This is a genomic window from uncultured Tateyamaria sp. (assembly GCF_947494755.1).
Taxonomy (GTDB): Bacteria; Pseudomonadota; Alphaproteobacteria; order Rhodobacterales; family Rhodobacteraceae; genus Tateyamaria.
On the sequence record NZ_CANLVZ010000016.1, the window covers coordinates 1 to 89,800 of the forward strand.

Genomic DNA, 89,800 nt, shown 5'->3' on the forward strand with positions numbered 1-89,800 from the left:
CGGTAGATCGTCTCCTGGCAGACGCGCAGCGCAGCACCTTCATGGATCATTCGGTTGCCGATCTGCTCAGGCGTCCAACCTTGTTTGATCCGCTCAATGACACGCCTGCACAGATCGGGGTGCCGGGTCAGTTTGCGTTGCGTGGAACGGCGTTGCAGCGTGCGCTCGCTCACAACCACGCATCCCATGTCTGCTCACCCTCATCGATTTTTGAGGGCAGAGTGACATTCTTGAATTGCTCATGGGTGACATTTTAGCTTTGCGGCTACATACACTTTAGCCCTGTAACCATAGTTATGTAAAATAATTTAGTGGATGAACGCGGTTACTGCTCAAACGTCAGTGTCACCGTGATCAAATCACCCGGTTGAATTGCGATATCATCCTCAGCGGCGTTTTCAATGACTTGCCCGTCAGACCGGGTGATCGTGACGGCCAAAGCGGGGCCTGCGTCATCCACCACAAATCCCGCATTCAACGATTGCAGTTCTTCCAGCACGCCCACCATTTCGGCGCTGATCTGCGTGTGCCGGGCCAGTACGTCGCTCAGATCGTCAAGCCGTTCGAGGTCCACCTTGGTGAACATCTCCTCAAGCCGGAACTCGATTTGACCAACCTCCCGCTCAAGGCTTGCAAGTTCACCAGCGGTTTCCAAGCGGCGGGTCGAGGCGGCCAGCCACGCACGGCGCGCAGACGCAAGGCGGTCCACGGGCACCAACCCATTCTCGCGCAGTTGGGTCAGGCGATCATATTCACCTTTGTCGACCTCTTCACCTTCCATCTCGCGAGACAGCTGGTCCTGAAGGATTTCGATCTCCCGTTCGACTGCGACTTTTGAATTGCGCAGGAATGCTCTTTCGATGAGAGCAGAGCTTTGTTGAGCGGACAGGATCGACGTCTCCACATCCGACACGGTTGCATCGGAGGTATCGGAGGTATCGGCGTCAGCAACCGCGTCGCCCTCCGCGGTCACCGGCGCACTCAGCCGCGCAATCTTGGTCTCAAGCGTGTCGATTTCAGCTTGCAACGCCCGCGCGCGGGTGCGCAATTGCATGATCCGTGGGGTCATGTCCTGATCCAGCGACAGTGGCGTACCCACACCCCCAGACAGACCGATGGCCCGCAACACTGTTAAACCGGGCAGAAAATCGAAAGCGCCGGGCGCGCGCACGTCGCCAATCACATAGATCGGGACATAGCTGTCCACCTCGACCGATATGTCATCGGCGTTAATGGCAAACAGCGCCTCGGCACCGTTGATCCCGCGTTGTGTGAAAATCTTGCGGCTCATCTCTGCCGCGATCAGGTCTTCTCCGTTTGCGAGGGTCATGCCCGCAACCACGATGCGGCCTGCCAAAGGCAACGACACCTCACCGCTGCCTTCGATCCGCACAAGGCGGTCAAGGTTGGGCAATCCCGCGACCCGCACATCAAGCACATCACCGGGTTGCAGCAGATACTCGTCCGCCGCCAAAGCCACGGATGGACCCAATCCAGAGAGCAATAATACCAGGAACGACCAGAGAGAGAGAATACGCTGCATACGTGAAAGAGTGGAGCAGATAGGCCCGAAACACAAGTTGTGCACACGCAGAATAATCGGGTGATGCGCGGGGGGGCCCGCACGCATCGGCGATGTCTTGCCACTCTTTTCCATACGGTATCGCGGGGCAAACCACGGTTCGATCCGAGTGTGGTTTTTAGCCCTCACATCACATTTTTAAACCAATGCGGGTATCGGCGTTTTATTCATCAGTTTGGGTGACGGAACAGAGTGCAAAGGATCACAGCTGCACGACTCACTTGAGTGATCGGAAACCAGTACCGACCGCAAACGCAATCACGTGATTTGGGCCTCTTCCCTGCGCGCCTAAATACGATGGCGCAATCCAAGGTTGGGTTCGGGTCTATTAAATTAGTCGTGATACAGATGGGAATGTTGGCGGAGCGCCCGACAAGGATATTTCCTCAAGAGTGGCGCTCATCTAGGCGACCACAGTTCGGACCCGTCTTGCGATGATAGAAAATGCACCTCTATAAATCCCTGATCCGGCTTCCTTTTTTCTTTCCGGTATCCAATTTTGCGCCTCTTTTTTCAGATGAAGAAGCAAAATTCCGAAAAATCGCGCGAAAGGCGATCAGCCAGACCACAGCCAATATACCGCAGACGATGTAGCTTATGAAAACGGCCAAAACGGACCATCCATTGATGATGGCAACCACCAAACCAATTAGGCCGCCAATTATGCCGATAAAAACCATTGCCGCCGAACCACCACCAAAGAATGTTGCTGTCGCGCTCTATCAGAGCCACAAATCTGTTTAATTTAAGTTATTGAGAACAACTGAAGGCTATCCTGACGCTGATTTCCACCCTTTTTCGCGTGATCAGTGCGAAAAACGTAGCCCCTCCAGCGAATACTACTTTTGCGCGTATCCGCTGAATTGCTAAGCGACACGCCCGACCCCTCTGAGCGGAGGACCGCAGAGCGCCACGATCTCGTTGACCGTGCTTTGGCAGGTCTGCATGCTGCACCTGCATAATGGCCGTGGGAATTAAGGATGCAAGTTACTGATCGTCGCGTGCTGATCGTCGTGGAAAACCTGCCTGTCCCTCTGGATCGCAGGGTGTGGCTGGAAGCGACAAGCATGACGACCGCCGGATATCATGTTTCGGTGATCTGCCCGATGGGGCGGGGCTGGGACAAGGACTATGAGGTGATTGATGGCGTTCACATCTATCGTCATCCCGAACTGCCCGAGGCCCATTCCGGTGCCCGCGCCTATGCTCTGGAATACTGGACTGCGATCAAGGCGTGGTTCCGGCTCGCCAAGAAGGTGCGCGCCGAACAAGGGTTCGACATTATCCACGGATGCAATCCGCCTGATCTGATCTTTCTGCTGGCGTGGCGCTATCGTCTGGCCGGTGTGCGATTCCTGTTTGACCACCACGATGTCTGCCCCGAGCTGTTCGAAGCCAAGTTCGGCCGCAAGGGGCTGTTTCATCGCGCGCTGCTGCTTTGCGAGCGGCTGACCTTTGCCACTGCGGCTGTGTCCATGGCGACAAACGAAAGCTTTCGCAAAATCGCCATCAATCGCGGTCGGATGAAGCCTGAGGACGTGTTCATTGTCCGCTCGGCCCCCCGGATCGAAAAATTCCTGCCCGGCGAAGGCAATGCGGATTACCGCAAGGGCGCACAGACCGTATTGGGCTATGTCGGCGTCATCGGGCAACAGGAAGGCATGGATTTGCTTGTCGCCGCCTTGGACCATCTCGTCAATACGCTCAAGCGCGACAGCATTCATCTGGTCATCGTCGGCTTTGGTCCGCACGTGGACGTGGTCAAAAAGGATGTGGATGATCGCAACCTGTCCTCTTTCGTGACCTTCACCGGCGCGCTGTATGACGAGGAATTATTGGCCGCTCTGAACGTCATCGACATCGGCGTGGCGCCTGATCCAAAGAACGAAATGAACGACATCTCGACCATGAACAAGGTTATGGAATACATGTGCCTTGCAAAACCTGTCGTCCAATTTGACCTGACTGAAGGGCGCGCAAGTGCGGGTGATGCATCCCTTTATGCCAAGCACAATGACCCCGCCGAATTTGCGGAGTGTATCGCCAAGCTGATGGACGATCCTGCCCTTGTCAAAAAACTTGGTGATATCGGTCGGGCCCGCGTACTGGATACATTGTCCTGGGAACATTCAGTGCCACATCTGTTAAATGCAGTTGATCGGGCTTTCGAAAAGTCAGGTCACAAACGTGCACTGTCCAAGACAGCATCGGACGCCCCTGCATCGGCATCCCGCTGACCCGGGGGTAGAAACTCGACCATACGGAGATGGCACCGACATGCGACCCTCTGTAACGCGATACCCACTGGCAATGGCTTTGGTCTTGCTGTGTGGCAGTGCGCATGCGGATAGGTCCCCTCAGAGTATTGACCTTGGTGAAGAAGCGAACTCGATTAACCAAAATTTTGCGCCTTCCGCCCTACAAAATTCCCCTCTGGTCCCGATTCGGGGATCTCTCGACGGCCAGATCATGGGTCGCGACAACAAGATGGGGAAGGTACAGATGGCAGGCTCCGCCACACAGAAGAAGATCGTCGTTTCAACGGCGCAGGACTTGATTGAGGCGCTGGATGCGGCCACAGGCGGCGAACAGATTTTGCTGGCCCCGGGACAGTATGGCGAGATCGAGTTGAACCGGGCCACCCTTCCGACATCTGGCGGCCGGTTTGACGCGGCAGTGCACATCACCTCAGTTGATCCAGGCAACATGGCCGTCATCGAAGGGCTGGATATCCGGGGGCTTTCGAACATCCATTTCAACAGTCTGTCCTTTGCGCATATCCCCGAAACCGGCGATGACAAAAACGATGCGATTGTGCAGGTGCGCGCCTTTCAGGGCCTGGAATCCAGCGATATTTCCATCTCGGGTTCCGTCTTTGAAGGGCAGCCTGCCGCATCGGACATTGGCGGTGATCCGGCCAGCGTCACGGAGGTCGCCGGGCGTGGAGGGCTCATTCAGGGCAATTTTGGCGGTATCGCGGTGGCGGTTGGCGAAGCCTCCGACATTCTCCTTCATGGCAATGACATCACCGGCTTTTACCGTGGTATCAGCCTTGAGGATGTCACGGGTGTCACCCTGTCCAAAAACCATATTCACGATCTGCGCTCGGACGGCATCGTCGTGGGTGAAGTGCGCGACCTTGTGATCGAGCAAAACGTGATCCGCGATCTTGATCCTTGGCGACACAAGGATGCGCCGGGTCACGGCGATCACCCCGACCTGATCCAGTTTTGGACCACCAACTCCGATGCGGCCAGCACGGGTATTGTGATCCGCGACAACGTCCTGATCCAAAGCGATGCGGCGGGCGATACGTTTGCGCAAGGCATTTTCATGCGAAACCCCAAGGCAGAGCAGGACCCCGACAGCACCAGCTTTTTCTACAGCGACGTCACGATCGAGGGGAATGTCATCTACAATTCGCACATCAACAGCCTCGTTGTGGGCGAGACTGTTGGGTTGACCGTGGCCAATAACATCTTGATCCAGAATGTGGATGACGAGATCCGCTATGTCACGACACCGATCATTGCGATTGCCGAACGCTCGGAGGATGTGAGCGTCACAGGAAATGTCGTGCCCGGTCTCGCGCTGAACTACTCCACCATCTCCAATATGGCGACACTTGCCGAAGGGCGCGACAGCGGCTGGACCGTGACGGCAAATGCGTTCACCTCATTGGAAGGGGGCGGGACCGACCTGTCCGCAGTAGCCGAAGGCGGAACGCGGATCGACTACGCCGCGCTGGATGGTCAACTTGAAACGCTCAAGGCCGAGACGTTGGCGCGAGACACGCCGCCCTCGGATGATGAAGGGTATGACGACGCTCCGGTCGGCAACGGGATCGTCGTCATAGATATCCGAGACACCAAAGGCGCGCTGATCGGTCGGGAATGGCGTGACGTTGACGATGCGAAACTCTGGGACAGCAAAGTCGAAAATATCGATCCCACAACCGGCAAGACGACAGCCTCCCAAACGATCTGGGACAACGGCCAGCGTGACGACCGGATCTTCGATGACGAGGGCGCAATGGCATCCCGTCTCATCACCGATGACAACGACGGGGCGGCGTGGACATCCCACGCCCGCCTTTACGATCCCGACGGCACCATGCGCCAATCCGAAGTCATCATGGCGGACGGTGAGCGGCGGACAAACAGCTACACCGAGGCCGGTGAACTCTACGCCACCAAATGGGTCGATGAACACGACTCCGAACGCTACACCACCAAAACCACCATCTATGAAAGCGACGGCGCGTTCACCGTCACCAAACTGCTGGACAGCGGTCTTGAGACGATCCGCACCTACGATGCCGATGGGGCGAACCGATCCAAAGTGCTGATCGATCACAATGATGAATTTGACTGGACGGCCCGTGGGCTAGGCTACGATCCGAGTGGCAAGACGGTCTTTGAAACCACGCTGGATGATGGAGGATCGTTGAAACAGCACCTGTTCAATGGCCCGTCTGACACCCCATCTGTCGTATTGTATAACGACGATGCGCTTGAGGAATACGTACCCTGGGCCGTCGACCTGGAACCCATCTAGGGTGGCGATTTAAGACACGGCATCGCGTGATACGACTTGCGCGTCTGATCGAAAGCGATCTCCCCTAGGCCGTTCACTGCCTTCAGCGGGAAAGCCTCTGGGAAAACAACACGCTCCAGCACGCGCGCCTTACCAAAAATTGCCCGTTCTTTGTGCAATTCCAGCCGATGTCGCAGCGTCAATGAGCGGATTTTCGTTCGTCTGAGCCCCTCTCCCAGCTTTGTGCAGCACCCCGAAAGGGTTGTGTTACATCTCGCCGATAAGGGCGGTTGGGCAAGGGCGGTTCCATTCTGGCGATGTCACACAAACAATATGATTCGGATGTTTTGCGGCGGGTCGCATCGGCTGACATGTGCGCGGGATGTGGTGGTTGTGCATCGGTGGCACCGGCACAAATTGATATGGCGATGTCGGGCAACGGGTGGCTGCGCCCGGTGCAACATGCCCCGATTTCACCAGAGGCGGAGGCGCGCATTGCCGAATTCTGCCCCGGCCACCGAATGACGCTTGATGCACAAGCGCGACCAGACCACCGGCTTTGGGGGCCCATCATTAAGGCACGGACCGGCCACGCATCGGACACCGATCTGCGCCATCAAGGATCCTCCGGTGGCGTGATCTCGGCAATTGCCACCTATCTCCTGGCCTCCGGAGAGGCCGAGATCGTCCTTCAGAACCACGCATCAGCAGACAATCCGGTCGGAAATGAGCCGGTGCAAAGCCGCTCAGCGGCGGACGTTTTCGCCGCGGCAGGCTCACGGTATTACCCGTCGGCACCGCTGGCGGACCTCAATGACGCACTGAATAGCCGAAAGAAAATCGCATTCATCGGCAAACCCTGCGACGTCGCCGCGCTGCGCGGCATGGCCAGGAGTGACCCGCGCATCGACAAATATGTCGTAATCGCGATCTCGTTCTTTTGCGCCGGAGTGCCCAGTCATGCGGGGGCCATGGAATTGCTGGACACCATGGGCACATCACAAGATGAAATCGAAACCTTTCGCTATCGCGGCGATGGCTGGCCCGGCTATGCCACTGCCCAGCTCAAGGACGGCACGAAACGATCCAAAAGCTATGCCGAAAGCTGGGGCAGCGTATTGTCACGCCACATCCAGAAACGCTGCAAACTCTGCCCGGACGGCACGGGCGGCTTTGCCGATCTAGTCTGCGCGGATGCCTGGGAAACCGACCCGGACGGGTATCCGCTGTTTGAAGAACGCGAAGGCATCAGCCTGATCCTGTCGCGCACCCCGCTCGGTGAGGCACTGATCCAGCGAGCGGTCCAGGCGCAAGCCATCAAAGTTGCTGATTTCGACGCAGAACAGATCGCCCCGATGCAGCCGGGTCAGGTGCGCAAACGCCAATTCCTGTTGTCGCGGCTTTTGGCCATGCGTGTGCTTTTTCGCAAAACGCCTTATTTTTGGGGCTTTCACCTTGCCGCAAATGCAAAGCGGGCCGGATGGAAAGCGAATCTCCGCCAGTTTGCAGGGATGAGCTTTCGCGAACTCACAAGACGGTAGATATCTCAGGCGCGGCAGAGCCCTATGGACGAGGGGTCCGGGTCTCAAAGGAGAACGCAAGTGAAAGATGTAGGCATCATCGATACGGGGCTCACCATCAGCTTCTTTCAAGTGCTGCGCACGATCCGGCGCTGGTTCCTGCCCCTGTTTGGTGCGGCCGCCGTCATGGCCGCTATCGTGTATCAGATGCTTGCCCCCCTGCCCCCGCTGTTCACCGCAACGACCGTGCTGTGGTTTGATGAGCGGGAAAGCAGCCTGCTCGCGTCAGATTCAGCCTGGGCGTCGCTGTCGGATCCCAACACGGTATCTTACGTCAACGAAGTCGCGCCGATTGTGAAAGAGGCTGAAATCATGGGCTCTTTGCCGATCTACCAGCGGGTGATCGACGAGCTTGAATTGGAGCAACAACCCGCCGTGCTCAATTCCGGCAAACGCCTGTTGCGCAGTACGGTCAAAGACCGGCTGGTGTCGATCCTTCCATTTATGTCCTCGGACGATCCGGCGGAGGTGGCGACGCCAACGGACACCACAGAAGCAACGGACAATACCGGTTATCTGCTTGAGCTGGCCAAGATGCTGGGCGCGATCATCACGGTGCAGACCAACGAGTTGACCTCGGTGATTTCGGTCGAAGTGTCCTCGCCCAGCCCTGTGTTTGCCGCCGCCATCGCCAACGCCGTGCCGCAGGCTTACGTCGACGAACACAATGAGCGCATCACATTTGCCAGCCGCTCGGTGGTGAAACTCCTGTCTCAACGGGTCGCGCAAATCCGCGAACGGCTGGAGGCCGAGACCGCCGAGCAGATATCGGGCAGCCTTGCCTTACACCAGCTTACCCGCGAAGCCGAAGTGGAGCTGTTTCGATCCCTGCTCAATCGGCTGAATGAAGTGCAGCAGCTTCAGGACATTCAGTCCTCGCCCGTTCAGGTGCTCACCCCGGCGGTGGTCCCCACCGAGCCCGCAGGCGCGAGTGCCTTTGACTATGCCGTGCTTACGTTCATCGGCCTGATGTTGTCTGGCATGGCCGTGATCGCTGGCATTGAACTTGCCAGCAACCGCATCCGCTTTCCCAAGCAGATCGAAAACATGAATCTCCAGATCCTCGCCGCCGCGCCCAGCCTTGATACAACAGGGTGGATGCCGGAGTGGCTGAGCAAAAGGCTGGGCAAGATCGCCGAACCACCTGCCCCCGATATGGCCCTGTTCAATCAGGCAATCCGGCGGCTGATGACCGTGACCCGCCCCAAACGGCGGGATCAATCCGTCTCTCTTTTGCTGACCTCCGCGTCTGATGGCGAAGGCACATCCACGATTGCCTATGCCCTTGCGCTTTCTGCCAGCCGCAGTGGCCTTAAAACCGTTCTGATCGAAGCCGACATGCGTCCCGGCGTGGAACACGAGGGCGGGCCGCGCGGTCTGGTGTCGTTATTGCGGGGGCATTGCGAAATCGACGATGTTCTGGTCGAAAGCCAGGAAGATGCAGGTGTGTCCCTGTGGATTTTGCCAGCCAGCGAGACGGTCGACTATTCGGCCGAGCTGTTGGCCTCGCAATCCATGGAGAACCTCATGCGCGAATTGCCAACGGTTTTCGACGTGATCATCATCGACTCGGCCCCCGTTCTGCACAGCGCAGATGCCGAGGTGTTGGCGACCCTCACGGACGGGGTGGTGTTGGTTGCAGGCTTTGGCACCCGGCAAAAGCGGCTGGAGTCGGCCATCGAGCTTTTGGACAGGGATTGCGACAATTTGTTGGGCGCGTTCGTGAACAATGCACCACCGCAATTCTTCAGCGACCTTTACGGCAAGGCAGAAAGCGGAGCAGGCTGGCTGCGTCGCAAGCCCAGAACACGCGCGCGCGGCATACATGACGCCGTGTCCACCCAACTGGCGCAAACGGGCAATGTGACGTCAATCGAACGCCATGCCCAAGCCAAGGGACGGCCGGGTGTCAGTTGAAACGCTGAAGGCAAGACGGTTCGGCACAACCCCGCACCGCAGGACACCGACCAGGCTGACAAAACAAGCCCTGCCGGTGTTTCTGGCGATCTACCTGATCGCCATCTTCGTGCCGTTCCAGCTCAGCATCGGACCAATCGTGTTGTCCGCAAGCCGGGCCATCCTTTTGTTCCTCCTGCCATTTCTGGTGCGGCTTTTGCTGGTCGGCAATGCGGGCAAAATCATCCTGTCGGACATCCTTTTCGGGCTCTATTGCCTGTGGATTGTGATCAGCATGACCGAAAATCACGGGCTCATCCCGTCGATTGAATATGTCGGGATCGCAACCATCGAAACCATGGGTGCCTATCTGTTGGGCCGTTGCCTGATCCGGGACGCAGATACATTCGAACGCATGGTTCGCTTCATGTTCGGGATCATATTGGTGCTGGTCCCGTTCGCCCTGTTCGAGACGATCACCGGCTACAACCTGCTGCTTCAGATTTCGAACGCGATCATCCCCTCCCAACCCGAGGTCCCACCGCTGCGTCGCATGGGACTTGAACGGGTGCAGGCCACCTTGGATCATCCCATCCACTTTGGCATCATCATCGGCGCGATGGTCAGTCTGACCTATGCGGTAATCGGGTATGGCCGATCCCTCCTGTTCCGCGTCAGCGTGACCGCCATGGTCTTTCTGACAGGGTTCTTTTCGCTGTCGTCTGGCGCGCTGGCCATGATGTTCGTTCAGATCATGCTGCTGGCTTATGACGGCCTGTTCAAGCGGTTAGCCGAACGATGGCAGGTGTTTTTGTGGTTCGTCATCGCCATCGCCCTGTTCGAATACCTGACCGGGACAATCCTGCAATTCGTCATTCAGGACTTCGCCTACAACCCTCAAACCGCATTCAACCGAACGCGTATTCTGGGCTACGGCATCCAGAACATTCAAAGCAGTCCGTTATACGGGATCGGCCAGAATGAATGGGTCAACCTGCCGGGCATGTCCGACAGCGTCGATATGTTCTGGCTGTTGATGACAATGACGCATGGAATTCCAGCCGGCATTCTCGTGTTCGTGGCCTTTATCTGGTTGCCGCTGACACTGGTGCCGCAGCCTATGCCCACTGCGCGAATTCGAACTTACAAGACAGGCTGGCTGATCAGCATCTGCGGTATCTTCGTGGCGCTCTGGGGCGTACATGTCTGGCGCGAGGCCTACGTGTTTCTGATGTTCTTGTTGGGAAGCGGGTCGTGGATGCTGCACGCGTCCTCCCCCTCTTACAACCTCTATCCCACCAATCAGCCGCGCCGCGTCTACCGCCGGATGCCCGAGAAAATCTCGGCTGTTGAGCGGACCCAACACGCCCTGTCAGAACGAGACATCCCGCGATGAACAACCAGAACCTGCAAATGACCACCGAACGCTTGCCCGATTTCATCATCATCGGGGCCATGCGTGCAGGCACGACGTCATTGCACAACTACTTCGAGCTTCATCCTCAGGTCGCTGTGACAGCCGAGAAAGAGCCCGATTTCTTTATCGAGTCCAAATACGGAAACGGCCTTGATTGGTACAAATCCCAGTTTCAGGGTGAGGCTGAATTTCTGGGTGAGGCCAGCCCCAACTACAGCAAAGTCGATGTGTTCCCCGGTGTTCCCCAACGGATTCACGACCTGCTGCCGGACGTCAAAATCATCTATGTGGTACGCGACCCGGTCGAGCGGTTCGTGTCACAATACAATCACATGCTTGCCCGCGGTTTCGACTTGCCCGACCCTGCCGAGATGTGCGCCACGCCGGGTGATCTGCCACCGGTCGGTGTGCGCCTCGGCCTTGATCGGCCCTATCACCATATTCTGAGCGTCAGCAGCTATGCCCGCCAGCTGCGCGCCTATCTCGAACATTTCGACATGGGTCAAATCCTCGTCGTCGAGTTCGAGGCGCTATATTCAAAGCCCGCCAGCGAGTTGGACAGAATTCAGGATTTTCTGGGCCTCAAACGGCTTGGCCCCGCAGGCCTTCCCAGCCTCAATCGCAGCGCGGAATTGGGGCGCGTGCCCCTGCCCGTTTTGCGATCTGCGCGCGACACACGGATGGGAAAATGGATGCGTGATCGCATGACCCTGCGCACAAGGGATCGGATGAAAAAGCTGATTGCAATGCCCTTTCCAAGCCGCGAACACATTTTCGAAGACAGCCATCTGGCCCGTGTGCGCCGCGACCTCGAGGCCGACACCAACGCATTCAGAGACATGACAGATATGCCATTCGACAGCTGGTCGATTTAGCGCAGAACGAAGGAACGGACTTGATGGCAGATCGACAGCACAGCGCCGCGCCAACCTTGGCGGACCGCGACAGCGGTGACCACACGCTTCGCGTTTGGAACGGTGATGTGCCGGGGGCACCCACGCCTGACATCACCATCATCATCGTCAGCTACAACACCAAGGACCTCACTTTGAAATGTATCGAGACGTTGCTGGACTGCGGCGGCGACGTGCTGGCCGAGGTCATCGTTTATGACAATGCCTCCAAGGACGGCTCGCCCGACGCGATTGCGCGGGCTTTCCCCCAGGTGCAGCTGATCGCCTCGTCCGAAAACGCGGGCTTTGCAATGGCCAACAACATCGTCGCGGCCGAGGCCAACGCGCCCTATCTGTTGTTGCTCAACCCCGACACGGAAACCTACGAAGACGCGATCGTGAACCTGCTGACCTTCGCCAAGGCCAACCCCGAAGGCGGCATTTACGGCGGACGCACTTACTTTCCCAATGGGGATCTGAACCCGTTTTCCTGCTGCAACGAAATCACGATGCGCAGCATGACGTGCCGGGTACTGGGCTTGGACAAGATGTTTCCGGGCAGTGAATTCTGCAATTCCGAACAGATCGGCGGGTGGGAGCGCGACACGGTGCGCCATGTGGACATCGTCATTGGCTGCTTCTTTCTGATCTCCAAGTCGCTTTGGGACAAGCTGGACGGGTTCGACACCAAGTATTTTATGTACGGCGAAGAGGCCGACCTGTGCCATCGCGCCCGCAAAATGGGCTATCGTCCAATGATCACGCCCGATGCGCGGATCATGCATTTGGTCGGGGCATCCACCGGCGTGCGGGCCGACAAGATACAACTTGTTGCCTGCGCCCGCGTCACCCTGATCCGTGAATATTGGCCAGCGTGGAAAGTGCCCATCGGGGTCTTTCTGGTGCGGGCCTGGGTCGCAAGCCGATTTGCGATCAGTTGGGTCATGGTCAAGATTGGCCGCGCCGGGTCCACCCAATTGCTGGACACGTGGCGGATGGTTTGGCGAGAACGAAAAATGTGGCTTAGAGGTTACTAGAAAAAGGGAGTACGGCGCGTCCAACTTGGGGGGTTGATCGCCGTTTAGGTGCTGATTTGGCTAGAAAAAACACTTTGTCAATTCGACGACGGTTCTGGCGCCTGCTGCTGACCGTGTTCGATCCACGCGCGTATCTTCACATGTTGAAGATACTGAACTTCTACAACTATTCTCATGTCGCCCCGCTGAGAAAGATCAAGCAGGGCCGTGGCATCAGCATCAGCCCGAACGTCTGGTTTGCCGAACCCGAACGGATCGAGATTGGCGACAATGTGCATCTGGGGGGTCGCTGCATGATCTGGGCCGGTCCGACGGTGGCCAGGATCGTGATCGGGGCGGACGCCCTGTTCGGGCCAGAGGTGATGATCACCGCCGCCAGCTATCGTTACAATGATGGCCCCTGCGTGACCAAGCAGAATATGAACGAAGCAGACGTGATCATTGGCCGAGACGTATGGTTGGCAACCCGTGTCGTCGTTCTGCCCGGAACCACGATCGGGGATGGCTGTATCGTGGCCGCTGGCGCAGTCCTGTCGGGCACATATCCTGCCATGTCGATCATTGCCGGGGCCCCGGCCAAGGTCGTCTCGACCCGTCGTATCGACGATGCCGATCACCCCTTGGCGCACCAGCCCGAATGACCGATCCAGCGCCCATAACTCCGGCAGCGGCTGTTGTCATTCCGCACTACAATGACGTGGTGCGCCTCGATCGCTGCCTTGCGGCGCTGACCAAAGACCCCCTGCCCGCCCCCACCGAAATCGTGGTGGTGGACAACGGCTCGACCCAGGACCTGAGCCGGACATGCGCGGCGCATCCTGACATCACCTTCCTGACCGAAACGCAAAGAGGGGCCGCCGCCGCCCGCAACGCGGGGGTCGCTCAAACCACTGCGCCCCGCATCTTTTTCCTTGATTGCGACTGTGTCCCGTCCCCGGACTGGATCAAGACCGCCTACGACCTGATCGAAGGGCGGGATATAGTCGGCGGGGCCGTGGAGGTGTTTGATGAAACAGCCCCCCCCCGCAACGGGGCGCAGGTGTTTGAAACCGTCTTCGCCTTCAATCAAGAGCGATATATCGCCGAGATGAATTTTTCAGTGACGGCCAATCTGCTCACGTGGCGTAGAATATGGGATGACGTCGGGCCATTGATACCCGGCCTGTCCGAAGATCGCGACTGGTGCAACCGCGCCGTCGCCAAGGGCTATCGCCTGACCTATGAACCGCGCCTCTGCGTCGCCCACCCTACGCGAAATGACTGGGCCGCACTGCGCAAGAAATGGTTGCGGCTGACAGAGGAGAGTTACGCACTGACGGCACAACAGTCTTTCCGCCGCCCGGTCTGGGCCGTCCGTGCGGTGTTGGTGCTGATGTCGTCGCTGGCCCATGCACCAAAAATCCTGACCTCCCCCAAACTGGGATCCACCACCGAACGGCTGCGCGGATTGAGCACGCTGTTCCGGCTGCGCGCGGCGCGGATGGTCTGGATGATGCGTCAGGTCTTTTCAACGCCACTGCCGTCACCTTAGGCGGCTGGCCACTAACACTGATTTCAAGCGGAACGGAGGATTGAACATGCAAAGCCATAAATGCCAACCATCCTGCGCGCCCGCCTATATCTCTGAAGCCAGGACGCGCAGACCAATCCCTCCCACCGACATGGACGTCGCGAATGATCCGTAACAGTGCCTTCATCTTTGGTGGCAATATCGTGTCATCACTGTTTTTGCTGGCCCGTAACGTGTTTCTTGCTCGACTACTTACGGTTGAAAATTACGGTATCGCGATGACCTTCGCGATCATTGTGGCGGCGATGGAACTGGCCACCAACATGGCGTCAGACCGGATGCTGATCCAGGCCAAGGATGGGGATGACGCAAAACTTCAAAGCACGATGCACGGGTTTGAAATCATGCGCGGTGCGGTGCTTGCGTTCTTTCTGTTCATCTGCGCCACCCCCTTGGCCAACTTCTTTCAGGCCCCCCAAGCGGTGGATGCCTTTCAGGTTCTCGCGCTGGTCCCATTGCTGCGCGGCTTCCGGCATCTCGACATGTTTCGGGTGCAGCGCAAAAAGGACTTCAAATCCTTCGTTCTGGTGCCGCTGATCTCGCAGGGCGGGGCGATGCTTGCGATCTTTCCGCTGGTGATGATCTTTCCCGACTACCGGGCCATGGTCGCCTCGATCATGCTGCAACACGGTGCGTTTGTGCTGTTGTCGCACTACTGGGCGCAGCGCCGCTACGGGCTGGGTCTCGATATAGCGACCGCGCGGCGGGTCATGGCCTTTGGTCTGCCCTTGATGACCAACGGGCTGTTGATGTTCATGATCCTGAACGGGGACCGGTTGATCATCGCGAACCAGTTCGGGCCCGTCGAATTGGGCTGGTTCAGTGCCGCCTTCACCATTGCGCTGACGCCGACGCTGATCGTGGGCAAAACAATCCAAACTGTGTTCCTGCCCACCCTGTCGCGCCGGTTTCAGCAACAGCGCGGGCTTGAGCTGGGCGCGATTGCCGCTGTGCAGGCGGGCATTGCTGCGGGCGTCGGCTTTGCCGTGATCCTTGCGACCATCGGGCCATGGTTGTTTCGCGCATTGTTTGGCGAAGAATTTGATCAGGCTCTGCCCCTTTTGGTGCTGTTGGGATTGATGCAAGGCCTTCGGATCGCCAAGGCAGGCCCGGTGACCATCTCCATCGCGACGGCCCATACCTCGGATCCGCTCTATGCCAATCTTGTTCGTATCAGCGCGATCCCGGTCGGGCTGATCATCGTCCTGATGGGTGGCAGCGCAACGCATCTGGTCATTGTAGCCATCTTGGGCGAAATCGCATCGCTGATCATGTCGCTATCCTTGGTCAACAAGCGGATCGGCCTGGCATGGCGGACATGGATTCCGCTGCTGGTCTTTACCTCGGTAATCGGCGGCATGATTGTCCTGACCGCGCGCAATGTGGACCCGTCTTTTGCGTCGATCTTCGACACGGACCGCCTGGTTTTGCTGTTGGTCTTTGGCACCGGCTTCTTCCTGATCCGGGAGCTTTGGGAGATGGCCATGAAAAAGGTCGCGGTGCGGGACGACGCCGTGCAGTGACGCGGCTAGGCGCGCACCTCATTCGACCAGGTTTCAAGGGCTTGCGCCGCCTCGACCGTCATTTCGGTCAGAAACAGATCGGGCCGGCGCATCAGGATATCGGGGGAATGTCGCCACCACGCCGACGCTTCGATATGGGTTTGAACGGGCGCGGCAAACCGCATCTTCAGCACTTTGGCCGGAACCCCGCCAACCACTTCAAAGGGCTGCACATCCTTGGTGACGACGGCTCCGGCGGCGATGACAGCCCCGGTTCCGACAGATCGACATCCCGACAGGATCGTGGCCCCATCCCCGATCCAGACATCGTGGCCAATGCTGATCGGATTTTCTCGATCCGTCTCAATCGTATCGCGGTGCAAGGCCCCCAACGCGGCATTGTAGAAAAACGGATGTTGGGTGGCGCGTTCAATAGGATGGTTGCGGCGGCGCACGGTGATGCCCGTCCCGAACGAGCAATATGCACCCACCCGAGACCCCGGCGGCAAGGCGCCCAGCCTCAGCAACCCACCATAGGAATAAAGCCCGACCTCAATATCCAAGGCGCGGGCAAGATGCGCGCGATAGGACTGCGAAAACATCTCGCCCCCCTCTAGCCGCAGCACAAGTTTCAGCGCCCGTGACCGAAGCCGGGGGATGCGCGCCAGTTTCAGCAACGCATGCGCCAACGGACTGCGCCCGTTGCGCGCTGCCGCCTTCATCAATGCTTCAGCGTTCGGTTTGACTGCGCTCAGCGGGTCGGTGGTGTCGACCATACGTCTCTCCATCTTGGATCCGGTCTGTAGCGGCCCCTGACCAAAATGCCCAATGATTTGGCCAAAACCAGCACCGGCAGGCCAAAGACCGCCAAGTGCAGCGATGATCGGTTTCCCCGTCACAATCTTTCGGTATGAAGAAGCCACACGCCCAAAGTGGTGCGACGTAAGAAGAGCGGAAGTAAGCAAGATGAGCGCAGGTCGAGAGATCACGATCGGGCTGTTGGGCCACACAACGACATCCTCAAATCTGGGCATCGGCGCGCTGACGATCGCCGACATGCGGATCATCCAAGAGGCCGCCAGCGCCCTTGGTCATACCGTGCATTTCGAGATCGCAGCGTGGCGCGAACCAAACGATCCCTATATCACCGGCGACAACGTCACCTATCACCAACTCAGTCGAAAATTCCTGACCTCCCCCAGTGGAATGTGGGCGATGGCGCGGCGGTGCAGTCTGATGGTGGATATCTGCGGCGGCGACAGCTTTACCGACATCTATGGAACCAAGCGGTTTCTCTATCAGATGGCGGCGCAGCGGATCACCCTGGCGGCGCGCACACCGCTCGGCTTTGCGCCCCAAACCATCGGGCCTTTCCAACGCACCTGGGTTCAAAAGGCGGCTGTGGCGGTCATGCGCAAATCCGCTTTCGTCTTTGCACGCGATCAATTGTCGACCGCCTACGCGACCAAGATCTCCGGCCAGGATATCAATCTGAACGAAGCAACCGATGTCGCCTTCCTGCTGCCCTACGACAAACCTGCCGCAACCGACGATGGCACCGTGCATGTAGGGATCAATGTGTCAGGCCTGCTGTTTTCGGGCGGCTACACCGGCAAGAACGAATTTGGCCTCAAGCTCGACTACGCCGCCCTGATCCGCGATCTGGTGTCCTATTTCAACGACCTGGACGGATGCACCGTGCATCTGATCAGTCACGTGATCCGGCCTGACAATTCCATGGCCAAGGAAGACGACCACGCCGCGGCCCTGCAACTCGCCCGCGAATTCGAAGGCGTGATTGCCGAGCCGCCCGCGCAAGACCCAAGCATGGCCAAAAGCCAGATTGCGGCCATGGATTTCTTCTTTGGCGCGCGCATGCACGCCTGCATCGCGGCCTTTTCCAGTGGGGTGCCGGTCATTCCGATGGCCTACAGCCGCAAATTCATCGGGCTGTTCGGCACCCTTGGATACGATCACGTCGCGGATTGCCGCGAGGTCGACGCCGCACAGGCCCGCAAGATGATCATTGATGGGTACCACGACCGGGCGAACCTCAAAAAAGCGGTCGCTGTCGCACTCAAAGACGTGGACGAACGGCTTGAAACCTATCGCGATTGTCTGACCCAGACGTTGCGCCATTCCGGATAGTACGCCGCCTGCAGCATTTTGGGGCGTGACGCGGGTAAAAGCCGCCAACCCACGATAGTCGACCACCCGAAACCATACACCTACGGACCCGAATCGAGCCGGTTTCAGTGCCGTTTTTCTGAGCAAATGCAAGCACTCAGACATAATTCGCATGTTTATTGCGCAGTTTTTCGTAATTTCAGCGAGGTTCGGCCAGAAATCGCTTTCGCGCGAGGATTGCATGAAAACTTTTTGCACGTGCAGCAGGCTTTTGTCACAAACTGAACGTATCGATAAGACGACGCGTCAGATCAGCCGCACCTCACTGTGATTTGGGTCCGGCGCATCGCATTCGATGACGCCGAACATGAGCAGACCGCCAGGGAAGAATTTTATGTTTTTTGACAATATGATACCTTCGACACGTTCACAGTTTGCTCTGGGCCGCCGGGCCAATACTTTCTATCGCCGGTTTGGCAAGCGGACGTTGGACATCGTCATCGTTCTGGCCAGCCTTCCCATATTCTTGCCAATCATCGCGATCATTGCAGGCCTTGTCGCGCTGGATGGTGGCAAGCCATTCTACCTGCAAAACCGGATCGGGCGTAGCGGTCGTGTCTTTAAGTTGCTCAAGATCCGTACGATGGTGCCCAACGCTGACGAACGGCTCGAACAGCACCTCCGCGCGGACCCCGCCGCCCGCGCAGAGTGGGACGCCACCCAAAAGCTCAAGAACGATCCCCGCATCATTCCCATCGGGCGTTTTCTGCGGCGCAGTTCACTGGATGAGTTGCCACAGCTTTTGAACGTACTGATGGGCCACATGAGCGTCGTGGGCCCGCGCCCGATGATGTGTAGCCAACGCACGCTTTATCCCGGCACCGACTATTATCGGCTGTTCCCCGGCATCACCGGAAACTGGCAGGTATCTGACCGCCACGAAACGAAATTCGCGACCCGGGCCCGTTACGACTCCGAATACATGTCGACGCAATCCTTGGGGACGGATCTGGGCATTATGATGCAGACCGTGCGCGTTGTTGTGCGCGGCACCGGCGTCTGAAAGTCACCTAGTCCGCGTCACACCCCAATGCGCTGGCCAGCGTCGGGACGATGATCTGCCGTTCTTGATCCGGGCTGGGATGCAGCCCATCAGCGGGTTTCGCAATATGCCGTGGGGCCATGAGCCACCGGGAATATAAATCCACCAGACCAACCTGATGATCCGCAGCCAGCGCCTGATATTGCTGGTAGTGGAGGTTCAAAAACGGCCGCACAATGCCGCGGAGCCCGAAAGCCGGGTTCATCGTCATCAGCGCGATGCGCGCCTCGGGCACGGCAGCACCCAAGTCATCCAAAATCGCGGCATGTTGAGTCCGCGCACGGCTCAGCGGCACACCATCCAAAATGTCAGCGTCATTGATGGCAAATTCCAGCAGAACCACGTCAGGCTGCGCAGCGATCACATCAGATACAAGCGACTGACCCCAAGCCGACCCCGCTCCCGGTGCCGCGACTCGCCTGACCTCTACGGGGGCATCGCGGCATGCGCTCAACACCGTCTGCAACTCGTCAGGCCATGGGCTGCGCGCCGTCAGGCTGGTGCCGAACGCAACGATGCGCACCGGCCCGGGCAGAAGGGGCGCTATGGCCACATCATTGATCTGCGAGGGCTGCGGGCGGAGGAACACGGCCATCACCGCCACCACCGCGCATGCACCAGCCGCCACACCCCAAGCGCGAGGTCCAAACCGGCGCTTCATCCATCTTCTGCCATGGCAAGCCTGCTTTCCGTCTCGTCCGCATCCACGAACCGGCCATAGGCCACAACGTCGATATTTTCGCGCAGGACCCGCGCGGGGTTGCCCGCGACCAGACTGCGCGGCGGAACGGATTTGGTGACAACAGACCCCGCGCCAATCACGCAGTTGTCTCCGATCTCGATACCCGGCAGGATCATGCAGCGCCCACCGAGAAAGCAGTTTTGCCCAATCCGTGTATGCACATAAAGGCCGCGGGTGCGGTCATGGGTCAGGATCCGCGCCTCAAAGGCGATGTAGGAATGCGCGCCGACATGCACACCTTTGGGAAAGGTCCGGTCGAACTTGGCAGAAAGTGAGAACTGCGCGGTGGGATGAATGTCATGCCCCCAGATCCGGGTCAGATAGTGCCACCTGAGCCGCACAAGCGTATTGCGCACCGCACTCAGCCGATTAAGCCCGGTCGGCCGCTTCTTTTGCAATTCACTCACCAACTGTCCCTTTGATCATCACCTCGACCTGTATCGAAATACCGTCAATGCAAACGCCTATCCATGACGGAAGTGCGCCAGACCCGTCTCTTGGTCACAAGAACGCCGGATGTTGAAATTTTCGGCAGCAATTGGCCGAAACTCGCAGGACTTGGGCAGTGGAACGCACGAAAATCCTCAGCCGCCGCTGCGGTGCAACTTCTTCCACTGAAAATATCGAAAGCCGTCATTGGCCGCCGTGGTCTGCAACAGCTTGCGGGTTTCGGCCTGATGCTGCGGCGTCGGGCGAAACAGATAGCGTTCGGTCAGCGAATACTTCTGCAATTCGTCGGGCACGTTGCCTTTGACCCACCCGCGAGTGCGCGGGACGGTCCACATCAGATTGCCTTGGGCGATCTGCCATTGCGCAAAGCGGATATCGACATACCCTTCGGCCCCGCGCATTGCGGCCAGCGGCGGATAGGTTGTCCCCTTCATCAGCGCGACCCCGGTGCCAAGCCGGGTCACACCCCGGATCGACTTCATCCCGCGCCGAAAGTGGTAGTATTTCCACCCCGACGGTGCCTCGGCATCCGGCGACAACCCATGCAGCCCGATCAGGGTAGTGTCGAAATCCATGTGTTCGGTGAAGGACAGCATGTGCGCCACGTAATCGGCCGGATAGACCAGATCGTCATCCATGGTGAAAATCAAATCGTCCGGGTCAGGCTGGAAATGGAACTTGCCGACATCCAGCAGATCATCATCGGGGATCACGGTCACGATGCGCTCATTCCCCGCGATCTCATCTGGCACATGTTCAAACTGGTTGAGGGTGAGGAACAGGCGATCGACCTGCGGCAGAACCGCTTGGATGTTGTGCAGCATCAGGTCTCTGCGTCGAGGGAAAGAGGCCATATGCGCCCTGATCATGGGCCGCACTTATCAAAGGACACGGAACACCTCGCCCCGGCTGGCGTCGCGGACCAGATCGACACGGGCCCCGTTCCAATGGTAGTCCAAATGCCGCCCTTGCACCGGATGGCGTGCAAGATCGGGATAGAACAGGCCCACACAAGTGCCCTCACCGCGCACACTCGGATACACGATCCCGTCACCGTTTTCCCGCCGCACCTGCGCGGCAAAGGCTTGCGCGGCGCTGTAGTCATCGGGGTCAAGCAGGTCAGCCGGGGCCGTGTCGCGCAGATCAACCAGCCGCGCATCAACACCCAGGACCAGTTCACGAAACTGCGACGTCCAGCCGGGGGGCTGCGCCGTCTGCGCCATGAATTGCGCGTGGTGAAAAATCGTTTCGTGCACTGCCGTGTCAAAGTCGCTGGCCACATACAGCACACCCAAGCGCCCGTCCGAGAACCGACTGGGGCGATCCGGGCTGGTATGCGTGAACGGGGCCATGAGGTAACTCGCCCCCGGACCACTGACGCGGCGCGCCGGGGGAACAAGATCAAGGTTGCCAATCGTGTCCATCACCCGGGGATTCGTCTTTTGCTCGGCTGAAATCAGCAGCGGCCAGTCTTCGGGGTCCGCAATGTCTTCGAACAGATCAATCGGGGGGAAACTGCTGCGCACAATCCGCACGCCTGCGTCCCACTCCACATGGGCCGCAGGCAACGTCACCAGGCCCCACGCTCCGCATCCAAATAGCGGCGCACACGCATCAGGTCGGTCAACTCGCCCCCCAGCATCACCTGCAGCGCAGGTTGGCCAAAGGCCGCATTCGGGGCCTTGACCCAAGCATAGACGCGGGCGGGATCGACAAAGATCAGGCGCAGCGCCTTGTGAATGCCTATGATATTGGACAGGCGTGCCTTGGTGTCGCGATCCATCCGCCCCGGCTGCCCCGCTTTCCACCGCCGATAGGTGCGCACCGGCAGGTCAAGCAAAGTCGCCGCCTCTTCATCCGTAATTTGCCATTTGGCAAACAGATTGACGACAGCGCGCAGCATCGCCCCCGCTTCTGCATCCGTAATTGGATCAGCAGTAAACGCCTGCGCTTTGGTTTCGAGAGGTTGCAAGGACATCATAATCTCTTTTTGGCATTTATTTATAATATAGCTGCCATTTGGCAATGTGCAATTTATAATTTAGAGCACCCTTATAAATCTCAGTTGCAATACCGCGCGGCTTTCGTACCTTTGCGCCATTCTTCAAACCCTTTTGAAAAGAGACCGGATCGATGAAAACCTGGGCCGACTTGAGTGACGCACAGCAAACATTCATCACACGCTACCTCAAGAAAAGCGTCAAAGATCTGTTCCGCAAACGCGAGAAATCAGCGACGAACAAGGCCATCATCGGGGCATATGGCAATTACCTCGACCTCAAGAAGCTGTTTGACGACAGCGCCGTGCAGGTGCCCGACGACTACCCGCAGCGCGCGCCGATCATGGCGCTGGCCGACACCGCAGATACCACGCACAGGGCGGGAAAATTCGATCAGGCCGCGGCCATCATCACCCCCGCAATTCCACAAATGGAACAGTTGCGGCGCGACTTGACGGATGCTGCCGATGCGGCTCGCAGCGCGGTTGTGCCCGCAGGTGAGGACGGGTTTGCCCAGTCCGACAAGGACGAAATCGAAACCGCCCGCCGGGTGATCCTGCAGCTTTTGGCCGACCCCTTGCCGACACAAGAGGCAATGACAGCAGCAAGTGCCGCCAAGCCAGATTATGACCGCGCCGTGCGCGCCGCGACTGAGGCGATGGCGGATTTACTGGCGGCAACCTCCGCACTCGCGCAGGCCAAGACGCTCTGCGCGGCGATGCTGGCCGCCGCTGGTAGTCTTGACCCGACGCCTTATGCCTCAACACCCCAAGGGGCTGCATTGGCCGCCGCCGTGCAGACCGCCCAAGCGTTGCAACGCGAAGTCGCCTCTGTCCCCATGGATGACATCAAGTCAATGCGCGCTTTGACTGCCAAACTTGAGGACTTCCACACCGCTGACGAGGTCACGCAACTGGCCGCCGCTGCGCTGCTGGCCCTGACGACTGCGGTGACCCACCAGTTCGAACAGGTCCGTGCCAGTCTTGAAACCGGGCGCGATGCCGATCTTTCGCGGTTCAGCGGCGAGGCTGAATTCGCGCAGATGACCACGCTCCAGACCCAGATCAAGGACGACCTCGCCTTTATCAACACGCAGCTTGCATCACGCGATGCGGACGACCTCAGTGCCTTGACCACCCGCATAGACGAGGCCGCCAGGCGGGCTGTTGATCTCGATACGCTGCAACGCACCGTGGGCGTGCGCATGGCAAAGGCGGATCTGGCCAGCAAAGGGGCCAAAGAGGCGCATCAGGACGGCATCCTGCGCTTGATGGATTCAAATAAGGTTGCCGCAGACAAAGTCGTCGCCAGCCTTGAACGCAACGCCGCCCTCTTGGGGGGACAGCCCGCCACGCCGGACTTCTTGCGTGCCAAAAAGGGCGAAGTGGAGACATTGCAGGGCGAATACGAGGCCGCCAACGCAGCCAATACCGCTGCAAGCGTCGAGTACAACCGATTGGACGGTCTGGAACAGGCCCGCATCCAGGAACTCCGCCAACTTGTTGGGCAGATCAACGCGACGGCGCCCCCGATCCCGACCAACCTGATGGACGATTACAACGACTTGCGCACTGACGTGCAGCAACTGGGAACCCTCAAGGCGACGGCCCTGACGGACCATCAGGCCAAGTACGCCGCCCTGACAACGAAGGTCGCCGAACTTAATCAGGCCAAAACCGTTTTGGCTGCGGCCACAACGCAGCGCACCATGCTGGATGCAATCACCTTCGGGCCCTTGTCCCCCGTCGCGGGTCGTCCGATCCCGGATGACATGGTGGCGGATGTCGTCGATCTATTTGACACCAACCCTGCCCTTGCCACGCAAACCTGCCGCCTCGCCGCCACCGCCAAAGACCCCAAAAAGCTTGCGGAAACGGCAGTCTATCTGGCTGGCCAATGTGAAACCGGGTTCGAATGGCAACCGCCCGATGGACCAGACGGCGTCACCCCGCCCACCAAAAGCATGAACACCGGGGCTGCCAATAACTACGCCAAGCAGTTGCTGAACCGGGTGGCCTATTTTGGGCCCGACTTTGCCGATCAGGCCCAGGACGCGATTGCGCGCGGCATCCCGTTTGAACAGAACACCATCTTGCGCGCCGCCGGATCCGTGACGCCCAAACAGACCGCAGGTCTGCGCGCCACAGAGGCGGCGGGCGCCATGATGGAAAAGACCGTCAACGCCGACGGCGACACCGTGGTGAAACTCGCGCTGGACGGTGACGCGTTCAAGGACGTGCTTGACCGGCAAAAGTTCTCTGCGGATGGGCAATTCCAGCCGTCGGCGATGATGAACGCCGAGATGGACAAGCTGGCCGCCTTCTTTGGCGACCCAACGGAGGGGGCGACCCGGCGGGCCGAAGCCGAAGCGATCCTGAATTCCGTAACATCCGTTCCCGCCTCCCCCGCCGCGCGGGATCTGATGCACAAATCGATGGGCATTCCGCTGGCCGATTTCGACGATCCGGCAAAGGCGGACGAGGTCAAGGAAAAGATTCAGCAAGGCATCCTGAAGTCGATGGTCACCCCCGTGGCCCAGGCCGATGTGGGCTCCTGCTTTGCGACGGCACCGCTGCGCAAGATGCGCGATGACGATCCGCTTGCGGTAATGGAGATGTACCGCGACATCGCCACCACCGGCACGTTCAAGCCCAAGCAGGGCCGCCCGCTTCCCGCCGTGGTCAACATCCCGCCGGGTGATGATCCGTTAACGCGCAGTCTGGAATACTCGGTGGCCGCCGCCGGTGCCCGCCTCGCCTCCAGCCGCGAACGGACCAACATCAATGCGGCCGTCTTCGGAATGCGCGATCCCACAGCCCCCTCCCTGATGAACGTGGGCAGCGTCTTGGACAGCGCGGACTGGACCACGCTGCAACCCCAACTCCTGCAGGCGGTCGCGGGTGGGTTTTCCTTCACCTATGACCCGCTGGCCAATGCCTCCGGCACATCCAATGACGGCTCTTCGGACAAGGGCTTCATGCGGATGATCGAGGCGGACACTCAAAAGCCGATCCTATCTCAGGCGGAATTCATCGCTTTCATCAAACGCAAATCGACCGAGGCCGTCACCGCCGCAGGGTTGCCGGACACAGACCGCGACAAGGTACTTGCCTATATCGACGACCCGGCCTTCGTCGCCAGCGTCGACCGAATGGCCGGGCCCAGCAAGCCCTGGGACATGAGCTTTGGCGGGTTCGGGGACGAAGCGGGCGATGCGCTGTTCGGGCATGGCGGCACCAAGCGCAGCACCGATCTGGTCAGCAAAGACAGCTCCGACACGACCGGCGACCGGGCGATCAAAGTACTCAAGAGCCTTGGCGGACTCAGCAATCAGGGCATGACAATGGTGGCGACCAGAGGAATGCACTCGTTCAACGCATTGCCGCCCGAAGGGGCCTACAAGGCGCTGCTGACGGGTGACGTCGATGCCAATATTCAGTCCATGCTTGTCGAACCGGGGCGTAAGATCGCTACCACCAAACTGCCCAGGGACAGGGCCGTCTACCTCTATGACAAACAGATGGAGGCGACGCTGAACCAGGTCAGCACCGATGCAGAACGCAATCTGGTGCGGGCGGCCTTTGGTAATCGACCCACGACAGACATGACCCCGGCTGAACTCGAAAGCCATATCAGCACTCAACTGGATGCAGTCAAAACAGCGCGCGCCGACGCCGCAGCGCAGGCTTGGGCCAGCGCGCAAACCACCGCACCTTCGGCCACAGAGCTCAACGCCAAGAAGCTGGCAGAGAAAACCGCCCAAGACGAACGCTTCACCAAGCTCGCGACCCGAACGCTCACCCAGGAACTGGGGGTGCCCGAATTTGTGGTTGCGGATCCCAATTGGGGCAGCGAGGGGGACCACAACCTGTTTGTCATCGCACCCGACCCCCTGACAGGCGAACCCAAACTGTGGCAAAAGTCAGTGATGTCGGGGGGCCTCTGGCCTCTGGGCGATGACTGGCTGAAAGCAAACTGGCGCGTCGAAGACTGATGCCAACACTTGAACTCGAAAGGTAGCCAAACGTGGACCTTCCCCCGATCGACCTGATGCTAGATATGACCGGCGCGCCCATGGTGCGGGTCGATACCGCGCAGGAATATACCGATATCGCGGCCCTCTTTGGGGACGTGCCGGCATTGCAGCAACCTGCCAACGCCGAAACCGCAGCCAAGGCGGTGAACCACCTCGCCGAGGGGTTCAACTTTGGGGTCATCCTTGACCCGCAAACCTTCAGCACCGCGTATTTCGAACGCTACGACGCCGAGGAAGACGCCGAATGGCAGCAAGGGCAAAGCCGCCTACGGGACTTTGGCAAGCCGGACCTGTCACACCTGACCCCGCCGCAAGTCAGCGACGGCACCCTCGTGTTCTTCGCCGATGACAAGTATCTGGGGCTGGCCTACCGGGTGACGATGCCGTTTGACACGACCATCCCCGACTACCAGCCCGTGCCGATGGGCAACTAGGTTACGCCGCCTTTGCCAGCACCGCATCCACTTCGGCCAAGGCCGATGTGGCCGTGCCGGTCACACTGACGGTGGTAAAGCCGTTATTGGCGTCCACATCCTTGAAGAACGGAGTCTGCAACTCGGACTGATACTCGGCCAGCACCTTGCGGGCATCGCCCTTGAGGGTCTCACGGCGGGCGCCATCCGGCTCGACCACCAGCGCTTCCAGTGCAGCCTCAAGCCGATCATCCAGCGACTCCAGATATGAGAACAGCGCCTTGGTGTCGTTGGCCATACCCGCGAACTCCTCGCCCTGACACACAGCCAGAATGGCGTTTTGCAGCTTCATCATCTCGGACTGCAACTGGGTGCGGGCCTTGGACCAGCCAAGGCGGGCGCGCACGAAGGGCACTACGTCTGCCGGAATATCCTTTTCGGCATCGGTCTGCTCCGCCGCTTCGCCCTCGGCGATCAGTTTCTCAAGGCCGGGAACAACCTTCATCCCGTCCACAAAGGCACCCGTGTCCCCTTTTTCGGTAAAGAACGCCCAAGCGGCGCGCATCTTGCTGACGTCACCCATGTTGCGCTCAAGCAGGTTCATCACCGCAGGTTCAAGACGGGCACGGGCCGCGTTCCAGGCCTGACCGTCTTCGCTCGCATTTGGATCAGCAGCCTGTTCAGACGTCGGTTCGGGGCTCGCGGCCTCTTCGGACGGGGCCGCTTTGGTCTGCGCAGCAGAGACTTTGGTGATCGCCTCGCCCAAGGCTTTGGCCGTGGCCGCCGCTTTGGCAAAATCACCGCTTTCGATCTGGGTCAGCAACGCGGCATGGGCGGTTTCCAAACGGGTCTTGCCGTCGCCGTCCTGCAGTCCTTCGATCCGCTTGCCAAGGTTGGTTGCAGCGGTCTGCAACTTCATCGCCATCGGATCGGCAGATGGCGGAGGGGGTGGCGGCGGTGCCGCAGCCTCTGCACCGTTGCCAAGTTTCGCAATGGCCTGTTCCAGCTTGCCCATCGTCGCATCGGCGGTGTCCAAATCCCCGCCCTTCAACGCAACGATAGCCGATTTGTACCCTTTGGCGAGCGGGGCCTGCGCCGCACTTGGCGCACCCTTGATCGCACCCTGCAATGCCACGGCACGGGCTTTCAGCGCGTCGACACGTTCGGCGTCATCATTGCCCGACTCCGCCGGTGCAGCGTCCTCGACAACATCCGCGTCATCCGCGTCCATTTCAGGATCGGCGGGCAGATCCTCGATATCCTCTTCGAGCACATTGCCGTCTGCATCCAGAACGATCACGTTCATGGGGCATTTTTCAAGCTTGAGGTATTTCTTGAGCTTCTTGGCCATCTGCGGCAGTTCGCGGGTGCAGGTCAGCGACATGACCCGTCCCGTACTTTCCACCGTTCCAAAGCCCAGCTTGGTGCCTTCGCTCTCGGCGCGCGCCTCGCGGCCAATGACCTCAGGCTTTTTCTTGCGGTCGATATAGAACACATCGTCCTGCGGCGATCCGGCAGGGCAGTAGGCAAAGGACATGGCGCGCTTTTTTGACAGCTTCACCATCTTTTTCAGTTCGCCGCCCCGAAGTGACGTATCACCCATACCCATCATTCCCTTCTTGTGATCGGCCCCGTTTGCCAAGGCTCGGATGTAAACGATTTTCCCGCAGGGGATAAACTGCAATATCTTTGTGCGGACAGCCTACATCATTCGATGCGCCTGACAAATCCAAAGGCAGGTCGATTTTGATTTATCATGTGGGCTTCAGCGGCAGCGCACGGGCCTAGCGGAAGACGCCCGAGCCACCAATCGACAGTTTGGGTTTCGGCTTGGCCGCAGGCGCTGCTGCACGCGGTGCCGGTGCGGGTGCCGGGGCACGCCGCGTGGTCGTGGTTGTCGTGCGCTGCGTTGTGGTCGCGCGCGGCGTTGGTGCGGGACGCGCCGCCGCCACAGGTGTCGGACAAGCCACGTCACCATTGATGATGATCGCCCGGAACAGGCCGTTGGACGGCTCGGGATTGTCCCACGTGACCGAGGCCAACTGCTGGAAATACTCGCCCACCGAACGGCGAGACCCCGGACCCCATGCCCCGTCGATACCAGAGCGATAGCAATTCATCCGTGCCAATTCGATTTGCAAGGCGCGGTTCAGCTGATCGGCTTCGGGGTCCAGATGCCCTTCTTCTATCAAACGGCGAAACAGGTCAGGGTTCTCGGCGCGCATCGCTTCGCGGGCGGCCAGATCATCGATGGAAAACGCGACCTCCTCCACCGTGGCCGGCAGCAGGCGTTCGATCCCGAACTCTTCTTCCTGCCCGGCTCCGATCACACCCAGGATAATGGACGGTTTTGGCAACGTCCCCGGGGTGCGCACAGCCGCTTGAATCACCCCTGCTGATTCGATCAGACCGCTGAAAACAGGACCGGTTGTGGCGCTTGGAAGGGCGGCCAGCACCAACGCGTCACCCTCAGAAGCCAATTCGATGCCGATCGGTTGGATATCAAGGCCCTGCGCGACGCCAATAACCGGCGAAAACACGCCAGCCATCAAGGCAATCACCACATTTCGGCAGAACCGGGTCATCGAAAGAGGTCTCCAAACGCCTGTTTTCATCTGTGTAACACCTTATGCGGCCTCACAAATGCCATGCAAGCAAATCATCCAAGAACCGGGGATCATCGCCCCGATCAGAGGGGGCGTTTCACGCAAATGCGTCAATTTTATGACTACCCCCGGTTGTAAGTTCCGATTTACAGCCCTCAGACCCCCGAAACTGTTGCAAAAAATCAGCGGAAAGCCGCAAATTTCAATGGGGTGACGATGAATTCCTAAGTACGGCATGCTATATCTTCTGACATGAAACGCGCCTTTTTTCTCTCGTTGTCCCTTGTAGCTTTTTCTGGCGGTGCAGGATTTGGTCTGTCGGCTTTGCACGACTACAGCTCGCCCGTCCGCACAGCGACGCTTGTTTCCCCGGATGTTCAGACGGACGCTGGTTCCGGCTTTGTGATCCCGGACTACGTGCCAGCATCGTTCACCGCGACGACATTTGCACCCAAACTTGGCGCACCTGCTGCCGACAGCGACGTGATCTCGCCCAAGCTGCGCACGCAGGACGTGTCGAATATCCGGCCCCGTGGCCGGTCTGAGGCGGTCGCGATGCGCGCCGCTGCGGATGCACCCGCCGCACGCCTCGCCCGCCAACAGGTCGTGGCCCACACTGTGAGCTACACGCCAAACCGCCGGGCCAAGGCGAAAGCCCTCGCGCCCACCGGCTATACCACCTCGCGATCCTTCATTTCGGACGAAAGCGCGGCACCGCGCAACGCGCCGGACTACATCGTAGGCGTCTACCGCTAGGTGCATCCGCCCTCCAAAGAGGGCAGGCCCATCCGCTTTTGAGAGTTGACAGGTCAGAGCCCAAGACCGCTAATGCACGCAGCTATTAGATTGCAGGCATTTCGGGGGCTTTGATGACGCGTTTTTTAACTGCCATGGCGGCAACACTTCTTATTTCAGGTGCTGCGGCACACGCACAGGACGCCACCCCGAACATTTCGCTGGAACTGAACCGGGCCACTGCCTCATCCGATGGGGGCTGCCAGGTGATATTCTTTGGCAAAAACGGGCTTGATCAGGATTTCGAGGAAGTCACCTGGCGCCTCGCGGTCTTCGGCGCGGATGGGGTGTTCCGCAACCTGCTGGCGCTGCCGCTTGGGTCGCTCAGCGCAGGGAAACGGCGGGTGGTGCAATACAACCTGCCTTCCGCCTGCACGGACCTGTCCGAAATCATCGTCAACGACGTGGCCTCTTGCGCGATCGCAGGAGGAGACACAGACAGCAGCGATGTGTGCCTGACCCAATTGACGGTGACATCGCGCACCGATATCGCCTTCGGCCTGTGATCCACGCATTTATCAGGAACAGACATGACCATCTTTGACCTTGCGACGTTCACCGTTTACGGCCTGCTCGGCTTTTTGTCCCTCGTGGCACTCGGCATCGGGCTTTACAAAGTCGGGCAGTTCGCCCGCATGGGCGTGGGACGGCGCAACGAGGCGGAAAAGATCCTCGATGACTGGCTGAACGGGCGCGCGGACGAGGCGATCACAGCCGCCGGGCAACGCCGCTCGGTCCTGTCACGGATCCTGCAAGCGGTGTTCTCGGGCATTCAGGCGCGGCCCACCGATGTGTCCTATGCCGAAGAACTCAGCCGCCAGACCGCCATCGTCGAACTCGCCACGATGAGCGAGCGGATGCGCGCACTGGATATGGTGGTACAGGCCGCACCCATGCTTGGGCTGCTTGGCACGGTTGTGGGGATGATCGACGCGTTTTCGGTGCTGGCTGTGACCGAAGGGGCGGTTGATCCGACGACGCTTGCGGGCGGTATCTATGTCGCTCTGACAACCACCGCCGCGGGCCTTGTAATCGCGCTGTTCGCCTTCTTCCTTGCCACCTGGCTTGAGGGTCGGATCGACCGCGAACGCAATATGATCGAGGCGCTGATGTCAGCAGCCATCCACGGACGGGTCGATCCGAACGCGGCCAACTAGCAGGGTCCGCGTCGGATGGCCTCCAAAAAGACACCGCTGCCGGAACGCCCAAGGCGCTACCGGTTTGTGCTGACACCTCTGGCGGATGCCATGTTTCAGCTGCTGATCTTTTTCATGCTGTCGACCAGCCTGACACCTTACTCGCTGATCACGCTCAAGACGGCCTCAGGCCCCGCGCCCGACGCCGAACAGGCCCAAACCGGCGGCACAGACGAAAGCCAGCCGCCGCCGCCCCCCGGCGTGGACGCCGACATCACCCTGTGGACTATCAACAACGGCACCGTACGCACCGCCGGGCAGGATTACGACATCACGCAACTGGCTGAGCTGGCGGATGCCATCGGATCACAGACTGCGGCAGGGTCGGTGGTGCTGATCGTAGGTGAAACAGCCCGGGTGCAGGACGTCGCCCAAGCGCTCGAAGCGCTTGAGGGGGCCAACGTGGCAGGTGTGCAAATCACCCGCGAGGGGGCCTGATATGGCGCTCGCCCGCCTCCCCCAACGCCGCAAGGGCGCCGTCTTTGACAGCTCTTTGGCGATCATCAACATCGTGCTTTTGCTGATCTTTTTCTTTATCACCACCGGCTCACTGATGAGTTCGCGCACGGTCGAGGTGGCCTTGCCGGAAACCACCCGCCTGCCCCTTGATCTGCTGCCCGAACCATTGTTGATCGTGACGGGCGACATGGCGATGATGCTCGACGGGGCCCCCATCGAAACGGGCACTCTGGCCGCCGCCCTGATCGACAGCCCCACCGTCTATGTCCTGGCCGACCGTGATCTGGGCGCCGCCGCCCTTCTGGGCCTGCTCGACGCCGAAGAACTGATTGCGGTCGAAGTGCAGCTTGTCACGCTCCACCTCAACACCGAGGACGCGCCGGAATGAGCTTTCTGCCCCATGCCGCCTCCAAAGGCCTGACGTGGTACGGATCGCTTACTGCCTCGGCGCTCACCCATGCGGGTGTCGTGGGCTTTTTCATGTTTTCAGGGGCCGTCGCCTTTCTTCCCGAACCCGAGATTAACGAACCTGACGCACCTGAATTTGCCGTCAGTCTCGAAATTCTGGACGCCGATATCGTGGACGAGGCCGAAGTGATCGACGAAAGCGCGGTGATCCCACCCGATGCCGTCGCGCTTGATCCCGACGATCTGGCCACCCTCGCCCCTGACGATAATGTGCTGGCACCTCTGGATGAGGACACGCTTGGCCCGCTTCAGGACGAGGCATTGGCCCCAAGTGATGACCTTGCCCTGCCCGACGACGTCGCCGTGACAGAGCCTGAACTGGCCGAACCGGACCTGCCTGAGCCCGAAGTGATCGCGCCCGAGGTCCTTGAGCCGGACGTGACCGAGCCGGAGGCTGTGGACGCCGAAGTCACCGAACCCGAAGTGGTGGAACCCGAACCCACAGAGCCCGAGATTGTCGAACCCGAGATCGCCGATCTGCAACCCGAAGAGACGGGGATCGAAGTCCCCGACGACACGCCCGCGACCCCGGAACCAGAGCCTGCACCGGCCCCCGAACCGCTGGTCGTGGCCCCCGAAGACCCCTCGCCGCTGGCCATTGATGGGCTCAGCCCCATTGACGACACGGTGCTGAATCCGCTGGCCGAAGGCGGCGCAGGCCCTCTGCCCGATGTCGGCCCCGAAGAAGGCGACGCGCTGGTCCTCGCACCCGAACCAACGCCTGCGCCGGATGAGCTGGCCCTTCTTGCCCCGGAACCGACACCTGAACCCGCCCCAACCGTCGTGACACCTGACGCGGACGCCCCCGCACCTGTCGCCTTGCCCGATCCAGTGGAACCAGAGGTGGCAAAACCCGAGGAGGCCGCCCCGGATGAGGGCGAAACCGCCGATACAGAGCCTGAAATCACCGAACCCGATGGTGAGGGCGCGGGTGATGGCACCGCCGACGCCCCTGTGGTCCCCTCTGCGCCCGCTACGCGGCCTTTGCCCAACCCTACGGCGTCAGACATCGCGATTGGCCAGTTGCTGCGCCGCATCCGCGCCACACCGCAACCGCAATGCACGCTCGCCCTGCCCCGCCGTGCTGGCGGCGATCCGGGGGCCGGTGTGTCCTTTATCGGGGCCGATCTGGACGTGCTCGATGAACTGGCGGGGCGGGTTCTTGATGGTCTGGATTTCGAACCCATCCAGACCCGCGAAGAGATCGATCTGCGCCAATGCGCCACGCTCGACGTGCTGCGCCAGTCCGACAGCTATCCCGCCAGCCGCATCGGCCTCGCGCTGGACAGCAGCAGCCTGGTCAGCGGGGACAGCCTGTCGGGCCGTGTGATCGGCGCAGAGGGGCTGTTTGTGACGCTGCTGCTGGTCGATGATAACGGCGTGGTGCAGGATATGACGCCCTTCGTGCGGCTTGAGGGGAACACGCCGGTGTTTGAGGCCCCCGTGGCGCGCTCCGGCCCCAACCGGGCCACCCGGCAGATCCTGCTGGCCTTGGGCACCCAAGGCGCGCCTCTGGCCGTGACCGAGCGGATCGGGAACGTGGCACAGGACGTGTTCGCGCCCATCCCGGGCGAGGTGTTGCGGGCCATGGTTTTCGGGATCGCGACCTTCGACGTTCGCTAAGCCAAGGCGGTCGGCTTAACGGGTCAACTCCAGAAAGGCGACATCCGCCGCCCCCTGCCCGTCCGTGGCCAACTCGCGGGTCATGAGCGGCAGGATGTCGGCCGCCTGCGTCCCGTCACGCATCGCGCCCGCCCGCACCAGCGGACTGTCCGAGGCGGTCGCCACGATCATGTAAATCCCCGGCGCCGCCGACCCAAGCCGGAAGGCAAAGCGGCGCTCGTCGCCGATGGCATCATCAAACTGACGCATCAGGGAAAACACCTGCCCGTTCGGGTCGACCAGCGCCAGCCAGTTCTCGCGCCCCGTGCTGCCATGCAGCGTGCCCAGCACACCATCGGACCGGGACAAGGTGTTGGCGGCCAGCGACAACTCGACCCCTGCCCCACGCGTGCCCTGTAAACTGCGGGCAAAATCCAGCACCGCACATTGGGCGGGGGTCACACCACGGGGCACCACATCCGGGGTACTGCCAAAGGCGGCGCCAAAGGCTTCGCCAATCCCCTGCAACGGGGTCAGATCGGCGGCAAACCCCTCGATCAGACCGGCACTCTCTCCATGGGTGCGGCGCGCGGCATAGGCGCAGTCCTGCGGCACAGTCTCGGCCAGGAACGTCGCGCGACTGCCCGGAACACGGGTCAGCCCGGCCGTCACCGGATCGGTATCAGCACTGGCAACCTCTTCGCCGCCCGCAACCAAACCACCACCAAAATAATAAGCCGCCCCACCAGCGCCCGCCAAAGCAAGCAACAGAACGGCGAACATGGCACCACGACCGCCCGACTTCTGGGGCGCAGCGGCGGCAGTGGCACTGCGCGACGTGCCCGCCTGCGTCGCGGTCGAACTGGCCGCAAAGGGCACGGCCTGCAAGCCAGGAACCGACCGGTCCTGCGTCGGGACCGCCGGGGGCAACGTGCCACGCGAGCGGGTGGTGGGACCACCATCCAAGGCACGCAGCTCGTCCATCACGGCAGCCATACCGGGCATCCGTTGAGCCGGATCAGGCTGCAACATCTCGTGGAGGATCGGCTGGAACTCCTCGGGGACCATACTGATGTCAGGCACCCCCATGCGCATCTGCACCGCCTCGGCAAAATTACCACCCATGTTGTAAGGCTTGCCCATCAACATCGCGATCATCAGCAACCCAAGGGAATAGACATCACTGGGGCCCTCAGCCTGGCCACCAAACGATCCCAACTGCTCGGGCGAGACATATTTCAACTTGCCCGCAAACTCGTTGCCAATGGTGACGTCCTTGACCGTGGACGACCGGGAAATCCCAAAGTCGATCAACACGGCCTGACCGATATCACCGTCCTGCAACATCACGTTGTCGGGGGACAAATCGCGGTGGACCACACCGATATTGTGGGCGCGCTCAAGACCATCTGCCAGACGCATGGTCAGCTTGATGACATCCGCACGGGGCAAGGGGCCATTGTCTTTCAGAACATCCGACAGCTTGGTGCCCTGGATAAAGCCCATGACCAACGCGTGCAGATTCAGGTTCTGATCCGGGGGCACATAGGCGAAATAGCGGACAATCGCGTCGTGATGCAGCTGGCGCAGCACGCGGGCCTCACGGCGGAACATATCCGCGACCTTGGTGTCCTCGGCCATCTCGGGCAGGATCACCTTGATGGCAACGGACTCGCCGGTGCCGATCTCGACACCCCGGAACACGCGGCCCATGCCGCCCTGATCCAGACGCTCCTCGACGCGGTACATGTTGTTGATGACCAGCCCCGGCTCAAGCGTGTTGAGCGGGGTGGGCGCAGCCCCGGGCGGAGGGGGTACGACCGAGGCGGTATTGGTGTGAGTGACAGGGCCGGCACCAGCACCTTCGTCCTCACCGGTGGACACCATTTCGGTAGCCTTGTCATCGGGATCAAAGGGCTCAGAGGGCGGTTCCTGCACCGGCGCGGCGGTACGCCCGGGGCCCGGATCACGGACGACAACGGTGCGGTCGGATTCCTCCGCGTCATCGGCAGGGACATCCTCGGGCATATCGGACGCATCAGCATCAGCATCCGCCTCCTCGGCGGCGGGCTGAGGCCGAAACAGAATTGTCTTGTCGTCGTCGTCGCCGTCCACCTCGGGGGTGTCGGGACGCGTTTTCTTGTCGTCGCTCATTGTAGTCCTCGAAACTCGGGATATTCACCCTCTACGGCCAACCCCGGCAAACTCAATCTATGACAGCGCACAATGACAACAGACACGTTGTCCTTCCCGCCCCGCGCAAGGGCGGTGCCCACCAAATGCGCGCACATCCCGTCCAGCGGGAAATCTACGCCCTCATACAACACTTCCGCCAGTTCTGAATCTTCGAAATATTCCGTCAAACCATCCGAACACAAAAGGAACAGGTCCCCATCCTCAAGCGTTCCCTCGACCATGTCACATTCAGGCAGTTCCGTCACGCCAATGGCGCGCGTGATCACGTTTTTGCGGGGCCAGCTTTCGGCCTGCTCTGCCGTGATGGATCCGGCATCCAGCAAGGCTTGAACTTCGGTGTGATCCCGGGTCACACGGGTCAGTTTCTGGCCGCGCATGCGGTAGACGCGGCTGTCACCGGACCAGATGCAGGCAAAGTGGTCCTGCTGAACGATCAGCGCCGCAACCGTGGCCCCGATGGTGCCCCGGCCCACTTCGGCGGCATGGGCCTGAATGGTGGCATTGGCGCGGGTGAGGCGATCCATGAACCGCGCGCGCAAATCCATCGCACCTGCGGGCACACCGATGGTTTCCATCTCAGCCACGATGGCCTGACTGGCAAAATCACCTGCGGTATGGCCCCCCATGCCGTCAGCCACCAGCCACAGCCCCGACATGGGCTGCACAAGCAGGCTGTCCTCGTTCAGCTTGCGCACCCGGCCGACATCCGTGCGGGCGCTGGTCTCGAACGACATCAGGCCCTCGGCAGGTGTCACCATATCATCGCTCATCTGTGTCCACCCTCCTCAGCGTGGCCATCGTCGTCCTGTGCGGGCATGGTGTCGGTATCGACCTCCGCCATCAGCCAGCGCAAGGCGCGTGCATCCGGCAACCCGTTTGTCCCCATCCAGCCGGCATCGCGTCCCGCCCCTGCCGGATACCACCAATGGCTCCGCCCCAATTGGGCACGGGCTGCGTCCGTGTCGCGTGCATCCCGCATCAGCCGCGACAAATCCCCATCTGCCCGCTGTCCCCATATCATCCCAGTGGGGCGCATTTGTGGCACTGTGCCATTGATCGGGGGCATGGCGATACCCTCAATTAACCCCTGCACCCCGCCTTGCGCGCAAGTGGTTGCATCTAGGTCGCGCAATGCACCTTCAAGAGCGACATAGAACCCCTCGTCATGGTCCGGGTGGATCGGGGGTAAGGTGTCATAGCCCGCAACGCCGACAATCAACGGATAGCGCCGCCCGACCTTGTCCCACGAGGGCACCCAAATGCCCATCAGTGGCACCCCCAGCACATCCGCCCCGATCCACACCCGCAAGGGCGGTGCAGTATCCCAGGCCGTCTCCCACCCCTCGCCCAGTTCGTCGCGCACGGCTGTCAGGCAGGGTTGCACCCACGCCTCAAGCTGTGTGAGCGCGGCAGGCTCCAGCCCCGCTGTCAGGAAGTCGCCAAAGGCCGGATGTTTGCCATAGATCACCGTGGTCATGGGCCTATTCCAGCGTGTCCGGGCACGTGAAATCAGACCATATCGGCCCGACGAACGGCGGCGGCCCCGCCCCTTCCGGCGTGCTCAGCATCATGCGGAACGCATGGGGACCGACGGTATGGGTGACGTCGGCGCCTGCCCCGCTGATTTGGACGTCGCTGCCCGTGCGCAGCGCTTCCACGATGGCCCAGGCACCGCCTTTCAACTCCAGCTCGGCGGCATTGGCCTCGCCCGCGTTGACAGTCCAGCGCATGCCTCGCAGGTCCGACGGCCATTGCACCGCAATCCCCGGCCCACCCGACACCAGCCGCTGCGCGCCATTGCCCAGATCAACGTCGATCGACACGACATCGGCACTCACCCCGCCTATGCGCAGGCTCAAAGTGGTGTCAGGCACCGCAGACCCATCGGGGAACACGGCGCGGCGCAGCTGCGCCACCGCATCAAAGTCACGGCGGGCCATATCCGACATCGGCAGGGCGATATCCCCCTGCCCCGCATAGGTCGCCCAATAGCGATCCACATGCCCGCCATACCCAAAGAAGGCGGCAAAATCGACAACCGGCAGCGGCGCCTCAATCGGGCCGCCAAAAGGATAGAACGGCGCAATGCGCGCACGGCACACACCCGTCACATCCGCCCGCAAAGCCGCCTGCGCCGCGCCCAAGCCCACATCCGCCACCATCCGCCGGATGGGCGCGGGCATCGCCGTCGCACGCGCGGCCACAACGGGCCAGCGGGCCGGATCAGACGCCAACCCCGCCACATCACGCACCACAAGGTCCACAGGGCTCGCCCCACCCTGCTCCCGCACCGCCGCAAACCACGGGGCAAACGGTCGCTGTACCGCCTCCGCGCGCCGACGCAACTCACCTACACCCACATCTCCCCACAAATCCTGTATATTTTTCAATGCACTAGAGTCCCCACCCGTCACAGGATCAGAATCCAACACCGCGCTCAACTGGGTCTGCACCGCCACCACGCGGGCCAACGACGGGGCGACAGATATCGCACTCGCGCCATCAATCCGGGCCAGCATCTCGGACCACACCGCCTCGAACCGCGCCGCATAAAGGGCATGGACATCCGCCACCAATGCCCCCCGCTCCGCAGCGGAGGCAGGGCCACGGGCCAACACCCACGCATCCGCCTCGACATAGGTTGGTGCAGCCACCAAAGCCTGCTGAAACGCGCTCCAATAGCCCTCAAAAGTGAACAGACCCGGCACAACCAAGGTCGCCGGATCACGACCATCCACCAGCCGCACAGCGGACGGATCGGGCAACGCCTCCGCCAGGGACCAGGCCGACAACACACCCGCCTCAGCCTCAATCGCGGACATCACCTGCACAGACAAGGGCAGACCGGACAACTCCAACCGGGCGCGATCCACCAGCGCCTTGTTCGGCTTGATGGGCGGCGACACGCGATCATCCAACGCCAGCATCGCGGACAGATGGGCATTGATCGCACGGTACTCGGTATCCGAGCCGGACACGGCATATTCACGGCTCCACGCCTCGGCAAAGAAACTCTGGATCGCCAGATCATCGTCCCGGCCATCCTGTTCCTTGGCGAGCAGGATATACACCTTGAGGGCACGATAAGCCGCCGCATGATCCGCATTGATCAAGGCCTGGCCCAGACGACGCTCGGCCAGCAGCATCATGCGCGGACGCAAAAGGCGCTCAAGACTGTCGGAATAGGCATCCACCGCCGCCCCGCGCAAGGTGGCACGACGCGACAGACCCAACTGTTCAAACCGGCTTTGCGGGCGCGGATCGGCGTACCCCGCCGGGATGACACGAACGGCGGCCAAAGCGGGCAACAGCGGACGGGTGGCGGCATTCTCGACATAGCGGGCCGTCAACAACGGGGCCGCGCGGGTGGCATAGGCACTGGCCTGCGCATCAGCCTCGCGTACCAGCGACGCGTTCTTCCAGAAACTGTAGCCAAAGGCCGCCATCGCCACCACGCTGGCCGTGACAATCACGGTCTTGGCAAAGCCGCGAAACAGGGTCCGGCGCAGCATCCGGGCGCGGTCATAGCCCACCCAATCCCGCTCGGCAAAAATCACTTTCTTGAGCAGATCATGCAGGAAATAGCTGCGGCCCCGCCCCGACATGAATGAGGGCTGCAAGCCCCCTGCCCCGGCGCGCGCACCAAGGACCTGATCAATCGGCGTGCCTTCCTGCGTGCCGGACGTGAAATAGAACCCGCGCAGGATCGCCTTGTTGGCGCTGGCATTCTCGAACACGCCTTGCAAAAAGTCGGTTACTTTGGTCTCTAACAGCGCCATCTGAGCCGGAAATCCGAAGATGGCGATGCGGGTCGCGCTGTCCAATTCCTCGGCCATGCGGTCGGTCACTTCATCAGACAGACGACGCACAAGACGGGCATATTCGGCCGATGCCGTGCGCCACGTCTCATGCGCACGGTCGCGGGTCTGGAACGTGACACCCCAGACACTCCGGCGGCGCAACTCGTCAAAGGCGCCAAAATACTGGCGGAACCCGGCAATCATGTCGGCCTTGGTGAACATCACATAGACGGGCACATGGGTCCGCAGGGTGCTGTGAACCTCCGCAAGACGCGCCCGCACCGTGTCAGCATGACCGCGCAGGGTCGCGTCGTCGGCTGTCAACAAATCCGCGCAGGACAAGGCCAGAATAACGCCATTGATGGGCTGATCCGGGCGCGCGGTTTTCAGATGCTCCAGAAAGGCGGCCCAACTGGCGCGATCAGCGATCGCATCACTGTCCTGCGTCGTGTAGCGACCCGCAGTATCCACAAGCACAGCGTCGCGCGCAAACCAGAAATCGCAGTTGCGCGTGCCACCAAACCCGGCCACAGCCCCCGGATCCGTGTCCGGAAAATCAAGGCCGGAATGGACCAACGCGGTGGTCTTGCCCGCTCCGGGCGGACCAATCAGAACATACCACGGCAAATCATAAAGTGCGGTCGCCCCACCCGCCTCTTTCAGCCTGGCCACAGCGCCTTGCATGCGTTCCGCCAGGATCGCACCATCGCCCGCTTGGGGGTCAACAAGACTACGCTCAAGGGCTTGGGCCGATTTGCGTCGCGCCCGATGGCGCAACAAGGCGACCAGCAACAGGCTCAGCAAAATCGCCCCAATCAGCGCCGCACGCACCTCGGGCAAGGCCAGCACATCATTGCCAAGCAGGGGTAACCCCACCCAGATCGACGCCGCCAGCGCCACCGCACCAACCAGATAGGTCAGAACAGCAAAAACCGCGCGCACCACTGTCACAGCCGCTGTTCCTTGAGCAGCAGGATATCCACGCGCCGGTTGCGGGCCCGTGCCGCAGGCGTGTTGGCGCGATCCAGCGGTTTGGCCGCACCTGCCCCAACCACCGACAATCGCTCGGGCTCAGACAGATATTGGGCCAGCACATCGCGCACGGTCGCCGCGCGCGCCTCTGACAATTCCTCGTTGGTTTTGTAACGCCCGCGCCCACTTAGCGGAATGTTATCGCTGTGACCTTCCACGATGATGTCGCCGCGTTCCTGTTCCAACACTTCCGCGATCCGCACAATGATGGGGTTTTCGCTCGTCAGGTTCGCCGCACCTGCCCCGAATTGCAGCGCGGGACCAAGGCGGATGGCTACGAAATCGCCCTCTTCGGTGACCGTGGTCAGCCCGGCATCAATCTCGACCTGCAACCGGGCGCGCACGCGGTCCACCTGACCGGTCGGCGGGGCTTCGTACAAGACAATCGCGTTATCCGGTTCGGAGGCAGGCTCCGGCTCTACCTCGGGCGCGGGCTCGGCCGTCGGCATGGGGGCAATCTCGGGCACCGCGATACGCTCAATCGCAATCGGATCATTCGGGTCATGCAGCCCAAGGATCGTCGCTTGGGCCGCCTGCGCCTCCTGCGTCAGCGTCCATGCCAGCGCAACATAAAGCGACACAACCATGCCAGCCCCAACGCCCGCGATGATCCACAGCGGCATATCGGCATGACGGCGGCGTCCCAACAGCACCACAGGCGCAACCGTGGATGACAGCGCGGGACGCGGGCGGGGCAGGGTGCTGCGCACGCGCTGATAGATGTCTTTCCTCAGGTTGACCAAGGCCACCATACCATCCGGTGCCTTGCGATATTGCCCCTCAAACCCAAGGGCCAGACAGGCCAGCATCAGCTCCAGAACCGCGCCGTGCCGCCCGGGATTGGCCGACAGTCGGTGCAATCTGGTGAAAAAACCGACGCCGGGATTGGGATCATCAAAGAACTTCACCGTCAGGCTGTTCTGCCGCCAAAAGCCCGGTTCGGTGCCCGGCAGGTTCTGGGCAATGTCATCACACGTCGCGGCCAGCGCATAGCGGGCGTCCGCGATGTCCTGCACCCGCACGTTCATGGCCCGCGCATCCTGATCAAAGCGGACCAGCCGCCGTCTCAGGTGGGCGTGCAGGGGTTCTGACTGCATCTCCACCAGGCCCGTGCGCAGCAGGCCCAGCAATTCCAGCAGGTCAGCCGCTGCGGCCATGATCGCGTTTGACGCAAGGCCGGTGCGCCGCGTCTTGAGTTGCAGCATCTCGGCCAGCGGCACTTGACCCGCCTGAGAGACACCGGGATCGACCGGGCGACGTGCCAGAATCGTGCGCTCATCATCGTTTTGTGTATCGGACGTTAATCGAGCGCGCGGTTGTGGGGCAGTGGGTGTCGGCAGCGCCTGACCAAAGACGGTGCGATCATCATCGTCGTCAGACATGCGACCCGCCCCGCACCATCTGCCGCGCCACCCTGAAATCAGGTGAAATATGCAGACCCGTGATCATCTGTCTTTGCTCTCTTTTGTGGCTTTGACGTCACGTCCCGGTCGTTTTGGGACCCGCGCGACAGCCCTCTGCTGCTCATTGCGCGCACTGTGCGGCTTCGGTTTCGCTGCGTCAAGTTTTCGCCCATTTTGCAGGTGTTGACAGCTGTCAACTTCGGCATCCCATTTCACCCCGGTCGGCGAGTTGACAGCTGTCAATTTTCCGCGCCCCTGCGCGTTGCAGGCCGCTGGATCAGCGCCATGATCAACCGCGCGATCGAAAAACGACCCTCGGCCGCCTCACGGGTCAGGGATCGGATGTATCCACCGGGTGATCGGATGTCGTCAATGCGCTCAACGAGGCAGCAGACGGCGATCCCGGCAATGTCGGGGCCCATTGTGTCCACGGCGTCTTGCCAGGCTGAGGGGCTGATCCCGATCATGCCGCGTAGGAATGCGCCTAGTCTTGCCAGATCGCTGAACCTTGTGACGGGTTCCTGGGCGTAGGCCAGCGCCTCGGGCAGGGCGCGCAGGACCAGGGGGAGAGGGATGTTCAGGCTCCCTTCACCCTCATCCACACTTGATCCGGACGACTCCGGATGAGAGGGTGATGGCACACCCGCTTCCATGCTCTTTTCAGAGCAATGTTCAAAAACAGAAGAATCTGTATTTGAATTCTGATACTGCCGCTCAGACTGATTGTCTTTGCCGCTCATATTTTCTGCTTTGTTGAGCCATATTAGGGTCTGTTGCAGGAGTTTGGAGGCACATTCACCGGCTCCATCAAGTTCGTCCGCAGACAGCCGGCGACGCAGGAGGCGCGACAGGTCCAGCAGTTCGAGCAAGATCGCATCCCATGGGCCGGGATAGCCTTGCTCGGCCCCGTAGGCGGCAAGTTTCTGGGCATCTCGCTTGTTCAGTGACACTTTCTCGCGGAGCGCCTTCAGGCGGGCTGTGGCGGCGCGGGCGGCTTGGGCGGCCTGCGCGATCTCGGCGCTGCGCACCAGAAGCGGGCGCAAATCAAAGCCGAAGGCGCGCAGCAACGTTCCATCGTGATCGCGCGCGGCGTAGCGTTTGCCGTTTGGGCTGTCGTGCCTCAGGATCAGACCGGCATCCACCAGACGGGCCAAATGACGGCGCAGCGTGCTTTCTGCCATGCCGTGACAGCGTTCGCCCAAGGCCCGGTTGGAGGGGAACACGACGGTGTCGGCGTTTCCACCAAGCATCTGTTCGGGATGAAAGCTCAGCAGCCCTTCGAGCACGCCTAGTTCTCGGTCCGTTACACCAAATGCGGTGCGGGCCACGCAAAGTTCCCGCAGGATCTGCCATTTGTCGACATGGGGCAGGGCAGGGGTGTCAGCCATCCGCGCGGCGGCCTGCAAAAGGCCAGCCGTCACGGGCCGCTGCCCAAAGGGCGTCGTTGAAAGTCGTTCCATCGCTGTTCACAAGACAAAAAAATCACGTTCACCCGCCAGGTGTTGTTGACAGCCGACTCGTGTGGGGGTTAGATTCGGGGTGCTAGAACCAAATCGAAGCCTCTCGGGTCGTTATATGATCTGGGGGGCTTTGTTCGTTTTAGTGCCTGTCTGTGCCTCCTGTTGTTTTGATGTTCTGCTCGGGGTTATTCATCAGAGGATTTGCCGCGGGCGGCCCAGCTCTGGTGAATTTGGTCAAGGTTGTCCGTCAGCCAGTCCTCAAAGCCGCCGCTGCCCTCACGGGGGAATGTGAGGGTGACTTTATCGTCCTTGGACAGGACCGTGGCGATCACGGTGCCGGTGGTGGAACTTGTAACGGATGCGCGGGTGCCGGGCCCGGACTTTGCCTTTTTAGAGACAGATATCGGAGCCGCGCCAGCACCGGTGGCAGCGCGATGCGCCTCTTTCAGCGTCGCCTCGAAGCGATCATTGCTGTCAGTATCCCCGCCTTGCACATGCACCACATCTGCAAGCGTTGTTGTGTCCAGATCATGCGCTTCGATCAGGGTGGCCAGTTGCACCCACCGATCCCGCCCCACCGCAGGGGCGGCACCGATCAGATGGATCAGATCCGCTCCGATGCGATCCACAATCGCAAGCATCCGCGACACAACCGTTTTGTCGATGCTGAGCGCGTCGCACATGGCTTTGCGATCATAGTCTGCATCGCGCATTTGAGCCGCAAAGTTCGCCTTTTCAATAAAGCTGAGACCCCGCCGGGCGGTGTTTTCCTGGCCCTGTGCCATGACAAGGGCCGTGTCGTCCAATTCACGTACCAGCGCCTTGACCGTTTGACCCAGATCGCGCATCGCCAGAACCCGGCGTCGCCCATAGACGATCTGAAACCGCCCTTCGACCTCGGGGTGGGGGCGCACGAGCACCGGCACTTGCTGTCCGTAGTCGCGGATCGAGGCCAGCAACGCGCTGTCTTCGGCGTCATCGCTTTCGAGCCGGTCCTGAAGACCGCCTGCGTCGATGGCATGTGGGTCTAAATCAAGCAAAGAACGCGCTTTGAGCGCTTCGATCGACTGGCTGACCGCCCCAATGGCCCCTTTGAGGGGCCGCTGTCCGGGTTTGGTTTTGGCAGGATCCGAGGCGGGGGTATCGCCGCCCTCCATCAGCCCCTGAAGCAGGTTTTTACGTGCCATGCCGCCCCCATGCCGTCTGAATGAGCCCTTCGATTTCGCCATTGACCGCGTTGATGGATTCCATTGCCCGGTCATAGGTCGCACGGGTGAATTGACCCTTTTCGACCTCGTATAGAGTCTGTTTTGTGATCCCCGCATCCGAGATCGCGGTCGATTTCAACACGGTGTGATTGAGCACGTGATCGCCAAACATGGAGCGCATGAAGCTGACCATCTGGTTTTGTGGCCCGTCTCCAGGTTCGTAGCGCGTCACCACGTAGCGCAGCCAATCGTAACTCATGTCGCCCCCCGCATCCGCCACGACCCCAAGCAGGTTCGAGGTCATCAACAGGAATTGGCACATCGACATCACGTCGAGCATTTGCGGATGGACCGTGACCAGCACTGCCGTGGCCGCCGAAAGCGCGGACATCGTGAGGAACCCAAGCTGCGGCGGGCAGTCGATAATGACCACGTCATAATCCTGTTGCACTTCGCCCAAAGCAGTCCCTACACGGGTGAAAAACATCGCGCCGTCCCGCTGCGCGAGGGCGCGGGGCGTTTCGTGTTCGAACTCCATCAGGTCCAGATTGCCCGGCACGATGTCGAGATTGGTAAAGTAGGTTTTCCGGATCAGGTCGCGCAGCGGCACCGGATCGTCATAGCGGATCGCGTCGTAGATCGTGCCCCCGTCCAGCAGGTCGAATTCCGGCTGGAACCCGTGCAGCGCCGAAAACGATGCCTGCGGATCTAGGTCAATCGCCAGTACCCGGTATCCATCGAGCGCGAGTTTCTGACTGAGATGCGCGGCCGTTGTCGTCTTGCCCGACCCGCCCTTGAAGTTGATCACTGTGATCACTTGCAGCCCGTCATCCCCGCGCCGTCCAGGCAGGTAGGTACCAGGCGATTTCGCGCCCTGTTCGAGCATGTGCCGCAGCGATTGAATGTCGTCGGGCGTGTAGTGGCGCCGCCCCCCGGCCCGGATTTCCGGTTCGGGTCCGCGCCCGTCAAGGTGGAGTTTGCGCAAGTAAGCGTCCTTGACCCCGAGCAGGTCTGCCACCTCGCCTGAGGTGAAGGTCCGCAATGTCCGCTGCGCGTCGGGCGGAAACAATTGTTCCCGATGCGCCTGAAGCCGCTCGGACAGTTTGGCGGCATGTGCCCCCACCAGAGTGTCAATTCGCGCCGAGAGATCTTGCATCTCGCGTCCTGCCTGTTCTTTTGGTACGACCGGGGTCGTCACCTGCCTGCTGCGGGTTTGCCCCGCATTTGGTGCCTTATTGCCGTTCTCCGGGCCTTGATTTTCGGCGCATCGCATCGATTGGCCAGCGTGAGTTACGCTTAAAGGCGTTTTATTCTGTTCTTGGCGTAAATGTTTTACGTGCTTTGGTGATTCCTGCAAGCCCTTTCTATATTTGGGTGTTATGTCGGATAGACCCACTAGCCCTGCGCGTTGGTGCTCTTTATACGTGCGCGTCTGTGCCTAAAGGCCACAGCTATGGTGTTTTCGCCCTGATCGGGGCGGCAAAGATTTGCCCAAGGCGGCGTGACGTGCTTGACTGCGCGGAATTAATTTAATTCCCGGGACTTACCTCCATGAACGTCTCTCAAGGTCATTTCCGACTGCGTTGCATGCGCGCGATGTTGCTGAGCACGGTGGTGTTTGTGGCACCAGCGGCCTTTGCGCAGACTGTGACCTGGGATGGCGATACCGACTCGGACTGGAATACGGGCACCAACTGGGATGGCGATCTGGTTCCGGTGCCGGGCGAGGATGTCCTGATCGATGTCGCGCCGCCAGCCGTGGTGGATGTCGCCGTGCCGACTGTAAACAATGTGGACGTCAACACCGCTGGTGTGCTGAACGTCGTGACCGGGGGCACGTTGACCGCGACGGGCACCGTCACCATCGGTGCGGGCGGGTCGTTGAGCGTGAGTGGCGGCGGGCAGATCAGCGGCACGGTCGTGAACTCGGGCGGCACCGTGACCCTCGCGCAGTCCACCCTGTCGGCCTATTCCCAGAGCGCGGCAGGCGGCTCGACCAGCGTGACCGGCACTGCTGCGATCAACAGTGATGTCACCTTGTCGGCGGGCACGTTCTCGAACACGGGCGCGTTGACCATCACCGGCACGAACAGCACGCTGGATGTGACGAGCGGTGTCACCAATATGACGTCGAGCGGGACCATCACCGCGAATGTCACCACCGCCGCCACCGCTTCGGATCTGAGCGGAGCGATCACGGGCACGCTTGGTGTGACCGGCGGGCAGGCCAATGCCACTGCGGCCCTGTCAACGACCGGCCAAATCAGCGTCACCGGCGGAGAGTTCCAGATCGACAGCGGCGTGACCGTCACGGCGGACACGGGCGGCAACACGGATGATGATTTCGATGTGGGCGCATCGGGCACGCTGGACATCGACGGCACGGCCATCGGCAACGTCAATTCGGTCGGCGCAGTCCAATTGGGAGGCGCGATCACGGGTACTCTGACTTCGGGCGGGGCAGGTTCGGTCGTGGTGGACGACACCGCCAGCGTCTCGGGGCTCATCCAGATCGACGATGGTACGATGACCGTCAACGCCGGCCAGACCCTGACCGCGTCAAACGATGTGGACATCGCATCCGCCGGTCAACTGACCATCAACGGCACGGGCACGATCACCGGCAATGTCACCAATGCAAGTGCTTTGGCCAATGCCAGTTCGAACGCTGGCACAATCAGCGGCACGCTCACCAATACCGGCGGGCAATTCACCAATACCGGGACCATTGATGCACTTGATGTTGATGGCGGCACCGTCATCAATTCGGGCACGGGCGTCGTCACCAACGCGACCACAATCGACAACGGCACGGTGCAGGTCACCGGAACCGGGGCCGGGGGCTTCAGCGTCGGTTCGACCGTGACGGTCAATGGCGGCGGTACACTGGACGTCGATGCGGGCAGCGTCGGCGCCGTCACGAACACCGCTGGCATCGTGACCTTGGGCGGAGGCACAGTTGCCAGCCTGACGCAGAACGGCGCGGGCGTGAGCACGACGGTCGATGGTAACAGCACCGTGACCGGCGCGACCGACATCGACGTGGGCACATTGACCATCAATGGCGGCCAGACTCTGACCGCGACCGGCGGTATCGATATCGCCACCGGAGCCACGATAACAGCCACCGGCAACATCACCGGCAACGTGGTGAACAACAGCACTGGCTTGTCGTCGAGCGCAGGCACATTGAATGGCACGCTGAACAATACCGGCGTCTTCTCGAATTCCGGTTCGGCCGGGGCCACCACGAACTCGGGCACATTGACCAATACCGGCACGCTGGCCTCACTGATCAATTCAGCCGGAGAGACCACGAACACCAACATCATCTCGGGGACGGTGTCGGTCACCGGCGGCACGTTCGATCAGAACGGTGGCACCACCGGCGCGATCACCAACTCGAATGGGGCGGTCGAATTGGGCGGCGGCACCGTCGCCAGCCTGACCCAGAACACCAACGCCTCGACCACCACTGTCGTAGACGCCAGCACCACAGTGACCGGCGCGACCGATATCGACGAAGGCACGCTGACCATCAACAGCGGCCAGACCCTGACGGCGACCGGCGGTATCGATATCGCCACCGGAGCCACGATGACAGCGACCGGCAATATCACCGGCAATGTCGTGAACAACAGTACGGCGCTGTCCACGAACGCGGGCACGCTGAACGGCACGCTGAACAATACCGGCGTCTTCTCGAATTCCGGAGCGGCGGGGGCCACGACGAACTCGGGCACGCTGACCAATACCGGCACGCTGGCCTCGCTGACCAACTCGGCAGGCGAAACCACGAACACCGGCATCATCTCCGGGACGGTATCAGTCACCGGCGGCACATTCGATCAAAACGGCGGCACCACCGGCGCGATCACCAACTCGAACGGCGCGGTCGAATTGGGCGGCGGCAGCGTGGCGAGCCTGACGCAGAACGGCGCCGGCGTGAGCGCCACGGTCGATGGCAACACCACAGTGGTTGGTGCGACCGACATCGATGTAGGCACGCTAACCGTGAACAGCGGTGTGACTTTGTTGGCGACGGGGAATGTGGACATCGCATCCGCCGGTCAACTGACCATCAACGGCACGGGCACGATCACCGGCAATGTCACCAATGCAAGTGCTTTGGCCAATGCCAGTTCGAACGCTGGCACAATCAGCGGTACGCTCACCAATACCGGCGGGCAATTCACCAATACCGGGACCATTGATGCACTTGATGTTGATGGCGGCACCGTCATCAATTCGGGCACGGGCGTCGTCACCAACGCGACCACAATCGACAACGGCACCGTGCAGGTCACCGGAACCGGGGCAGGGGGCTTCAGCGTCGGTTCGACCGTGACGGTCAATGGCGGCGGTACACTGGACGTCGATGCGGGCACGGTGGGCGCTGTCACGAACACCGCAGGCATCGTGACCTTGGGCGGAGGCACAGTTGCCAGCCTGACGCAGAACGGCACGGGCGTGAGCACGACGGTAGACGGTAGCAGCACCGTGACCGGTGCCACCGACATTGATGTGGGCACGCTGACCATCAATGGCGGCCAGACCCTGACGGCGACCGGCGGTATCGATATCGCCACCGGAGCCACGATGACAGCGACCGGCAACATCACCGGCAATGTCGTGAACAACAGTACGGCGCTGTCCACGAACGCGGGCACGCTGAACGGCACGCTGAACAATACCGGTCAGTTCACCAACACGGGCTCCGCAGGCGCGACGACAAACACCGGTACGTTCTCGAACTCGGGCACCATCGCGAGCCTGACCAACAATGGCGGCACCGCCACCAATACCGGCACCATCACCACCACCGTCACCCAGTCCGCAGGCACCATCAACATGAATGCCGGGTCGGTGGGCGGCCTGACCGATATCAACGGGGGCACGTTCAACTTCAACGGTGGCACGCTTGCCAATGTCGAGAACGCGGGCACCTTTGCCATTGACGAGAGCGAGACCATCGGCGGCAGCTTCACCAACCAAAACGGTGGGACGCTGGATGTGACCGGCCTGACCGGGCCGGGGACATTGACCACCAGTGGCTTTAGCACGGACGGCGATATCGACACAGATGGTACGAATGCCCTCACCATCTCCTCCGCGACCATCACGATTGAGGATGACGCCACCTTTGACGGCACCAATGATCTGGATGGCAATGTGCTGTTTTCCGGCAATGTCAGCAACAATGCGGATCTGGATACAATTGCCACCCAGACCGTGACGGGTGCCTTTACCAACAACAATCAGCTTGATGTCGACACCGGCACTTTCACCGTGACCGGTGCCACCACCAACGCCAATGGTGGCACGCTGACTGTCGCTTCGGGCGCGACCTTGCAGGCGGGTGCGACGGGTACTGGCACGGTCACCAACCAGGATGGCGGTACCCTGGCTGTCACCGGCACCCTTGATGGCAATCTGACCAACCAGGCCGATGGCCCGGAAGGCGTGACCCTGACCGGCACGGGCGCCGGCACCACCACCGGGATCGTGACCGGAACGCTAACCAACGCAGGCAACCTTGATATCAACGGTGGGCGTGCTGCCACGCTGATCAACAATGCCGGGGGCGACACCGATTTCACCGGCGATGGCACTATCGACAATGGCCTGACCGTGAATGGCGGTACGGTCGATGTGAACACGGGCACCCTGACCGTGACTGCAGGCGGGACACAGATCAACGGCGGCACCCTGTCGATCCAGTCTGCGGGCGCGCTGGCCTCGACCGTGACCAATGCGGGCGGCACCCTGAACGTGTTCGGCACCGCCAATGATGCTGTCACCAACACAAGCGGTACGGCCAACGTCACCGGCACTGTGGCAGGTCTGTTCACCAACACCGGCACGCTGAATTTTTCGGGCGGGACCATCGACACGCTGGACGCCAACGCGGGTGGGATCGTCAACAGCGCCGGCAACACCACGGTGACGAATGCCATCACGAACGCGGGCCGTTTCGGGATCTCGGGCGGGACCTTGAACAACGCCCCCACCAACGATTTCACCAACGAGAGTGGCGGGTCGTTGACCATCGCCTCGTCCGGGACGTTGGTGAGCGATCTGACCAATAGCGCGGGCGGCACTGTCAGCCTGCTTGGCCAGGTGACCGGCAATGTCGTCAACAACGGCACGTTGACCGCGACCGGCACTGGCGGCACCATCGCCGGCAACCTGTCCGGTTCGGGCGGCACCATTGATCTGAGCGATGACGACCCGACCACGCAGCTGAACGTGTCGGGCAATGCGAATATCAACGGCACTGTGGTGCTGGATGCGGATGTCACCACCGGGTCCACCGCTGGCGATACGATCGCTGTTGCCGGCGCGCTGAGCGGTACGGCTGCGCTGCGGTTCAACTCCATCGGTGAGGCGGGCAATATCGGCAATATCGATCTGTTCACCTATGGCACCACGAACGCGCTGAGCTTCAGCAGCGTCTCCGGACTGCCTGAAACAGCGGCCTTTGAGTACTTCGTGACCGACACCGGGGCCGGCGCGATTCAATTACAAAGCCGGGTGAACACAGGGATTGCGAACCTTGCGGTGACGGTCGGCCTGACCCAGACCCTGGTCGATGCGATCATCAACCGACCCACGAGCCCCTTTGTCAGCGATATTGCGGGCGACAAGGAGACGGACCCTTGCGGTCCGGGTGTCTGGTCGCGCCTGACGGGCGGGAACGCGGATGCCGAAGGGTCCTTTGTCGATGAAACGACAGGTGCAAGTGGTACATCGCCGGTTGAGCTGAACTATGGCGGTTTGCAGGTGGGTGGCGATTTCGCCTGCTTCGGCGGTGCCTATGGCGGTTGGGATCTGGCCTTTGGCGGGTTGCTGGGCGTGAACCAGGGCACCACGGTCAACAACGTCTTTGATGTTGACCTGAACACCGGCCTGCCCACCAGCACCCTGCTGAGCGTCACCGAAACAGACATCCTGCAACGCTATGCAGGCGTTTATGCGACGGCCGCGCGGGGCCGGTTCTTTGCCGATCTGCAATACCGCTATGAGCTGACCGATTTCACCTCAACCAACACGGCTGTGGCGGCCGGGGCGGGCTTTGATTTGAACGACGAGGAATACGAAAACCGGGGCCACACCCTGTCGGGCGCATTGGGCTATTCCTGGCCCGTGGGCAACACGCCGGGGCTGACCTTTGTGTCCTCGGCGGGCTTTTCCTTTACCAACAACGAGACGGACACAATCAACCTGGGCAGCACGGGCGATCTGACCGTCGATGACAGCAAAAGCCGGATCGGCTTTGCCAGCGCCACCCTTGCCAAGTCGCGGGTCCTGCCCGACGAGATCAGCGTGTTGAGCTATTTCGGGACGGCCACATTCTACAACGACTTTGCCGACGACCGGGAGGCACAGTTCGTGTCCGCAGCGGGCGCGGTGCGGGACCTCACGATTGCGAATGTGGGGCAGTACACGGAAGTCAGCGCAGGGATCAACTATGTCCGCCTGCTCGAACCGAGCAAGGCCGCCGGATCACGGCAACTGAACGCCGCCCTGCGGGTGGATGCGCGGTTCGGAGACGATATCGACAGCCTCGGGATTACGGGGCAAATCCGGTTCCAGTTTTAGGGTTGAGTGGTTTGAGTTTGGGTGTTGGGACGGGGTGGACTGTCGTCATTTTCGCGTTGATGACGAACGTGAGCGGTGCGTAGAAAGCTGACTTTGCAAAGTCTGGTGGATGGCTTGAGGCAAAGCGCACCGGGTTCATGAACCACAGCCAAGGCATTATCGTCTGACTTAGCAGGTTCGGTGCACATATCATGATATGTGCACCAATACCGCTACGTGCCGCCTTCGGTGTTTAGCTTGCGTTCGAAGTAAAAGCTGACCCTACCAACCGTTCGCGCAAAAGATGTCAGGCTTTCAAGCAAGGTGGCGTACAGCATGAATTCTAGCGCGGGCTTGAGCCAATCGATTACCGTCGCAAAAAATGAACGCCAACTTGCCTCAGTCCAAAATGTAAGAACGCTCCGCTTCTTGATCCACTCTACTAGCGCGTCGACATCTATGCTGGGTAGCAGCAGCAGCAACGACAATAGCACTGAAACCAGCGCAATCACGTTGAAGTAGGACACGTTGTAGAAGAGTTCTCTAGCCAACTTCGCAAGCTTCTCTTTCTTCAACCCTGCTTCAATCGATCCGTTATCTGCAATCGTGGGCAATGACCCGGAAAGCAGAAAAAACATAACGCTAAAACTGAAACCAATGAGTATGGACTGAACGGTCAGCAGAGCGCCCAACATCTCTGACGGAACAGTTTCGCAGATCAACACAAGACCAATGGATCCAAAAGCCACCAGTACGTAACGCAACCATACGGGTTTCTGGTCACCCGTGTCATAGTCGTAGTAAGTCGCGTTGTGATTTCTGATTATGTCCCGAAAGTTAGACATCCTCTTTTCCAGCAACGATGTCGTTCTTCAAAACGTCGAACATGGCGGTGCGAGTTTGGTCATAATCTGGGTGACCATCGTACTTGATTTCGACGTCGAGATAAAATCTGGACGCAAAGTCGCGACCACCGAGGACGTAGATCACACGGTCTCTGCCGTTGACGGATGCGATCACGGTGCAGTTCTCGATCTCTTCGTCCTTTACGTCGATGAGGGATTTTTTCAGCATCTCCGCAATCGCCTGCTTTCGCTTCTCGACTGGGCTCTTTAGCAAGGGAAACAGGCTTTTCTTGACCTCAGTCTCAAAACCATCTTCCGCCGTTCGCTTCTTAACAGCTACCATACTCCCGCTTGAGAACAGGTTATCGGAGGTGATTTTCTTACCTGTTGAGGACATGGAAACTTTGACTTCCTTCGCAACCGCCTTGTTCAAGTCGATGGCATCTTGGCGGAACGAATGGAAATCGAGTTGTGCTGACTTTTCCATGTAGCTTTTGATAGTACGGCTCAAGCTCGTGTATCCGCCGTAGCCTCCGAGGTACTGGCTGGCGACATAGATTCGACCGCTGTCTGATAGGTAAAGCAAGAAATGGAAGCGGCGCTGATTGATGCTGTCCGCCGAGATAGCCCCCTTCTCGGAGTTTTTGTACGAATGCCCCCAATATGCATTTTCATAGACTCCAAATAGGCATCTGCCGTTTACTTTTTGAACCTTGCTGAACGGCACGACCCGACCAAACTTGACCGCATTGAACTGCTCTGCGTCATTTAGGTCAGGTAGCACCTGTTTTTCGATCTTGGTGCATAGCTCATCAAATTCATCCTGCGTGATCGGGACTGCCTTTGGTTCCTGATCTTTGGCTTTTATCTCTCGCTGCAAATAGTGGAAGCTTGCTGTAACAACTTCATTTTTTTTTTGCTTTGGCAACGGTTCTCTCGCTCAAATTCCATCTTGGAAACGTTGTCACAAATCTGGTCAGAGTTGAAGTGTGGTGTTCAAACTCTGCCTTTTGAAGGGATAATGAATAGCTACCCAAAGCGCATAAGACCCTTGTATGTGATGGTTCGAGGGCTTCGGCAAAGTCCACTTCGGGCTGAGACCGGTTATTCTCAACGTCTAATGTTCTCCCCCCGAGGACTAACGCTACCGCTGATTGGACATCACCGTACCCGTCCCATCTACCCCAATGCTGACCCACACCCTGCGCCCTATCTCTGCCCCGCGCCGCTTTACGCCTTGGACCCCCGTCCCAACGCCCCTTCCGCGCGCCCCACGAACAGGCGGCGCAAGTCCTCGAGCCTCCGTGTGTTCAGCCGTTTGGACCATTTGCGCAGCGGTATGCTCTGTTTGCATCCAAAGCTGTCGATCCAGACAAAGCGCCCATGGCCCGGCCCTTCCGTCTGGAAAATGATGTTTTTGAGGTTCTTGTTGCTGACCACCACATGGTGCGCGATCAGCGTGTCGAAGAATGTGTGAAGCGCGGTCACGTGCCAGGCTTCGAGCCGCCCGCTGTCCATCAACTCTTTGAGCGAGGGGGGCAGGCTGCCGTCGGGGTCCGAGATGCGTTCATAGACCAGCCCCAAACCCAGGTCGGACTGCACCGTTCCGTGCACCGCGCTGATCGGCAGCCGCGCATCCGGGTCCTGGTGTTCCGCCTTGAGTTCCAGATAGGCGACGAATTCGCGCAGGAACCCCTTGTACATGGTCGCGCGGCGCAGGCGGCGCGTCAGCCAGCCAGCGTCCGGCAGGTGCCCGTCGGCATCGAACGTGCCGGGTTGGGGCACCTTGACCAGCAGCGTCGGGTCGTCGGGATGCGCGTAGACGTGTTGCCGCTCACCCTTGGCAATGACGGGCTTGTCGCTGAGCTTGAGCATGTCTTGGTCGGCGCCTTCTTGTTTCGGACAGCTGTTTTGCCTTGGGGTTTGTCGGTGTTTGACGGGGAGATCAAGCGTGCGTCCCGTGGGCTGTGATCGCGTGCCGTTACAGGCTGGCCAGTGCCTCGGAATAGCGCCGTGCGAACGCATCGACAAACGCGTCCAGCATCCCGTTTTCGCCCTGATCCGCTCGGGTCGTCCAGCGCTTGTTGTATTCGTCCCAACACTTGCGCGCGCCGCTGCCGAGCATGCCGCCACCGCCTCCGGCTGCGGCTTCGATGTCCTTGGGAGCCAGCCCTTCGAGCATATCGGCCATCGCGGGCTGGACGGCGGCCATCATCGCCATCTGGTGTTTGCGAATATCCGTAAGCGCGTTGTCGAACCCGTCTGGCCCGGTCTGATAGCCGTCGCGGGGGGTGACGAACATCGTCTCGAAGGCCTGGTCGGGGTCGAGCATGAATTTCATCGGGTTGTTGCCCGAGGCCACGCGCATGGTCCGGTCTTCCTGTGCGACGAACAGTTTCACTGCCGAGCGGTCTTGCAGCATCTGCATCATTTCGCGCGTGCCCATGCGGGCGCATTGCCCCAGCATCCGCCCCAGATCGCGCAGCGGGATTTGCAGGGCCGCCGCATCGTCGATTTCCGCGCCCTCGAGGAAGCCTGCCAGAAAGTCGTTCATGGCTGCGTTGGCGTCCGGGGCAGGGGTGGTTTCAGCCGGTTGGGGTTGAGGCGCGACCGGGGCAGGGGTGGGGTCGCTGAAGGACTCGCCAAACCCGCGCGGCGCTTTGGACAATTCAGCCCCGATGGTGGGTTTAGCTGCGGCTGGCGTGTCCACAAAAGGCCCGTCCGCATTTGGCTTGGGCAGGTCGTGGGTGAAATCATCGTCCGGGATCTTGACGTCGTTGCCGCCAGCCGGAGCATCACCAAGCGGGTCCGAGGGCCGCGCGCCCATGGGGGGCGCCGAGATGTTGCTGCGAAAGCGGGTGAAGTCGGGTGTCTGCGCCGCCTGTGCGGATGAACCGGCCCCGTGGCCGGGCGCTTGCACACCGGACTTGGGTCCGTTGTCCATGAACGCCGCCCCGGGAGGCGCCTGCACAGGCTGCCCGCTTTGGGTCAGGGGCCGCGTCTGGATGGCGGCCTTCGCGCCGGGGCTTGGCACATTTGTCGGCCCGAACGGGCGTTCCATTTCACGCAAGCGCGCGTGCATCACGTAAGGCCCGACCTGGATCCGATCCCCGTCCGCGATCACGTGCCCGTCCGTGATCCGTTCCTTTGACCCGTTCAGGAAAGTGCCGTTGGTGGACAGATCGTGCACCATATAGGCACCATCAGCGAAGCGGATATCGAGGTGATGCCCTGAGATGTGCCGCGTTGGATCCGGCAGCACCCAGTCATTGCCCGCCTTGCGCCCGATCCGGATCGAACGCGCGGTGACATCGCATGTGGGCTCTGTCTCCAGGTCTTCGACCGCATGGCTTTCAATGGTGAGTGTCAGCGCATCCATTTGAAACGACGATCCTTTGACAAGAACGAGTGGGGTGGCCGCGCGGCACCCTTAGTGAATTCGGAACAGTCCGGCAGCCCGGTCCAGCACATGATCAAGGGTGGCTTGTCGATGTTCGGTCTGCACTTGACCGATGGCCCGCAGCACGGCTGCGCTGATCGCCCGCGGGGCCCGCCATGGTGGTACCGTCACCAGATCGTTGGGGGCGAGTGGTCCGCCGGACCACCCCACCGCCATGCCCAGATGCACCACCGCTGTCCGGCGCTGCGCAAACATCGCCATTTGCAGCGTTTTCCAGCGCGCATCCGTTGTCGGTTCTTCGAGCCATTCTGCGATCCAATTGACCAGCATGGTTTCTTCGGGCGTCAGGTCGCCCTGGATCGCAAGCACGCAATCCAGCCCCCATTGGATCGCCACCTTGGGTTCGATCGCAAAGGCGGTGAAGGTGATCGCGTCTTCGGGGGTTTGCGAGCTTCGCAGCCGATCCAGAAAGCCCCGGTAGCCTTCGTCGCCCTGGGGGCGTTCGTGCATGAACTCTTCGATTTGCGGCACCCGTCCGAACAGGTCGGCCACGCGGTCAAATCGTATGGCGCGGGCCGGGGGCAGCGTTTGTTCAGAATTTAGATCGTCCATGCAGGCCGTCATATAAGTTTCTGTTTAATCACGGTCACAACTGTGCGCCGCGCAGCCCCGCAGGTCAATCATTTGGTGGCGTATGGGCGTCAGCTTGTTGCGTCTTGTGACACAGTGATCCGGGTCCGCCCTGTATTGTGGACAATTGTTCCAAGGTAGGGAATTCCCCTATGTACTTTCTGTAGCCAAAGTGGATTCCTCTGCTTATGGTGTCGCTGCGTCAGGCATCTAAAGCCACCTTAACAAGGCGCACTGGGGAAAGTTATGGACGTCGAAACGCTGCTTCAGAGCCATGGGGAAGATGTGCCCAGTGGTGAAGATCTGGAGTATGATCCGGCCTTCATGGAGCTGGAGATTGCGGCCCAGCCCGGCGAGGAACGCCAGGCGGGTGACGAGATCATCGCGGCTGAAGACCCCGATTATAAAGACGTGGCCGAAAAGGCCGCCGCCATCATGGAGCGCAGCCATGATTTGCGCGCCGGTGTGTTCATGGCCGAGGCCCAGTTGCGCCTGACCGGCTATGTCGGGTTTGCCAAGGCCATCGCCTATATCGCGGGGTGTCTGGACCAGTACTGGGACACATGCCATCCGCAGCTTGATGCGGATGATGACGACGATCCGACCATGCGTGTGAATGCGGTTCTGTCGCTGACCGATGATGGCCGCATCCTGCGCGGTGTGCGCCGCGCGCCCCTGACCAAGAGCCGCACATTCGGCGGCATCTCATTGCGCGATATCGCCGTAGCCGAGGGTGAAAGCACGCCCGCCGCCGACATGGAGAATATTCCGGATTCCGGGCAGGTCGCCGCGGCCTTTCAGGATACGGACGAGGACGACCTGCGCGAGATCGCCGAAGCCACCGCACAGGCCTATGCAGATGTGCAGGCCATTGACGCGCTGTTTGACGACAAGACGCCGGGGCGGGGCCCTGATCTGGACCCGCTGCTGAAACTGCTCAAGCAGGCCAACGCGCGGCTTCAGTCGGCAGGTGCCGGCGCGGCGGATGGTGATGCGGCTGACGGCGATGACGCCGCCGCAACTGACGGTGCCCCGATGGGCGGTGGTGCCATTGCCGGGGGTGGCGGTGCCGTGGGTGGCATCAACTCTCCCAACGACGTTCAGAATGCATTGGATCGCATTATCGGGTACTATGAGCGCCATGAGCCCTCGAGCCCGCTGCCGATCCTTTTGATGCGGGCAAAAAAGCTTGTGAATGCAGATTTTCTGACCATCGTGAAGAATATGGCCCCTGAAGGTGTTGATAACGTGAACCTGATTGGCGGCATAGAAGAAGACGATGATGACGATTAAGCAGATTTTGGTCCAGTTCGCGTGACCATTGAAAAAACAAACTGATTTCGAAGGAGACAAATCGGATGGCTGGGAGTTCACAGAAGTTCATTGCGCGCAATCGCGCGCCACGGGTTCAGATCGAGTACGATGTGGAATTGTACGGTGCCGAGAAGAAGGTGCAGTTGCCGTTCGTGATGGGCGTTATGTCCGATCTGGCCGGTAAGTCCGAGGTCGAGCAACCCGCCGTTGCGGATCGCAAGTTCCTTGAAATCGACGTCGACAACTTTGACGACCGGATGAAGTCGATGGCACCGCGCGCGGCCTTTACCGTGCCCAACACCCTGACCGGTGAAGGCAACATGGCTGTCGACATGACCTTTTCGTCGATGGATGATTTCAGCCCTGCCGCCATCGCGGCCAAGGTTGAGCCCCTCAAGGAACTGCTCGATGCCCGCACGCAGCTGAGCAACCTCATGACTTATATGGACGGCAAGACCGGTGCCGAGGAACTGATCGCCAAGATCACGCAGGATCCGACCCTGCTCAAAACCCTTGCCGCACAGCCCGCCCCCAAAGCTGACAGCGAAGATCAGGAGTAAAAGATGGCCGAGACAGAAACAGAAGTCGCAGCCGGTGGTGAAGCCACGGCGTTCGGGTCCTCCGATTTCGAGAACCTGCTGAAAAAGGAATTCCGGCCGAAGTCGGATCAGGCGAAGTCCGCCGTTGAACAGGCCGTCAAGACGCTGGCCGAACAGGCGCTGGCCAATTCCGCCCTGATCAGCGACGACGCCCTGCGCACGATCGAAAGCATCGTGTCCCAGATCGACAAGAAGCTGACCGAGCAGGTCAACGCGATCCTGCACCACCCCGATTTCCAGCAGCTTGAAAGCGCGTGGCGTGGTCTGCACTACCTCGTCAACAACACCGAGACCGACGAGATGCTCAAGGTCCGGGTGATGAACATCTCCAAAAAGGACATGCACAAGACATTGCGCAAGTTCAAAGGAACGGCTTGGGATCAGTCCCCGATCTTCAAGAAGATCTACGAAGAAGAGTTTGGCCAGTTTGGCGGCGAACCCTATGGCTCGCTGGTGGCCGATTATCACTTCGACCATTCCCCGCCGGATGTCGAATTGCTGGGTGAGATGGCCAAGATTGCCGCCGCCGCCCACGCGCCCCTGATCACCGGTGCCAACCCGACCCTGTTCCAGATGGACAGCTGGTCCGAATTGGCCAACCCGCGTGACCTGACCAAGATCTTCCAGACGCCGGAATACGCCTCGTGGCGGTCCCTGCGCGAAAGCGAGGATTCCAAGTATATCGGTCTGGCGATGCCCCGCTTCCTGGGCCGTTTACCTTACGGGTCGGCCACCGATCCTGTCGAGGCCTTTGCCTTTGAAGAAGACACCGACGGGTCCGATGCCACCAAATATGGCTGGGTCAACGCGGCCTATGGCATGGCCGTCAACATCAACCGCTCGTTCAAGGAATACGGCTGGTGTTCACGGATCCGTGGCATCGAAAGCGGTGGCGCGATCGAGGGTCTGCCCTCGCACACGTTCCCGACGGACGATGGCGGTGTGGATCAGAAGTGTCCCACCGAGATCGCGATTTCGGACCGGCGCGAGGCCGAATTGGCCAAGAACGGCATGATGCCCCTGATCCACCGCAAGAACTCGGATCTGGCGGCCTTTATCGGTGCCCAATCGCTGCACAAGCCTGCGGAATATGACGACGACGATGCCACGGCGAACGCCAACCTGGCCGCGCGTCTGCCCTATCTGTTCGCGACCTGCCGCTTTGCGCATTACCTCAAGTGTATCGTGCGCGACAAGGTCGGTTCGTACAAAAGCCGCGATGACATGCAGGACTGGTTGCAGACATGGGTCAACCAGTATGTCGATTTCAACCCCGACACCTCACCGGAATCGGTCAAGGCGCAACAGCCGCTGGCCGCCGCCGATGTTGTGGTTGAAGAAGTCGAGGGCAACCCCGGCTACTACACATCGAAGTTCTTTCTTCGACCCCATTACCAGCTTGAGGGGCTGTCCGTGTCCCTTCGCCTGGTGTCCAAGCTGCCGAGCGAAAAGGGCTGATCCAGCGCCCATTGCCTGACAGAGAACCAACTGAGAAACGATCAATCATAAGGAAAATCCGAAATGTCATTTGACGCATTTATGTATATCCCCGGTGTGAAAGAAGTCGAAGGCGAGACCCAAGACGAGGACATGTCCAAAGAGAAAGCCTGGGAAATCCTGAGCTTTGAAATCGGTGCCGAGAACAACATCAATATCGGGTCGATCTCTGGTGGTGGTGGTGCCGGGAAGGCCACGTTCAAGGAATTGACCGTGACCAAGAAAACCGACACGGCCTCGTGTGGTCTGTTCCTGAAGCTGTGCGAAGGCGCTCACTTTGATGACGCGCACATCGTGCTGCGTCGTTCGGGCGGTGCCACAAGCAAGTCTGGTGTGACCTTCCTGCAGTTCGATTTCAAACTGCTGATGGTTCAGGATATCAGCTGGTCCGGTTCGGACGGGGATGACATCTGCGAAGAGACGCTGGTCATGCAGTACGGTGCGATGAAAGTCACATACAGTGCGCAGGACAAGCAGGGTAAGATGAAAGAGCACTCCAAAGCCATGTGGAGCCGCGTCAAGAACAAGGCCGAGCTGGTCGTATAAGCCCCGCGCTTTTCGCACTTTCTTGAACAACCTGGTCAAGCCCCCCTCGGGGCTTGCCCTTTGCCGCCTTATGCCCAATCTGGAGATGCCCCGTGCAAGCCGAAGACCTACTCAAAGCCGGTGATCTGGATGGCGCATTGGCCGCGTTGCAGGATGCCGTGCGCGCTGACGCATCAAACCCTGCCTTGCGCATCTTTCTGTTCCAGTTGCTGAGCGTCCGTGGCGAATGGAAACGCGCCATTGCCCAGCTCAAGGTGTCCGCAGAGATGGACGAGATGGCCGTGCCCATGGCCCAGACCTATCGCGAAGGCATCATCTGCGAGGTCTACCGCGACAAGGTATTCGCGGGCGAAAAGGACCCCCTGATTTTTGGCGAGCCCCAGGAATGGATCGCCCTGATCCTTGAGGCCCTCAAGGCCAATGCCGCAGGCCGCCCCGACGAGGCCGCCGCCACCCGTGCCCGCGCTTTTGACGCCGCGCCCACGACGACCGGCTCCATTGATGGCACCCGTTTCGAGTGGATCGCCGATGCCGATATGCGCCTTGGCCCGATCCTTGAGGTTGTCATCAACGGCAAATACTACTGGATGCCTTTCACCACGATCTCCCGCATCGAATTCGACGCCCCCGCCGATCTGCGCGACGCGGTGTGGACCCCTTGCACCTTGACCACCTCCAACGGTGGTGAGGTCGTGGGCCTGATCCCCACCCGCTATGCTGGCACCATCGAACAGGGTGGTGCGGCCGAAAAGCTGGCCCGCGCCACCAACTGGGTCGATCTGGGTGCCGAGACCTTTGCCGGTGTCGGCCAGCGCCTGTTTGCCACTGATCTGGGGGACACCGCGCTGATGGATATGCGTGTGCTCGACCTCGACACGGCCGAGGATGCGGGTACGGACACCTCTGGCGGCGGGGATTGATCCATGTCCGACAAGATGATCGCCGAACGCTTGCAGCCCTCCCTTCTGGATCGGCTGACGGATGACAATCCGACCGAGTTGACCGAGCGTCGCGAGACCCGCGTGATCGACGTGCGCCAGCTGCGCGACATCATCCAGCGCGATCTGGCCTGGTTGCTCAACACCGCCAACAGCGCGGCCCAGATCGATGCGGATGTCTATCCCAATGTCATCGCCTCGACCCTGAATTTCGGTATTCGTGAGGTCGCGGGCGATTATTCCACCGCCGAGCGGGCCGAGATGATCCGCAAGTCCATCATGGAGTCGGTGCAGGTCTTTGAGCCCCGCATTCACCCCGGATCGCTGGATGTCGAATTGCGTGTAGGCCAGGAAAACCGCGACACCGTTGTCTCTTATGACATCCGCGCGGACATGTGGGCCCAACCGATGCCCATCGAGTTGTATCTGCGCAGCCAGGTCGATGTGACCACGGGCGAGCTGCAACTGGAAAGGATCGCCTGACCCCGCCATGGATACCCGACTGCTCAAACACTACGAAGGCGAGTTGGCCTTCATGCGCGACATGGGGGCCGAGTTCGCGCAGGCCTATCCCAAGATCGCGTCCCGTCTGGGCATGGACGGGATGGAGGTGGTCGACCCTTACGTGGAACGGCTCCTTGAAGGCGTCGCCTTTCTGTCCGCCCGTGTGCAGCTTGAACTTGAGCTGCAATATCCGGCCCTGACCTCGCACCTGCTCGAGATCATCTATCCGCATTACCTGAGCCCCTCACCGTCGATGATGATCGCCGCCTTTGAGCCGGACATGCAGAATGCCGCCCTTGCCGATGGCTATGTCATTCCGCGCCATTCGGAGTTGCGCAGCACCTTGGGCGATGATGATCATACCGCCTGCGTGTTCCGCACTGCCGCTGACGTCAAGCTGTGGCCCATCACCATCACCGAGGCCGAGTATATTGATGGCCGGGGCGAGTTGGTCGCCGCCGGTGTCTCGCGTCAGACCGAGGCCCGCGCCGGTATCCGCCTGCGTCTGAACCGTCATGGCGGTCTGCCGATCTCCGAACTGTCGATGGACAGCCTTGTGCTGTACCTCAATGGGCAAGAGGGCAAGAACTGGGCCCTGCACGAATTGCTGAGCACGCAGGTGACCGGCGTTGTGGGCCGCTCGACCGACCGGCGCGCCGACTGGATCACCGAATTGCCCAACGGCGCGGTCGAGCCGCGCGGCTATGACCCCGAAGAGGCACTGTTGCCCACCCCGCAGCGCAGCTTTGACGGCTATCGGTTGTTGCAGGAATATTTTGCGATGCCCGAACGTTTCCATTTTGTGGAGGTGAAGGGGTTGTCGCTGGCGCTGACCCGTTGCACCGGGTCGGATGTGGACATCTATATCCTGCTAAGGAATGGCGATCCCGATATCGCCGCCGGTGTCACGCCCGAGGCGTTTACGCTCAATGCCGTGCCTGCCGCGAACCTGTTTCACAAACGCTGTGACCGCGTTCATGTCAGCAGCTCGAAGGTGGATCACCATGTGGTCGCCGACCGCACCGCGCCGATGGATTTCGAGATTTATGCCATCGAAAGCGTGGCCGGGATTTCGGCGGATGGCGAAAAGGACGTGCCGTTTCGCCCGTTCTACTCCGCGACCGATCTGACGGCGGCGGGTGACATGCACACCGCCTATTTCACCCAAGCCCGCAAGATGCGCCAACGCTCGGAAAAGGAACGGCTGAAAGGCGTGCGCACGTCCTATCTGGGTTCGGAAATCTATCTGTCTTTGGTGGATGCCGAACAGGCTCCCTATGGCCCGTCGCTGGACCAGCTTGCCATCCAGGCGATGGTCACGAACCGAGATCTGCCGCTGCTGTTGCCCACCGGAGCCAAGGACGTGTTCCACCTGCCCGTCGGTGGCCCGGTCGCCCATATCACAACACCTGTCGGTCCGACGCGGCCTCGTCAGACGTTGGCGCAGGGCGACACCGCGTGGCGGCTGATTTCGCATCTGAGCCTCAACTATATCAGCATCGCCGACAACAGTGCCGATGACAGCGCGGCGGCTTTGCGCGAACTGATCGGTATCTATGCGCCCTCGGGCAACAAGGTGCTGGAAAAGCAGCTTGAGGGGCTGAACGCCGTCAGCACCCGCCCCATCGTGCGGCGCATGGCGGATGAGGTGCTGTCGACGGCTGTGCGCGGTCTCGAGATTTCGATCACCTTTGACGAGAGCTTTTTCGAGGGCACCAGTGCCTATGCGCTTGGCGCCGTATTGGAGCGGTTTTTCCGCAAGTATGTATCCATCAACAGTTTTACCGAAACGGTGCTTGTCACCCAGCAACGCGGGGAGATTACCCGATGGCGGCCGGAAACCGGTCTGGGGAGGATCGTCTAGCCTCTCTTGAGACGCTGGCCGCATCCCCGGAACAACATCACATCTTTCACGCTTTCCGGTTGTTGGAAGCAGCCTTTCCCGACGCGCCCCGTATCGGTGAGGCGCGCCGCCCGCGCGAGGATGCGGTGCGCCATGGTCAAGAGGCCGAGCTGAAATTCCCGCCCTCGACCCTGGCCGCGTTCGACCCACCCAAGGGCAGCAAGCCGGGCCGTCTGACCAACCGCTTCTTTGGCATGTTCGGCCCCTCGGGCCCGCTGCCGCTGCACCTGACCGAATATGCCCGCGAGCGGATGCGCAACCACCGTGACCCCACGCTGGTGCGCTTTGCCGACATGCTCACCCACCGCCTGACCACGCTGTTTTATCGCGCGTGGCGGTCGGGCCAGCCCGCAGCCAGTTTTGATCGCGGCGAGAATGACGGGATCGAACAGAAGGTCGCCGCCATTGCCGGTCTTCACGGGCGGCAGTTGCGCGGCAAGGATGACTTGCCGGATCTGGCCAAGCGCCACTTTGCCGGGTTGTTGTCGCAAGGCCCCAAGAATGCCGAGGGGCTGCAATCGATGATCCAGGCCTTTTTCGGCGCGCGCGTCGAGGTGCAGGAATTCGTCGGCTGCTGGCTCGAGCTGGAACCGGACGACCGCTGGCAGATGGGCCAAGCCGCCCAACTGGGCCGCACCGCCTCGATCGGGGATCGGGTGTGGACCCGGTCGGCCAAGTTCCGGCTGCGCATTGGCCCGCTCAGCTACGCTGACTATCAGCGCCTGTTGCCGGGCGGTGGATCGCTGGCCCGCCTGCGCGCGGTCGTGCGCAACTATGTGGGCGACGCACTCGATTGGGATGTAAATCTGGTCCTTGCGGCCGATGACATCCCGGAGCCGAAACTGGGCGAAACGGTCCGCCTTGGTCAAACCGGATGGATTGGCCAGAAAACCATAACAAAAGATGCGGATGATCTGTTTCTGGAGCCCAACATCCAGACCCATGCCGCTGTACTCTCGGGAGGGACATAACCCATGACGGAAATCAGCCGCGTTGCCCTGTTTGGCAAGCTCAACAGCCTTGGCTTCAAAGCCATCGAGGGCGCCACCGTATTCTGCAAGATGCGCGGCAACCCCTATGTCGAGGTGGTGCACTGGCTGCACCAGATCCTCAACAATCAGGACAGCGACATTCATCGCATCATCCAGCATTTCGATCTCGATGCAGGCGCGATCGCGACCGAGATGACAAAGGCGCTGGACAACCTGCCACGCGGAGCTTCGTCCGTCAGTGACCTGTCCGCCCATCTCGAGGACGTGATGGAGCGGGCCTGGGTCTGGGGTTCGCTGCTGTATTCCTCGAACCAGGTGCGCACGGGGCATTTGATTTTGGGCATGCTCGAGACGCCCAACCTCAAGAACATCCTGATGAGCATTTCGCCGACGCTGGCGGGCATCAAGGCAGATGCCCTTGCTGATGATTTCCACAACATCACCGACGGCTCGCCCGAAGATGCAATGCGCCCGCAAGACGGGTCGGTCACCGGTGGTGGTGCAGAGCCGGGCGAAGCAAGCGGTGCCATGGCCCCGTCGCAGATGGGCAAGCAGGAAGCGTTGGAGCAGTTCTGTACCGACCTCACCGAACAGGCCCGCAATGGCGAGATTGACCCCATCGTGGGCCGGGACGAGGAAATCCGCCAGATCGTCGACGTCCTGATGCGCCGGCGTCAGAACAACCCGATCCTGACCGGTGAGGCCGGTGTCGGTAAAACGGCTGTGGTCGAAGGGTTCGCACTGCGCATCGCCCGCGGTGACGTGCCGCCTGCCTTGCGTGATGTGCGCCTGCTGGTGCTGGATGTGGGCCTGTTGCAAGCCGGCGCGTCCATGAAGGGCGAGTTTGAAAACCGTCTGCGTCAGGTCATTGACGAGGTGCAGGGATCGACCACCCCCATCGTGATGTTCGTGGACGAAACGCACACGCTGGTCGGGGCAGGGGGGGCCGCCGGAACGGGCGACGCCGCCAACCTGCTGAAACCCGCGCTGGCGCGCGGCACGTTGCGCACCATCGGTGCGACCACGTGGGCCGAGTACAAGAAATACATCGAAAAAGACCCTGCCCTGACCCGCCGCTTTCAGGTCGTGCATGTGGAAGAACCCGACATCCCCAAGGCCGTGCTGATGATGCGCGGCATCGCGGCGATGCTGGAAAAGCACCACAAGGTGCAGGTGCTGGACGAAGGGATCGAGGCGTCGGTCACTCTGTCCGCCCGCTATATCCCGGCGCGCCAATTGCCCGACAAGTCGGTCAGCCTGCTCGATACCGCCTGTGCCCGCGTCGCTGTCAGCCAGCACGCCGTGCCCGCACAGGTCGATGACAGCCAGCGCCGGATTGAATCGCTGACCACCGAGTTGGAGATCATCGGGCGGGATGAGACCGCAGGCTATGACGTGGCCGAACGCCGCGCCGAGGTGCAGGCCCAGAAGGATGCCGAGGCCGAGCGTCTGACCGGCCTCAAGGAGAACTGGGAAAAGGAAAAAATCCTCGTCTCCGAAATCATCGAGTTGCGCGCCAAGCTGCGGGAAAGCGGCCAGCAGGTCGAGACCACGCACACGCCCGAAGGGACCGCCGCCGATGAGGCCGCTGCCGAGAGCGAGGCGGTCACCCCAATCAGCGAGGAAGAGCGCGCCGCGATCATGGCCGAGTTGAAGGCCAAAAACGCCGAACTGGTCACGCAACAGGGCGACAGCCCTCTGATCATGCCCATCGTGGATCATCAGGCGGTCGCAAGCGTTGTCGGCGACTGGACCGGCATCCCCGTGGGCCGCATGGTCAAGGACGAGATCGAGACGGTTCTGAACCTCGAAGAGCATCTGGCCAAGCGTGTGATCGGTCAGGACCACGCGATGAAGATGATTGCCAAGCGCATCCAGACATCCCGCGCGGGCCTCGACAACCCATCCAAACCAATCGGGGTGTTCATGCTGGCGGGGACGTCCGGTGTGGGTAAAACCGAGACCGCGCTGGCGCTCGCCGAGGTTCTGTATGGGGGTGAGCAGAACGTCATCACCATCAACATGTCCGAGTACCAAGAGGCGCACACCGTGTCCTCGCTGAAAGGGGCCCCTCCGGGCTATGTGGGCTATGGCGAAGGCGGCGTGCTGACCGAGGCGGTGCGGCGCAAACCCTATTCCGTCGTCTTGCTCGACGAAGTGGAAAAAGCGCACCCGGATGTCCACGAGATCTTTTTCCAGGTGTTCGACAAGGGCGTGATGGAAGACGGCGAGGGCCGCGTGATCGACTTCAAGAACACGCTGATCCTGCTGACCTCGAATGCGGGTACGGACCTGATCATGGACCTGTGCAGCGATCCCGAATTGCTACCCGAACCCGAAGGGATGGCCAAGGCCCTGCGCGAGCCGCTGCTCAAGGTGTTCCCGCCCGCGCTGCTTGGGCGGTTGGTCGCGATCCCCTACTATCCGCTCAGCCCTGACATGATCGGCAAGATCACGGTGCTGCAACTCAACCGCATCAAAAAGCGGGTCGAGGCAGCCCACGGGGTGCCGTTTGAGTATTCCGATGCGGTGGTGGCCGAGATCGTGGATCGCTGTCAGGAACTGGAAAGCGGTGGCCGCATGATCGATGCGATCGTGACCAACACCATGTTGCCCGATATTTCCGCTGAATTCCTGCGCCGCATGATGGAAGGGGGCACCATCGACAAGGTGGCCATCGACGTCAAAGACCACGAATTCACCTACAGCTTCGAGTAAGGACCGGCACCGATGCAATTCGTCATTCAACCCAAAAGCGGGTTCGCCGCCAGCGAACTCATCCGCATGAAAAGCAAGTCAGGTCGGATCAACTTCGAAGGCTCGATTTCAGCAACGTGGAAGGATCCGGGCCTTGCCAAGGTCGATCAGGCTGTAGCCTCGGACTTTCTGGTCAAACTGGGGATCAACCTCGAGCGGGCCTACAAAGCCAAAATCAGTGCTTGGAAAAGTGATCTGCAAAGCAAGATGGATGCGCTGGAGGAAAAGCTGGGCAAATCCGAAGAGAAGTTTCGCAAGGAAGCACTCAAGAAATCCAAGTCCGACAGCGAGAAACAGAAGTTCGTCGAGTCACAGAACAAGGATCAGACCAGCCGTCTGGAGAAGATCAGAAAAGAGGCGCAGGCCGCTTATACCAAACTGATTTCCGATCTGGCCTTGCCTGCCCGCAAGACGACGATGAAGGCACTGGCGGAGGCCCCCAAGGAGCTGAAGAAAAGCAAGCTGTCCACGGCCATCAAGATCGGCAAATGGCTGTTGACCGCAGCCGTCATCGTGGCCGCCACCCTCGCCTTGCCCCCTGCGGGTATCACAGCGGCCTTTGTGGTCGCAGCGGCGACCATCGTTCACAAAAGCATGTCCGCCGCCAACGATGCGGTCGGCATCTACAAGGAACACTTCAAGACGGCCAAGTTGAAGGTTGAAAAGGCCAACGCGTCGCTGGCATCGGCGGATGACGCCATCGGCGAGGCCATAGCGGACATGCGCGGCGTCAAGGATGCTATCGGTGCGATGCGCGTCAAGAAGGCCACGACCGAGATTGCGATCAACAAGTACAAGGCCCAGATCGCCGCCGCAAGCAAAGATTCCCCCGCCGCGACCAAGGCCATCTCCAAATCCACCGCCAAGGCGGATGAGGCCCAGAAATATATGGCGGAACTCGACGCGGCAGTAGGTGGGGACCCGGATGCAGTGCTCGCCAATCTGCAAGCCGCCCGAACTGCGCTGAAAAAGGCCATCAACGCCATGCCCGAGCCGAAGAAGGCAAAGGAAAGCAAGCTGCAAAAGATCGTGGATTGTCTGGATGCCGTTTCGGGCCTTGCCGACGATGTGAAGGAGTTGGCCTGATCGAATATCGCGGGGCTGCTGCGTGTTAATGACCTGTGACGACACGCGCGGCCCTGCGACACCCAAATGACCCGGCGAACACGTTTGCGGTCCGCCTTTGACTGCCGCTATTGAAAGGAACTTCGTTATGCCTGCCGCTCCCGGAACCAAGACCATGGCCGCCAAGCTGTCGGTGCTGCCCACACAGGAAATGAAGCCCGAGGTCGTCAAGTGGATCAAGACGATGCCGCGTGTGGCCAAGCTGTTTGCCAAGCCGCTGACCTATGACGACAAGGTCGACCTGAACCCCAAGAAGTGGACCGACAAAAAGCTGTCCAAAGCGATGGCCGCGCTGGTGCGTTATGAGCTTGCCTTGCTCGCCAACCGCGCAAGCGACGCCAAGAAGGTATCGGACAAGGCCAAGTCCCCCATGGAGGAAATCAAGGTCGTCGGCCTGCTTCAGAAGGCGATCAAGAAGGCGCAGGCCGACATCGACAGCAAGTGTTCGGATGCGCTTGAAGAACTCGAGTCAGGCAAGGGTGAGGCCAAAGCCGGGCTTGCTGCGGGCAAAAAGGCGATGGCGCAGATCAATACGCTCGACGTCTCGTCCCTGTTTTCCGGCATCATCGACACTGGCACCAAAGCTGCCAAGAGCCTTTATACCCCACTTGCTGGCAATGATGACAAGAAGAAGCAAGCGGCAATTTCCAAAGCCTCCAAGGACGTCGAGGCGGCGGTGTCCAAGCTGAACGACACTGGCAAGACCGCTCAGTCGGTTGCCAAATATCTGCTCGATACCGGCAAGAAGCTGAAGAACCACGAGAACGGCCAGCTTGCCGATTTCGGTATCAGCATCCTCAAGAAAGATGTCCAGCCCGAGTTGGAGAAGCTGGATGCGGACATGTCAAAGCTTGAAGATGCGCTGACCCCTTTTGCCGCCGCGTTGAAGAAAGGGGATTTGGACCTTGCCGCCGCCAAGGCACATGAAAAGAACCTGTCTGCGCTCAGCGGATTGCAGGCCACCGCCAACAAGGCTGTTGCCGCAATGAAGTCCCTGCAAGCCAAGTTCAAGAAGATCGAAAACGACCTGAAGTAAGCCCCACAGTTTACGACCGGAGATGTGATGACCCAGACAAGCAGCGATATGAACACACCCAGTGCGCCGACGGACCATCGGGCCCGGTTGCGTCTGTTTCTGGAACAGCCCCGCGTGCACAATGCGATCCTTGCGCTGATCATCTTCAACGCGATCACACTTGGGGTGGGCACCTCGAAATGGGTGCAGGCCCATACAGGTGAATTACTTTATGTTGTGGACAAGATCGTGCTGGCCATCTTTGTGGTCGAACTGTTGCTCAAGCTCTATGCCTATGGGCTGAACTTTTTCCGCAATTCGTGGAACATCTTCGATCTGTTCGTTGTCGGCGTGGGGCTGTTGCCCCAGACGGCGGGCCTGTCGGCCTTGCGGGGTCTGCGTGTCATCCGGGCCCTGCGGCTTTTGTCCGTCATTCCGCAAATGCGTGCTGTTGTGCAGGCATTGCTGGATGCGTTGCCAGGAATGGGCGCGGTCATCGTGATGATTTCGATCGTGTTTTATGTGTTCGGGGTCATGGCCACGATCATGTACGGTGCCGCCTTTGACGAATGGTTCGGCAGCCTTGGCCGCTCGCTCTATTCCTTGTTCCAGATCATGACGCTGGAATCGTGGTCGATGGGCATCGTGCGCCCGGTGATGGAGGTCTATCCGTCGGCCTGGGCCTTCTTTGTCCCGTTCATCGTGATCACAGCCTTTTCGGTGCTGAACCTGTTCATCGGTCTGCTTGTGAACACCATGCAGTCCGCCGTGGAGGACGAGACCGAAGCCGAGTTCGAGAAGCTGCGCGAGCTGGTACGCGAAGAGACCGATCAGGTCGATGCCCACGTCCTCGAACTCAAGGCCGAACTGGTGGCGTTGCGCGCTGAACTCAGCGCCGCGCGGGAGGGCAAGTGATGAGCGGTAGCCAAAAGTTTATCGCCCGCAACCGCGCGCCCCGTGTTCAGATCGAATACGATGTCGAGCTGTATGGGGCCCAGAAAAAGGTGCAGTTGCCCTTTGTCATGGGGGTGTTCTCCGATCTGTCGGGCAAGGCCGAGACCCCACCCATCGCGGACCGCAAGTTCCTTGAGATCGACATCGACAACTTTGACGAGCGTATGGGGGCCATCGCCCCCAAGGCGCAGTTTTCCGTGCCCAACACGCTAACGGGCGACGGCAATCTGTCGGTCGACCTGACCTTTACCAAGATGGCTGATTTTTCCCCGCAGGCCATTGCCGAAAATGTCGATGCCTTGCGTCCATTACTTGAGGCGCGCCAGCAATTGTCGGACCTGATGACCTATATGGATGGCAAGGCGGGCGCCGAAACCCTGATCGAAAAGCTGCTGTCCGAACCTGCGTTGCTGGCCGCCCTGGGTGGCTCCGACGGCCCATCTGCGGATGTGGACGCAGCCCTTGATACTCTGCGTGGCGCGTTGCCCGCAGATAGTGCCGCTGACACCGGCACGGATGATACCCTTGCCGCATTGGCCGCGCAGGCCCCGATGGATGAGGCGCCTGACACCTCTGTTGCGGACGCGCTGAGCACCCTGCAACCTGCCCCGGAAACGGTGGTCGAGGATGCCCATGACTCTGCCCTCGACGCCTTACGCGCGACCCCCGTTGAAACCGCGCCTGAGAGTGATAGTGCGGAGGACGTGTTGTCCGGCATCGCCCGGACGGATGTTGTCGAAGTGTCGGAACACGAAGACGCATCCGGTGATATTCTGGCCGGGATCGCGCGTGTGGACGACGCGCCAGAGGCGGACACCACCGACGACGTTCTTGCGGGGTTGGAGGCACCCACAAAACCTGCGGACACGGGCGATGATGATACGTCGGACGTGCTGGCCGGTCTTGCCGACACCGCCGTCGAAGAGGCACCGCCCGAAGACATCACCACAAATGTGTTGGCCGGGCTGGATCGGATCGAAACGGCAGACGCCCCAGATGACACGGCAGACATTCTCGCGGGGCTAGAGACGCCTGATGAAGATGACGCGGGGGCCGATGACGTCGCTGATATTCTTGGTGACATCGCCGCTGCACCGCTGGCCGAGGATGCGCCCGAGGACGACACTGACAATATTCTGGCGACCCTCGAGACGCCCACGCCCACGCCCACGGCTGAACCAGAAGACCCCCTCGATGATATTCTGGGTGGCATCGCTGCTGCGCCAGAGGTCGAGGACACAGATGATGGGTTGGATGATATCCTATCCGGGCTGGAGACCCCGGAGGAAGCACCCGAAACGGATGTGCAGGATATCTTGGGCGATATCACTCCTGTCGTAGAGGCTGTCGAAGATAACGGGGCCGACGATATTCTGGCCAGTCTTGATGCCGCACCCGAAGAGGTTCCAGAGGCCGACGTTTTGGATGATGTGCTGGCCGGTCTGGAAACTCCGGCTGTGGATGACCCACCCGACACCCAAACCGACGATGTCCTTGCGGGGTTGGAAACGCCCGACGCGCCACTCGAGGACGTCGACACGCTGGATGACATCTTGGGCGACATCGCCGCCGCACCCGAAGAGGCGGATGAAGGCGATGATCTGGACGATATTTTAGGTGGGCTTGAAGCGGCAGAAGACGCCCCGGCCGAGGATGGGGTGGATGATATCCTGTCCGGGCTGGACGCGGTGGAGGAAGATACTCCGACCGATGATCTGGATGATATCTTGGGTGGGCTGGACGCAGTCGAGGATGCTCCGACCGAAGACGGGCTGGACGACATCCTGAGCGGGCTGGACGCGGTGGAGGAGGACCTACCCGCCGATGATCTGGACGACATCCTCGGCGGTTTGGACACACCAGACACCCCGGCCAACGAAACGAATACCGACGATATACTCAGCGAGTTGGACGCTGCCCCGGCGGATGAGGCGGCCGACGATCCGGATGATGTTCTTGGCGACATCGACAGCGGGGACACGGCGGATACCGACCTCGACGATCTGTTGGGCGATCTTGGTGATGATACCGAAGCGGCGTCTGACGACGACGACCTTGATGCGCTGCTTGGCAACGGTGATGCTGAAACGGATGACACCGATCTGGACGCGCTGCTCGGTGATTTGGACAACGCAGGAGACTCTGCAGGCGATGATCTGGACGATATCCTGAGCGGGCTTGACGATGACACGCCGGCGCAGGCCGAGACCGATGATCTGGATGACATTCTGGCAGGGCTCGACAATCCGAACCCACAGGAAGAGGGGCCAGCGGAGGCTCTGACCAGCGTGGATGACGCAGGGGCCGAGGATGACATCTCCGTCCCGCCTCCGCCCGCAGTGCAGTCGCCATTCGGTCTGATTTCGGCGCCGCGCCCAGAGCGTGACGGCCTGAACCGGTCGAAATTCCGCATGGCCGTGTTCGGTGACTTTACCGGACGCGCCGCGAGAGGGCTGATGGAAACCGGCGATGCGCTCGCCAGTCGCACGCCCATCCCGCTGGATGTGGACACGATTGACGATGTGATTGCGGGGTTCGGCACCACGCTCACCCTCAAAATTGGCAAAGATGGCGGCGGTGTGCATGTGAAGCTGAAAGAGCTGGATGACCTGCACCCGGATGAGCTTTACGACAATATCTCGGTCTTTGACGAGATTTCTGGTCTGCGCCAGCAGTTGGGCATGGGGTCGATGGCGGACAAGGCCGTGGGTCAGCTAAAGTCATGGTCCGAGACCTATGCGACCCCGATCAAGCTGCCGAAACGGTCGGCTAGCACCTCGGTGCCCACAAACCTCAAACTCAGCGACTTTCAGGCACTGATCGGCGACAGTGGCGGTGCGTTGACCCAACCGGATGCCGCCGACGACCTGATCGCGCAGATCATTGGGCCTCATATCGTGAAGGCCCCTGATGCGGGCGCGGCGGAGATGACCAAGGCGGTGGACGAAGCGCTGAGTTCGGCCATGCGTCTTGTGTTGCACCACCCCGACTTTCAGGCGATCGAAGCGCAGTGGCGCTCGCTTGATATGCTGGCGCGGCGGATCGAGACGGATAGCACGCTCGAAATCATGCTCTACGATGTGTCCGCCGAAGAGTTGGCCGCCGATCTGGCCGCCCATGAGGACCTTGCCCAAACCGGTTTGTTCAAACTGGTGACGGATGTGCTGGACCCCGAAGAGGGGGCAGGCGGCTTTTCCGCGCTGTTCGGCATGTACACGTTCGAGGAATCCCCGCCCCATGCCGAGTTGCTGGCCCGGATCGGGCAGGTGGGTGCCCATGTGGATGCACCGTTTTTCTCGGCGATCACACCGGGCTATCTGGATGTCGCCAAGGAAGATCGCCACCCGCTGGTTGCCAAGGCGTGGGACACCCTTCGCGGATTGCCAGAGGCCGCCTATCTGGCCCTGTCCTCGCCCCGGTTCCTGCTGCGCCAGCCATATGGTGCAAAATCCGATCCGATCTATGCGTTCGAGTTCGAGGAGTTCACACCCCAGGAGGGGCTAAGGGGCATGCTGTGGGCCAATCCAGTTGTGATGGTCGCGATCCTGCTGGCGGGCACCTACAAGAAAGACGGCAAGGCCATGGACCTTGGCACGCTGATGTCGTTGGGCGATCTGCCATTCCACTATGTGAACGACCGGCACGGTGATCAGGTGGCGCTACCCTGCACGGAACGTAACCTGACCAGTGATGCGGCGCAGACAACCCTTGGCCGGGGATATATGCCGGTGGTCTGGGTCAAGGGGCGCAATGAGATCCGCCTTGGCTCTTTCCGCTCGCTTGCGGGGGACATGATCGCCGGCCCATGGGAAGCCGAAGTGCCCGCCCCACGACCCGCCCCGGGTGCAGGCACGCTGAGCCTTGAGGTGGACATTCCGAGCGACGACGGTGAGGATGGCAATGACACATCGCTTGACGATCTGTTGGGCGATCTTGACGGTGGGTCAGATGCAGATGCAGGCGATGATGCGGACACCTCGCTTGATGATCTTTTGGCTGGTTTTGATGATGACGATGACAGCGCGGACGCAGAGGACATGGATCCCGAACTGGCCGCCTTGTTGGAGGGATTGTAGATGAATTCGATGGGCAACATCCCGGAACCCGAACCCGAACGGGATGACGAACCGGATATCATTATTCTGGGGATCCAGAAGAGCAGCTATTACCTGTACAAGGGTGACGACTATTTGAACCAATTGCTTTTGGTGGACGGGGAATATCCCAAACCCGTCCTCTGTGTACATTTTGAAACTTTGATTGATGCAAAGCTGGTGATCGGAGAAGGATTTTCCATCGCGCAATACTGGGCCATTCACCCGGAAATCATTGCGCGCCTCCGGTCCGATGACTGCCTTATTGAAACGGACGCATAGCCGCGGATTCCGAGGCAAGGAGTGCTGAGATGGCCGAAAAAGATGTTAAACTTGAAAACCGACAGGTTTGGATGGAGGGCGAATATTCCGCCAAGACCGTCAACCTCAAGAACGCACGCGTCATCGAGGGGCTGAGCACCCTGACCGAGACGACCGTTGAATTCACCTCATCCGACGACAAGCTGGATTTGCAGGATATTCTGGGGTCGGACATTTGCCTTGGCTTGAAGGATGCTGATGACACGGACCGGTATTTCAGCGGCACCTGCACATCCGTTGAATATGTAGGCCTGTCACAGGGTCTGAACCATTTTGTCGCCGAATTGCGCCCGTGGCTGTGGTTCCTGACCCGGACGCAGGAAAACCGCATCTTTCAGGACAAGACCGTGATGGAAATCATCCAGGAGGTGCTGGAGGACAAGGATTACGGCTTCTGGTCCGACGTTCAGAAAAAGACGACCAGCACCTTCAAGAGCCGGGTCTATTGCGTTCAGTACAACGAGAGTGATTTCGATTTTATCTCGCGCCTCATGGAAGAGGAGGGGATCTATTACTTCTTTGTTCAGGACGGCAAGAAACTGAAGATGGTGCTGGCCGACAGCATCAGCGCTCACAAGCCGACCCCCGGTGGCCCCGAGTTCGAGTTCCACTTCAAGGAAGCCCAGTACCGCCGTCGCAACGACCACATCTTCGACTGGAGCGAGGCCAGCGGCGTCACCACCGGCAAGATCACCCTCAACGACTATGATTTCGAGAAGCCCGGCGCGGACAAAAAGACCGTGTCGGCCATCGAAAAAGGCAAACACGGCCACAAGAAATACGAACATTACCGCTATCCAGGCCACAGCCGGATCGAAGGTATGGGCGACAGCTTTACCAAGATCCGCATGGAGGCCGAGGCCGTCAAACACAAGCTATCGCGCGGGGCGGGCAATATCCGCACCTTGGGTGCGGGACAGACCTTCAAGATGAAAGGGCATCCGCGCAAGGAAAACAACGCCGAGTTTCTGGTAACCCGGGCCGTCCACCACCTCCAGATCGAGACGGATTACGAGGATGCGGAGACCAAGAAACCGCTTTTTGACAGCACCATTCCGGTGGATGAGGACAACAAGGACACCTATCGCGTTGTCTTTGATGTGATCCCCAAAGCCGAACCGTTCCGCGCCCCGCAGACGACCGAGTGGCCGCGCCTGCTTGGTATGCAGACCGCCCTCGTGACCGGCCCCTCGGGCGACGAAATCTACACCGACAAATACGGCCGCATCAAAGTGCAGTTCTATTGGGACCGCGTCGGCAAGAAGGACGAGAAGACCACCTGTTGGGTGCGCTGCGTCATGCCCTGGACGGGCAAGGATTGGGGTATGATTTCGATCCCCCGCATCGGTCAGGAAGTCGCCATTCAGTTCGAGGAAGGCGACCCGGATCGCCCGATCTGTACGGGCATGCTCTATAATGCCGATACGATGCCGCCCTATGGGCTGCCCGCCAACATGACCCAGACCGGGATCAAGACACGCTCGAGCAAGGACGGGGGCGCGGACAATTACAACGAGCTGGTGTTCGAGGACAAGAAAGACGCCGAGTTCATCCGGATGCATTCCGAAAAGGACTATTTCCAGACCATCGAGAACAATGCCGAGATCAAGATCGGTCAGACAAAGCAGGACCCCGGCGATCTGACGCAAACGATCTATCACACCAAGACCGAAACGATCGAGACGGGCGACCACATCTTCAAGGTCGAGACCGGCAATCAGGAGATCTTCATCAAGACCAATCACACGGAAACGATCGAAGGCACCTCGACCGAGACCATCAAGGGCGATACCGAGACGACCATTGAGGAGGGGAACTATACCCAGACCATCAGCGCCGGGGATGTCACCCGTGAGGTGTCGATGGGCAGTGAGGATGTGACCGTGTCGATGGGCGACTACAGTCTGGACACCACCGCAGGCAAAGTTGTCGTGACCGCAGGGATGGAGATTTCGCTGACGGTGGGGGCCAATTCGATCACCATCGACAACAGCGGGATCACGATCTCGGGCATCATGGTCACCGTCGAAGGGCAGGCCACGGTCGATGTCGGCTCACCCATGACCACCGTGACGGGGGATGGCATGCTGACCCTCGACGGTGGCGTGACCATGATTAACTGAGCAGGCTTATGTCAGACCGATTTGCAAATCTCAAAAAGATCCCCGAACAGCCTGCCGCGCGGCTGCTCGCGGCGGCGAATGCCAAGCTCAAGACCGCGCTCAAGGCACCGGCCAGTGCTACCGTGCCCGTCGTGCTGGCCGAGTTGGAAGAGGTCGGCGCGCATGTGGATCTGATCCGGGTGCTGTCCGTGTCCTTGCCGCCGCGCGAATGTGTGTGGTGGGCGTGCCTGGCGGGGCGTGACCTGATCGGTCCCGAGGGCCAAAGCCTGTGCCTGACCACCGCCGAGGCCTGGGTTTTCGAGCCCACTGACGATATCCGCCTGCGCCTTCAGACGGTGCTTGAAACTGAGTCCTCCGGTGACAAGACCGCGCCCTGTGCGACGGCGGCCTTTTATGCCCCCGGAAATCTTGGCCCCGGCGAGATGAAAGAACACCCCGCCCCGATCGGGGTGGTAGCGGCCTGCGCCTTTGGGATCAACCTCAAGACCCTCAAACTGGGTCCCGATCCCGAAACCCGGTTTAATCTGATCATTGATCGGGCACTCGACATTGCACGCGGTGGCAATGGCAAGGTAGAGTTGGCCGAACCGACCTCGCAAGAAGGAACCGCCTGATGCCGGGCCCACCCCAAGCACGTGTTGCAGACATGCATACAGGTCCCTGCACCTTTGGATCGCCCCTGCCGATCATGCCGCCCTGCTGCGTGACTGTGCTGGTGTGCAAGATGCCTGCCGCCCGGGTAACGGACTTGTGCCTTGGCCTCGTCGCGCCTCCGGCTGCCAACTTTCCACCTCACCCGATTGCCAAAGGATCTACGACGGTTTTGATCCAGAAGTTGCCTGCCGCCCGGATCGGTGACATGTGCTCTTTGGGTGGCGCGATCGTTGCGGGCGCGCCGACGGTATTGACGGGCGGCTGAGGCGATATGGCAATTACACTAAGGTTCCAGTCTACAGGTAGTATTCCGGGCAACGGCGACCCTGTGTCGATGCACGGGGCCAGCCTGACCATCGGGCGCGGCAACGAAAATGATCTGGTGTTGCCCGATCCCAACCGCGAGTTGTCCAAGCGGCACTGCGCCATCGAGGATCACAACGGCAACGTGATCGTGGTCGATTTTTCGACCAACGGCACATTTCTGAACTACGGCAAGCTGGCCCTTGGCAGCACGCCCACCCCGCTTAATGACGGCGACATCCTGTCGGTCGGGCCTTACGAAATTCTGGTCACCATTTCGTCGGACACGGCCGAAGACATAATTGCCGCGCCCGTGGCCGATAGCCCCATTTCTCACGGGCTGGCCTCAAACGCGCCAAGCAAGTCCGATTTGCTGGACGCCCCCGGCGATGGCGGAGATTTTCTGGACGATTTGCTGGGCGGGCGTGAAGCCGCGCCAAAGGGCCCCGGCAGCGTCAACCGTGAAGAGCCCGGCGATGACGGGTTGTTGCCGCCGCTTGGCGATGACGATGGCATTTTGCCCCCCGCCTCCGATCCGTTTGACGGGCAGGGGGCCAGTGTCGGTATGCACAACGCGGCAGCACAGGATCATTTCAACGTTGCCGCCCCATCATCGGGCGGTGCCGCCATCCCGGATGATTGGGATGATGATTTTCTGTCGCCAAATCCGCCCGCGCGCGGGGCCCCTCTGGGCCAGAGCGATCCCTTTGCGGCCCCGACACCGCCACCCGCACGCATCCCGGATGAACCGACAACCCAGCCTTTGCAGCCCGTGGCCGCACCCGGTCCGGTGCCTGCGGCTCATGCTGTTTCGCCGCAGCCGGCACCCGCGGCCGTCGGTGGCGGTGGCAGTGGCCCGGCGCGTGGATTTCTCGCCTCGCTCGGGGCTGAAGGTGTTGATGTGCCGGATGCCGACCTGCCCGCCACGATGGTGCGCATGGGCAAGGTGCTGCGCGTGATGATCGAAGGGATGCGCGAAATCCTGATGACGCGCAGTTCGATCAAGTCCGAGTTCCGCATCGAGCAAACCATGATTCAGGTTGGCGGCAACAACCCTCTGAAATTCTCGATCAGCCCCGAACAGGCGATCGAGGCGATGGTGCGTCCCAAAGCCCAAGGCTATCTGGATGCAGCGGACGCGACGACCGAGGCCCTCAAGGACATCAAGGCTCATGAGGTTGCGATGATCACAGGCATGGAAGCCGCGCTGAAGGGTATCCTGAAAAAACTCGATCCGGCTGTGCTCGAGGGCAAGATCAGCAAGGACAGCAGCCTGAGCGGCATGCTCAAGAGCCGCAAGGCGCGCTATTGGGAAATTTACGAAAGCATGTACACCGAAATCGCAGACCAGGCCGAAAACGATTTTCAAGAGCTGTTCGCCAAGGAGTTCGCCCGCGCCTATCAGGACCAATTGGATAAGCTAAAATGATGACGCGTGACCGCCGGGAGGGCACATAATGTCCTGGGACAGCAAGGTTTTGTGGAATGAGGGCCTATTCCTTCAGCCCCACCATTTTCAACAGGCCGACCGCTATACCGAAAGCCTTGTCGCGGGTCTGGCCCGTCGCATCGCACCTTATGCCTGGGGTGTGAACACACTTGAGATTGACGAGGAAGTGCTGAAGTTCGGCCAGTTCGCGATCAAGTCCTGCGCCGGCCTGACCCATGACGGGACCGTGTTCCGCGTGCCCGCCTCCGAGGATCATCCGCCCGCGCTGGACGTGCCCGAGGGGATCAAGGATTGCGTGGTCTACCTGACCGTCCCGCAGCGCCGCCAAGGCGCGCTCGAGGTGGACATGACCGGTGCCGAACTCTCCGCCGCGCGGCTGCGCCCCGGTGAGATCGAAGTGACCGACGTCACCTCGACCGGGAAAAAGGCCGTGACGATGGGCGTGGGTAAGTTGCGCCTGCAATTCGCGCTCGAGGTCGATGACCTCGCGGATCGGCTGTGTATTCCCGTCGCCAAGATCATAGAGGTGAAGCCCGACAAGGAAGTCGTGCTCGACAAATCCTTCATCGCGTCCTGTCTGGATTGCAACGCCGCCGGGCCGCTCAAGGATTTCGTGCGCGAACTCGACGGGCTGCTTGGGCATCGCAAGACGGCACTGGCCGGGCGTTTGTCCGAAGGGGGCGGCACCAAGGGCGTCGCCGAGATTTCGGACTTCCTGCTGCTGATGTGCGTGAACAAGATGCATCCGCTGGTGCAGCATCTGGCCCAGATCGAAAACGTGCATCCGCAGGATATGTACCGGGTCTGCCTTATGCTGGCGGGTGAGTTGTCGACCTTTATGGCCAATGACAAATCCGCGCCCGAATTTCCGCCCTATGCCCATGACAAGCTGACCCAGACCTTTAATCCCGTCATCAAGGTGCTGCGCCAGTACCTGTCATCGGTGCTGGAGCAGACGGCGGTGTCGATCCCGCTTGATCCGCGCAAATACGGGATCAGCGTGGGTGTCATCGCCGACCGCAAGCTGTTGTCGACGGCAGGCTTCGTGCTGGCGGTGCAGGCTGACATCCCGGCCGAAAACATCCGCCGCCATTTCCAGAACCAGGCCAAGATCGGCCCGGTCGAGGAAATTCGCCAGCTTGTGAATTCGGCCCTGCCTGGCATCCCGCTGCGCCCCCTGCCTGTGGCACCGCGTCAGATCCCATATCACGCAGGAGTGGTGTACTTTGAACTGGACGGCGACAGCACCCATTGGGGTAAGATGTCGACATCCGGGGGCGTGGCCGTGCACGTGTCCGGAGAGTTTCCAGGATTGAAAATGGAACTTTGGGCCATTCGGCAAGGCTGATAGCCGTTTGGGGCTAAGATTGGGGGACAGAACGCATGTCTGACAAGGATCCATTCGCCGAACCGGATGATGCGGATCGAACGATTATCCGCCCCAATCCCGGTGGGCGACGCCCTGCGCCGTCAAGCCCATCCCCCTTTGCGCAGCAACCCGAGCCCACACCGCAGGTCACACCGAACCCGCAGGCCATGGGAATCCCGTCGGCCTCTTCCGCGACCCGCGATACATCCAGCGAGCCCAGTGTCGAACAGGGCATGACAGGTATGAACAAGATCAACGCGGCCGCCGCCACGTTGTTCTCGCTGGTATCGCGCATCCGCAACCGTGCCCAGCATATGGATCCCGAAAAGCTGCGCCGCTCGGTCGTGGCCGAGGTGCGCGAATTCGAGAACCGCGCGCTGCAGGCCGGCGTGGATGCGCAGGACGTGAAGATCGCGCGCTATGCCATTTGCGCAACTTTGGACGATGTGGTGCTGAATACGCCGTGGGGGGGGCAGTCGATCTGGGCGCAGCAATCTATGGTCGGCACCTTCCATAAGGAAACCGTGGGCGGGGATCGCTTTTTCGATCTGCTTGCGCGGCTTGAGAAAGAACCGAGCAGCAATATCGACCTTCTCGAGTTCCTCTATATGTGCCTGTCGCTCGGGTTCGAGGGGCGCTTGCGCGTGGAACAGAACGGGTCGGACAAGCACCTGCAGATCCGTGCCGGGCTGTCCCGTATCATTCGGGCCCAACGCGGTCCGGTGGAAAAGGACATGTCGCCCCATTGGAAGGGTGTCGAGCAACCCCACAAAGTGCTGTCGATCTGGCGCCCGCTCTGGATCACGACCGCCAGCGTGGCGGTGATCATGACAGCAGTGTTCCTGACATTTAACTGGGTGCTGAACCGGTCGACCAATCAGGTGATCGGGCAATTGTCCGTGCTCGACAGTGGGCAGGTGGCTGAGTTGATGCGTCGTGCCCCGCCACCGCCACCGCCACCACCCCCCCCGGATGTGCAGTTGAAACGCGTGCAGGGCTTTCTGGAACAGGAAATCACCGACGGCATTGTCGAGGTATTCCAAGACCAGCAGACCATCACTGTGCGGCTGGCGGGGTCAGGCATGTTCGGCTCAGGCTCTGACCGCCTTCAGCCCGCGTTCGAAGAGCCGTTGCGCAAGGTCGCCCAAGCGTTGGACGAGACCGCGGGCCCGATCATTGTCGTTGGCCACTCCGACAACGTGCCGATCCGCTCGTCCCGCTTTCCATCGAACGAACATCTGTCGCTTGCCCGCGCCGAGGCGGTCATGAACACCCTGGCTGGCAAGGTCGAAAGCTCTGACCGGCTGGAGGCCGAAGGGCGCGCGGACAAGGAACCCATCGCCGATAATGGCACCCGCGACGGACGCGCCAAGAACCGGCGCATCGAGATCGTATTGGTCAGGGAAGACGCAACATGATTTTCACCCTTTTGCGCCGCATCCGATCCGGGATCACCACCACCATTCTGGTGGCCATCGCACTGTCGCTGCTGATCTGGTTCTTTGGTCCGTTTCTGGGATTCGGCAGCGTCACACCCTTTGCCAGTGTGCTGGCCCGCCTGATCTCCATCGGGGTGATCGTGCTGCTGGCCCTGACCACGATCCTGATCATCATCATGCGCCGCGCCAAACGCGAAAAGCAGATGGAGGACGATATTGTCGAGTCCATCGACGAGGATGCGGGGGGCGAAGACGATGAGTTGGTTAAGGCCGAGTTGCTGGAACTCAAGGGCAAGCTGAAAGAAGCGCTTGGGACCTTGCGCAAATCCAAGCTTGGCAAACGGTCGCTTTACGAGTTGCCATGGTATGTGATGATCGGCCCGCCCGGCGCTGGCAAGACCACAGCCATCGTCAATTCCGGGCTGAACTTTCCGTTGGCCGAAAGCGTGGGCAAGGCCAGTATCGGCGGGGTCGGGGGCACGCGCAACTGCGACTGGTGGTTCACCAATGACGCCGTTCTGATTGATACCGCGGGCCGTTACACCACCCAGGACAGCGAAGAATCCGAGGATAATGCGGGCTGGCAGGGCTTTCTCAAGCTGCTCAAGAAACACCGTACCCGCCAGCCGATCAACGGCGCGATCCTGGCCGTATCCCTGTCGGATCTGTCCTTGCAGGATGAGGCGACCCAAAAGAGCCACGCCGCCGCGATCCGCCGTCGTCTGCACGAGTTGCGCGAAAAGCTGGGCGTGCGTTTTCCAGTCTATGTGCTGTTCACCAAGTCTGACCTGATCGCCGGGTTCACCGAGTTCTTTGACCATCTGGGCAAGGAAGACCGCGAACAGGTCTGGGGCTTCACCCTGCCTTTGCAGAAAAAGACCAAGGCCGAACTGTCGCCCATCGCGGCCTTTGATGAGGAATTCAGCCTGCTTTTGGGGCAGGTGAACGCCCAATCGCTGGAACGGATGCAGCAGGAAACCGATCACCAGCGCCGCTCGCTCATCGCGAGCTTTCCGTCGCAGGTGGCGTCTGTCCGCGCCACGGCCCGCACGTTTCTGGACGAGGTGTTTCAAGACAACCGTTTTGAAAAACGCCACCTTCTGCGCGGCGTTTATTTCACGTCCGGCACCCAAGAAGGCACACCCATTGACCGTTTGATGATGGGTATGGCCCGCACATTCGGCATTGGCCGTCAGGCTATCGGCACAGGGCGGGGCACAGGGCGCTCGTTCTTTCTGACCCGGCTATTTGAGGGTGTCATGTTCCCCGAAGCCGGTCTTGTCAGTGCCGATGACAAGGTCGAACGCCGTTATCGCTGGACCAAACGCATCGCCATCACCGCCGCCCTTCTGGGCGGTATTGGCATGACGGGCCTGTGGGCACGCAGCTATGTGGGCAACGCCGAACTGCTAGAACAAGCTGCGGACAGCGTCGAACTCTACCGCTCAGCCGCGGCGCAGATTCCTGGCAGCCCCATTGAAGACAGCGATTTGCCCGGCGTCGTCCCTGCGCTCAACATCCTGCGCGGCATGCCCGCAAACCCGGCCGCCGGGGACCCAAGCCCTGACAGTTCCGTCACGTGGGGCCTTTATCAGGGCAAGGTGCTTGGCAATCAGGCTGGCCAATCCTACCGCGCTGCGCTGAACGAACACCTGCTGCCGCGCCTTCTTCTGCGTCTTGAGGACCAGATGCAGGCCAACATGAACAACCCAGACTTCCTGTATGAAAGCCTCAAGATCTATCTGATGCTCGGCCAACAGGGCCCGATGAATCAGGATCTGATCAAGGAGTGGATGGCGCTGGACTGGTCTGTCGCCTTTCAGGGCAGCGGACGGGACGAGCTGCGCACCGACCTGACGCAACACCTGAACGCATTGCTGGATGCGCCGCTGGACAAGATCGGATTGAACGGCCCGTTGGTCGAGCAAATCCAGGGACTGCTGTCGGAAATGCCGCTCGCCCAACGCATCTATAACGGGATCATCAATTCGCCTCGCGCCAAGGAGCTGCCACAGTGGCGCCTCACGGATATCGGCGGTCCGGCCATCAGCCGTGTGATCGTGCGGTCCTCCGGCAAGCCGCTCAACGAAGGGGTTGAGGGCATCTTTACCTATGACGGGTTCAACAACGTGTTCCTCGAAGAGGCGCTTGGCGTGGCCCAACGGATTCAGCGCGAAAGCTGGGTGTTGGGCGCGCGCGGTGAGGCCGAACAATCCGAGACCGTGCTTGTCGCGATGAGCCGTGATGTGCTCGATCTGTATTACACCGACTACATCTCGCGCTATGATCAGATCCTCGGCGATATCGACATCATCCCGATGGAAAGCCTGAGCCACGCTGTCGAAGTGACCAACGTGCTGTCCGGGCCAACCTCGCCTTTGGTCAACATCCTCACCGCTGTGTCCGACGAAACCAAACTGACCGAAACGCGCGAAATCGACGCCTCTGGCCTTGCCGACGGGGCGCAGGAGATCGGTGCGCTTGAGCTGCAATCCACGCTATCGAGCCGCAGTCAGTTGTTTCTGAATGCATTGACCTCGAACTTGCCGACGGACCAAGGGCCTCCGCCCAAGGCACCCGGCGAATTTGTCGTGGAACGCTTTGCTTGGCTGCATGAGCTGGTCGCGGAAATCGACGGCCAGCCGTCGCAACTGGCCGAGCTGACCGCGCGCCTGACGGAAGTCTACCAAGAGCTCAACAAGCTCAGCTTTGCGGGAGGTGTCGGGGCAGGGGCAGGAGACGCCACTGCAATCGTCCGCTTTCAGGAGCTTGCCAACCGTCTGCCCGGGCCGATTCAGCGCTGGTCGACCCAGATTTCCACGGGTTCCTCGGGGATCACGGCGGATGGCACGCGCGCCTCGATCAATGCCAAATGGCAGTCACAGGTGCTGCCGTTCTGTACCCAAGCGCTTGACAACCGCTATCCGTTTGAGCGGGGCGCCAAGGCGGATGTCGCCATGGGTGACTTTGCCCGTCTGTTTGGCCCCAACGGGATGATCGACGGGTTCTTCAACGACAACTTGCGCGACTATGTGGACACGCGGGCAAGGCCATGGGCGTGGAAGCGGGTCAATGACACCGATCTGGGGATCAGCCCGGCAGTTCTGCAGCAGTTGCAATACGCCGCGGAGATCCGCGATGCGTTCTTTGCCGGTGGTGCGAACCCTGCCGTGTCGTTCCAGATCACACCCGAAGCGCTGGACCCAAAAGCGCAGGAAGTCGTGTTGGACATTGACGGCACGGAGGTGAAATTCGCCCACTCCGTCGCGCCCAAACCTGCCGCGATCACCTGGCCCGGCACGGTCGGATCGGCGCGCATCGTGCTTCAACCCGTGGTCAACAACACCTCCAACGCGATCACCCGCGACGGGCCATGGGCCTGGTTCCGCCTGCTGAGTGCAGCCGAGGTGCGCCGCACCAACGTGTCGGACCGCAACCGCGTGATCTTCAACGTGGGCGGGCGCATCGCAATCTTCCAGTTGCAGTCGGGCTCGGTGCTCAACCCCTTTGCTTTGCCCGCGCTCAGCAAATTCAGCTGCCCCAAGTCGTTCTGATGTCCGCTGCGACAAATGGGCGGTTTGGCGCATTCGGAAAGATTCCCGCGCTTGGGGATTTCGTGCGGCTGAACGTAAGTGCAGGCTTTGTGCAGCCATGGGACGCGTGGATGCAAGAGGGCATGATCGAGGTGCGCGCAGCCCTCGCCGAGGCTTGGGATGACGCCTATATGTCCGCGCCGATGTGGCGGTTCACGCTGCCCAAGGGCGTCGCTGGCGACACCGGTATGATGGGGTTGTTCATGGCCTCGGTTGATCGGGTCGGGCGGCAATATCCACTGACGCTGGCAACCCCGACTGATGCCACCGACACAGCGCTCAGCCATTTTGCCAACGCCTCGCTTTTTGAACATCTCGAACAGATCGCTTTGTCGATGCTCGATGATGGCAACACCCGCGAGGTGCTGGCAGGAGCGCTGGAACCGCTTGGCCCGATGCCCCCATTGCCAATGCATGCGCCCGCACTGCCCTATGCCGGGCCGGTGCCGCTTGAGCATATGTGGGCGGGCCAATTGCTCTCCCAACAGACCGGGGGGGCGACCGCCATCTGGTCGACTGCCATGGACCACGACCACCGCCTGATGCTCACGCGCGGGCTGCCCGAGGGGCGCAATATGCGCGCCCTGTTCGATCTGTCTCCCCACGCATGGGGCACCCAAGATATGGCCGCGCATATATGACCCAAATACGATATTCTGCCTCCACCCATGTGGGGCTGAAACGCAAGGTAAACGAAGACAGCATCCTCGCGCTGCCCGATCAACGGATCTGGGTCGTGGCCGATGGGATGGGGGGCCACGAAGGTGGCGATTTCTCCTCGCAAGCTGTCGTTGACAGCGTCGCGATGATCGATCCGACATTGCCACCTGTCGGTTTGCTGCATGCGCTGCGCGAGACATTGGCGCGGTCGCACGAGTTGATCCTGAAAGAATCCGAGGCGCGCGGTGGTCTGACAATGGGCACGACCGTCGTGACCTTTGCCATCGCCGAAGATCACTTTGCGACGTTCTGGGCCGGAGACAGCCGCCTGTATCGTCTGCAGGGCGGGGTGCTGGATATGCTGACAACCGACCATTCCGTCGTCGCCGCCTTTGTCATGGCGGGCGAGATGACGTGGGACGAAGCCGAACACCATCCGCAATCCAATGCCGTCACCCGTGCCGTGGGTGTCGGTGACGAATTGGAGCTGGAAAAGATCCGCGGTGAAATTCTGCCTGGTGACCGGTTCCTGCTGTGCTCGGACGGGCTGACCAAATACGCAACCTTTGGCATTCTGGCGAGGGTCCTGTCCGAAGAGCCCATCGAAACCGTGACCGAACGCCTCCAGCAGATTGCTCTCGACGGGGGCGGGGCCGATAACATTTCGATCATCGTGATCGACGTGATCTGAGACAGATGATAACGCCAGCGCCATGCCGTGATGCGATTTGTTGACTTGGTCAAACCGCTCATTCACTGTTTCTCAAACTCCATTTTTCAGGCCAGCACATTATGGACAATCGTGTAATTCCCGCAATTCTCGGCGTCATGGCCCTGATCTTTGTCGGGTTGGGCGTGCTGATCTATTTGCAGTTCCGACCCGAACAGGAAATTCGCTACGAGTCCGATGGTGACACTGAATTCGCGGCCTCTGCCATCGACAGCGGTGCCCGGATCGAAATTGAAGTGCTGCGCTCGCAGATCGAGGCGCTGACCGAAGCGGTGCAGAACCTCGAAAAAGAAATCGGGCGTGTCGAGTTTTCCAGCCGTGGGCCCACCAATACCGCACCCGTTGAGGGGAACGAGCCGGTGTTTCAAAGCGATGGCACCAACGACATCATCGATTCCTACGCGCAAGTTGTCCTGATCGCGGGACGGCGCGATCTGAACAAAGGGCTCAAAATCGCATCGCCCTCTTACCTCGAAAGCGTGTTTGGCAAACCGCGCGACGTGCTGACCTCCGAGTGTCAGGGCATGACCAACACCCGCCTCGCCAGCAAGCTGAAGACAGAACAGGTTGGCCCCGTGCGTGTGCGCATGCTGACCCCCGCTATCGAGTCTCTGGGTCGCGTGTTTGACAAGATCAAGGCGACCGATCCTGATCTTTATGCCCGGATCAACACTGCGGGGGCTTTGTGCGTGCGCCATATTCGAGGGGCACCGGGGCGCACCTCGACCCACGCCTTTGGCTTGTCCCTTGATCTGAACATTGATGGTAAACTCGACCGGCTTGGCGACGGCAAGACGCAGCTTGGCCTCACGATCCTCGCTGACTTTTTCCGCAATGAGGGTTGGTATTGGGGGGCTGGTTTCTCGCGCGAGGACAGCATGCATTTCGAGGTGAGCCGCGGATTGGTCGAACGGTGGATCGAAGAGGGAAAGCTGTAGGGCCTATGGGCGAACGGGTGTGAGCGATACCTGAACTGCGGCTCCTATTGCCTTCGAGGGTAGGGCGCTTGGCCCATTCCCTCCATCATCTTTTCGCGGAAAACCTCAGCCGGTGTCTTCCATCCGAGGCACTTTCTGGGTGTCGCGTTGAGGCGGTCACCGATCATCTTCAATTCATGATCTGTGACTGCCGTGATGTCTCGCTTGCGGGGCAATCATCTTCGTGCGCGGCGATTGGTATTCTCGACGGTGCCTTTTTGCCAGGGCGAAGAGGGGTCACAAAACCAGGTTTGCGTTCCGATCTCAGCCTGCAAAAGTGGCCAACTGACGAACTCGGTGCCGCGGTCAAAGGTGATTGAACGGCGTGCGATGTGGGGCAGCCCACGGACAGCTTTCATGATCTTGCCCCTCTCGGCAG

Annotated in this window: 68 protein-coding genes and 1 pseudogene; 45 read left to right on the forward strand and 24 right to left on the reverse strand. The window is 60.4% G+C overall.

Annotated features, from left to right (window positions below; translation table 11 throughout):
* Positions 1-325: 325 nt before the first annotated feature.
* Both Q0908_RS17040 and Q0908_RS17045 read right to left on the reverse strand, forming a co-directional pair.
* Positions 326-1,480, reverse strand: a complete 1,155-nt coding sequence (locus Q0908_RS17040) for a polysaccharide biosynthesis/export family protein (protein ID WP_299287332.1) — start codon at positions 1,478-1,480, stop codon at positions 326-328.
* 554 nt (positions 1,481-2,034) lie between these two features.
* Positions 2,035-2,262: a hypothetical protein gene (locus Q0908_RS17045; protein WP_299287335.1), complete on the reverse strand. Its 228-nt coding sequence runs from the start codon at positions 2,260-2,262 to the stop codon at positions 2,035-2,037.
* 300 nt (positions 2,263-2,562) lie between these two features.
* On the opposite strand from Q0908_RS17045, the gene Q0908_RS17050 reads away from it, so the two are divergent.
* The 10 genes from Q0908_RS17050 to Q0908_RS17095 all read left to right on the forward strand — a co-directional run bounded on the left by Q0908_RS17050 (position 2,563) and on the right by Q0908_RS17095 (position 16,034).
* Positions 2,563-3,819 carry a glycosyltransferase family 4 protein gene (locus Q0908_RS17050; protein ID WP_299287338.1) on the forward strand — a complete coding sequence of 419 codons (1,257 nt, stop codon included), beginning with the start codon at positions 2,563-2,565 and terminating at the stop codon, positions 3,817-3,819.
* 265 nt (positions 3,820-4,084) lie between these two features.
* Positions 4,085-6,139 (forward strand): right-handed parallel beta-helix repeat-containing protein, encoded by a 2,055-nt coding sequence (locus Q0908_RS17055; RefSeq protein WP_299287341.1) that lies wholly within the window; start codon positions 4,085-4,087, stop codon positions 6,137-6,139.
* A 380-nt stretch (positions 6,140-6,519) separates the two neighbouring features.
* Positions 6,520-7,659 carry a Coenzyme F420 hydrogenase/dehydrogenase, beta subunit C-terminal domain gene (locus Q0908_RS17060; RefSeq protein ID WP_299287344.1) on the forward strand — a complete coding sequence of 380 codons (1,140 nt, stop codon included), beginning with the start codon at positions 6,520-6,522 and terminating at the stop codon, positions 7,657-7,659.
* A 60-nt stretch (positions 7,660-7,719) separates the two neighbouring features.
* Positions 7,720-9,615 carry a hypothetical protein gene (locus Q0908_RS17065; protein ID WP_299287347.1) on the forward strand — a complete coding sequence of 632 codons (1,896 nt, stop codon included), beginning with the start codon at positions 7,720-7,722 and terminating at the stop codon, positions 9,613-9,615.
* Positions 9,605-10,990 (forward strand): hypothetical protein, encoded by a 1,386-nt coding sequence (locus Q0908_RS17070; RefSeq protein ID WP_299287350.1) that lies wholly within the window; start codon positions 9,605-9,607, stop codon positions 10,988-10,990. The genes Q0908_RS17065 and Q0908_RS17070 overlap by 11 nt, the downstream gene beginning before the upstream one ends.
* Positions 10,987-11,886, forward strand: a complete 900-nt coding sequence (locus Q0908_RS17075; protein ID WP_299287353.1) for a sulfotransferase — start codon at positions 10,987-10,989, stop codon at positions 11,884-11,886. The genes Q0908_RS17070 and Q0908_RS17075 overlap by 4 nt, the downstream gene beginning before the upstream one ends.
* 23 nt (positions 11,887-11,909) lie before the next feature.
* Entirely contained in the window at positions 11,910-12,941 is a 1,032-nt protein-coding gene (locus Q0908_RS17080; protein ID WP_299287356.1) for a glycosyltransferase family 2 protein, read from the forward strand.
* Positions 12,942-13,081: 140 nt separating this feature from the next.
* Positions 13,082-13,582, forward strand: a complete 501-nt coding sequence (locus tag Q0908_RS17085) for an acyltransferase (protein WP_299287359.1) — start codon at positions 13,082-13,084, stop codon at positions 13,580-13,582.
* Positions 13,579-14,472, forward strand: coding sequence for a glycosyltransferase (locus tag Q0908_RS17090; protein WP_299287362.1), 894 nt, complete (start codon positions 13,579-13,581; stop codon positions 14,470-14,472). Before Q0908_RS17085 ends, Q0908_RS17090 begins: the two co-directional genes overlap by 4 nt.
* 143 nt (positions 14,473-14,615) lie before the next feature.
* Complete coding sequence (locus tag Q0908_RS17095) at positions 14,616-16,034, forward strand: oligosaccharide flippase family protein (RefSeq protein ID WP_299287364.1); 1,419 nt, start codon at positions 14,616-14,618, stop codon at positions 16,032-16,034.
* A 5-nt stretch (positions 16,035-16,039) separates the two neighbouring features.
* Here the strand turns inward: Q0908_RS17095 and Q0908_RS17100 are convergent, their stop codons facing one another.
* Entirely contained in the window at positions 16,040-16,789 is a 750-nt protein-coding gene (locus tag Q0908_RS17100; RefSeq protein ID WP_299287367.1) for a CatB-related O-acetyltransferase, read from the reverse strand.
* Positions 16,790-16,979: 190 nt separating this feature from the next.
* Between Q0908_RS17100 and Q0908_RS17105 the strand changes: the two genes are divergently transcribed.
* Together Q0908_RS17105 and Q0908_RS17110 are read left to right on the forward strand one after the other, a co-directional pair.
* Positions 16,980-18,161 (forward strand): polysaccharide pyruvyl transferase family protein, encoded by a 1,182-nt coding sequence (locus Q0908_RS17105; RefSeq protein WP_299287370.1) that lies wholly within the window; start codon positions 16,980-16,982, stop codon positions 18,159-18,161.
* Between the two features lie 373 nt (positions 18,162-18,534).
* Entirely contained in the window at positions 18,535-19,203 is a 669-nt protein-coding gene (locus tag Q0908_RS17110; RefSeq protein WP_299287373.1) for a sugar transferase, read from the forward strand.
* A 7-nt stretch (positions 19,204-19,210) separates the two neighbouring features.
* Here the strand turns inward: Q0908_RS17110 and Q0908_RS17115 are convergent, their stop codons facing one another.
* The 5 genes from Q0908_RS17115 to Q0908_RS17135 all read right to left on the reverse strand — a co-directional run bounded on the left by Q0908_RS17115 (position 19,211) and on the right by Q0908_RS17135 (position 22,415).
* Positions 19,211-19,903, reverse strand: coding sequence for an SGNH/GDSL hydrolase family protein (locus Q0908_RS17115; protein WP_299287376.1), 693 nt, complete (start codon positions 19,901-19,903; stop codon positions 19,211-19,213).
* Positions 19,900-20,391, reverse strand: coding sequence for an acyltransferase (locus Q0908_RS17120; RefSeq protein ID WP_299287379.1), 492 nt, complete (start codon positions 20,389-20,391; stop codon positions 19,900-19,902). The genes Q0908_RS17115 and Q0908_RS17120 overlap by 4 nt, the downstream gene beginning before the upstream one ends.
* Before the next feature lie 177 nt (positions 20,392-20,568).
* Positions 20,569-21,258 (reverse strand): hypothetical protein, encoded by a 690-nt coding sequence (locus Q0908_RS17125; protein ID WP_299287382.1) that lies wholly within the window; start codon positions 21,256-21,258, stop codon positions 20,569-20,571.
* Between the two features lie 57 nt (positions 21,259-21,315).
* Positions 21,316-22,008 (reverse strand): RES family NAD+ phosphorylase, encoded by a 693-nt coding sequence (locus Q0908_RS17130; RefSeq protein WP_299287385.1) that lies wholly within the window; start codon positions 22,006-22,008, stop codon positions 21,316-21,318.
* Positions 22,005-22,415 (reverse strand): MbcA/ParS/Xre antitoxin family protein, encoded by a 411-nt coding sequence (locus Q0908_RS17135; RefSeq protein WP_299287388.1) that lies wholly within the window; start codon positions 22,413-22,415, stop codon positions 22,005-22,007. Before Q0908_RS17135 ends, Q0908_RS17130 begins: the two co-directional genes overlap by 4 nt.
* A 152-nt stretch (positions 22,416-22,567) precedes the next feature.
* Here Q0908_RS17135 and Q0908_RS17140 point away from each other — a divergent pair, with 152 nt between their 5' ends.
* Positions 22,568-26,428, forward strand: coding sequence for a hypothetical protein (locus Q0908_RS17140; RefSeq protein ID WP_299287391.1), 3,861 nt, complete (start codon positions 22,568-22,570; stop codon positions 26,426-26,428).
* 32 nt (positions 26,429-26,460) lie between these two features.
* Positions 26,461-26,904 (forward strand): hypothetical protein, encoded by a 444-nt coding sequence (locus Q0908_RS17145; protein ID WP_299287394.1) that lies wholly within the window; start codon positions 26,461-26,463, stop codon positions 26,902-26,904.
* Between the two features lies 1 nt (position 26,905).
* Here Q0908_RS17145 and Q0908_RS17150 read toward each other — a convergent pair whose 3' ends face one another.
* Both Q0908_RS17150 and Q0908_RS17155 read right to left on the reverse strand, forming a co-directional pair.
* Positions 26,906-28,486, reverse strand: a complete 1,581-nt coding sequence (locus Q0908_RS17150) for a hypothetical protein (RefSeq protein ID WP_299287397.1) — start codon at positions 28,484-28,486, stop codon at positions 26,906-26,908.
* Between the two features lie 181 nt (positions 28,487-28,667).
* Positions 28,668-29,498, reverse strand: coding sequence for a hypothetical protein (locus Q0908_RS17155; RefSeq protein ID WP_299287400.1), 831 nt, complete (start codon positions 29,496-29,498; stop codon positions 28,668-28,670).
* Between the two features lie 243 nt (positions 29,499-29,741).
* On the opposite strand from Q0908_RS17155, the gene Q0908_RS17160 reads away from it, so the two are divergent.
* From Q0908_RS17160 to Q0908_RS17185, 6 genes are all read left to right on the forward strand, one after another.
* On the forward strand, positions 29,742-30,245 hold the full coding sequence (locus tag Q0908_RS17160) for a hypothetical protein (protein WP_299287403.1): 504 nt from the start codon (positions 29,742-29,744) through the stop codon (positions 30,243-30,245).
* 113 nt (positions 30,246-30,358) lie between these two features.
* Entirely contained in the window at positions 30,359-30,790 is a 432-nt protein-coding gene (locus Q0908_RS17165; RefSeq protein ID WP_299287406.1) for a hypothetical protein, read from the forward strand.
* A 24-nt stretch (positions 30,791-30,814) separates the two neighbouring features.
* Positions 30,815-31,441 (forward strand): MotA/TolQ/ExbB proton channel family protein, encoded by a 627-nt coding sequence (locus tag Q0908_RS17170; RefSeq protein ID WP_299154023.1) that lies wholly within the window; start codon positions 30,815-30,817, stop codon positions 31,439-31,441.
* A gap of 15 nt (positions 31,442-31,456) precedes the next feature.
* Entirely contained in the window at positions 31,457-31,918 is a 462-nt protein-coding gene (locus tag Q0908_RS17175) for a biopolymer transporter ExbD (RefSeq protein ID WP_299287410.1), read from the forward strand.
* Position 31,919: 1 nt separating this feature from the next.
* A complete protein-coding gene (locus Q0908_RS17180; RefSeq protein WP_299287413.1) occupies positions 31,920-32,327 on the forward strand; it encodes a biopolymer transporter ExbD in 408 nt (135 codons plus the stop codon).
* On the forward strand, positions 32,324-34,030 hold the full coding sequence (locus tag Q0908_RS17185) for a hypothetical protein (RefSeq protein WP_299287416.1): 1,707 nt from the start codon (positions 32,324-32,326) through the stop codon (positions 34,028-34,030). The genes Q0908_RS17180 and Q0908_RS17185 overlap by 4 nt, the downstream gene beginning before the upstream one ends.
* A gap of 15 nt (positions 34,031-34,045) precedes the next feature.
* On the opposite strand, the gene Q0908_RS17190 is transcribed toward Q0908_RS17185, so the two are convergent.
* The 8 genes from Q0908_RS17190 to repA form a co-directional block, all read right to left on the reverse strand.
* Positions 34,046-36,163, reverse strand: a complete 2,118-nt coding sequence (locus Q0908_RS17190) for a serine/threonine-protein kinase (protein WP_299287419.1) — start codon at positions 36,161-36,163, stop codon at positions 34,046-34,048.
* On the reverse strand, positions 36,160-36,975 hold the full coding sequence (locus Q0908_RS17195; RefSeq protein ID WP_299287422.1) for a protein phosphatase 2C domain-containing protein: 816 nt from the start codon (positions 36,973-36,975) through the stop codon (positions 36,160-36,162). Before Q0908_RS17195 ends, Q0908_RS17190 begins: the two co-directional genes overlap by 4 nt.
* On the reverse strand, positions 36,972-37,682 hold the full coding sequence (tagF, locus tag Q0908_RS17200; protein WP_299287425.1) for a type VI secretion system-associated protein TagF: 711 nt from the start codon (positions 37,680-37,682) through the stop codon (positions 36,972-36,974). Before tagF (Q0908_RS17200) ends, Q0908_RS17195 begins: the two co-directional genes overlap by 4 nt.
* A gap of 4 nt (positions 37,683-37,686) precedes the next feature.
* Positions 37,687-40,956, reverse strand: a complete 3,270-nt coding sequence (gene tssM / locus Q0908_RS17205; protein ID WP_299287427.1) for a type VI secretion system membrane subunit TssM — start codon at positions 40,954-40,956, stop codon at positions 37,687-37,689.
* Positions 40,953-42,419 carry a type IVB secretion system protein IcmH/DotU gene (icmH, locus tag Q0908_RS17210; RefSeq protein WP_299287428.1) on the reverse strand — a complete coding sequence of 489 codons (1,467 nt, stop codon included), beginning with the start codon at positions 42,417-42,419 and terminating at the stop codon, positions 40,953-40,955. The genes tssM (Q0908_RS17205) and icmH (Q0908_RS17210) overlap by 4 nt, the downstream gene beginning before the upstream one ends.
* A gap of 260 nt (positions 42,420-42,679) precedes the next feature.
* Positions 42,680-43,900 (reverse strand): plasmid replication protein RepC, encoded by a 1,221-nt coding sequence (repC, locus tag Q0908_RS17215; protein WP_299287430.1) that lies wholly within the window; start codon positions 43,898-43,900, stop codon positions 42,680-42,682.
* A gap of 185 nt (positions 43,901-44,085) precedes the next feature.
* Complete coding sequence (gene repB, locus Q0908_RS17220; protein WP_299287433.1) at positions 44,086-45,087, reverse strand: plasmid partitioning protein RepB; 1,002 nt, start codon at positions 45,085-45,087, stop codon at positions 44,086-44,088.
* Entirely contained in the window at positions 45,077-46,264 is a 1,188-nt protein-coding gene (repA, locus tag Q0908_RS17225) for a plasmid partitioning protein RepA (protein ID WP_299154047.1), read from the reverse strand. The genes repB and repA overlap by 11 nt, the downstream gene beginning before the upstream one ends.
* 395 nt (positions 46,265-46,659) lie before the next feature.
* On the opposite strand from repA, the gene Q0908_RS17230 reads away from it, so the two are divergent.
* Positions 46,660-52,710 (forward strand): hypothetical protein, encoded by a 6,051-nt coding sequence (locus Q0908_RS17230; RefSeq protein ID WP_299287437.1) that lies wholly within the window; start codon positions 46,660-46,662, stop codon positions 52,708-52,710.
* 212 nt (positions 52,711-52,922) lie between these two features.
* Here Q0908_RS17230 and Q0908_RS17235 read toward each other — a convergent pair whose 3' ends face one another.
* The 5 genes from Q0908_RS17235 to Q0908_RS17255 all read right to left on the reverse strand — a co-directional run bounded on the left by Q0908_RS17235 (position 52,923) and on the right by Q0908_RS17255 (position 57,546).
* Positions 52,923-53,534 (reverse strand): hypothetical protein, encoded by a 612-nt coding sequence (locus Q0908_RS17235; protein ID WP_299287440.1) that lies wholly within the window; start codon positions 53,532-53,534, stop codon positions 52,923-52,925.
* Positions 53,527-54,462, reverse strand: a complete 936-nt coding sequence (locus Q0908_RS17240; RefSeq protein ID WP_299287443.1) for a hypothetical protein — start codon at positions 54,460-54,462, stop codon at positions 53,527-53,529. Before Q0908_RS17240 ends, Q0908_RS17235 begins: the two co-directional genes overlap by 8 nt.
* A 302-nt stretch (positions 54,463-54,764) precedes the next feature.
* Complete coding sequence (locus tag Q0908_RS17245) at positions 54,765-55,409, reverse strand: YrbL family protein (protein WP_299287446.1); 645 nt, start codon at positions 55,407-55,409, stop codon at positions 54,765-54,767.
* Between the two features lie 106 nt (positions 55,410-55,515).
* Positions 55,516-56,913: a type VI secretion system-associated FHA domain protein TagH gene (gene tagH, locus Q0908_RS17250; protein ID WP_299287449.1), complete on the reverse strand. Its 1,398-nt coding sequence runs from the start codon at positions 56,911-56,913 to the stop codon at positions 55,516-55,518.
* A 51-nt stretch (positions 56,914-56,964) separates the two neighbouring features.
* Entirely contained in the window at positions 56,965-57,546 is a 582-nt protein-coding gene (locus Q0908_RS17255; protein WP_299287452.1) for a hypothetical protein, read from the reverse strand.
* A gap of 264 nt (positions 57,547-57,810) precedes the next feature.
* Between Q0908_RS17255 and tssA the strand changes: the two genes are divergently transcribed.
* From tssA to Q0908_RS17380, 24 genes are all read left to right on the forward strand, one after another.
* Entirely contained in the window at positions 57,811-58,857 is a 1,047-nt protein-coding gene (tssA, locus tag Q0908_RS17260; RefSeq protein ID WP_299287455.1) for a type VI secretion system protein TssA, read from the forward strand.
* Positions 58,858-58,922: 65 nt separating this feature from the next.
* Positions 58,923-59,438, forward strand: coding sequence for a type VI secretion system contractile sheath small subunit (tssB, locus tag Q0908_RS17265; RefSeq protein ID WP_299153907.1), 516 nt, complete (start codon positions 58,923-58,925; stop codon positions 59,436-59,438).
* 3 nt (positions 59,439-59,441) lie between these two features.
* Entirely contained in the window at positions 59,442-60,935 is a 1,494-nt protein-coding gene (gene tssC, locus Q0908_RS17270; protein WP_299153909.1) for a type VI secretion system contractile sheath large subunit, read from the forward strand.
* Positions 60,936-60,998: 63 nt separating this feature from the next.
* Positions 60,999-61,520 (forward strand): type VI secretion system tube protein Hcp, encoded by a 522-nt coding sequence (locus tag Q0908_RS17275; protein ID WP_299287460.1) that lies wholly within the window; start codon positions 60,999-61,001, stop codon positions 61,518-61,520.
* 92 nt (positions 61,521-61,612) lie between these two features.
* Positions 61,613-62,440, forward strand: coding sequence for a type VI secretion system accessory protein TagJ (locus Q0908_RS17280; protein WP_299287463.1), 828 nt, complete (start codon positions 61,613-61,615; stop codon positions 62,438-62,440).
* A 3-nt stretch (positions 62,441-62,443) separates the two neighbouring features.
* Positions 62,444-62,941: a type VI secretion system baseplate subunit TssE gene (tssE, locus tag Q0908_RS17285; RefSeq protein WP_299287465.1), complete on the forward strand. Its 498-nt coding sequence runs from the start codon at positions 62,444-62,446 to the stop codon at positions 62,939-62,941.
* Between the two features lie 7 nt (positions 62,942-62,948).
* The gene (gene tssF, locus Q0908_RS17290) at positions 62,949-64,826 is read left to right on the forward strand and encodes a type VI secretion system baseplate subunit TssF (protein ID WP_299287467.1); all 1,878 of its coding nucleotides are present in this window, start codon (positions 62,949-62,951) and stop codon (positions 64,824-64,826) included.
* Complete coding sequence (gene tssG / locus Q0908_RS17295) at positions 64,790-65,836, forward strand: type VI secretion system baseplate subunit TssG (RefSeq protein WP_299287469.1); 1,047 nt, start codon at positions 64,790-64,792, stop codon at positions 65,834-65,836. The genes tssF and tssG overlap by 37 nt, the downstream gene beginning before the upstream one ends.
* A 3-nt stretch (positions 65,837-65,839) precedes the next feature.
* The gene (gene tssH, locus Q0908_RS17300) at positions 65,840-68,575 is read left to right on the forward strand and encodes a type VI secretion system ATPase TssH (protein WP_299287471.1); all 2,736 of its coding nucleotides are present in this window, start codon (positions 65,840-65,842) and stop codon (positions 68,573-68,575) included.
* 12 nt (positions 68,576-68,587) lie between these two features.
* The gene (locus Q0908_RS17305; RefSeq protein ID WP_299287474.1) at positions 68,588-69,700 is read left to right on the forward strand and encodes a hypothetical protein; all 1,113 of its coding nucleotides are present in this window, start codon (positions 68,588-68,590) and stop codon (positions 69,698-69,700) included.
* Positions 69,701-69,827: 127 nt separating this feature from the next.
* The gene (locus Q0908_RS17310) at positions 69,828-70,775 is read left to right on the forward strand and encodes a hypothetical protein (protein ID WP_299287476.1); all 948 of its coding nucleotides are present in this window, start codon (positions 69,828-69,830) and stop codon (positions 70,773-70,775) included.
* Between the two features lie 27 nt (positions 70,776-70,802).
* Positions 70,803-71,669, forward strand: coding sequence for an ion transporter (locus Q0908_RS17315; protein ID WP_299287479.1), 867 nt, complete (start codon positions 70,803-70,805; stop codon positions 71,667-71,669).
* The gene (gene tssB, locus Q0908_RS20450; RefSeq protein WP_366869418.1) at positions 71,669-75,784 is read left to right on the forward strand and encodes a type VI secretion system contractile sheath small subunit; all 4,116 of its coding nucleotides are present in this window, start codon (positions 71,669-71,671) and stop codon (positions 75,782-75,784) included. The genes Q0908_RS17315 and tssB (Q0908_RS20450) overlap by 1 nt, the downstream gene beginning before the upstream one ends.
* Entirely contained in the window at positions 75,785-76,084 is a 300-nt protein-coding gene (locus tag Q0908_RS17330) for a hypothetical protein (protein ID WP_299287482.1), read from the forward strand.
* A 29-nt stretch (positions 76,085-76,113) separates the two neighbouring features.
* Positions 76,114-78,246, forward strand: a complete 2,133-nt coding sequence (gene tssI, locus Q0908_RS17335) for a type VI secretion system tip protein TssI/VgrG (protein WP_299287485.1) — start codon at positions 76,114-76,116, stop codon at positions 78,244-78,246.
* Between the two features lie 8 nt (positions 78,247-78,254).
* Positions 78,255-78,860, forward strand: coding sequence for a hypothetical protein (locus tag Q0908_RS17340; protein WP_299287487.1), 606 nt, complete (start codon positions 78,255-78,257; stop codon positions 78,858-78,860).
* Positions 78,860-79,165, forward strand: a complete 306-nt coding sequence (locus Q0908_RS17345; RefSeq protein WP_299287490.1) for a PAAR domain-containing protein — start codon at positions 78,860-78,862, stop codon at positions 79,163-79,165. The genes Q0908_RS17340 and Q0908_RS17345 overlap by 1 nt, the downstream gene beginning before the upstream one ends.
* Positions 79,166-79,171: 6 nt before the next feature.
* A complete protein-coding gene (tagH, locus tag Q0908_RS17350; RefSeq protein WP_299287492.1) occupies positions 79,172-80,632 on the forward strand; it encodes a type VI secretion system-associated FHA domain protein TagH in 1,461 nt (486 codons plus the stop codon).
* A gap of 28 nt (positions 80,633-80,660) precedes the next feature.
* Complete coding sequence (tssK, locus tag Q0908_RS17355) at positions 80,661-82,001, forward strand: type VI secretion system baseplate subunit TssK (protein WP_299287494.1); 1,341 nt, start codon at positions 80,661-80,663, stop codon at positions 81,999-82,001.
* Between the two features lie 35 nt (positions 82,002-82,036).
* Complete coding sequence (gene icmH, locus Q0908_RS17360; RefSeq protein ID WP_299287496.1) at positions 82,037-83,440, forward strand: type IVB secretion system protein IcmH/DotU; 1,404 nt, start codon at positions 82,037-82,039, stop codon at positions 83,438-83,440.
* A complete protein-coding gene (tssM, locus tag Q0908_RS17365) occupies positions 83,437-87,015 on the forward strand; it encodes a type VI secretion system membrane subunit TssM (RefSeq protein ID WP_299287498.1) in 3,579 nt (1,192 codons plus the stop codon). The genes icmH (Q0908_RS17360) and tssM (Q0908_RS17365) overlap by 4 nt, the downstream gene beginning before the upstream one ends.
* Positions 87,015-87,695: a type VI secretion system-associated protein TagF gene (gene tagF / locus Q0908_RS17370; RefSeq protein ID WP_299287500.1), complete on the forward strand. Its 681-nt coding sequence runs from the start codon at positions 87,015-87,017 to the stop codon at positions 87,693-87,695. Before tssM (Q0908_RS17365) ends, tagF (Q0908_RS17370) begins: the two co-directional genes overlap by 1 nt.
* Complete coding sequence (locus Q0908_RS17375) at positions 87,692-88,405, forward strand: protein phosphatase 2C domain-containing protein (protein WP_299287502.1); 714 nt, start codon at positions 87,692-87,694, stop codon at positions 88,403-88,405. Before tagF (Q0908_RS17370) ends, Q0908_RS17375 begins: the two co-directional genes overlap by 4 nt.
* A gap of 101 nt (positions 88,406-88,506) precedes the next feature.
* Positions 88,507-89,382, forward strand: a complete 876-nt coding sequence (locus tag Q0908_RS17380) for a M15 family metallopeptidase (protein WP_299287504.1) — start codon at positions 88,507-88,509, stop codon at positions 89,380-89,382.
* Between the two features lie 44 nt (positions 89,383-89,426).
* On the opposite strand, the pseudogene Q0908_RS17385 reads toward Q0908_RS17380, so the two are convergent.
* Positions 89,427-89,800, reverse strand: a pseudogene (locus Q0908_RS17385) (IS30 family transposase); the annotation flags it as partial.

What these genes read in the sequence shown, in the direction of transcription:
- Q0908_RS17045 (WP_299287335.1), bottom strand. Translation starts at nt 2,262, where the DNA reads ATGGTTTTTATCGGCATAATTGGCGGCCTAATTGGTTTGGTGGTTGCC.
- Q0908_RS17050 (WP_299287338.1), top strand. Translation starts at nt 2,563, where the DNA reads ATGCAAGTTACTGATCGTCGCGTGCTGATCGTCGTGGAAAACCTGCCT.
- Q0908_RS17055 (WP_299287341.1), top strand. Translation starts at nt 4,085, where the DNA reads ATGGCAGGCTCCGCCACACAGAAGAAGATCGTCGTTTCAACGGCGCAG.
- Q0908_RS17075 (WP_299287353.1), top strand. Translation starts at nt 10,987, where the DNA reads ATGAACAACCAGAACCTGCAAATGACCACCGAACGCTTGCCCGATTTC.
- Q0908_RS17080 (WP_299287356.1), top strand. Translation starts at nt 11,910, where the DNA reads ATGGCAGATCGACAGCACAGCGCCGCGCCAACCTTGGCGGACCGCGAC.
- Q0908_RS17085 (WP_299287359.1), top strand. Translation starts at nt 13,082, where the DNA reads ATGTTGAAGATACTGAACTTCTACAACTATTCTCATGTCGCCCCGCTG.
- Q0908_RS17090 (WP_299287362.1), top strand. Translation starts at nt 13,579, where the DNA reads ATGACCGATCCAGCGCCCATAACTCCGGCAGCGGCTGTTGTCATTCCG.
- Q0908_RS17095 (WP_299287364.1), top strand. Translation starts at nt 14,616, where the DNA reads ATGATCCGTAACAGTGCCTTCATCTTTGGTGGCAATATCGTGTCATCA.
- Q0908_RS17100 (WP_299287367.1), bottom strand. Translation starts at nt 16,789, where the DNA reads ATGGTCGACACCACCGACCCGCTGAGCGCAGTCAAACCGAACGCTGAA.
- Q0908_RS17105 (WP_299287370.1), top strand. Translation starts at nt 16,980, where the DNA reads ATGAGCGCAGGTCGAGAGATCACGATCGGGCTGTTGGGCCACACAACG.
- Q0908_RS17110 (WP_299287373.1), top strand. Translation starts at nt 18,535, where the DNA reads ATGTTTTTTGACAATATGATACCTTCGACACGTTCACAGTTTGCTCTG.
- Q0908_RS17115 (WP_299287376.1), bottom strand. Translation starts at nt 19,903, where the DNA reads ATGAAGCGCCGGTTTGGACCTCGCGCTTGGGGTGTGGCGGCTGGTGCA.
- Q0908_RS17125 (WP_299287382.1), bottom strand. Translation starts at nt 21,258, where the DNA reads ATGCTGCACAACATCCAAGCGGTTCTGCCGCAGGTCGATCGCCTGTTC.
- Q0908_RS17135 (WP_299287388.1), bottom strand. Translation starts at nt 22,415, where the DNA reads ATGATGTCCTTGCAACCTCTCGAAACCAAAGCGCAGGCGTTTACTGCT.
- Q0908_RS17140 (WP_299287391.1), top strand. Translation starts at nt 22,568, where the DNA reads ATGAAAACCTGGGCCGACTTGAGTGACGCACAGCAAACATTCATCACA.
- Q0908_RS17150 (WP_299287397.1), bottom strand. Translation starts at nt 28,486, where the DNA reads ATGGGTGATACGTCACTTCGGGGCGGCGAACTGAAAAAGATGGTGAAG.
- Q0908_RS17155 (WP_299287400.1), bottom strand. Translation starts at nt 29,498, where the DNA reads ATGAAAACAGGCGTTTGGAGACCTCTTTCGATGACCCGGTTCTGCCGA.
- Q0908_RS17160 (WP_299287403.1), top strand. Translation starts at nt 29,742, where the DNA reads ATGAAACGCGCCTTTTTTCTCTCGTTGTCCCTTGTAGCTTTTTCTGGC.
- Q0908_RS17165 (WP_299287406.1), top strand. Translation starts at nt 30,359, where the DNA reads ATGACGCGTTTTTTAACTGCCATGGCGGCAACACTTCTTATTTCAGGT.
- Q0908_RS17170 (WP_299154023.1), top strand. Translation starts at nt 30,815, where the DNA reads ATGACCATCTTTGACCTTGCGACGTTCACCGTTTACGGCCTGCTCGGC.
- Q0908_RS17175 (WP_299287410.1), top strand. Translation starts at nt 31,457, where the DNA reads ATGGCCTCCAAAAAGACACCGCTGCCGGAACGCCCAAGGCGCTACCGG.
- Q0908_RS17180 (WP_299287413.1), top strand. Translation starts at nt 31,920, where the DNA reads ATGGCGCTCGCCCGCCTCCCCCAACGCCGCAAGGGCGCCGTCTTTGAC.
- Q0908_RS17185 (WP_299287416.1), top strand. Translation starts at nt 32,324, where the DNA reads ATGAGCTTTCTGCCCCATGCCGCCTCCAAAGGCCTGACGTGGTACGGA.
- Q0908_RS17190 (WP_299287419.1), bottom strand. Translation starts at nt 36,163, where the DNA reads ATGAGCGACGACAAGAAAACGCGTCCCGACACCCCCGAGGTGGACGGC.
- Q0908_RS17195 (WP_299287422.1), bottom strand. Translation starts at nt 36,975, where the DNA reads ATGAGCGATGATATGGTGACACCTGCCGAGGGCCTGATGTCGTTCGAG.
- tagF (WP_299287425.1), bottom strand. Translation starts at nt 37,682, where the DNA reads ATGACCACGGTGATCTATGGCAAACATCCGGCCTTTGGCGACTTCCTG.
- icmH (WP_299287428.1), bottom strand. Translation starts at nt 42,419, where the DNA reads ATGTCTGACGACGATGATGATCGCACCGTCTTTGGTCAGGCGCTGCCG.
- repC (WP_299287430.1), bottom strand. Translation starts at nt 43,900, where the DNA reads ATGGAACGACTTTCAACGACGCCCTTTGGGCAGCGGCCCGTGACGGCT.
- repB (WP_299287433.1), bottom strand. Translation starts at nt 45,087, where the DNA reads ATGGCACGTAAAAACCTGCTTCAGGGGCTGATGGAGGGCGGCGATACC.
- repA (WP_299154047.1), bottom strand. Translation starts at nt 46,264, where the DNA reads ATGCAAGATCTCTCGGCGCGAATTGACACTCTGGTGGGGGCACATGCC.
- Q0908_RS17230 (WP_299287437.1), top strand. Translation starts at nt 46,660, where the DNA reads ATGAACGTCTCTCAAGGTCATTTCCGACTGCGTTGCATGCGCGCGATG.
- Q0908_RS17235 (WP_299287440.1), bottom strand. Translation starts at nt 53,534, where the DNA reads ATGTCTAACTTTCGGGACATAATCAGAAATCACAACGCGACTTACTAC.
- Q0908_RS17245 (WP_299287446.1), bottom strand. Translation starts at nt 55,409, where the DNA reads ATGCTCAAGCTCAGCGACAAGCCCGTCATTGCCAAGGGTGAGCGGCAA.
- tagH (WP_299287449.1), bottom strand. Translation starts at nt 56,913, where the DNA reads ATGGATGCGCTGACACTCACCATTGAAAGCCATGCGGTCGAAGACCTG.
- Q0908_RS17255 (WP_299287452.1), bottom strand. Translation starts at nt 57,546, where the DNA reads ATGGACGATCTAAATTCTGAACAAACGCTGCCCCCGGCCCGCGCCATA.
- tssA (WP_299287455.1), top strand. Translation starts at nt 57,811, where the DNA reads ATGGACGTCGAAACGCTGCTTCAGAGCCATGGGGAAGATGTGCCCAGT.
- tssB (WP_299153907.1), top strand. Translation starts at nt 58,923, where the DNA reads ATGGCTGGGAGTTCACAGAAGTTCATTGCGCGCAATCGCGCGCCACGG.
- tssC (WP_299153909.1), top strand. Translation starts at nt 59,442, where the DNA reads ATGGCCGAGACAGAAACAGAAGTCGCAGCCGGTGGTGAAGCCACGGCG.
- Q0908_RS17275 (WP_299287460.1), top strand. Translation starts at nt 60,999, where the DNA reads ATGTCATTTGACGCATTTATGTATATCCCCGGTGTGAAAGAAGTCGAA.
- tssE (WP_299287465.1), top strand. Translation starts at nt 62,444, where the DNA reads ATGTCCGACAAGATGATCGCCGAACGCTTGCAGCCCTCCCTTCTGGAT.
- tssF (WP_299287467.1), top strand. Translation starts at nt 62,949, where the DNA reads ATGGATACCCGACTGCTCAAACACTACGAAGGCGAGTTGGCCTTCATG.
- tssG (WP_299287469.1), top strand. Translation starts at nt 64,790, where the DNA reads ATGGCGGCCGGAAACCGGTCTGGGGAGGATCGTCTAGCCTCTCTTGAG.
- tssH (WP_299287471.1), top strand. Translation starts at nt 65,840, where the DNA reads ATGACGGAAATCAGCCGCGTTGCCCTGTTTGGCAAGCTCAACAGCCTT.
- Q0908_RS17305 (WP_299287474.1), top strand. Translation starts at nt 68,588, where the DNA reads ATGCAATTCGTCATTCAACCCAAAAGCGGGTTCGCCGCCAGCGAACTC.
- Q0908_RS17310 (WP_299287476.1), top strand. Translation starts at nt 69,828, where the DNA reads ATGCCTGCCGCTCCCGGAACCAAGACCATGGCCGCCAAGCTGTCGGTG.
- Q0908_RS17315 (WP_299287479.1), top strand. Translation starts at nt 70,803, where the DNA reads ATGACCCAGACAAGCAGCGATATGAACACACCCAGTGCGCCGACGGAC.
- tssB (WP_366869418.1), top strand. Translation starts at nt 71,669, where the DNA reads ATGAGCGGTAGCCAAAAGTTTATCGCCCGCAACCGCGCGCCCCGTGTT.
- Q0908_RS17330 (WP_299287482.1), top strand. Translation starts at nt 75,785, where the DNA reads ATGAATTCGATGGGCAACATCCCGGAACCCGAACCCGAACGGGATGAC.
- tssI (WP_299287485.1), top strand. Translation starts at nt 76,114, where the DNA reads ATGGCCGAAAAAGATGTTAAACTTGAAAACCGACAGGTTTGGATGGAG.
- Q0908_RS17340 (WP_299287487.1), top strand. Translation starts at nt 78,255, where the DNA reads ATGTCAGACCGATTTGCAAATCTCAAAAAGATCCCCGAACAGCCTGCC.
- Q0908_RS17345 (WP_299287490.1), top strand. Translation starts at nt 78,860, where the DNA reads ATGCCGGGCCCACCCCAAGCACGTGTTGCAGACATGCATACAGGTCCC.
- tagH (WP_299287492.1), top strand. Translation starts at nt 79,172, where the DNA reads ATGGCAATTACACTAAGGTTCCAGTCTACAGGTAGTATTCCGGGCAAC.
- tssK (WP_299287494.1), top strand. Translation starts at nt 80,661, where the DNA reads ATGTCCTGGGACAGCAAGGTTTTGTGGAATGAGGGCCTATTCCTTCAG.
- icmH (WP_299287496.1), top strand. Translation starts at nt 82,037, where the DNA reads ATGTCTGACAAGGATCCATTCGCCGAACCGGATGATGCGGATCGAACG.
- tssM (WP_299287498.1), top strand. Translation starts at nt 83,437, where the DNA reads ATGATTTTCACCCTTTTGCGCCGCATCCGATCCGGGATCACCACCACC.
- tagF (WP_299287500.1), top strand. Translation starts at nt 87,015, where the DNA reads ATGTCCGCTGCGACAAATGGGCGGTTTGGCGCATTCGGAAAGATTCCC.
- Q0908_RS17375 (WP_299287502.1), top strand. Translation starts at nt 87,692, where the DNA reads ATGACCCAAATACGATATTCTGCCTCCACCCATGTGGGGCTGAAACGC.
- Q0908_RS17380 (WP_299287504.1), top strand. Translation starts at nt 88,507, where the DNA reads ATGGACAATCGTGTAATTCCCGCAATTCTCGGCGTCATGGCCCTGATC.